The following is a 113,191-nucleotide window of genomic DNA, read 5'->3' on the forward strand; positions in this document are numbered from 1 at the left end:
ACTGGCGCCCGGGATCCTGCACCGCTCCTCCATCTTCGTGGAGTATCCGCCCCAGACCCGGATCGAGGGCGAGATCCAGCAACTGCCCGAAGACCACCCGGTCACCGAACTCTGGCAGGTGATGACCGGCAAGGCGCAAGGGCGGCGCTCGGCCGACCAGATCACGCTGTTCGACAGCGTGGGCTTTGCCATCGAGGACTTCAGCGCCCTGCGCTACGTGCGCGACCGTCTTCCGGGGACGCCGTTCTACCACGACCTCGACCTGCTCGCCGACCCGGACGACCCGCGCGACCTCTTCGGGATGTTGCAACGCTCGGCGCACTAGCAGCGCAGGGCTTTCCAGTCCTCCAGCGCCGCGTTGCCTTCCGGCTCCAGCGCGGCGAGCGCCAACGTGGCATCGCGCCCGGCGCTCGCCGTTCCGGGTGTCGTCGCGCGCAACGCCCCGAGCCCGGCGATCGCCTCGGCCACCTGCGGCGCGCGGGAAACCGTCGCCGCGATCTCGCGCTGGAAGCTCTGCGCCTTCAGCTGGTGACGCGCCCCGAAGTAGAAGGACACTACCACCCCCAGCAGCCACCACAGCGGCTCGGGGACAAGCGCCAACCCCTGCATCCGCGCGGCGAACCACAGCGGATCGACCATCGCCGCAACGAACAGCGCGAGCGTGCCAAGCGCCAGCGCAGGCCGGGGAAGCCGGTTGACCGCATCCATGATCCGGTCGAACAGCCCGACCCGCGGCGCGGCGAACTCGGCGGCGAACTGGGTCATCGCGCCCAGCCTCAGGTCGGCAGCGCGCACGGCGCCCGCCTCGGCATTCTCGCGAAAGACCTCGGCCGTCTCGGCAAGGATGTTCCGGCGGCCCCCAAAGACCAGATCCAGCAGGTTCCCCATCAGGCCCATCGCGCTGTCCTTTCCCGAAACTCCGCGTCGCTCAGGTGATAGCGCGGCGACAGAAAGGCCTCCGCCCGGATGATCCACCCGCCCTTGCCCCCCGACCGGCTGCGCGCGTACTTGCGGCTGGCCGGGCGCGCATCGGCAAGGCGGAAGTAATAATTGCGCCGCGCCACGCCATAGGCATCGGCAAGCGCCAGCGGATCGGGGTCGGCCGCATTGCGCGCGGCAGCGGCGCTCTGTGGCCCGATCACCCCATCCACCGTCACCCGGAACCCCATCTCGCCCAGCAGGCGCTGCATGATCCGCACGGCATTGGCCCCGGCGTTCACGTACATGTCGAAGAGGCTCGGCTGCAGCGCCGCGGGTAACTCCGCGATGCGCGGGCGCTCGTAGTAGTCACGGATGAAGATGCCCACCGCCTGATCGCGGCGCAGCACGCGGACGTCGGCGGAGTCGACCACCCCATCACCGGTCAGGTCCAGCCCGAGGCGGCGCAGGGTGTGAATGGTAACACCGTGGTTGGTGGCGCCCCCGGGATCGTCCGGGTCGTTCACATAGCCGCCCTCGCGGGCGACGATCTCTTCGGCAATCTCTCTGACAGAGGGCATGGGCGGCCTCCAGGCTCGGGATGCCTGAATACCCCCGGTCCGGTTAACCGCGCGCAACCGGTGCGCGCGCCGCTCAGCTGCCTTTGCCCTTGGGGTCCTTGTAGACGCCCTGTTCCTTCAGCGCGTCGGCGACTTCCTTGGGCATGTAGGTCTCGTCGTGCTTGGCAAGGATCTCGGTCGCCTCGAAAACCCCGTTCACGTAGCGCCCGGTCCCGATCATGCCCTGGTTCTCGTCGAAGAGGTCCGGCAGAACCCCGTCAAAGACCACCGGCACCGAGGCGCCGCCGTCGGTGACGGAAAAGCGGATCTGCTGCCCCTGACCGCGCTGCAGGCTGCCCTCCTCGACCAGTCCGCCAAGGCGGAAGACCTCGGTGGGCGACGGCGGTTCCGCCATCACCTGGCTTGGCGCGCGAAAGTAATTGATGCCGCCCCGCATGGCATACCCGATGAGAGCGGTGCTGATCACCAGCGCCACCGCCGCGAGGGCGATGACCTGGATACGCCGCTGTTTCTTCAGGTTCCGCATGGGTGCCTCGGGCGATGAGCCTCAGGGAAAGAGCGGCGCCATCATCAGGCCCGCCGTTTCATCCTCACCTAACATCAGGTTGGCGTTTTGCAATGCCTGCCCGCTGCTACCTTTTGTCAGGTTATCGAGGGTGCAGATCACGATCGCACGCCCCTCGATCCGGTCGCCGGTCACCCCGATATGCACAAAGTTCGACCCGCGCACATCATGGCTGCTCGGGGCGGTGCCAAAGGGCAGCACCTCGACAAAGGGCTCGTCGGCATAGGCCTTGGACAGCGCCTCGTAGATCGCCTGTGCCTCGCCCTTGACGTATACGGTGGCAAGGATACCCCGGTTGGCGGGCATCAGGTGCGGCGTGAACTGCACCTTGACCGGCTTGCCCGCCAGCAGCGAGAACTCCTGGTCGAACTCGCCCAGGTGCCGGTGCGTGCCACCAATGGAATAGGCGTTGTAGCCCTCCGACAGCTCGGCGTGCAGCAGGTTTTCCTTGAGCGAGCGACCGGCGCCCGAAACGGCGCATTTCATGTCGAGGATGATGTCCTCGAGGTCGATCACCCCGGCAGTGATCAGCGGCCGCAGGGCAAACTGCCCCGTCGCCGCGTTACAACCGGTGCCGGCCACCAGCCGCGCGCCCTTGATCTCGTCCCGGTAGAACTCGGTCAGGCCGTAAACAGCCTCGTCCTGCTGCTCCAGCGCGGCGTGGTCGTTGCCGTACCACTTCTTGTAGGCCGCCGGATCGCGCAGCCGGAAGTCGGCCGACAGGTCGACGATCTTCAGCGTCTTCGGCAGCGCGCGGATGACCTCCTGGCTGGTCTTGTGCGGCAGTGCGCAAAAGCACAGATCGACGCCGGAAAAATCGATGTCCTCGATCTTGCACAGCGTGGGCAGGTCCATGTGGCGCAGGTGCGGGAACACTTCGGCCATGCTCATGCCGGCCTTGCGCTCGCCCGAGAGGGCCACGATGTCCATGTTCGGGTGGCCCGCGATCAGCCGGACCAGTTCGGCGCCGGTGTAACCGGAGGCGCCAAGAATTGCGATCTTGTGGGTCATGGTAAGACCTCTGCAGTAAGAATGGGATCAGGATAGACCGGCCCGTGGGCCGGGGAAAGGCGCGCTTACGCCGCGGCGAACTGGAGTCGTCGTCGGAGGAACTGGGTCGCGCGATCGGTCACCTTGGCCGGGTTGCCTGTCGTCAGGTAGCCCGCGGTCCCCTGCCCGTACATGTCGGGATGGCGCTTGAGGTAGTCGGCAAGGCTCTCGGCCACGAGGTTGGCCTGGCTGTAGACCTTCACATGCTCGCCGAGCGCGGCCTGAAAGACCTCCTGCAGCAGCGGGTAGTGGGTACAGCCGAGGATCGCGGCCTCGGGGTTCGGCATCTTGCGCTTCAGCGCGTCGACGTGGCTGCGCACCAGCGCCTCGGCCAGGATCATGTCGCCATCCTCGATGGCGTCGACCACGCCGCCACAGGCCTGCGCCTCGACGTCCACTCCGATGGCGCGGAACGCCAGTTCGCGCTGAAAGGCCCGGCTGGCGACGGTCGCGGGCGTCGCGAACAGCGCCACATGCTTGACCTCGACCTCGCGCGGGGGCGAGTTGTCGCCCCACTGCCGTTCGGTCAGGGCCTCGATCAGCGGAACGAAGACACCCAGCACGCGCTTGCCCTTGGGCAGACCGCCCTCCTGCATCCGCCGCAGCGCCGCCGCCGAAGCGGTATTGCACGCGAGGATCACAAGGTCACAGCCCGCATCCCACAGCTTTTCGACCGAGGCCACGGTCAGCTGGTAGATGTCATCGGCATTGCGCACCCCATAGGGCGCGTGCGCGCTGTCCGCGAAATACACGAACTCGAGATCGGGCAGACGCTTCTGCACCGCATCGAGGACGGTCAGACCGCCCAGTCCGGAATCGAAAATGCCAATGGCCATGTGTTACGCGCGGGCTTTGTACTTTTCTTCGAACTCAAAGCCGATCTCGTCGGATCTGAGCGGTGTCGGAGACAGCTCATACGTCGCTTTGCGCAGGAAATCCATCATCGCTTTGGTATCTTTTGCGAGAGGGTCCAGTTTGTCACGCCCGATGGGTGCGCCGATCACCACGTCGACGGGCGTATCGACGCGCTTGCGGAATTCCTTCAGCAAAAGCCCCATGCGCAGCGTCACGTGCAGATGGCTCGCGATCTGGAACAGGCGCGAGGTATGGCCGTCGAAAAACACCGGTACCACGGTGGCGTTCGACTTGGCGATCATCCGCGCAGTAAATCCCCTCCAGCCCGGGTCCATCGGTTTCGAGAAAATCTTGGCCCCGGTCGACACCGTACCGCCCGGAAAGATGCCGATGGCGCCACCCTGCCCCAGATAATCCAGCGCGTCCTTGCGGGTCTGGATGTTCTGCGAGACCGATTCCCGTGTCTCGTCAAAGGAGATCGGCAGGATCACGCGGTTCAGGTCCTCGGCCTTGCGAAACACCTGATGCGCAAGGATCCGGAAATCGCCCCGCACGTGCTGCAGGATATGCCCCATCATCAGCCCGTCGAGGATGCCGTAAGGGTGGTTGGCGATCAGCACCAGCGGCCCTTCGCGCGGGATGTTCTCCAGCGATCCGCCCGTCACGTTCAACGTCAGGCCGTAGCGCTCGACCATGACCGACCAGAAGTCCCGGCCATTGGCGATCTCGGTCTCGTAGCCGTCGGCCCGCTTGATCAGGCGAATCCGTCCCGTCGTATTCTCCATGAGCCGGATCATGGCGCGACCGCTCTTGGTCTCGGCGGAGTGGGAATAGCTGATATCGCGGGCGATATGCCGACGTGAGGGCATTTGCAGGGTGCTCCGAAGGACTGCCCCTATATGGGGCAGCCCGAAGATTCTGCATAGAGATGGTGACAGTTTGGTGAAGGTTTTATTCCGCCGCCTTCGCCATCCCCGCGCCGCCCTGCCGGATCGCCGCCAGCAGCTCCTCGCGCCGCTTGGCCGCCTTGGCCTCGTTGGCCTGCTTGACCGGCCCGAACCCCCGGATCTCCAACGGCAGCGCCGCCAGCGCGACAACCGCGTCGCGGGTCTCGGGCTTAAGCGCGGGCAGAACCTGCTTCATGTCCGCCTCGTACTGCCGGATCAGCGCGCGCTCCATCTTGCGCTCGCCGCTGTAGCCGAAGGGATCAAACGGCGTCCCGCGCAGGAAGCTGAAATGCGACAGCAACTTGAGCGGCCCCAGCATCCACGCGCCAAAGGTGCGCTTCTTGGGCCGGCCGGTGGAATCCGTCCCGCCCAGCACCGGCGGCGCCAAGTGGAACGTCATCTTGAAATCGCCGTCGAACTCGGCCCGGGCCTTGGCCTCGGTGTCGCGCAGCAGACGAGCGACCTCGTATTCGTCCTTGTAGGTCAAGAGTTTGTGATAGCCCTTGGCCACCGCTTCCCGAACCTTGGGGTCCGCGACCTCGGACACCAGCTTGCTGTAACGCTTGGCGAGCCGTTTGCCCTGGTAGGCGGTCAGGTGATCCACCCGGAAGGCGATCTTTTCATCCAGCGAACGCGGCTTCTCCACCACGTTCGGCGTGATGTGCCGCGCGGCCTCTTCCGGGAACAGCGTCGCCCAGCGTCCGATCTCGAAGGCACGCAGGTTGCGTTCCACCGCAGCGCCGTTCAGCTCGATGGCCTGAACCATCGCCTCGTGGGTGATCGGCAGCAGGCCCTGCTGCCACGCGGCACCAAAGATCATCATGTTCGAGAAGATCGAGTCGCCCAGCGTCACCCGCGCCAGTTCGGAGGCATCGAACAGCGTCAGCCGCTCCTTGATCCGTGCCTGCAGCGCCAGCGAGAGCCGGTCGGAGGGCAGAGCGAACTCGGTGTTCCGGGTGAAGTCGCCGGTGATGATCTCGTGGCTGTTCACCACCGCCCCGGTCTGGCCGGTCTTGGTCAGGCCAAGCGTCTTGGCCCCGGCGCTGACCACGAGGTCACCGCCGATCAGCGCATGCGCCTCGCCGGTAGCCACGCGGATGGCGCTGATGTCCTCGGGCTTCTCGGCCAGGCGGACGTGGATATGCACCGCGCCGCCCTTCTGGGCGAGGCCCGCCATCTCCATCATGCCCGCACCCTTGCCGTCGATCTGCGCCGCCTGCGCCAGCACCGCGCCAATGGTCACGACACCGGTCCCGCCGACACCGGTGATCACCACGTTATGGGTCCCGTCGATGCGCGGCAGCAGCGGCTGCGGCAGGTCGGGCAGCGTCAGTTCAAGGGTCGCTTCCTTCTTCACCTTGGCGCCTTCCAGCGTCACGAAGGACGGGCAGAAACCCTTGAGGCAGGAGAAATCCTTGTTGCACGAGGACTGATCGATGGCGCGCTTGCGCCCCAGCTCGGTTTCCTTGGGCACGATCGAGACGCAGTTCGACTGCACCCCGCAGTCGCCGCAGCCTTCGCAGACGTCCGAGTTGATGAACACCCGCTTGTCGGGATCCGGGAACTGCCCCCGCTTGCGCCGACGGCGCTTCTCGGCGGCGCAGGTCTGGATGTAGATGATCGCGGAAACCCCCGGAATTTCACGGAATTTCCGCTGAACCGCATCCAGCTCAGCGCGTTCGTGCCACTCCAGGTCCTTCGGGAAGGGATCGCGCTCAGGCTCTTCCTTCTCGTCATAAACAATCGCAACACGTTTGACGCCCATCGCTTTGATTTCTCTCGCGATTCTCGGCGCGTCCAGATCACCCTCGTTGTGCTGCCCGCCGGTCATGGCAACCGCGTCATTGTAGAGGATCTTGTAGGTGATGTTCGTCCCCGCCGCGAGCGCGGCACGGATCGCCTGCACCCCGGAGTGGTTGTAGGTGCCGTCGCCCAAGTTCTGGAAGATATGGCCGGTCTTCGAGAACGGCGCCTCGCCGATCCAGTTGGCCCCTTCGCCGCCCATATGGGTAAAGCCCAGCGTATCGCGGTCCATCCACTGCGCCATGTAGTGACAGCCGATCCCCGCGTAGGCACGGCTCCCCTCCGGCACCTTGGTCGAGGTGTTGTGCGGGCAGCCAGAACAGAAGTACGGCAGGCGCGCGGCAATATCCTCGGCGTTGTCGTTCCGGCGCGCATCCGACAGCGCTTCCATCCCGGCCCGGATACCGTCCGTATCGCGCCCCTCCTCGATCAGGATGCCGCCCAGCTTCTCGGCGATCATGATCGGGTCCAGCGCACCGCGCGTCGGGAACAGCTCGTCGCGGTGCATCCCGCCCGCACCGCCCTTGTACCAACCATAGACACGGCGGCCCTGGCGGTCGTCAAAGATCGCTTCCTTGATCTGGATCTCGATCAGCTTGCGCTTTTCCTCAACCACCACGATCAGGTCCAGCCCCTCGGCCCAGTCATGGAACGAGGTCATGTCCAGCGGGAAGGTCTGGCCGATCTTGTAGGTCGTGATCCCCAGCCGCTCGGCCTCGGCCTCGTCGATGTTCAGCAGCGACATCGCGTGCATCAGGTCCAGCCAGTTCTTGCCGGCGGCGACGAAGCCGATCTTGGCCCCCTGCTTGCCCCACATGCGCCGGTCGATCCGGTTGGCCCGGCTGAATGCCTCGGCGGCAAAGCGCTTGTAGTCGATCACCCGCGCCTCCTGCAGGTGCGGCGTGTCGACCAACCGGATGTTCAGCCCGCCCTCGGGCATGGCGAAATCAGGGGTGACAAGCTGCATCCGCTGCGGATCGCCATCGACGACCGAGGTCGCCTCGACCGTGTCCTTCATGGTCTTGAGCCCGACCCAGAGCCCGCAGAACCGCGACAGTGCGAACCCGTAAATGCCGTAGTCGAGGATCTCCTGCACGCCCGCCGGAGAGACGATGGGCATATAGGCATCCATCAGCGCCCATTCGGACTGGTGCAGAACGGTCGAGGATTCACCGGTATGGTCGTCCCCCATCGCCATCAGCACGCCACCAAGCGCGCTGGTCCCCGCCATGTTGGCATGGCGCACCACGTCGCCGGAGCGGTCCACGCCCGGACCCTTGCCGTACCAGAGCCCGAAAACCCCGTCGAACTTGCCCTCTCCGCGCAGTTCCGCCTGCTGGGCACCCCAGATCGCGGTCGCCGCGAGGTCTTCGTTCAGACCGAACTGGAAGGTGATGTCGTTCTGCGCAAGCGGCTTGGCCGCCCGCGTCATCTGCATGTCCACCGCCCCGAGCGGCGACCCGCGATACCCGGTCACCAGCCCGGCGGTGTTGAACCCGGCGGCACGATCCCGCTCCTTCTGCATCAACATCAGTCGGACCAGCGCCTGCGTGCCGTTCAGCAGCACGGGGGACTTGGTCAGGTCGAAACGGTCATTCAGCGAGATCTTCTGTGTGCTCATGGGGCGCCTCCCAACGCGGATCAAGTGCACATGTATCAGGCAACAATAGGTCATACATTTTGACCTGTATAGTGAGATTCTGCCCTTTCACTTGCATAACAAGATCACGTGCATCTTCTGCTCACCTTACGTATATAGGCCAGAAACCGAAGCAGAACACTCCTCCAAGCAGGATTGGGTAGAATAACGATGGATTGGGACAAGCTCAGAATTTTTCATGCGGTGGCCGATGCCGGCAGCCTTACCCACGCCGGGGACAGGCTGAACCTGTCGCAATCCGCCGTCAGCCGACAGATTCGGGCGCTTGAGGAATCCCTCAACACCACCCTCTTCCACCGCCATGCGCGCGGGCTGATCCTGACCGAACAGGGCGAGCTTCTGTTCGACGCGACACGCTCAATGTCCAAGCGGCTCGACGCCGCCGCCGCCCGCATCCGCGACAGCGAGGACGAGGCCTTTGGCGAGTTGAAGGTGACCACCACCTTCGGCTTCGGCACCCTCTGGCTGGTGCCGCGCCTGACCAAGCTCTACGAGCGCTACCCGGGCCTCAAGATCGACCTGATGCTCGAAGAACGCGTGCTCGACCTGCCCATGCGCGAGGCCGACGTCGCCATCCGCATGAAAGAGCCGAGCCAGGCCGACCTGATCCGCAAGCGCCTGATGAGCGTCCGGATGCAGCTTTACGCATCGCGCCCCTACGTCGATCAGCACGGCATGCCGGAGTCGGTCGAGGACATGTCCGCGCATCGCCTGATCTGCCAGCACCACAACTCCGCACAGGTCGCTGCGGGCGCCCAGCTGGTCCAGCACCTGCTGGCCTACAACCCGGGCTCCCTGCTGACCGTGAACAACTACTTCGGCGTCCTTCAGGGCGTGCTGAACAACCTCGGGATCGGTGTCCTGCCGGACTACCTGACCGAGGATTTCCCCGACCTCGTGCGCATCCTGCCAAGCATAGAGTCGGCGGATGTGCCTGTTTTCCTTGCCTACCCCGAAGAACTGCGCCAGTCGCAGCGGATCTCGGTGTTCCGCGATTTCGTGCAGGAAGAGATTATTGCACATCGCAAGCAGTTGAAGCGCATGGGGAAAATATAGGCATGCAAGCTGCGCATAGCAGCAATACTGCAACCGCGGCATTTTGCGGCTTGATCAGACAAACTGTGATGCCTAAATGCACACATGAAAGCGGCGGCGCCTAGTTGCGCGGCACTTTCATACCTCCCTGTTGGACTTCGGCCGAGCTTAGTGCTCGGCCTTTTTTTTGGCGAAACGGCAATTGCGGTCCGTTTCCGTTCCTCAGGTCGAGATAACCTCGACATCCCAGGTCGAGACCAGAGCGGCACTCAACCGACCGGTGGCATAGGCGCCGGTATCAATCCCGATCCGGCCATCGCGATGCGCAATCCGCTCGACCACCGTGTGCCCGTGGATCACCCACAACCCGTCCTGCCGCGCGGTCCGCGAGAACTCCGGATGCCCCCACAACAGGCTCCGCCGGCTCTGATCCGAAAGCCGCACCGCCGGGTCCGCCCCCGCGTGGACCACGGCAATGTTTCCGCTGCGCCAGAACAGCGGTAACCGCCGCAGCCAGGCTTCCAGATCCTCTCCCATCGCCAGCCGCAGCGCATTTCGATGCGCCCGCCAAGCCTCCTCCGGCGCCGTCTCCGCGATCGGGCCCAGCCCGAAACTCGCCAACGTCTGCAAACCGCCGTAGCGCAGCCACCGGGGCCCCGCCCGTTCGGGCCGGTCGAGGAAGTCGATCAGCATGTCCTCGTGATTGCCAAGAAGACAGGTCACCCCGGCCTCATGCGTCAGCCGGTGCAGCCGCCGCAGCACCGCCGCACTCTCATCCCCCCGGTCGATATAATCTCCGACACAGACCACATGCTGTGGCGGCAATTCGAGCCGTTCCAGCCGCGAGATCAATTCGGAAAGCAGCCGGTCACAGCCATGAATATCACCGATCACGGCAAAGGGTATTTCCGGGGCAAGAGGCGCCCGAAAAGCAGGCCGACCAAATACAGGGAGATGCCTAAATAATCTCATTTTGCACAAATATTCGCTACTTGTCGGATGGGAATACGAAGAATTTGGCGTTTCTGTCGCAACAAAGCCGCACCTCACCGGGAGTCGTTGCTTTTGGTATTATGAAGTCGTGCAATTGAAACAATTGTCTGGGACCAAATACACAAAGAAAGTTCGAAAAACGACGAAATAATGAGCAGATTTTCGGGGGCAGTGATTACGGAATGCATGTCATCCCGGCCGGTTCGGCTGGTGTGCTGCATCGCGATCACCGGATTGATTGGCAGCGGGGGCGCAGCCCAGGATCAGCAGCAGGCGCGGTTCACCATTCTGGATCGCCCGACGCTGACGTTCATGGGCGATGTCGGCCTCATCGACATGCCAAGCGCGGATTCGATGGCCGATGCGGATGTCACCGCAACCGCCATGTACGCAAACAATATCCTGCGCACCGTGATCCAGTTTCAGGTGACCCCGCGCATCTCGGGGATCTTTCGCTATGCGGTGCTGAACGATTTCCTGCCTGGCAGCGGAACTCTTTACGACCGCAGTTTCGACATTCGCTATCGCTTTCTGGACGAGACACGCCATCGCCCGGCCTTTGCCATCGGCCTGCGCGACTTCGGCGGCACCGGCGTCTACGGCAGCGAATACATCGTTGCGACCAAGGGCGTCGGCGACCGCCTGCGCGTATCCGCCGGTATCGGCTGGGGCCGCCTTGGCAGCTATGGCGGCTTCAGCAACCCGCTCGGAATACTGGCCGACGGGTTCAAGACCCGTGCCACCAGCGGCAACAATGCGGGCGAGCTCGATTTCGGGGAATGGTTCCGGGGCGACGCGGCCTTCTTCGGGGGCGTCGAATGGCGCGCGACCGACCGCTTCACGTTCAAGTTCGAATACTCGTCGGATGCCTACGATCGCGAAGCCGACCCGATGGGCTTCACCCACAAGTCCCCATTCAACGCCGCCGTCAGCTATCGCTTCGACAACGGCATCGACCTCAGCGCGGCCTATCTCTACGGGTCCGAGATCGGGGTGATGCTGAACTACACGTTCAACCCCAAGACCCCGAGAATTCCCGACGGCATCGACGACGGCGGGCCGAGCGTGGTGCCGCGCGACGTGGCCGCCGCCCGCTCCTGGGGGCTCGATCTCTCGGACGACGGCGCCAGCCCGGCATCGCGCGCCTCGATGCAGGCGCGGCTGGCCCAGCAGCTGGAAGCGGAGGGCGTCATCCTCAAGTCCTTCCGCATCGAGGGCAGCCGGGTGATCGTGCATATTCGGAACGACCGCTACGACGCCCCAACACAGGCCATCGGGCGCACCGCGCGGGCCCTGACCTCGGTCCTGCCGCCACAGGTCGAGACTTTCGTGATCGTTCCGATCGTCGCCAGCATGCCCGTCTCGGCCATCACCATCCAGCGCAGCGACCTCGAGGAACTGGCGTTGGACCTCGACGGCTCGTGGAAATCCTACGCCCGCGCCGACATCGCCGAGGGCAGCCCCTACCGCCTGCGCCGCGAAGACTACGTGCCGGGTGCCTACCCCGATATGCGCGCAAGGTTCGGCGGTTACCTCGTGCCCTCGTTCTTCGACCCCGACAGCCCGATCCGGATCGAGGTGGGCGCCGAACTGGCCGCCGCCTATACCCCGCGCCCCGGCATCGTCTTCTCCGGCGCCATGCGCCAGCCCATCGCCGGCAACCTCGACGATGCAACACGCACGTCGAACTCGGTGCTGCCGCACGTGCGCACCGATATCGTCGAGTACGAGAAGGAATCCGAACTCGAGGTCAGCTACCTGACAGGCGAGTACTTCTTCCGCCCGGGCGACAATCTATATGGCCGCGTCTCTGTCGGGATGCTCGAGCGCATGTACGGCGGCATTTCGGCCGAGGTGCTGTGGAAGCCCGTCGAGGGGCCATTGGCGCTGGGGGGCGAGTTCAACTACGTCCGCCAGCGGGACTACGACGTGTTGTTCGACTTCCGGGACTATGAGGTCGCCACCGGGCACCTCTCGGCCTACTACGATTTCAGCAATGGCTTCCTCGGCCAGGTCGACGCCGGGCGTTACCTCGCAGGCGACTGGGGCGCGACCTTCTCGCTCGACCGGGAGTTCGCCAACGGCGTCAAGATCGGCGGCTTCTTCACCCTGACCGATGTTTCCTTCGACGATTTCGGCGAAGGCTCCTTCGACAAGGGCTTCCGCTTCATCGTCCCGCTCTCCTGGCTCACCGGCGAGCCGTCGCAGCGCGGTTTCGGCCAGACCATCCGGCCCGTCCTGCGGGACGGCGGCGCGCGGCTGAGCGTGCGCAACCGCCTCTACGAGATCACCCGCCGGCTCCACGACCCCGAGCTCAAGGAACGCTGGGGGAGGTTCTGGCGATGAGCCGCCGTCGCATCTCTCCGGGGCTCGCCGTCCTCGCGACGCTCGCCCTCGCGGGCTGTGCCCCGGCCCCCGGCAAGGGGCTGTTCAAACGCCAGCCCGACCCCACCGCCGGTATCCCCGAGCCGACCTCCGGGCGCTACCTCGCGCTGCAACAGGTACAGGCGCCCGCGCTGCAGGTGGTGGTCGAGGACCGCAGTCAACGGGACCTCATGCTGTTCAGCCACCGGCTGGACGGCGTCGAACTCTGGTACGGGCGCGACGGCGTGCAGGTCGGCCTGCGCGACGGCATGCTGGCCTACACACGGGGCATCGGGGGCGACCTGATGGCCGCCGACACACGACAGAGCCACGCCCTTCTGGCCTCAGGCCAGAGCGGCACGGCCAAGCGCTTTCATTCCTACCTGAACGGAAACGACCAGATCGAGACCGACAGCTACATCTGCGATATCCGCCGCGTTCAGGACTTCACCCTTGCCATCGGCGAGGCCCGCGTCCCGACCTGGTACATGGTCGAGACCTGCCACGGGCCAGACCTGATCTTCGAAAACTACTACTGGGTCGACCGCCGTTCCGGTGTGATCCAGCAATCGCGACAGCTTGCCAACCCGTTCAGCGGACGGGTGGCGTTCCAGCGGGTGCTCTCATGAGCGGGGCCGCGCGGAACGCCGGAGCGGCAGGCTATTCCATCAGAGGTAACGGGGGTTTCCCATGCGTTTCATGACCGTATTGTTGATGTCCACGGCACTCTCCGCCGGGTTGCCCGGGTGTGGCGCCATCTATCACAGTCCGAGCGTGGAAACCGTCGCCAGTGACGGGTCCAAGGTGCGCATCCTGCCGGTCACCGCCGAGAACGTGATGCTCGCCAACCGTTCGGCATATCACCCCAAAACCCTACCCGCGATCTTCTCGCAGGGCGCCGGTGCGGGCTCTGGCCTGCGCGGCACCGGCCCCACGCCCGACCCAGCGCTGACGGCGCGGGTCCGCCCCTCCGAGCTGGAGGTCCGCATCCCCCCCGCAGCCAACCCCGGGCCCTACCGGATCGGCGTGGGCGACGTGGTGCTGCTGGCGACCCCCCGCGCGGGCTCGACGGTGGAGGAGCTCTCGGGCCTCCTTGCCGCCCAGAACAGCCGCCAGGGCTATACCGTGCAGGACGACGGCAAGATCGCCATCCCCGACGTGGGCCGCGTGCAGATTGCCGGGATGACGCTGGAGGAGGCCGAGGACGAGCTCTTTCAGCAACTCGTCGCGGCCCAGATCGAGCCGACCTTCAGCCTCGAAATCGCCGAGTTCAACTCCCGCCGCGTGTCGGTCGGCGGAGCCGTGGCCTCGCCCACGGTCGAACCCATCACCCTGACGCCGCTCTACCTCGACGAAGCGCTGACCGCCGCTGGCGGCGTCACCGTGGCAGACCAGGATTACACCTCGGTGCGGCTCTACCGCGACGGGACGATCTACCAGATCCCGCTGACCCAGATCTACGCCCGCAACGGTTTGCGCCGGATCCAGCTTGTCGACGGCGACAGCGTCTTTGTCGATACCGAGTACGAGCTGACCCTCGCGCAGGCCTATTTCGCCGAGCAGATCCAGCTTGCCCAGCTCAACCAGTCCGCGCGCTCCGCCGCGCTGAGCGAGCTCAGCACCGAGGTCACGCTGCGCCGTGACGCGCTGGACGAGGCGCGCGACAACTACCTCGCCAAGGTCGACCTCGACGCCGTCGAGCGCGACTACGTCTACCTCGCCGGCGAAGTCGGCAAGCAGAGCCGCTTCACCCTGCCCTATGGCCGGACCGCCACGCTGGCCGATGCGCTCTACAGCAGCGCCAACGGCGTGCCCACCGCAACTGCGGACGTCCGCGAGATCTACGTCCTGCGCGGGTCTTCCGATCCGCGCGAGTTTGCCGCCGTCACGGCCTGGCACCTTGATGCGAGAAATGCCGCCAACCTTATGCTGGCAACCCGCTTCGAACTGCGTCCCGATGATGTGATCTTTATCGCCGAGCAGCCGGTGACCCGCTGGAACCGAGTGATTCAGCAGATCACCCCGTCGCTGATTACTTCGGTAACGGCCGCCGCCTACTGATCCGGTCCCGGGATCGGTCCTGAACCGCTCCCGGGCCAAACCTCAGTTGGTGTAATACTTGCGCCCGTAGGCCGAATAGGCGCCGTACTTGCCGCCGTAACCATAGCGCTTCATCCCCCGCTCGCTGATCTGGTTCAGCACCAGCCCGCCAACGCGCTGGTTGACACTCGCGAAGAGGTGCAGCGCCTCCTCGACCTGCGGCTTCGACGTGCTGTCCCAGCGGACCACGAAGAGCAGCGTATCCGCCTCCTGCGCGATGATGCGGGCATCGGGCACCACCAGCACCGGCGGCGTGTCGATGATGACGATGTCATAGGTCTTCTTGGCTTCGTCCAACAGCCGGTGAAAGCTCTCGGACGAGAAGATGTCGGCAGCGTTCACCGCGCTCTTCTCGCCAATCAGGATATCCGCGCCCACCTGCTCGTCGTGAACCACCAGTTCCTCCAGCGTATGGGTGCCCGAGAGAACCGAGAGCAGACCCTCGGGCCGCTTGCTGTTGAGGTACTGCGAGATCACCCTGCGCCGGATGTCGCCCTCGATCAGCAGCACTTTCTTGCCCATGGTCGCAAAGTTCTGGGTCAGCGCCAGCGACATCACCGTCTTGCCTTCGCCGGGAATGGCCGAGGTCGTGACGATCACGCGCGGGGGGCGGTCGATGTTCGACAGCAGCACCGAGGTTCTGAGGTTCCGGATCGCCTCGGCGGCCGCAGAAGTCGGCTTGCTGACCAGATAGGCAATCGCGTCGCGCCGCTTGCGGGCGGGCAGCATCGGCACCTGTCCCATCACGGTGCACCCGGTCGACTGTTCAAGGTCGCGCGCCGTGCGGAAGGTGTTGTTCCGGGCCTCGCGCAGCAGGACAAGGCCAACCCCGACCATCAGGCCCAGCATTCCGGACATCGCCAGGATCAGGGACTTGCGGGGCTCCGACGGCAGCGACGGTATGACCGCCTGCGACAGCACCCGGCTGTCGGCCTGTTGGATACCCTCCTGCGCCGCCGTTTCCTTGAGCCGCGACAGGAAGTGTTCATAAAGCAACCGGCTCGCTTCGGCCTCGCGGGTGAGCTGCTGAAGCCGGATCAGATCCTGCCCCTGCCGCTCGATCTGGCTGTCGAGTTCGACCTGCGACTTGCTCAGCGCAACGATCTGGCTCCGCGCCCGGCTGGCTTCCATCTCCGCCCGCTCGACGATCTGCTGATAGCGCAGGTCAAACGCCGGCATCCGGACTGGGTTCTCGGTGCCTTCCTGCAGCCGTCGCAGCAACAGCGGATCGTTCCCCGCAGCCGCCAGCTTGTCCTCCGGGCGCTGCGCCGCCTGCAGTGCCGCCAGGCGCTGCTCCGAGGCCGCTGCGGTGAGGGTGATCGACTGAATGCGGTCCCGGATATCCTTGAGCTGCCGCTCCAGCCCGGTCAGGCTCTCGGGGCTCACAAGGTCGGTGTTGGCGGTAAAGTCCTTCACCCGCGCCTCTGCCTCCTCCAGTTCGACCTGCAGCTGTGTCACCCGCTCGGACAGCCAGCCCGTCGCCTGCTCGGTGGCGTCGAACTTCACCTCGATCTGGTTCAGCACGTAGAGTTCGGCGATGGTATCGGCGATCAGAGCCGACTTCTCGGGATGCTGCGTGTTGACGGTGATCTGAAAGACAAGGCTCTGGGGCACGTTCCGCACAGCAACAGTGCCAAGCAGTGAACTGACAACGCTTTCAAGTTCCCGGTCGGCGTTCGGTGTCTCCATCGCCGGGGGCGCCGCGAACATCGGGAAGACCTTCTCGTTCACAAAACTCCGGACACGCGACTTCACGACGGCGGTCCACTCCGGCTCCCTGAGCTTGCCGTTGAACTCCGGATCGCTCTCGAGATCGAGCTTATGCACCACCTTCTTCATCAGGCTGCGGCTGCGCAGAACCTCCGCCTCGGAGTTGATCGTGGAGGAGTCTCCCGAAAGACCGCCGATCACGCTCTCAAGATCCGTCACCCGCTCTTCGCGGGTGTTCAGCATCACAACAGCCGTGGCGCTGTAGTACCGCGTCGCGGCGACATAGGCGTAATAGCCTCCACACAAGACCGCGATTGCCGTCAGCGCGGCAATGAGCCACTTGCCCCTCCAGATGACCGAGAGCAGCGCGCCAAGGTCAATGGTGTCATCCATTTCGGGCGCATGGCCCATCGCGACCTGCTGCTGCGCCGTCAGCTTGGGAAATGATTGTGTCATCCGAGACCTGGCTCCCTGATACGGAAAGGCATGGCGTTGGCTCTGCCTCCGGGTGCTATCGTGAACATTGCAACATGCTCATTCGTCCGGCCGCTCAGCGGCACGAACGATGCGGTAGGCCGTGGAGCGACCGATGCCCAGACGCGTCGCCGCCTGTGTCGGGGAGAGCCCCCCGCGCACCAGTCCAAGCAGCGCCTCGGCGGTTTCGTCCGGGACCGGCGGCCGCCCGGGCCGGGCCGCGCGATCATGTCCCGCCCCGTTGCCATGCGGCGCCCCGGCAAGGCGCTGCGCCTCGAACTCCGATATCCGGGCGAACAGGTCGAAGACCACGTTGCCCCCTTCCACCGAGGTATCGATGCGTTCCTCGAGACAGACCAGGTGCATCCCGCGCCGCTTCAGCTCGGCCACGATGGCCAGCAGGTCGGAGATCGAGCGGGCAAGCCGGTTCAGACGTGTCACGCAAAGCCGGTCGCCGGGACGGGCATAATCGAACAGCGCCGCCAGTCCGGGCCGGTCCCCCCGCCCGCCAGCCGGATCGTCGAATATCCTTCCGGCACCGCCGTCCTTGAGCCTTTCGTATTGCTCCGCCCTGTCGGCCTGTCCCGGAACCAGTTGGGCATAGCCGAGCACCTGCGCGATGCTCTTGTCTATTCCCCTGAATTCCGAATCCTCGCTGACATCGTAGTTCCCCGATATCCCGCCAGACGCGAATTGGCGCCGGTAGTCGGCAAAATCGTTCCCAGGACTATTAGCCGTCGTCCCTTTATTCATGCGAAAATATTGCGACCCGCTTATTGCAGGTTCTGCCCCCTGAAATTGTCCCTATATATGTCCCGCATTAGCCTCCGAGACATTTTCTTGATTTTCCGAATACAGCATGGTCCCGCCGGATCGCCGAGCAAGATCTTTCTCAGACACAATCTCCCGATCAAGAAACGCGAGAAGATGCCGAATAATTGTGCATCGCCTTCCGGAAGTGGCCAGTTTGACACAACAGCGTTATGAATCCGGGAGATTTAACTGGCAATTCCGCACTGCCGCCCTGTCGGCATTAGCCGGGATGTGCTAGGAGAGATGCAGTTAAATGTGTCCTTATACAGGAACCCATCAAATGACATATCGCAGCTTGTTTTCCAGCGCGCTGACGGCCGGATTGATCGGCATTGCCGCTGCAGCCAGTGCGCAGCAGACGATCGTTGACACGAATGCATCGGCAGAGTCCGGCGACAGCCTCTTCGGCGTCACCGCCAGCGGCGATTTCGGCCTGAGCGGCTCCTCGCTGGTCAGCGGCGGATCCGGCGTGATGACGGCCATGTCGAGCGATGCCGCAACCAGCACCACCGGGACCACCGGAACCACGAGCACCACCAACAACTGAAACAGCCTGCCCGCTGCGGGTCAGCAGCGGGCTATGCCCATGTCGATCAGGTCGGCACCGCTCAGCGTCTCGTAGCCCGTCAGCCGATAGCGCGCGGTCGACATGAACCAGTCGCGCAGCGGTTCGGGGTAATACCCCGCCATAAGATGCGACCAGCGCTCGAAATCCCTTGTTTTCAAAGGACGTCCATAAAGCGATGGGCCGTGAAACCCGAACTTGGTCTGCGGGCTGACACAGGCGCCCGGCAGGCCGAGGTAGAGGGTACAGGCTGACAAGCAGAACCGCCCTCTCAGCTCGACGGTCTGTCCCTGGCTGCGCAGGCTGGCGATCTTTGCGACCCGCGCCTGCACCACGCCGCCGGCATCGTCCCGCACGACAAGAGCACGTCCGGACGTGGCGGCGCGCTGCGCGGCCTCCACCGGCGCGCCCAGCCCAAGACCCAGAACCAGCAGGGCAAGACCGATGGCCTGCCGCCCGGCGCGGGATCGCGATAAGGTTCCTGCCATGTGCCCGGTATCCTGCCTGTTGACCGTCCAGCGCGCCACACGGGCGCGTCCGATCAAGGGCTAGGGGCGAAATGCGGCGGGAATGCAGGAGAGACTTGGGCGTTTCTGCGACAATGAATTCAAACAGATTCGCAAACGTCATTAACGGGATTTAAAGCGTTACATAATGGGAATTAGAGATTACCACACCTCAATCAATCGACCACTCCCAATCAATTCCCCGCCCATTTTTTATTCTCATTCCGTCGGAGGCTACATTTTCTAGGCAGATCGCCACGACGCGCCCTCCCCGATCCGCTGCCGCCTCTCCAGACAGGGCGACGATCCTCTAGGCTGGCCCGGTGCGGCTGCTGTGCGCCCGGCCTCTCTCCGGTCAGGCCCGCAGCACCCGGCACACCATTGTTTTGTTAAGGCTTTACGGGGGTTGGGCCATGCGAAACCAGTCTGGCCAGGTCGCCCCACGGGTGGCCCGATGGCGGAACCGGAGCGCAGAAACCGGGCCCGGCCATCGAGGGAAGGCAATCGTTGCATGACTGAACTGATCCACCCGCTGCTGCTGTGTGGCGGGTCCGGCACGCGGCTCTGGCCGCTTTCGCGCAAGAGCTATCCCAAGCAGTTCACCAAGCTGACCGGAGAGGAGAGCCTGTTTCAGGCCTCCGCCCGGCGCTTGTCCGGTCCGGGATTTGCCGCGCCGCTCATCATCACCGGCGCCGATTTCCGTTTCGTCGTGACCGAACAACTCGCCGCCGTCGAAACCCTTGCGCAGGCCACCTTGATCGAGCCAGAGGGTCGCAACACCGCCCCCGCCATCCTCGCCGGGGCCCTAGTCCTCGCCGCCCGCTCACCCGACGCCCTGATGCTGGTAGCCCCGTCCGATCACGTGATCCCCGATGCCTCCCGCTTTCGCGAGGCCGTGCTGGCCGCCGCCCCGGCGGCGCGCGCGGGCCAGCTTGTCACCTTCGGCATCCGCCCCGACCGCGCCGAAACCGGCTATGGCTGGCTGGCCCTGTCCGAACAGCCCTGCGACGCCTTCGCCCCGGTGCCCCAGCCCCTGATGGGGTTTGTCGAGAAACCCGACGAGGCGATGGCGGCCGCCCTGCTGGCCAGCGGCACCCACCTGTGGAACGCAGGGATCTTCCTGTTTTCCACCACGGCCCTGATCGCGGCCTTCGAAGCCTTGCAGCCCGCGATGCTCGCGGCCGTCCGCGCGGCGGTGGACGCCGCCGAGGACGATCTGACCTTCACCCGGCTCGCCCCGGCCCCCTGGTCCACGCTTGAGGATATCTCCATCGACTACGCGGTGATGGAAAAGGCCCCAAACCTCTCGGTGGTGCCCTATGGCGGCACCTGGTCGGATCTGGGCGGCTGGGACGCGGTCTGGCGCGAGAGCGGCCCGGATGCGCTTGGCGTCGTCGCCAGTGGCCCCTCCACGGCGCTCGACTGTTCAAACACCCTGCTGCGTGCCGAGAACCCCCAGCAACCGCTCGTCGGGATCGGCCTGACCGACGTGATCGCCGTCGCGATGCCCGACGCCGTGCTGGTGGCGCACAAGGACCGGGCGCAGGACGTCAAGCTGGCGGTCGCCGCGCTCAAATCCAAGGGCATCCCGCAGGCCGAGACCCTGCCCCGCGATTTCCGGCCCTGGGGCTGGTACGAGAGCCTCGTGGTCGGCGGCCGGTTTCAGGTCAAACGCATCCACGTGCATCCCGGCGCCGCCCTGTCGCTCCAGTCCCACCACCACCGCTCGGAACACTGGATCGTCGTCGAGGGCACCGCGAAGGTCACCGTCGATGACGAGGTGAAACTGGTGACCGAGAACCAGTCCGTCTACATTCCCCTCGGGGCCGTCCACCGGATGGAGAACCCCGGCAAGGTGCCGATGGTGCTGATCGAGGTCCAGACCGGTGCCTATCTCGGCGAAGACGACATCATCCGCTACGAGGACATCTACTCCCGTGGCCAGGGCGCCAGGGGATAAGAAAGGAACCGACGATGAGCTATGATCTGACCGGCAAACGCATCTGGGTCGCGGGGCATCGCGGCATGGTGGGCAGCGCCGTGGTCCGCCGCCTCGCCGAGGAACCCTGCGAGGTCCTGACTGCCGGGCGCGATACCTTGGACCTGACCGATCAGGCGGCGGTGCGGGACTGGATGCAGAAGATCCGGCCCGACGCCATCGTGATGGCCGCGGCCCGCGTGGGCGGGATCAAGGCCAACAACGATTTCCCGGTCGACTTCCTCCTCCAGAACCTCCTGATCGAGACCAACATCGCCCAGGCCGCGCACGAGGCGGACGTGAACCGCTTCCTGTTCCTCGGCTCGTCCTGCATCTACCCCAAGATGGCGCCCCAGCCGATCCCGGAATCCAGCCTGCTGACCGGCCCGCTGGAGCCGACGAACGAATGGTACGCCATCGCCAAGATCGCGGGCATCAAGCTGTGTCAGGCCTATCGCAAGCAATACGGGCGCGACTGGATCTCGGCGATGCCGACCAACCTCTATGGCCCCGGCGACAACTACGACCTCGAATCCAGCCACGTGCTGCCCGCCCTTCTGCGCAAGGTCCACGAGGCCAAGGTCGCAGGCGCCCCCAGTGTGGAACTTTGGGGAACAGGCACCCCGCTGCGCGAATTCCTGCATTGCGACGACCTCGCAGACGCGCTGGTCTTCCTGCTCAAGGAATACTCCGGCTACGATCACGTGAATGTCGGCTCAGGCTCCGAGGTGACGATCCGAGAACTGGCCGAGGTCATCGCGCGCGTGGTCGGCTACGACGCGTCCCTGACGTTCGACACCACCAAGCCGGACGGCACCCCGCGCAAGCTGATGGACAGCAGCCGCCTCCACGCCCTCGGCTGGAACCGGGCCCGCCCGCTCGTGGACGGCATCGCCCACGCCTATGCGCACTGGCTGGAACACGGCGGTCGCGAGACCGGACCGATGCGGGCAGCACGCTGAGGCACCCGTCGCAGAGCGGCGGATGGGCGACATGGATTGGCTCCGAAGCAATCCCCCGGGTCATCGTCGGACGGAACCGCCTGCGCGCAGGATCACAGTATCAGGGACGTCCCATATTACCCAAACCGTCCCCAATTAATGAATTACACAATTGGACCTCGGCAATTTGAATTAATCCCCACGAATCAATTAATGCGAGACATAATTAAACCAACTCTCCCTTAGGTAGACCGCAGATTCTCCACACGGAGCACCAATTACTCCCCCTCTCATCATCCAAACTTCCTTCTGAATAGTCTGGTCCCCGGCCATTATGCCTCACAGGCTATCGGAACAGACCCTACTCAAACCCTCACACCTTGCCCCGCCCTCACTGATCGACAGCCAAGACGCGCCGCTCTGTGCCAATCAAAACGACCGCCGGTTGCCACTGCGACCTCTCCAGTCCTGCAAAAGGCTCAAGGCCGCAGCGCGGTACATGTTCCCGCCGGATAGCCAAGTTTCCCCCGTGCAGTCGCGACATATCCCCTCCCTAACACCACCTCTCCGAACGTCGTCCTGACGATGTTGCCCGAGCACATGCCACCCGCCTATCGCACTGAACAGAATAATCCTTTCCCAGAACCATCAGCCGAAACCGAATTCAATCCAAACCGACCCAAACCCCCTCCGCGCCACCTACCCAGACTGACCGACGAGCTTAGACCGTCCCGTCACACCCGACCGCATCCATCGACTCCCGAACCCCTCCCACCCGAAGCGCAACCCCCCAATCTCGCGAGGGATGGAGCCATCCGACCACTCTCGCCCGACCAACCGAGCTCAATTGATTCGGACTTCGGACCAGCATTCCGAGCATCTCCGCAATTAAAGAAAATGGGATTTCCATAAAGAGACTTAGGGACATCACAGGTCAATCTTTCACTCACAATATTTCAACTTCCAACCCGAAATTTCGCATTAAATTTAATCACGGAAATAATACTCACCCCGAAATCGGCAATTGCAATGGGTGAGACCGCTCCTTTCCAGCAGTATCAATCAAGATTTAACGAGGGCGTCCCGCACAGCTGCTTCTACGGGTCCGCCCCATTTTTTAGAGTACCAGTCCCGCAGGGTAAGCGGATTGTTTCATTGTAGGCTTTTCGGGGGTTGAGCCATGAAATATTCCGGCGAGTCGACGCTTGTCGACAACGCGCTGTCACGGAACTTTGTAACACCGTCCGGCTCGACGCATTCCGATCGGTTCTATGCCCAGTTTCTCAAGCGTCCCGTCGATCTTGTCGTCGCGGTCCTGGCGCTGCCCATCGTGGCACCGGTCATCCTCGTGCTCTGGCTGCTGGCCCGGCGCGATGGCGGGCCCGGCTTCTTTCGGCAGGAGCGCGTGGGCCGCAACGGCCGCACCTTTGCCTGCTGGAAGATGCGCACGATGGTCGTGGATGCCGAGCGTGTGCTCAAGGAGCTCTGCGAGCGCGACCCGGCCTGCGCCGAGGAATGGAACCGCAACCAGAAGCTCGGACGCGACCCGCGCATCACCCGTATCGGCGCACTCATGCGGGCGACCAGCCTCGATGAACTGCCCCAGATCTGGAACGTGCTGCGCGGCGACATGAGCCTCGTCGGGCCCCGGCCCTTCATGGTGTCCCAGGACGCGCTCTACCGCGCGGGCGGCGGCGACGCCTACTACCGGATGCGGCCGGGCATTACCGGCCCCTGGCAGATTTCAGGACGCGGCGGCACGACCTTCGTCGAGCGCGTCCAATTCGACAGTGACTATTGGAAGAGCATGTCGCTTGGCGGCGACCTGGCCCTGATGTTTCGCACCGTAACAGTCGTATTTCGCGGCACCGGAACGTGAGGGAACCGACGTGAAACTACTCGTACTCGGAATCAACTATGCACCAGAGATGATCGGCACCGCCGTCTACACGACCGGCATGGCCGAGGCGATGGCCGAGCAAGGCCACGACGTCTCCGTCGTCACCGCGGTCCCCTCCTATCCCGGCTGGAAGATTTTTGACGGCTGGCCCCGGTTCGGCTATCGGTCGGTCCGGACCGATGGCGGCCCCCGCGTTATCTATTGCCCCCTGTACGTTCCCGCGCGCCCGACCGGGGTCAAGCGCATCCTCCATTACATCAGCTTCGCCGCAACCGCCGCGCCCTGCATGCTGTGGTACGGCATCCGCTACAGCCCCGACACCGTCTTCGTCGCCGCCCCCTCGATGCTCTCGGCCCCGATCGGCTGGCTCGTGGCGCGACTGACCGGGGCCAAGTGCTGGCTCCACATTCAGGATTTCGAGGTCGAGGCCGCTTTCGCCACCGGTCTCCTGAAGAAGAAGAGCCTGATCGGCCGCGCCGCCGAGAAGTTCGAGCGCTGGATCCTGCGCCGCTTCGACCGGGTCAGCGCGATCTCGGCCCCCATGCTGCGCAAGCTGCGAGAAAAGGGCGTGCCCGAGGACCGGGCCTACGAACTGCGCAACTGGGCCGATCTGAACCGCATCACCCCCATGCCCAAAGACTCCGGCATGCGCGAGGAACTGGGGATCACGACGCCGCTCATGGCGCTCTATTCCGGCAACCTCGCGCACAAGCAGGGCCTCGAGATCCTGCCCAAAGTCGCCCGCAATCTCGCCCACCGGCCAGACCTCACCATCGCCATCTGCGGCGACGGCCCCCTCGCCCAGCCGCTCCGCGAAATGTCGGCGGACCTGCCGAACATCCGCTTCTTCCCGCTGCAACCGGTCGAAAAACTCTCGGCCCTGCTCGGGGCCGCCGACGTACACCTCCTGCCCCAGATCGCCGGGGCCGCCGATCTCGTGCTGCCCTCCAAGCTGACCAACATGCTGGCCTCGGGCCGCCCGGTGATCGCCACTGCCGAAAGCGGCACCGCCCTCGCCGACGAGGTCAGGGGCTGCGGCCGGGTGGTTGCGCCCGGCGACACCAAGGCGCTGGCCACGGCTATCGAAGCTCTGGTCGATGATCCGGACCTGCGCACGGACCTTGGCCGCGAGGCGCGCGTGCGCGCCTTCGAACGCTGGGACGGAGACCGCATTCTCAGCCGCTTCGCCTCGGAAATGAACCGGATGACGGGCGACGCCGTGCTGCCGGCCTGGCGCATGGGAACCATGAACAAGGAAGTGAGTGAGTAGGATGAAAAAGGCACTGATCACCGGTATCACCGGACAGGACGGCTCCTACCTGGCGGAATTCCTGCTGGAGAAGGGCTACGAGGTTCACGGCATCAAGCGGCGCGCCTCCTCCTTCAACACCCAGCGGATCGATCACATCTACGAGGATCCGCATTCCAACCATGCCCAGCTCAAGCTGCACTACGGCGACCTGTCGGACAGTTCGAACCTGACCCGCATCATTCAGGAAGTGCAGCCCGACGAGATCTACAACCTCGGCGCCCAGTCCCACGTGGCGGTCTCCTTCGAGGCGCCGGAGTACACGGCGGACGTCGACGCGATGGGCGCGCTGCGCCTGCTCGAAGCGGTCCGCTTCCTCGGCATGGAGAAGAAGACCCGCTTCTACCAGGCCTCGACCTCGGAACTCTACGGCCTCGTGCAGGAAACCCCGCAGACCGAGACGACCCCGTTCCACCCGCGCTCGCCCTATGCCGTGGCCAAGATGTACGCCTACTGGATCACGGTAAACTACCGCGAGGCCTACGGCATGTACGCCTGCAACGGCATCCTCTTCAACCACGAGAGCCCGCGCCGGGGCGAAACCTTCGTGACCCGCAAGATCACCCGGGGCCTCGCCAACATCGCCCAGGGGCTCGAACCCTGCCTCTTCATGGGCAACATCGACTCCCTGCGCGACTGGGGCCACGCCAAGGACTATGTCCGCATGCAGTGGATGATGCTCCAGCAGGACCATGCCGAGGATTTCGTCATCGCCACTGGCGTCCAGTACTCCGTGCGCGAGTTCATCACCTGGACCGCCAAGGAACTGGGGATCGCCATCGAGTTCTCCGGCGAAGGCATCGACGAGATCGCGACCGTCGCGTCGGTCTGGGGCGACAAGGCCCCGGAGCTCAAGCGCGGCGATGTCATCATGCGCATCGACCCCCGCTACTTCCGCCCCGCCGAGGTCGAAACGCTGCTGGGCAACCCGGCCAAGGCCAAGGCACGGCTCGGATGGACCCCGGAAATCACCGCTCAGGAGATGTGCGCCGAAATGGTCGCCGAAGACCTCCGGGTGGCAAAGCGATACGCCCTGCTCAAGGAACACGGGCTGGATCTGCCCGTCGCGCTCGAAGGGTAGAGACGCAAAGACGAGAGCGCGCGCCCCTCGCGCGGTCTCCGTCGCCAAGACACGACAAGGCCACCACTCATGGCGTCCCCAAGGGCTTGCGCGACCCGGAACAACGGGCCGCGCAACGCCCCTTCGGCTGGCCGGACACACGCGCCGCCCGGCGGGACCGCCACGGGCGTTCAACCGCCCCTCCCCCTTGACTTCCCCTGCCCTTGCCCTTCCGATCGCCCCGGCGAGACTCGGGGGCCACTGCACCGTCCCGGTCCGTGTGGCCGAATGGGCCAGGGAGGAGACCTACGGTGACCAGCACGACAGACAGCACCCCGGCCAACACGCCGACCCTGCGCGCGGCGCTCTGGATGATCGGGGCGGTCGTGTCCTTCTCCTCCATGGCCGTTGCGGGGCGCGAGGCCGCAGGCACGCTCGACACCTTCGAGATCATGACCTACCGCAGCCTGATCGGCTGCGTCATCGTCTGCGCGGTCCTGACCGCGACCCGCAAGTGGAGCGTGGTGCGGCTGACCCACCTGCGCACCCATATCTTCCGCAACGCCGCGCATTTCGCCGGTCAGAACCTCTGGCTCTACGCCGTGGCGGTGGCGCCGCTGGCTCAGGTCTTTGCGCTCGAATTCACCTCGCCCCTCTGGGTGCTGGTGCTCTCGCCCCTGATCCTCGGCGAGCGGCTGACCCGGGTGCGGGGCCTCTGCGCCCTCCTCGGCTTCATCGGCATCCTCATCGTGGCACGGCCCAGCCCCGACACCATCGGCCCGGGCGTGATCACCGCCGCGACCGCCGCGATCTGCTTTGCCTTCACCATGATGCTGACCAAGAAGCTCACCCGCACCGAGACCATCGGCGGCATCATGTTCTGGCTGACGCTGCTGCAACTGATCATGGGCGCGGTCATCGCGGGTTATGACGGCGATTTCGCCCTGCCCGGCCCGATGCTGCCCCATGTCATCGTCATCGCCATCGGCGGCCTGCTGGCGCACTTCTGCATCACCAATGCGCTCTCCCTCGCTCCGGCCTCGGTCGTCATGCCCTTCGACTTTGCGCGCCTGCCCACCATCGCCATAGTCGGGATGCTGCTCTACTCCGAGCCGCTCGACATCTGGGTCCTTGTCGGCGCGGCGATCATCTTTGGCGCCAACTACGCCAACATCCTGAACGAAACCCGCAGGAACCGGGTCGCCTGACGGGGCGGCCGGCGGCTAGGGAAAAGCATGAGCACCCAAAAATCCCTCTCCCGCCGCGCCTGGGCCGAACTGATGCTACTGGCCGGCATCTGGGGCGGTTCCTTCCTCAGCACCAAACTGGCCCTCGTCGAGGTCCCAGTCGTCACCGTGGTTCTGCACCGCTGCGGCTGGGCCGCGCTGGTCCTCTGGGCGGTGGTCCTGCTGCGCCGCCTGCCGCTGCCGCGCGACCCGGGGACATGGGCCGCCTTCCTTGTCATGGGGGTGCTGAACAACGTCGCGCCCTTCTTCCTGCTCACATGGGGCCAGCTGCACATCGAATCCGGCCTCGCCTCGATCCTCAATGCTACGACGGCGGTCTTCGGGGTCATCGTCGCCTCGATGGTCTTCGCCGACGAGCGCCTGACCGCACGCAAGCTCACCGGGGTCGCCATTGGGTTCCTCGGGGTCACCGTCGCGCTGGGGCTCGACGCCTTCCGCCAGTTCGATCCCCGCTCCACCGGACAGCTCGCCGTGCTCGGTGCCACGCTCTGCTATGCCCTCGCCGGAAGCTGGGCCCGCGCCCGCCTGAGCCACCTCCGCCCCGAGGTCGCGGCGGCCGGCATGCTCGGCGCGGCCACGCTGGTCCTGATCCCGCTGACCCTTGGCCTCGACGGCGTGCCGAGCCTCGATCTGAGCCCGACCACATGGGCCGCCATCGCCTACTACTCGGTCTTCGGCACGGCCGCCGCCTTCCTGCTCTACTACCGGGTCCTCTCGATGGCGGGCAGCGGCAACCTGATGCTGGTGACCCTGCTCGTGCCGCCCGTCGCCATCGTGCTCGGCGCCGTGGTTCTGGGCGAGGCCCTGCCGCTGCGCGCCTTTGCCGGATTTGCCCTGCTGGCAGTCGGCCTGCTGATCCTGAACGGAACCCTGCGCCTGCCGCGCAAGCGCGTGATTGACCCCGCCTCCGCCGCCGATTAGCAAGGCGCCAAACAGACAGGGCGGACTATGCTGTACTCATCGGCCGAAGACTGGCGCGCGGCGCCTCGCAAACGGGTTTTGTTCTTTGGCATGTCGGGCCTGGGCAAGACCTACGTGTCGAACATGCTCCGCGAGGAAGGCAGCTGGTTCCACTACTCGATCGACTACCGCATCGGCACCCGCTACATGGGCGAATACATCGCCGACAACGCCAAGGCCGAGGCGATGAAGGTGCCCTTCCTGCGTGACCTGCTGCTGACGGATTCGATCTACATCGGCTCCAACCTCACCTTCGAGAACCTGACCCCCGTCTCCGCCTACCTCGGCAAGCCCGGCGACCCGGCCAAGGGCGGCCTCGCGATGCACGAATACCGCCGCCGGCAGGACCAGTTCCGGCAGGCCGAGATCTACGCCCTGCTCGACACCCACTACTTCATCGACCGGGCCGAGCGGCTCTATGGCTATCCGCACTTCATCTGCGACACCGGCGGCTCGATCTGCGAATGGGTCGACCCCGAGGATCCCAAGGACCCGGTGATGAGCGAGTTGGACAAGCACACGCTGATGGTCTGGATCAAGGGCGACGACGCCCATACCCAGGAACTGATCCGCCGCTTCGACAAGGCGCCCAAGCCGATGGCCTACCAGCCCGAGTTCCTGACCTGGGCCTGGGAGGCCTACCTCGCCGAGACCGGCAAGACCGAGACCCAGGTGGATCCCGATACCTTCATTCGCTGGACCTATGCCAAGGCGCTGGCCCACCGCCAGCCCCGCTACGAGGCGATGGCGAACTGGGGCATCACGGTCACCGCCGACGCGGTCGCCGCCGTCCGCGACGAGGCCGGGTTCATCGACCTGATTGCGGACGCCATCGAGGCGCACCGGGCCTGAGGCTCAGAAACAGGCGTAGACGGTATTGGTGATGGCCCCGTACGCGCCCGACAGGGGCAGTTGCATCAGCAGCGCGCGGTCCGGCCCGAGGATCGTCAGCACCCGCCCCTGCATCAGCGTATCGAGGAACGGCGCGCGCGGCGGGATCTGCAGCGTCAGCTCGCCCCGGCTGCGGTCGAACCCCAGCTGGTACTCCAGCCCATCCACCTGAAAGGCATAGCCGCCCGCCGCCGTCCCGGTGCCGAAGATGGCAAGATAGCTCTGCCCCTGCGGCGTGCACATGTAGTAGAAACCCCGCCCGCTCCCGTCCGCCGCCTGCAGCCCCGCGTAGCGGCTGAAGCCATCGGTCGCGATCCCGGCACCCCACTGGCCCGGCGGCGCCGGCTGCTGCTGCGACTGCTGTCCGGTGGTCTCCTCGATCCCCGAGCACCACTGCTCGACACACTGGTGATAGCGCGGATCGCTGGCCCCGGAGGAATCCGCGAGGCAGCGCCAGATACAGCGCTGCATGGCCATCGGGTCGTCGTCCTGCGCCAGCGCAGGTGTGGCGATCAGCAGGAACAGAAGGGTCAGGAAAGGTTTCATGATGCTTTGGTCATTCGGAAAATTCGACAAAGTATCAGGTGGCCCGTCCCGAAATGCCAGCGCTTTCGGCTGGCGCAAGCCGGCATTGTCTTGGCATTGTGACCCGGCGGGTCTATCTACCGCACTCACCGAATTGGAATGCGACCATGCCCATCAAGATCCCTGCCGACCTTCCCGCCTACGACGTACTGACCCGCGAGGGCGTCATGGTGATGTCGGACGACATGGCCGCACGTCAGGACATCCGCCCGCTGAGGATCGGATTGCTCAACCTGATGCCCAAGAAGATCCAGACCGAGAACCAGTTCGCCCGGCTGATCGGCGCCACGCCGCTGCAGATCGAGCTGAGCCTCATCCGGATGAGCGAGCATCAGACCAAGAACACCGCCGCCGAGCACATGGAGGCCTTCTATCGCCCCTTCAGCGAGGTCGATGCCACGGGCGAGAAGTTCGACGGCCTGATCATCACCGGCGCCCCCATCGAGCACCTCGCGTTCGAGGACGTGACCTATTGGGAAGAGCTCTGCCGCGTCATGGACTGGACCCAGACCAACGTGCACTCCACCTTCGGCGTCTGCTGGGGCGGCATGGCGATGGCCTGGTATCTGAACGGCGTGCCCAAGCACATGCTGGACGAAAAGGCCTTCGGCTGCTTCCGCCAGAGAAACCTTGCGCCCGCCTCGCCCTACCTGCGCGGGTTCTCCGACGACCCGATGATGCCGGTCAGCCGCTGGACCGAGCTGCGCCAGGACGACATCGAGAAAGCCGGGCTGCAAACCCTGCTGATCTCGGATGAGACCGGGCCCTGCCTGATCGACGATCCGGCGCACCGCGCGCTCTACATCGTCAACCACCTCGAATACGACTCCACCACGCTCAAGGAGGAGTATGACCGCGATGTGGCCAACGGTGCCCCCATCGAGGTTCCGGCGAACTACTACCCCGAGAACGATCCCAAGCGGCAGCCGCTGAACCGGTGGCGCAGCCATGCCCACCTGCTCTATGGCAACTGGATCAACCAGATCTACCAGACCACGCCCTTTGACATGGACGCGATCGGGCGCTGAAACAGGGTGCGCGGCAGGCGGAATTATCCCCCTGCCGCACGCGCCGCGTTTGCGTTAAGCCTGTTAACATCCCATATTGTCCGGCACGACACAGATGAGGGACTCGGCCATGGACCTGCCTTTCGACGGTGCGATCACGCGGTTCTTTGAAAAGGAAGCGCCCGACGAGATCCGTCGCGCGATCCAGCGGGCGGACAAGGATGACATCCTCAGTCCTTCCTATCCCCATTCCGAGGAAATGAAGACCAAGTCCTACGACAAGGACCTGAATTCACTCCAGATCGAACTGGCCAAGATGCAGAACGCCATCGGCGAGACCGGCGAGCGCATCCTGATCATCTTCGAGGGCCGCGACGCCGCCGGCAAAGGCGGCACCATCAAGCGCTTCCGCGAGAACCTGAACCCTCGCGGCGCGCGGGTCGTTGCCCTGTCCAAGCCTTCGGACGCCGAGCAGACGCAGTGGTACTTCCAGCGCTACATCGCACACCTGCCCTCCGCCGGTCACATCGTCTTCTTCGATCGCAGCTGGTACAACCGCGGCGTGGTCGAAAAGGTCTTCGGCTTCTGCACCGACGAAGAGCGCGAGCGCTTCTTCCGGCAGGTCCTGCCGCTCGAACGGGCGCTGGTCGATGACGGGATCAAGCTGTTCAAGTTCTGGCTGAACGTGGGCCGCGCCGAACAGCTCCGCCGGTTCATGGACCGCGAGAAGGATCCGCTGAAACAGTGGAAGCTCAGCCAGATCGACATCGACGGGCTCAAGCGGTGGGACGACTACAGCGAGACCATCCAGGAGACGCTCTCCCGGACCCACAGCGATGTCTCGCCCTGGACCATCCTCAAATCGGACGACAAGAAGCGCGCGCGCCTGAACGCCATCCGCACCGTGCTCCACGGCATCGACTACAAGGGCAAGGACAAGCGCGCGATCGGCAAGATCGACGAGGAGATCTGCGGCGGCCCCGATCTCTGGGACGCCTGACCGACGTATGGGCAAACGCGGATATCATCACGGCAACCTGCGCCAGGCGCTGGTCGACGCTGCCCTCGAACTGATCGAGGACAAGGGCCCTACCGGCTTTACGCTGTCCGAGGCGGCCAAGCTGGCGGGCGTGACCCCCGCAGCCGTCTACCGCCATTTCGAGGGCCGCGAGGACCTGATCGCCGAAGCCGCGCGGCAAGGCTACGAGATCTTCGCCGACCTGATGCAATACGCCTATGACAAGGAACAGCCCTCGGCGCTGGCGGCTTTCGAGGCCACCGGCCGCGCCTATCTCGCCTTTGCCCGCAAGTACCCCGGCCACTACATCGCCATGTTCGAGAGCGGCATCTCGGTCAACCACAGCCCCGAACTCGCGGCTGTACGCCAGCGGGCGTGGAACGCGCTGGAGCGCGCCGCAAGTGATCTCGGCAAGCACATCCCGCCCGAGAAACGGCCGCCCGCGTCGATGTTCACCGCCCACGTCTGGGCCATGAGCCACGGGGTCGTCGAGCTGTTCCTGCGCAATTCTCCAGGCACACAAAGCCCGTTCCCGGCCGACGAACTGCTCGAGAGCGGGATCGGCGTCTACCTTCGCGGGCTGGGCCTCATCGCGCCAGACAAATAGGCTCCGCGCTCATCTTTCAGATGAAGTTCGCAATCTAAACTGCCGATCCAACGCAGATTTCCAGATAAATCAAAACCGGGAAGGCCGCGGCACACCCGCGCCCGCAGGTGTCAGCTTCGACCCGACATTGATCAGGTTCATCTGCCCGAGGCCCTTGATGTCATGCGGCCCGAGATCGGCGATCTGGAACTCGTCGATCAGGTCGAACTTCATCTCCTCCGGCGCCACGATCTTCATCGGGTTCGCAAACACCTGCAGCCGCGAGGCCATGTTCACCGCCGGGCCGAAGACATCGTAGACATACTTCTGGATCCCCACGACCGACCCCACCGCCGCCCCCGTCCCCAGACCGATCCGCGCCTGCCACTTGTGCTGGTGGCTCTGGTTGCGGCGCTCGAGGTAGCGCAGGAAGCGGATGGCGCAATGGGCCACCGCCGTCGCATGATCCGGCGCCGGTTCGGGCATACCGCAGACCGCGAGGTAGGCGTCACCGATGGTCTTGATGCGCTCGCAGCCATATTGCTCGGTGATCCGGTCAAAGGCGGTAAAGATGTCGTTCAGCTCGCCGAGCGTCACGGTCGGGTCGGTGCGTGTCGCGAAACTGGTGAAGTCCACGAAATCCAGCATCAGGACCGAGACACTTGGGTACAGCTGCGGCGTCACCACGCCAAAGGTCTTGAACTCCTCGTAGACCGAGCGCGGCATGAGGTTCAGAAGCAGCCGTTCGACCCGCTCCTTCTCGCGCTCCAGCTCCCGCGTATTGCGCTCCACCATCGAGGAATAGCTGTCGATCATCCCCTCCAGCTCGCGGATGCGGGTGATGTTCTGGCACTCGACGACCAGCAGATCCTCGCTCCCGCCGCTCGCCACCGACAGCGTGACCGCGATGACCAGCGTCCGGCGCTTGGGCTTGACCTTCACCTCGCGGTGGCAACGTCCGCCCTGCACAGCCTCGGCAATGTCCTCGGCGCTCAGGTCCGGGATCAGGTCCGTCAGCCTCGCCTCCGGCCCCGGCTCGGCGAACCACTCCGCAAAGGCCGGGTTGCGATAGGAAACCGTCAGGTCCGAAACCCGCGCAAGCGCCACACCCACCCCGATGGAGCGGAGCAGCTGCTCGTTTATGGCGGCGATGCTCATGCGGCCCTGCGCGCGACGATTAGGCTGCGCTTGGTCTCGATGACCGCGCCGATCACCCTGATATCCTCGGCGCTGACGCCGTGTTCCTCCAGCGCCTCAGCCAACAGCGCCTCGACCTCGTCGAAATCTCCGTCGTCGATTCCGAGGTGGCGGTGCACCTGCTCCAGCCGTTCATCGCTGAACGAGGCCGGGCCGCCCATGAGCGACGCGATGAACTTGGTCTGATGGTCGATCAGCCGCGCCATGTCGACATTTTCGAAATGATCGCCGATGCGCTCGGAGTCGAGCACCATCTCGTAGAAAGTCAGAACAATGCGACTGATGGACTTGAAGCCACCGTACTTCTCGAACAGCGTCCTACTCACGGCCCCCTCCAATCTGACCCCGGGGTCCTCCCGCCTTTACGCTACGATACCTTTGCTCACGAAATCAACGCATTCCGTGCCGGGCCCCGCTTCAAGGGGCGCCACGCCTTGCCCCTGCAAAAACAGCGGGCTAACGTCTAAGGTGAACAAGATCAAAAGACTTCTCGGTTAAAGGGCAGGACGTCAGATGGACAGGCACTTGCTGATCGCCGGACAGGGGCGCTCGGGCAGCACGCTGTTTTACAACATGCTGCGCCACACCCTGATGGATTTCCAGCTCTTCGATCTCGAGGTTCCGGCCGCAAAAGTCATCCACCTTGACGGCAACACCTGCACCAAGCGGCCCTACGACATCTTCAATGTTCCCGCGATCCTGAAGGCCGCGCAGGGCCGCAAGACCGTCGACCTGATCGTGACCCTGCGCGATCCCCGCGACATCCTGACCAGCCGTCACCGCCGCGTTCCCGACGACTACTTCTATGCCGCCGATCACGCCTATTTCCTGCCCACCAACGGCGCCCCGACCTTTACCGCGCCGGGATTCCTGCAGGTCCAGAAGGCGATCATGGAGATCGCGCGCTCCGGGCTGTTCCCGCAGGGCGTTTTCTATCTCAAGTACGAAGACCTCGTGCAGGACCCTGCCGGGGTTCAGGCGATGCTGGGCAAGCAGCTCGGCCTGACCTACGCGGGCCGCTTCGAGGATTTCCACCAGCAGGACATTTCGGCCTCCTTCGCCCACGCCCTGAACGGGGTGCGGACACTGGACAAGGGCCGTCAGCGCAAGTGGGCCGACCCCGAGCATCGCGCCCGGATCATCGACCAGTTCACCCGCTTTCCGGTGCTGCACGATATCGTCCAGGGCCTGGGGTATGAACCTGACCGCACCTGGTACGACGCGCTGACCGCCGAAACCGCCAGCTAGGGGCGCTTACTCCGCCGCCGCCGCCATCACGCTCGGCGCCACCGGGAAAATCACCCAGAAGGTCGATCCGCGCTCAAGCTCGGACTCGAAACCGATCTCGCCGCCCATCTGTTCCGTCAGCTGCTTGCTGATCGCCAGCCCCAGTCCGGTGCCGCCCGCCCGCCGCGTCGCCGAGGAATCGACCTGCGTAAAGCGTTGAAAGATGCGGTCGTGGTGCTCGCGCGCGATCCCGATGCCCCGGTCGGCCACGCTGATGCGGATCCGGCCTTCGAAACACTCGGCGCCCACCCAAACCTCCGAACCGGCCTCCGAGAACTTCAGCGCGTTGGAGAGCAGGTTGCCGATCACCTGCAACAGCCGCGCGCGGTCCACGCGAATGCAGTCGTAGACCGTTTCCTGCAGCACCGACAGGATCACGCCACGCCCCTCTGCCTCGGTCGCGTTGTCCTGCACCGCGCGCGAGACCAGCTCATGCACTTCGTAGGACTGCAGATCGAACTGGGCCTTTCCGGATGACGTCTGCTCGAAATCCAGCAGGTCGTTGATCAGCACCGTCAGGCGGTTGCAGTTGCGCATGGCGATCTCGGCAGACTTCTGCGCCACCGGGCTCAGCGGCCCCAGCTTGCCGCTCTGGATCAGGGCCAGAGGCCCCGCGATCGAGGTCAGCGGCGTGCGCAGCTCGTGATTCACGGCGGCAATGAACTCGGACTTCAGCCGCTCGACCCGCTTGCGCTCGGTGATGTCGCGCACCACGCCCACAAAGATCTTGCGGCCCTGATAGCTCGCCTCGGTCAGCCCGACCTCGATCGGAAAGATCTCGCCCGACTTGCGCTTGCCCTCCACCTCGGGTCGCGTCCCGATCAGCTTGGCCTTGCCGCTGCTGGCATAGTTGGCGAGATAGCTGTCATGGTGCCGCGCGTGCGACATCGGCATCAGCATGTTGATCTTCTGCCCCACCACCTCGTCGGCGTCATAGCCAAAGATTGCCTCGGCAGCCTTGTTGAAGGTGGTAATGACCCCCGTGGCATCAATGCAGACGATGCCGTCCGCAACGGTGTCCAGGATCGCGCTCTGGTACCCCAGAATTTCTTCGACGGATTCGCTGTTACTCGACATGGTCTTTGATACGGTCCCGTGTCGTCACGGTGCCTTATTCGGCAGTCGTGAGGGGGCCCCAATCCGGGGAACCCGCTCCTGCGGGGCGCAGGGCGCGCGAGGGACATTGCCTTTCTTCTGCTCTCCCACCGTTGTCCGGTGGGGTATCGTTGCCTCAAGTAAACCGGTCGACGTTGGCCGCGATCCGGGTGCCACCCAGCCGAAATAGGTCAGCATGAATGACACGTTGATTAACCATGAGTTGACAAATCAAGTAAATAATCCGCGCCGTACAGCAATGACCTTACGTCACATTCGGATTGCGCCCCATCTTGCGCCCTTCTGGCAACAAGGCATTGACCCAAAACAAAAAAACAGCCCCGGCGGCACCGGGGCTGTTTCTGTCCACAACGGGGCCAGGGGCCACCGTCGGAAGGCGATTAACGCTTGGAGAACTGGAAGCTCTTACGCGCTTTGGCCTTGCCGTACTTCTTACGCTCGACGACGCGGCTGTCGCGGGTCAGGAAGCCGGCAGCTTTCAGGGCCGACCGCAGCGACGGATCGTACAGCTGCAGCGCCTTGGAGATGCCGTGCTTGACCGCACCGGCCTGGCCGGAGAGACCGCCGCCCTTGACGGTGGCGTTCACGTCGAACTGATCTTCGACGCCGGCAACCGTGAACGGCTGGCGCAGGATCATCTGCAGCACCGGACGGGCAAAGTACTCGTTGATCGGCTTGCCGTTGACGACAACCTTGCCCGAGCCCGGCTTGATCCAGACGCGGGCAACCGCGTCCTTCCGCTTGCCGGTGGCATAGGAACGGCCGAGGTCGTCACGAACGGGTTCGCGCGGGCCGAGGTCGATCTCGGTTGCGGAGCCGCTGTCTGCAACGACGTCCTTGAGATCTTCGAGGGAATTGATCTGGTCAGCCATTCATTCAGCTCCGGGTGTTTTTCTTGTTCATGGACTTCACGTCCAGAACTTCGGGGCTCTGGGCCTCGTGGGGGTGCTCCGCACCTGCGTAGATGCGCAGGTTGGTCATCTGCTGGCGCGACAGGCGGTTGCCGGGCAGCATGCGCTTGACGGCCTGCATCACGACGCGCTCGGGGTGTGCACCCTCGAGGATCTGCTGCTTGGTGCGCGACTTGATCCCGCCCGGGTGGCCGGTGTGCCAGTAGAAGTGCTCTTCGCGCTTCTTGCCGGTCATCTGCACCTTGTCGGCGTTGATGACGATGACATTGTCACCCATGTCCATGTGCGGGGTGAAGGTTGCCTTGTGCTTGCCACGCAGGCGCATGGCGATGATCGAGGCGAGACGGCCCAGAACGACGCCCTCGGCGTCGATCAGGATCCATTTCTTGTCGATCTCTGCAGGAGTTGCAGAAAAGGTTTTCATGACGGATCTTCCCGTTTGACGTGAATGGCGCGCAACGGATCACGCGCCGAAATTCGATGGACGGTGTCTAAACGCGGTCGCAGGACGCGTCAAGCGGGACATATCCTAATAAATCACGCAAAAACAATGCTTTGCAAAATAGGTATTATTTTACCCCACACTCAGACGCTGATCTGCTCGGGCGGATTGTTCAGCAGGGCCTGCAACCGCAACATGGCGCTCTCGAAAGAGGCCTTGGACACCTGGCAGTTGACCGCGATGCGCACCGCATGGGGCGCGCGGCCGTCCCGCAGGGCGAATTCGTCGGCCGAGCGGATCTGGACCCCCTGCCGTTCCGCCGTGCGGCAGAAGGCGGCGGCACGCCAGCCCGCGGGCAAGCGCAGCCACAGGAACGGAACCTCCGGGTCCCACGACAGGTCGAACATTCCCAGCGCATTGACCGCAAGGCGCACATAGTCGCCCGTCACCTCGCGCACGCGGTCACACAGAACGCGGGTCGAGGGATCGGACAGCAGGATCCGCGTCACCTCGGCAATCGGCTGCGACAGGCCGAAGAACCCGTATTCCGCCGATCGCCGCAGGTCGGCACTCCGCTCGCGCGGGGCAAGCACGAAGCCGACGCGCAGCGCCGGGGTCAGCACCTTGGACAGGGTCGAAACGTGCCAGCCGCGTTCGGGGGCAAGCGCGCGATAGCTCGGGGCACGGTTGGTCCCGACCCGGTAGCAGTCGTCCTCGAGGATCTGCATGTCGTGCCGCCGCGCCACCTCGATCAGTTCGCGCCGCCGCTCCAGCGGGGTGAACCCTCCCGTGGGGTTCTGGACCTCGGGCGTGGTGCAGAACACCTGCGCCCCGGTCCGCCGCGCCGCCTCGTCCAGCGCCTCGGGCAGCACCCCGTGCTCGTCCATCGCCACCCCGACAGCTTCGGCCCGCAGCAGGTCACAGGCGCGGCGAAACCCGGCATAGGACAGGTCCTCGACCAGAACCACCGGCTTGGGCCCCCGCAGGATGGTTTCCATCGCCGTGCAGATGCCGTTCTGCCCGCCGTTGGTCAGCACCACCTCGTCCTCGTCGATCTGCCCCAGCGGAATGTCCTTGAGCCAGTTCACCACCGCCTCGCGCACCGGGCGATAGCTGTCGCGGGTCGGGTAGTTCAGCAACATGAAAGGATCGCTCTCGGCCACCCGCTGCAACGCAGCCCGGATCGCGGCCACCTGCCCCACGTCCGGTGTCCGCGGACTGAACAGGTTCACGCCGTCCGCATCCTGCGGCTCGATCGAGCGCGACCAGACGTCATCGCCCAGCACCGTCTTTGACTCGGAAGGCAGGCGGACAGGCGCGACGAATGTACCACGCCCGACCTCGCCCCTCAGTACACCATCGTCGGTCAGGATGGTGTAGGCCCGCGCCACGGTGCCCGGAGTAATCGAGAGTTGATAGGCAAGATCCCGTACAGGCGGCAGTTTTTCCCCTGTCTTCAGCTTGCCATCGCCAATGGCGGCACGGATTGCATCGGCGAGCGCCCGGTATTTGGGGCCCTGCTGCGGCAGCGACTCCGGCCAAATTGTACTCAACACAATTCTCCCTTGGACTTTACGTCACTTTTAATTGTACCGATCAACTACCAGAACATTTCCAAATGTGTCAATACAATGTGAAAGGATCCCAACATGACACGTTCCCTGACCACGCAGAGCCTGTTGATGATGAGCGCAAGCCCCCGCCTGCCGCTGCTCGCCGCAGTAGCCGTGCGCGTGGCCGGGAAGCTGACCGAATGGGATCAACGCAGCCGAACCCGACGCCAGCTGAAAGACCTTGACCCATACCTGCTCAAGGACATCGGCCTGACGCACGCGGAGGCGCGCAAAGAGGTTAAGAAGTACTTCTTCCAAGGGTAGTTATCCCTGTCTGGCAACAGACGACCTGGCCGGGGCATCGCTCCGGCCCTTTTTTGTCGTGTGCCCTAGGGGGCGAGCCGCCACTGCTGGCCGCCATCCAGCCCGCCAAATGCAGAACGGGGCAAGGTTTCCCCTGCCCCGTTCCGAATGCTCTGGTTCCAGCCCTTACGCCGGCATCAGGATCTCGCCGAACTCCTCGCGCAGCTTGCGCTTCAGCACCTTGCCGGTCGCGTTCAGCGGCAGCGCCTCGACAAAGACCACCTTGTCCGGAACCTGCCACTTGGCGATCTTGCCGTCGAAGAAGGCCAGCAGCTCCTCCTCGCTCGGCTCCGCACCCTCGGCCTTGACGGCCACCAGCAGCGGGCGTTCGTCCCACTTGGGGTGCGCCACGCCGATCACCGCCGCGTTGGCGAGTTTCGGGTGGGCCACGGCGATGTTCTCCAGTTCCACCGAGGAAATCCACTCGCCGCCAGACTTGATGATGTCCTTGGAGCGGTCCTTGATGGTCAGGTAGCCATTCGGATCCAGCGTGCCGACGTCGCCGGTATCGAACCAGCCGTCGTGCAGCACGCCCTCGTCTTCCATGCGGAAGTAGCTGTCGAGCACCCAGTGCCCCTGCACCAGCAGGTCGCCCTGCGCGGTGCCGTCCATCGGCAGCTCGTTGCCCTCGTCATCTACGATCTTGAGGTCCACACCGAACGGCGGACGGCCCTGGTTCTCGCGCAGCTTGTGCTGCTGCTCGACCGGCAGGGACCCATGCTTGGCCAGCGGACGGTTGGACGAGCCGAGCGGGCTCATCTCGGTCATGCCCCATGCGTGGATGGTCTCGACCCCGAACTCCTCGCGGAAGGTGTCGATCATCGAGGGCGGACAGGCCGCGCCACCAATCACGGTCCGGTTCAGCGAGGCGAGCTTGGAGCCCGACTTCTTGGCATAGCCCAGCAGGCCCAGCCAGATGGTCGGCACGCCCATCGCCAGCGTCACGCCGCACTTGTCGATCAGCTTCACCAGGCTCTCGCCGTCCAGCCCCGGCCCGGGCAGCGCAAGGCGCGCACCGGACATGGCGCAGCCATAGGGCGAGCCCCAGGCGTTGACGTGGAACATCGGCACCACCGGCATCACCACGTCCGCGGCGGCATAGCCCACGCAGTCGAGCGTGTTGGAGGCAAAGGCGTGCAGCACGGTCGAGCGGTGGGAATAAAGCACGCCCTTCGGGTGCCCCGTGGTGCCCGAGGTATAGCAGAGGCTCGAGGCCGAATTCTCGTCAAAGGTCGGCCATTCGTAATCGGCATCGCCGGTCTCGATGAACTCGTCGTAGAACAGAACGCCCGGCAGCTGCGCGGCAACGTCCTCGTCACGCGGCCCCATGTAGATCAGGTGCTGCATCCCTTCGGCCTGCGCCATCACCAGCTTGGCCAGCGGCACAAAGGTCTTGTCGAAGAACAGGACGCGGTCCTCGGCGTGGTTGGCGATATAGACCAGCTGTTCCGGGAACAGGCGCGGGTTAATGGTGTGGCAGACGAACCCGGCGCCCGAGACGCCGTAATAGATCTCGAGGTGACGGCGGTTGTTCCACGCCAGCGTGCCGCAGCGGGCAAAGTTGCCGAGACCCAGCTTGCTCAGCGCCGAGGCGAGCTTGCGCGAATTCACGGCCACCTGGCCCCAATTGGTTTCTTCCAGCCCTCCGGTGGTCTCCACCGAGTAGATCGTCGTATCTCCGTGATAGCGTTCCGCGTGGTCGATCAGCGAAGAGATCAACAAAGGCTTGTGCATCATCTGCCCCAGCATGGCAGGCTCCTTGTAGAGTTCGGGCGGGAGTGTCCCGCCGTCAGAGTATGAATCGCTGAAACTGGTGGCCTCCCGTCCTTTCCGGACACCGAGGCCCCGGCTCCTTCCCGCCTCTGAATCTGCATGTCGGAACGGTGTTTTGCAAGAATGCCGTTGCGGCGTTTTCCCGCCTAAACTAGCAATCTGGCATGGAAATCCGATATCACACCCCGCTGACGCCCGAAGAGCAGATCGCCCACGGCCTGTCGGACCCGCAGCCGCTCGCCCTTGCCGACAAGGTGCGCTTCGCCGAACTCGACCTGCAGAACCACGTCAACAACAAGGCTTACATGACATGGTTCGAGTCCGCGCGTGTCGGCTACTCCGACCGGTTCATGCTGCCGACCCTCGGCCAGCGCCCGCGCTTCATGGTGCACAGCCTCTCGCTGCGCTTCATCCGAGAGATGCTGATGGGCGAGGATTACATCGTCACCTGCCGCGTCTCGGCCTTCCGCAACAGCTCCTATACCCTCGACCAGCAGCTCTGGTCCGGCGACATGCGCGCGCGGATGAGCGTGGTGATGGTCATGGCAACGCGGGACGGCAGCGCGCGGATGGAAATCCCCGACGAGCTGCGCAAGGTTTTCGTGGAACGCGATGGCGCGGTCGACGAACGCTAGGCCTCAGCCCAGCGTCGCCAGCGCGGGGAAGTGTTCGAGCAGCCAGTAGGAGAAGCTGGAGAAGCCACCGGTCAGCATCAGCAGGCCGATGGTCCAGAGCAGCAGGCCCATGACCCGCTCGATCTGCTCCATGTGCCGCTTCATCCACGTCATCAACCCGCCAAGCTTGGGCAGAAAGGCCGCGACCAGCAGGAACGGTATGCCAAGCCCGGCGGCATAGACCGCCAGCAGCCACGTCCCCCGCGCCACCGAGGCCTCGGAGGCGGCCAGCGACAGGATCGCGCCCAGCTGCGGGCCGATGCAGGGCGTCCAGCCAAAGGCAAACGCCAGCCCGAGCACATAGGCCCCAAAGGCCGAGCCGCCCCGGTCGCCCGCATCGAGCCGCGCCTCGCGGTCAAGAAACCCGATCCGGTAGACCCCGACGAAATGGGCTCCGAAGATCATCACCACGATCCCGGCAATGGTGTTGAACCAGTCCTGGTACTGAAGAAAGGCCGCCCCGATGGCCGAGGCCGCGAAGCCCATCAGCAGAAAGACGGTCGACAGCCCCATGACGAAGAACAGCGCGGGCACGACGGCGCGCATGGCCGACTGACGCCCGGTGCCAAGGTCCTGAACCGAAACGCCGCTCATGTAGGCAAGATACGGCGGCACGATGGGCAGCACACAGGGCGACAGGAAACTGATGACCCCGGCCGCCAGCGCCACGATCATCCCGGGCAGCAGCCCCGCGTCGATAAGATCAATCCCGAACATGTTACGCTCTTAGGCGATCGCGCGGGGCCCGTCACCTCCACGCGCGACGACGAATGGTCACATCCGCGTGGACGGTTTGAAACAAGCCGATGTGGTCAAAGGGTTTCTCGGGCCTAGGGCGCTTCAGGGCGCGGTGGCCTCGAACAGGTTGATCCGGGCCGGTATCCGCAGCTCGCCGTCCACCTCAAAGGCCTTCAGCCGTTTCCCGAGCGAGGCAAAGATCGCCTCCCGGTCCTCCTCGGTGCCGCCCCGCGCCTTCAGCAGACGCGCCACCGGGCCCACATGACGGGCCAGCGCCGCCCCGGCCTCCGCACCGCCGGGCATCGGCAGCTCGATATCGGTCGCACGGGACGCAATGCGCCGGAACCCGGCGTTTTCGAGGATATCCTCGACCCGCCCCCGGTCGCGGAAGGCCAGCGGCCCGGGCGCGTTCGGATCCACCGGCGGCGCAGGCCCAAGGCGCGCCACGGCAGCCTCCATCGGCAGGCGGAACCACGGGTTGTGCTCCAGCCCCGCCCAGCTGACGAAGGACAGGCGCCCGCCGGGCCGCAGCAGGTTCCGGATGCTGGTAAAGGCGCGGACGGGATCGTCAAAGAACATCACCCCAAAGCGCGAAATGGCGATGTCGAACCGCAGGTGGTCAGGCACCGTCAGCCCCTGCACATCGGCCAGTTCCACGATCATGTTGTCAAGCTCGGCCTCTGCCGCCCGCTGCCGGGCCCGCTTCACCAACGGCTCGGAGATGTCGTAGCCGTAGGCCACCCCGCCCGGTATGACGGCAGTGGCCGCGGCAAGGGTGGTCGCCCCGCCACCGCAGCCGATGTCCACGACCCGCTGCCCCGGCAGAAGACCTGCCGAGCTGAACAGCACCCGGGCCGCAGGCATGTTCATGCTGTCGAGCAAGACCTCCTGCTCGACCCAGCTGCGTCCGGCCGATGAATTCCAGAAGTCGCGCCCGATCGCGTTCGTCTCGGTCATAGACTCCCCCCCAATGAAACGAAATTGTGACGCGATCGGCGGATTTTCGCAAGCACGGACAGTGACCAGCCGGAAACGGAAAAGGCCGGCCCCTCTCGGGACCGGCCTTGTTCAATCTGATGCGTCGGATGGTATCCGGGTTCAGGACCCGAGCGACCACCAGCCGCGCCGCTTGGGCTTGGACGGCTCATCCGCCGGTTCGGACGCCCCGTTGGCCGGCTCCATTTCCGGCTCGGGGGTCGCCACGGCAACCGGGGTTTCCTCGGTCTCGGCAGCCGGTTCCTCGGCCACAACCTCTTCGGCTGCGGCTTCGGCCACGGGCTCTTCCACCACGGCAACCTCTTCGGTCACGGTCTCCTCGACGACTGCCGCTTCCGGGGCCGGAGCCTCCTCTGCGACCGGCGCCTCGGCGACGGCTTCCACTGCCTCGGGCTGGGCCTCGACCGCGTCTGCCGGTGCCTCCTCGGCGGCGGCGGCCTTCTTCCGGCTACGCGACGCGCGGCTGCGCACGCTCTTCGGCTTCTCGGCGACCTCTTCCTTGGGCGCGTCTACCGCCTCGGCCGGAGCCGCATCTTCGGCAACCGCGTCGTCAGCAGCCTCTTCGGCAGGGGCTCCCTCGGCCGCATCGGACTTCTTCGAACGCGAACGGCTGCGCGAGCGACCGGACTTCGACCGGCTCTTGGTAGGCTTCTCTTCCGCCGCGGCCTCTTCCGAAGCTGCGTCGGCTTCCGCCACAGGCGCCTCTTCGGCGACCTCTGCCGCTGCCTCTGCGTCCTCGCCGTCTACGTCGTCACCGGCATCCTCGGCCGAGACCGCATCGGCCTCGTTGCCATTCCCGGCCTCACCGCCCTCGGCGGACGACCGCGAGGACCGGCGCCGACGCCGACGGCGCTTGCGCTTGGGCTTGGAGTCGCCGTCGTTGCTGGCCGCGACCTCCTCGCTGGTGCCCTCGTCCTCGTCGGCCTCGATCTCCAGATCGGCTTCCTCGACCTCGTCCATCAGGGTCGTGTCGACAGACACCACCGGCGCGGCCACGGCCACGATCGACCGGGTCGCGGTCTTGAACTTCTCGAGGCTGAAATCCGGGCTCACCAGGTGCGGGTCGCCTTCGATCCGGACCGACAGGCCATAGCGGCCTTCGATCTGGGCGATGTGCTCGCGCTTCTGGTTCATCAGGAAGTTGGCGATCCCGACGGGGCACTTCACCAGCACCTCGCGCGACCGGCGGCGCACGCCTTCCTCTTCGATCTGGCGCAGGATGGTCAGCGCCATGTTGTCGTCCGAACGGATCAGGCCGGTGCCGTGGCAGGCCTGGCACGGCTGCGTCGTGGCCTCGATCATGCCGGGGCGCAGGCGCTGGCGCGACATCTCCAGCAGGCCGAAGCCCGAGATGCGGCCAACCTGGATGCGCGCGCGGTCGGTCTTCAGCTTGTCCTTCAGCTTCTTCTCGACGGCGGCGTTGTTCTTGCGCTCGTCCATGTCGATGAAGTCGATGACGATCAGACCGGCAAGGTCGCGCAGACGCAGCTGGCGGGCGACCTCCTCGGCCGCCTCCAGGTTGGTCTTGAGCGCGGTTTCCTCGATCGAGCCTTCCTTGGTGGCCCGGCCCGAGTTCACGTCGATGGCGACCAGCGCCTCGGTGACGCCGATCACGATGTAACCACCGGATTTCAGCTGCACGGTCGGGTTGAACATGCCGCCGAGATAGCTTTCGACCTGGTAGCGCGCGAACAGCGGCATCGGCTCGTTGTAGAGCTTCACGTTCTTCGCGTGGGACGGCATGATCATCTTCATGAAGTCCTTGGCGATGCGGTAGCCGCGCTCGCCCTCAACAAAGACCTCGTCGATGTCCCGGTTGTAGAGGTCACGGATCGACCGCTTGATCAGGTCGCCTTCCTCGTAGATCTTGGCCGGCGCGATCGACTTCAGCGTCAGCTCGCGGATCTGCTCCCACAGGCGTTGCAGGTATTCGTAGTCGCGCTTGATCTCGGCCTTGGTCCGCTTGGCACCGGCGGTGCGCACGATCAGGCCCGCGCCGTTCGGCACGTCGATCTCGGAGGCGATTTCCTTCAGCTTCTTGCGGTCGGTCGCGTTGGTGATCTTGCGCGAGATGCCACCGCCACGGGCAGTGTTCGGCATCAGCACGCAGTAGCGGCCGGCCAGCGACAGGTAGGTGGTCAGCGCCGCGCCCTTGTTGCCGCGCTCTTCCTTGACAACCTGCACCAGCAGGACCTGACGGACTTTGATGACTTCCTGGATCTTGTAGCGACGGGGGCGCGGTTTGCGCGGCGGACGGATGTCCTCGTGGTCGTCCTCTTCGGCGACCGACTCGATGCTGTCGTCCTTGTCGCTGGCGTCGGCGCCAGTGTCCTCGTCGTCATGATCGTGATCGTGGTGGTGATCGTGATCATGATCGTGGTCATGATCCTCTTCGCCGGGCTCTTCGACCGGGGTCTCGGCCACGGTTTCCATCGGCGAGGTGCCCTCGGGCACATCCAGGTCGCCGTTGTCGTCCTCGTTGAAATCGATGGTCTCCATCCCGCCGATCTCGTCCGAGACCTCGCGGGTTTCGACCGGGTCATCGCTCTTGGCAGCGGCGCTGCGCGACTTGCGCGACCGGCGCGATTTCGAGCCTTCGTCTTCTTCCTTCGCGCGCATCGCCTCGGCATAGGCGCGCTCTTCCTCCATCAGGGCCTGACGGTCGGCGATCGGAATCTGGTAGTAATCGGGGTGGATTTCCGAGAATGCCAGAAATCCGTGACGGTTTCCGCCGTAGTCGACAAAGGCCGCCTGAAGCGACGGTTCGACCCGTGTTACCTTGGCAAGGTAGATGTTGCCGGCAAGCTGCCGTTTGTTTTCGGACTCAAAATCGAATTCCTCGACCTTGTTTCCGTCCACCACCACGACGCGGGTCTCTTCCGCGTGGGTGGCATCGATAAGCATTTTCTTGGCCATGTGTCCTTGATGCACACGCGCTGCCTCGCCGGCCCTGGCGGGCCCGCACGAACAGTGATGTGTCTGATGAGGGCGATATCCAACGCGGCGCGGCAGGGTGTGCCCCTCGGGGCCCCTGCCTGGCTGTTCAGCGCTCGCGCACGCGTCATCGCGGTTCTTCTCCGACAGCGCCGGAAACCCGGCCTGCCCATTCTTTCCTCTGCCCGCAAGAGCGAGAGAGGTACTCCACTGACCCCTCTGGAGGTCAAATCATCCTGCCCGGAGAGTGCCGGTTGGTCCTACACCTTGTCCGGAGCAGCGAAACTCATGCGGCCGGTGCGGTTGCCGCACACGAGGCCGTCTCACTACATAAGGCCATGCCTGCTCCAAATACAATGGGCAAGTTTATAGGAGGTTTCCATTTCAGGAAAATTGTCCACACAACCCTAAGATGAAGGGCCCGCCCCGATTGGCAGGCCCCGAACCCGGATCCGCGGATTTCCAGCGCTTTCCGTCGCTTTTCAAAGCCCGTAGATGGCCCCGAACTTGGCGTCGAGATAGTCCAGCAGCGGTGCCTCGGAAACAGGCGCTCCGCAGGCGCGCTCGATCACCTCGCGCGGCAGGTAAAGCCCGCCGTGGCGCTGCAGATTCTCGCGCAGCCAGCCGGTCGCCCCAAGCGTGTCGCCCGCGGCCAGCTGGTCGTCGAGCCCCGGCACCGCCTTGCGCAGCGCCTTGTTCAGGCACCCGGCATAGACGTTGCCAAGGCTGTAGGTCGGGAAGTAGCCGAACAGCCCGACCGACCAGTGCACGTCCTGAAGGCACCCGTGCGACGGCTTGTCGACCGCATAGCCGAAGTCCGCCTTGAACCGGTCGTTCCACGCCGCTTCCAGCTCGGACACCTGCAGATCGCCCGACATCAGCGCGCGCTCCAGATCGAACCGCAGCATGATGTGCAGGTTGTACTGCACCTCGTCCGCCTCGGTGCGGATATAGCCGTTGTGAACGCGGTTCACCGCCGCGTAGAAGGCATCCGCCGTCTCGATGCCAAAGCTGCCAAAGACCTCGGTCATCTCGCCGAACAGCCAGCCGGTAAAGGCGCGCGAGCGGCCCAGCTGGTTCTCGTAGATCCGGCTCTGGCTCTCGTGCACGCCCATCGAAACGCCCTGCCCCAGCGGCGTCATGGCATAGACCGGGTCGATGCCCTGCTCATAGCAGGCATGGCCGGTCTCGTGGATGGTCGAGTAGATGCAGTTGAAGGGATCGGTCGGATTGGTCCGCGTGGTGATCCGCACGTCCGAGCCCGAGCCCGAGCTGAACGGGTGCACCGCCTTGTCGACGCGACCCCGGTTCATGTCATAGCCAAAGGTCCGCGCCAGCTTGCGGGTCAGGCGCATCTGAACCTTCTCGTCAAAGCTCCCGACCACCCCGGTCGGCGCGGGCTTGGCCAGCACGGCGGCACGCAGGTCCACCAGCCGCGGACGCATCGCGTCGAACAGCGCGGCGATCTCGGCGCCGGTCATACCGGGCTCGTAGTCATCCAGCATCGCGTCATAGAGCGTGCCGCCATTGGCCAGCGCCGCGCCCTCCTCGCGCTTGAGCGCGACGACCTCTTCCAGCACCGGCAGGAACGCGGCCACGTCCTCGTCGGCCCGGGCCGCAGCCCACTTGCCCTGCGCCTCGGAAGTCACCTGTGCGATCTTCTTGGCCAGGGCCGCCGGCACCTTGTTGGCACGGTCATAGGCCCGACGGATCTCGCGCAGCTGCGCCGCGCCCGCCGCATCCGGCGCCTCGGCCTGCTCCAGCCATTCGCCGATCCGCGCCGACGACCGGCGCTCGTGCAGAACCGACTCGATGGCCGCCATCTCGGCCCCGCGCTGCGCGGCAGCCCCGCGCGGCATCACCGTCTCCTGGTCCCAGCCCAGCCGCCCCGCGATCTGGCCCAGGGCAGTGGTTTCGCCGACATAGGCCATCAGGTCTTCAAAGGCGCTCATTTACTTGGTTCCTCGAATGGTTGCGACCACCGGATAGGCAGAGAGATAGCGGGCACGCAGGATCAGGGTAAACACCGCGACGGCCACCAGCTGGTGCACGATGGCGATATGCAGCGGCGCCGCGTAGATCACGGTCATGATGCCCAGCACCACCTGCAGGCAGAGCGCGGCAAAGGCCATGTTGAAGGCGAACCGCGTCGCCGGATGAGCGCTCTGACGGCCCCGCAGCCAGACCACGACCCCGAAGATCAGGACAAGGTAGCCAAAGCAGCGGTGCACGAACTGCACCAGCGCCGGGTTCTCGAAAAAGTTGCGCCACGCGGGCTCGACCATCCACGGGTTGGGCGGCAGCCACTGCCCGCCCATCAGCGGCCAGTCGGTATAGCTGCGCCCCGCGTCGATCCCGGCAACCAGCGCACCGATCAGGATCTGCAGGAACACCATGTGCAACAGCCCGGTCGACAGGCCGTATTGCCTGGCCTCCTTTGACCGGCGCGCCTGCATCAGGTCACGCTCGGTCCGCCCCAGCAGAAAGACATACCACGCGATGAAGCCAAGGATCAGGAAGGCCAGCCCGAGGTGGGTGGCAAGGCGATAGCTGGCGACCGAGGTCATCCCCTCACCCTCGGTCACGCCCGAGGCGACCATCCACCAGCCGATCGCGCCCTGCAGGCCACCCAGCGCCCCGATCAACAGCAGCCGGCCGGTCCACCCCGTCGGCACCTTGCGTGCCACCAGAAAGCCGAGGAACCCGACCGCCCAGACCAGCCCGATCAGCCGCCCGATCTGGCGATGGGACCATTCCCACCAGTAGATCTGCTTGAAGTCCTCAAGGTCCATCCACTTGTTCAGCAACTGGAACTGGTCGATCTGCTGGTACTTGGCAAACTCGGACTGCCACTCCGCCTCGCTCATCGGCGGCAGCGCCCCGGTGACGGGCCGCCACTCGGTGATCGAGAGCCCGCTGTCGGTCAGCCGCGTCAGCCCGCCCACGGCGATCATCGCCACCACCATCAGAAACAGGATGGAGAGCCAGATGCGGATGCCCCGCCGGGCGCCGCCCCGTCCCTTGTCGATCATGCCGGTCTGGGCCGCTGGCCGGGTCTTGCCCGCCTCGCCCACCTCCTCAAAGATGCTGCGCTTGCCGCTCATGCGATCCTCACGTTGCCTTTGGCCCGGACCCTAGGCGCGACGCGCCCGGGCGTCCAGCCGCCTTACTCGCCGCGTTCCTTCCAGCGGACCATCTGCCGCATGATCCCGTGCAGCATCCGCACATCCACCTGTGTCAGCGGCATCCGCGACCACAGATTGCGCAGGTTCATCTTCATCGACTCGGCCTTGTGCTCGGGAAAGAAGAACCCGGCCTCCTCCAGCCGCTCCTCGAAGTGATCCCCCAGCGCGTCGATCTCAAGGCCCGTGGCCCAGTCCGTCTTGCCCAGCGGCGTGACGTCATGGGTGACCTCGCCCACCTGACGCATCCACTCGTAGGCCACCAGCAAAACGCACTGGCCAAGGTTCAGCGAGGCAAAGTCGGGGTTCACCGGCACCGAAATGATGGCATTGGCGCGGGCGATCTCGTCGTTTTCCAGACCGGCCCGCTCGGGCCCGAACAGCACGGCGACCTTCTCGCCCGCCGCGATCTTCTCGGCGGCGACCTGCATCGCCCGCTCCGGGCTCAGTACCGGCTTGGTCAGCCCGCGCGGCCGCGCCGTGGTCGCCAGAACATAGGTGCAGTCCTGCAGCGCCTCGGGCACCGTGCCGTAAATCTGCGCCTCGTCCAGCAGCCGCCCCGCGCCCGAGGCCATCACCACGGCCTTCTCGTTGGGCCAGCCATCGCGCGGCGCCACGATGCGCATCCGGTCGAGGGTGAAGTTCCACATCGCCCGCGCCGCCGCGCCGATGTTCTCGCCCATCTGCGGGCGCACCAGCACGAAGGCGGGTTGCGGTTGGTCTGTCGGCATCGGGGTCTCCGGGTCTGGGCGCCACTCCTCTAGAGCGCCCCGCCCCGGGGGGCAAGCATTGCAATCCGGTTTGCAAGCCACGCGGAATTCGCTAGATGGGGCGAAATCCGAGACCGAGGACCCGGCCATGACCACCCCCGAGCAGCCGCAGATCTACCTGATCACCCCGCCCGCCTTTCAACTCTACGACTATTCCGAAGCGCTGGCACGGGTGCTCGACGGCGCCGAGATCGCCTGCCTGCGCCTGGCGATGGCGACCCGCGACGAGGACGACATCTCGCGCGCGGCGGACACCCTGCGCGAAGTGGCCCACCAGCGCGACGTGGCCATCGTGATCTCCGACCACGTGATGATGGCGCAGCGCCTCGGGCTCGACGGCGTGCATCTGCGCGACGCCGCCCGCACGGTGCGCCATGCCCGCAAGGAGCTCGGCCCCGACGCCATCGTCGGCAGCTTCTGCGGCACCTCGCGCCACGACGGCATGTCCGCCGGCGAGGCAGGCGCGGATTACGTCAGCTTCGGCCCGATCGGCGCCAGCGGCCTCGGCGACGGCAGCCATGCCGACGACGACCTGTTCCAGTGGTGGTCCGAGATGATCGAGATCCCGGTGGTGGCCGAGGGCGGGCTGGATGTCGAGGGCATCCGCCGCCTCGCCCCCATGACCGACTTCTTCGGCATCGGCGACGAGATCTGGACGGCCGAGGACCCACTCGCCGCCCTCCAGACCCTCGTCGCGGCGATGACCCAGGGCTAAGCGCCCCCACCAACGACAAGGGGCGGCGACCACCGGCCACCGCCCCCCAACGGGCGGGCGAAACGCCCGCCGCCCTTGCCGTTGTTACCTCGGCTCTGCGCGCAGACCCTTCCAGATCGCCCAGCACATCAGCAGCAGCACCACTGTAAACGGCAGCCCGGTCGAGATCACCATCGACTGAAGCGACTGCAGCCCCCCGGCCGAGAGCAGCAGCACGATGGCCACCGCCCCCTCGAACACGCACCAGAACACCCGCTGCGGCACCGGCGCGTCGACCTTGCCGCCCGCCGTGATCGTGTCGATCACCAGCGACCCGGAATCCGACGAGGTGACGAAGAACACGATCACCAGAACGATCCCGATCACCGAGGTGATCCCGGCCAGCGGCAGCCCCTCCAGCATCGCAAAGAGCGACAGCGGCGGGTTGTAGCTGTCGATCACGTTGGCCTTCACCGCGCTGGTGGCCGGATCGCTCAGCACCTGATCGATGGCCACGCCGCCAAAGACGGCCATCCACAGCACGCAGACCAGCGACGGGATGATCAGCACGCAGATCACGAACTCGCGCACCGTGCGGCCCCGGCTCACGCGGGCGATGAACATGCCGACAAAGGGCGACCAGCTGATCCACCACGCCCAGTAGAACGAGGTCCAGCCCTGGACAAAGCCGGTATCCTCGCGTCCAACCGGGTTCGACAGCGGCACGATCTCCTTGAGGTAGGCCAGCAGCCCCTCGCCGAAATCGGTCAGGATCAGCATCGTCGGCCCGGCCAGCAGCACGAAGAACAGCAGCAGCGCCGCAATCGCCATGTTGATCTCCGAGAGCACCTTCACACCGCCGTCGAGGCCGCGCAGCACCGAGATCAGTGCAATCGCGGTGATTCCGGTGATCAGGATCACCTGCGTGCTCGGCCCGACCGGCACGCCAAAGACGTGGTTCAGACCCGCGTTCGCCTGCTGCGCGCCAAAGCCGAGCGAAGTCGCAAGGCCGAAGAGCGTGGCAAAGACGGCAAGGATGTCGATGATATGTCCCCACCAGCCCCAGACCCGGTCACCGAGGATCGGGTAAAAGGCCGAGCGGATCGTCAGCGGCAGCCCCTTGTTGAAGGAGAACAGCGCCAGCGCCAGCGCCACCACCGCGTAGATCGCCCAGGGGTGCAGCCCCCAGTGAAAGATCGTGGCGGCAAGACCCATGGTCTTGGCGGCCTCCACATTCTCGGGGATCAGGTTGCCATCGGCATCAAAGGGAGACGGCACGCCCAGCGGCTCGGACACCGCCATGTGATAGACCGGCTCGAGCACGCCGAAAAACATCAGCCCGATCCCCATGCCGGCGGCAAAGAGCATCGCGAACCAGCCCACGTAGCCGTAATCCGGCGTCGCCTCGGCCCCGCCGAGGCGCACCGAGCCGACCGGGGTCACGATCAGCAGAAGGCAGAAGATGACGAAGATGTTCGCCGAGCCGAGGAAGAACCAGTCGAACCCCTTGGTGACGGTCGAGAACAGCCAGGAAAACGCGGCGCCCGCCTGCTCCGGCAGCGCCAGCGTGTAAAAGACGAAGGCCACGATCGCGAGGCCCGAGACGAGGAAGACGGGGTTGTGGATGTCGAACCCGAAGGGTCCCACCTGCCCGTCTATGTTGTCCTGTCCTATGGTGTAATCCGTGTCGATCAGCTCCACAGCGCCCTCTGGCTGCGGAATGCCCTGATCGTTCGATACATCGGCCATTTTGGCTCCTTTTTCGTTTGCGTACCTACAAGATCTGTTCGTGGGCGAAGGACATAGGACGCACTCGGCAAAAGTCACCCGTCACGCCGGGAATTCACTCCCGCCGGGCACAAAAAACAGCTGATAAACGTCTTCTTCCTCCAAATCCACACCGGGTTCGGCGCCCTTTCCGGCCCATCCGGTGCGGCACGGAACAGACCCGTCCCGTTGCCGGGCGGAACGGCGTCGAAACCTGCCGCATCGCCCATGACCCAAGGTAACCCAAGCACCGATCAGGGGCGGAACAGGCGCGGCATATCGCATCGCGTTCGCGACACCTTGTCGCAAATCGATGCCGTATCAGATCAGAACGTCTCGGGCATCAGGAACAGGTCGCTGACCGGCGCCTCGGCCCCGGCGGCGGTCAGCATGGCGTGGATCTGCCCGCGGTGATGGGTCTGGTGATTGAAGAAATGGGTCACCACCACGCCCATCGGCTTGGTGACCTCGCGCCCGGCGGCCCCGGAGTACCACGTCAGTGTCCCCGCCAGTTCCACGTTGTGCACCTTCTCGGCCCAGAGCCGGATCCGGCCATCCAGCCGGAACCGCTCTGCGCTCCATGTCGCCAGCGTCGGAAACAGCTCGACCGATCCCTTGATGCCGCCCTCGGGTGCCGGGCCGCCATCGAAGCGGCCCATCCACATCTGGTCACCCCAGCAGAGGTGATTGATGGTCTTGAAGATCGAGCCGAAGAAGGCGCCGCGCTCCTTCATCAGCTCGTCCTTGTCCAGATTCTGAAGAACACGCTCCAACTGCATGTTTTGCCAGCGATTATACTTCGCCATCAGGATGCAGTAGTCGCGTGAGATCATGCCCCGGCGCCCTTCCAATCGATCGGGCAGACCTCGGCCGACTTGCCGCCGAAATCCCAGACGCGCCCATAGTCGCGCACCCTGGACTTCAGGCCCTTGGCCGCGATGATGTCCGGACCCATCCAGTACTTCGAATTCGAGATCATCACCGGATGATCCTTGTCGCGCCCCTCGATCATCTCGATCTCGCCCTGGATCTGGCGCCCGATGGTGATCCGCCGCTTGCGCCCGTCGCGTTCGATCATCACCGGCGCCTTCTCGGCCCCGATGATCTCGCTCACCAGCATGGTGAACAGCCCGGTGGTGCCGCCCGCCTGCCCGCTGAAGATCTGGAGAATGCCATGGTAGGCCTTGCCGCTGGCACGCTCGTCCACGTAGGCGGCGACCTTCCAGTTGCCCTCGCCCATGCGGCCCGGAATATCGACCAGCAGGCCGATGTTCAGCCCCGACAGGTCCTCACCCTCGTAGTGCCCCTCGTCGATGATGATCGCCATCCACGCGTGGCAGTGCCCCTCGGTCGGCGGATGCGCCCCGAGCGAGACCACGCAGGGACAGAAGACCTCGCAGGAGCAGTTCAGGAACAGCTCGCCCTTGATCGCCCAGTTCGTCGGGCTTGCCACCCGCCGCTTGGGGTTCGGCATCCGGCTGTCGATCCTTTGCGACACCGGCAACCGGTCCGCGTCCGCCCTTCTGTTCAATGCCATCCGCTCTATCCTCCCGTGACGACAGGCACCGCGACCACGGCCACTCCGGCCAGTATCAGCGCGAAACCCATTGGTTTTACGACATGATGTCCGATCTGGGGCAGCTTTTCCAGCACCATGAACAGCGTGGCGAGCCCCATCCACAACAGGCTCATCACCCCGCCGACGAACCCCAGCGCCATGAATCCCCAGCAACACCCGACGCAATAGGCCCCAAGCCCAAGGCCCATGCGCAGCCCGCCGGCAAAACCCGTCCGCCAGTGCCCGAGGAAATAGCCCACGGGGCTGTGGCAGACACCGTGGCACACCGCCTTGGCCCGGGTGAACTGAAACACCCCCACGACCACCAGCAGCCCCGCCGACAGCCAGCGCGAGGTGGCGATGCCCAGCATGTCCACGATCCCGCCGAACAGCAGGGCCAGCTGCACCCCGGCGATCACCGCCGCGAAAGCCACCCAGACCAGCCCGTAGCCGCCCAGCACGCCAAGCCACCCGGCGCGGCTGCCATTGGCCGAGGTCATCAGGTCCTCGTAGGCCGAGAGCGTCGGGACCATCGTCGGCAGCATCATCGCGGCCATCATGACCGCCCACATGGCGAACAGCGGCCAGAACCGCGCCATCGGCATGTCCATGTCCATGCGCGGATCCATCCACCGCATCGCCTCGGCCATCCCGCCCGGGCGCCCGATCAGGTCCAGCCCCATGCCCGCGCTCATGTCGTAGAGCCACCACCACGCCACGAGGATTGCGGCGAAAAACCCCAGCCACAGCACGTTTCGCATCAAGGCCCCGCGCGGCATGTCCCCTCCCCGGTCGCTCTCCCTAAGACAATGAATGTCAGAGACAAATCGCGATGAAAAGCAGCTTTCCCGCCCGCGCCCCCACTTTGGCCTCTTGCCGGTTTGCGCGGGCAAGGTATCTTCGTCGCATGATCGAGACCTTCAATGTCATCGCCGCCGTGCTGACCATCGGAATCGGCCTCTTCGGGCTGATCTCGCCCAATTACATCGCGTCGGTCCTCGATCTCGCGCCCACCTCCAGCACCATGGGCTATTCCGAGCTGCGCGCCTCCACCGGCGGGCTCTACGTGCTGACCGGCGCCGCCGCGCTCTGGTACGAGGAGCCTCTGGCCTTTGCCATGCTCGGCTTCGTCTATGCCGGGGCCGCGATGGGGCGCTTCATCTCCCTCGCCTTCGACAATCCGCCGCTCAGAAAGGTCCTCGCCTTCGGCGGCATCGAGACCGTCCTCGCGCTCTGGTTCCTCTGTGCGAACCTGCCCTACATCTGAGTGTTTTCGCTGCCCTGCGGCGCGGGTCACGGATTGCAAACCCGCCGTCCCCGCCCTATATCACTCCTGTCCTTCGGGACTATGGACATAAACGCGCTCGTAATAAGCGGATCGGACCCGGGGGCGGTACCCGGCGGCTCCACCAAACATCCTTCATTTGGGGATCATGGGGCCGAAACAGGATCGACGAACGTCTAAAGGGGTTTGCTTTGTCTCGGCGGTCTGCCACCGTTACCGGCGAAAACAGTACAATTGCAAATGACAATCGTGCTCCGGTTGCCGTTGCTGCGTAAGCAGTAACAAGACCGAAACTTAAGCCCTTGCGATTAGCGTCGTAAGGCGGGGTTCGCAGGCACCTGGCAACAGAAGCCTGCACTTCCCTCCCATGCTCCGAACCAACCTGCGCTGCCTCAAAAAGGCCGCTTTGCGCTTTGCAAGCTCCGCTGTAGCGTCAGCGCATTCACGTTCACCCCGCGTCTCGCGGGCAATTCATTTACGGAGGACCAGATGGCCGAGGACATCAAGAAAATTGCAAAATCCGTTTCCGACATGGAAAAGCGGCTCAAGTTCGTCGAGGACCGCGGCAAGATCCTGGCGGACAGCATCACCAGTTCCAAGGACATCGAGAAGCTGCTGGACCTCCAGTACAAGAAGATGTCCAACGACCCGGAATTCAGCAACAAGGCCGTCCAGCGAGAACTGGAGCTCAAGGACAAGCTCCAGGATGCCCAGTTCAAGGAGCAGGACAAGGAGGCCCAGAAGATCCAGAAGCAGGTCGAGAAGATGAACAAGGACCTCGTCTCGGAGGCCAAGTTCCAGATGCTCGAAGCCCGGGTCAAGGTGCTGGAGGCCCTCGTCGCCTCGATCCCGCGGCGCTGATCCCCCTCACACGGGCAGCCGATCCGGCGCCCTGCGCCATGCCTACCGGCTCATCGGCCGACACTGCCGCGCGCCCTAGGGTCAGGGCCACAAGCGTCCTGATCCCCTTCGGCGCCGATGCCCGCACCTGACAACCCTGCCCACATAGAGGTCGCCGCGGCGTCACTCGCCGCATGGGCGAATTTCTGCGCCGGGCGGTCTTTCGTTTCTCTCCGAATCCCTTATGCTGACATCACTTTGTTCGGGGACACGACATGTCGCGCGACATCGACTATGGAAATCTGATGCACACGGCAATGCGCGGTCTGATCAAGACCGTGTTGCAGGGCGTGGCCGATACCGGCCTGCCGGGCCGCCATCATTTTTTCATCACCTTCGACACCTCGCACCCCGATGCCGAGCTCGCCGATTGGCTGGCAGACCGCTACCCGGGCGAGATGACCGTGGTGCTGCAGCACTGGTTCGACAACCTCGACGTGACCGACGAGGGCTTTGCGGTAACGCTGAATTTCGGCGACCAGCCCGAGCCGCTCTACATCCCCTACGACGCGATCAAGACCTTCGTCGATCCCTCGGTGGAGTTCGGTCTGCGCTTCGAGACCCCGGATGACGAGGACGACGATCTGCCGCCCGAGCCCAACGATCGTGGCGAGCAGGACGACGACTCCGATGCGCCCCACGACGCCGAAGTCGTATCGCTGGACAGCTTCCGCAAGTAACCCGCAGCCCGGGCCTTACGTCTTCTGTGGGCCTTCACTTCTTCTGCAGGAACGTATCCACGCCTTTCAGCGGCACCCCGTCGCGCAGGCGGCTGAAGGTCAGCGACAGCCCGTCATCCGCAAGCGTCCGGTCGAACTGCTGGATCTCGTAGCCGCCGTCATCGTCGATGAAGAGCGAGAACACCGTCAGCGTATCGCCCGCGATGCGCGCCCAGACAAAGGGCTCGCCCGCCATCGGGTTAAGCTGGACCGCATGGCCGAAGACGTTGCGCGTCATCGCCGCCGAGAACACGCCCTCGCGCTCGGTCGGGACAAAGCCGATCTCGTAGCTCTTGGTCTTGCCCTTGCCGTCCCGGTAGGTGGTCGAGGTCCAGGCCACCGCGAACTTGCCGCCCTTGTCCGCCTTGATCGACACGCTCATGTCACGCGGATGGATCTGCCCGTCATAGGTTTCGACGTCGGCACTCCCGGAGTACTCCCCCACGAAACGATCTATCAGCCCCTCGGCCAGTGCCATCTGGCCCCAGAGGCAGAGAAGTGCAACGGCGGCAGCAACGGTACGAAGCGGGTGCACAGGGCCAATCCTTTCCTGAATCGTGTCGGAGGTCATCTCAACCATAATCCGACTTTGCTGCGCGACAATGCGCAATAATCCAATCGCTTCTGCGGCAATGTCTGCAACCGCGTCACCTGCGGCCCCCGGTACAGTCTTGCCGCGCCCCCGCAAACTGGCCAATTGCACGCCGCGCCCCATGGGGGTATTCGGCTTGCAGCCTTTGACAAGACGGAGACAGAGATGTCCGACACCCGCACCGAGACCGACAGCTTCGGCCCGCTGGAAGTTCCCGCCGACAAGTACTGGGGCGCGCAGACGCAGCGCTCGATCATGAACTTCCCCATCGGCTGGGAGAAGCAGCCGGTTCCGATCATCCGTGCGCTCGGCACCATCAAGAAGGCCGCGGCGATCGTGAACGCCGCGCAGGGTGATCTTGACGCCGAGCTTTCCAAGGCCATCCAGGCCGCCGCGCAGGAAGTCATCGACGGCAAGTTCGACGACAACTTCCCGCTGGTCGTCTGGCAGACTGGCTCGGGCACCCAGTCGAACATGAACGCCAACGAGGTGATCTCGAACCGCGCCATCGAGATGCTGGGCGGCGAACTGGCCTCCAAGAAGCCGGTGCACCCGAACGACCACGTGAACATGGGCCAGTCGTCCAACGACACCTTCCCGACCGCGATGCACGTCGCTATCGGCACCCACACCCGCGACGTGCTGCTGCCGGGCCTCGAAAAGCTGTCCAAGGCGCTCTGGGACAAGGTCGAAGAGTTCAAGGACATCATCAAGATCGGCCGGACCCACACCCAGGACGCCACCCCGCTGACGCTGGGCCAGGAATTCTCGGGCTACGCCACCCAGGTCGACCGCGGCATCGAGCGCGTCAAGCTGGCGCTGCCCCACATCTACGAACTGGCACAGGGCGGCACCGCCGTCGGCACCGGCCTGAACACCCGCAAGGGCTATGACGCCGCCGTCGCCGCCGAGATCGCCAAGATCACCGGCCTGCCCTTCGTCACCGCCCCGAACAAGTTCGAAGCCCTGGCCGCCCACGACGCCATGGTATTCTTCTCGGGCGCCCTCAAGACCGTCGCCGGCTCGCTCTTCAAGATCGCCAACGACATGCGCCTGCTGGGCTCCGGCCCGCGCTCGGGCCTGGGCGAACTGATCCTGCCGGAAAACGAACCCGGCTCCTCGATCATGCCGGGTAAGGTGAATCCGACGCAGGCCGAAGCGCTGACCATGGTCTGCGCCCACGTCATGGGCAACGACGCCGCCATCGGCTTTGCCGGGTCGCAGGGCCACTTCGAGCTCAACGTCTACAACCCGATGATGTCCTACAACGTGCTGCAGTCGATCCAGCTGCTGGGCGACTCCGCCTCTGCCTTCACCGACAACATGGTCGTCGGCACCAAGGCCAACGTGGCGCGCATCGACAAGCTGATGAAGGAATCGCTGATGCTGGTCACCGCGCTGGCACCGACCATCGGCTACGACAACGCCACCAAGGTCGCCAAGACCGCGCACAAGAACGGCACCACGCTGAAGGAAGAAGCCATCGCCCTCGGGCTGGTGGACGCCGAAACCTTCGACCGCGTCGTGCGCCCGGAGGACATGATCGGCCCCAAGGACTGATCCTTCCGAGATCGTATGAGAGGCCCCCGGAGCGATCCGGGGGCCTTTTTCGTTTGCCTGCTCCGTCACCCGCAGAAACGTGATGGCCCCGGCATTGCCGCAGCAGGGCCCGCGCCCCATCATCGCCCCATGCTTCACCGCCGCACTCTTCTCGTCACCTCCCTCGCCCTGCCCTTCATCCGCCCGGCCGCCGCCGCAGCCGCGCGGGAGTTCGAGGGGCTTGGTGACCGCTACGACCAGTTGCACAGCCTGCAGGTTCTCAAGGGCGGGGACCTCGTAGTCGCCGAGGTCTACCGCGGCCCCGGGCTGGACCGTCCCGCCAACATCAAGTCCTGCTCCAAGAGCATCGTCGCCCTCTTGCTCGGCATCGCCATCGAACGCGGCGAGGTTCCCGGCCTCGATGCCACGCTGGGCGAGGTCGCCCCCGCGCTGATCCCGGATGCGGCGGACCCGGCGGTTCAGGACATCACGCTCGGCGATCTAGCCAGCCTGCGCGCCGGGCTCGAACGGACCTCCGGCCCGAATTACGGCGCCTGGGTCAGTTCCTCCAACTGGGTCCGCGATGCGCTCTCCCGCCCGATGGTCGCCCGCCCCGGCGGCCAGATGCTCTACTCCACCGGTTCGACCCACGTTCTCGGCGCCGCCCTCACCGTCGCCACCGGCCAGAGCCTGCTGTCGCAGGCCCGCGCGCGCATCGGCCAGCCCCTCGGGATCGAGATCCCCGCCTGGACCCGCGATCCGCAAGGCTACTATATGGGCGGCAACGAGATGGCGCTGACCCCGCGCGCCATGCTGCGCCTTGGCCAGGTGCTGCGCGACGGCGGTCGCCTCGATGGGGCGCAGGTCATTCCCGCCGGTTGGCTCCGGACCTCCACCCGCCCGCTGACCCGCTCGCCCTACTCCGGCCTCTCCTATGGCTACGGCTGGTTCCTCAGCCGCAGCGGCTACGCCCTTGCACGCGGCTACGGCGGACAGGTCATCGCCTTTCACCCCGAGCGCGACCTCGCGGTCGCCATTACCTCCGACCCAAACCGCCCGGCCCGCTCGGAGGGCTACTTCGGCGCGCTGATGGACCTCCTCGACGGGCCGGTTCTCTCGCTCTGATCCTTGCCCGCATCCCCGCCGGATGGCAGGATGGCGCCAGAGCCGAGGGAACCTCCCATGTCCAATGTCACCAACCTGAACCAGTTCCGAAAGCAGAAGGCCCGCGACGCAAAGCGCAGCCAGGCCGAGGCCAACACCGCCAAGTTCGGCCGCACCAAGGCCGAAAAGACCCGGGACAAGGCAGAGGCGGACAAGGCCGAGCGCGATCTCGACGGCCACAAGCGCGACGAATGAGCCGCCCGGTCAAACGCTCGCTCACCCTGCGCGGCCATCGCACCAGCGTCTCGCTGGAAGACCCGTTCTGGGCCGCCTTCCGCGAAATCGCCGAGATCGAGAACAAGGCGATCAACGCCCTCGCCGCCGAAATCGACGAAAGCCGCGATGTCGATACCGGCCTCGCCTCCGCGATCCGGCTCTACGTGCTGAAGCACTATCGCGGTTAGGGCGGTGTTAACCCTGGGCTGGTACGCGCGTTACCATGTCCATGCCGACCCAACTCAGCCCCGAAGCCTGGATGCGCCACCTGTTCAGCTCGCAGGCCGCCCGTGACGGTGCCGTCATTCGCAGAAAGGTGCGGGATATCGAGCGCTATGTCGGTCGCTCCGCCTTTGAAGCGGAGCTGCGGCGCCGGGGCTATCATGCGGTGGAAAACTCCGGCCAGTTGATCATCTTCTGCAATCAGGACCCGATCCGCGTAATCCTGTAAACCATGACCGCATAACCGCGTTTTCTTTAAAGAAAACGTCCGCGGAATTTACGAAAATTCCGCCTCTCTCACCCCCGCCGCGTCACCTCCAGCCAGATCCCCTCGCGCGAGCGCACCGTCAGATGCGCCACCGGCACCGGCTCCCGCCCCTCGACGGCTGCAAAGCAGAACGCGCGCACCAGCATCGACAGGATCAGCGGCCCCTCGACCATGGCAAACCCCGCCCCGGGGCAGACGCGCGCGCCAGCGGAAAACGGCAGAAAGGCCTCGCGCTGGCAGGTCCTGCCGTTCTCCGTCCCCCACCGCGCGGGGTCGAATCCGTCCGGGTCCTCCCAGAGACGGGCATGGCGGTGCAGATGCCAGGGGCTCAGCACCAGTTGCGCCCCCGTCGGCACATCCCGGTCGCGGAAGCGTTCGGGGCAAGAGGCCGTGCGCACCATCATCGGCACCGGCGGGTAGAGCCGCAACGCCTCGCGGAACACATCGCGGCTGATCCTGAGGCGCGAGATGGCCGAGAACTCGGGCGCCATCTCCGCCGCCTCGCCCGCCACGCGGTCCTGCCACTCGGGATGCGTTGCCAGCAGGTACATCGCCCAGCCAAGCGCCGAGGCACTGGTCTCGTGCCCGGCGAGAAAGAAGATCGCCACCTGATCGACCATCTCCGCGCCGGAGAAACATTCGCCCGTGACCGGGTCCCGCGTCGTCATGATCTTGGTCGCAAGGTCATCGGGCGCGGTGCCCGCCGCAATCTCGGCCTGTCGCTGCTCCACCAGCCTGCCGATCAGCGCCCGGATGTCCCGCGCCGCATCGCGGGTCGCGCGCCGGTGAAACCGCGGCATCCAGCGCGGCAGCGGAATGAAGGCTGCGAGGTTCAGGATCGGCTGGCTGCGCTGGTAGTCGCGAAACCGGGTAAAGACCTGCGCCGCGATCTCGTGGTCGATGGGGATCGAGAACAGGGTGCGAAAGATCACGTCGGCCGCCACATGGCTGGTCAGCGCCTCGATCTCGACCTTACCCTCCTGCAGCCGCGCCACCGCCGCCTCGGCCGCCGCCCACATGGCGGGAAAGGTATCGCGCAGCCGCCCGCCCTCGAAGGCCGGGTCGATGATCCGGCGCTGCCGCTTCCACGTCTCGCCATTGGTCAGGAAGACCGAGTTGCCCAGCAGCGGCCGCAGCCCCTCGCCGATCCGGTCGGACTTGGGGAAATCATCGGGCCGCACCTTCAGGATCTCGGCCACGAGGTCCGGCTGGTTCACCAGGAACGACCGGAAGAACGGCGTTCGGAACTCCGCCATCCAGGCCCGGTACAACCGTTCGGGCTGGGCCGAGAGGATATCCCTGCGAAACAGCCGCGCATAGGTCCAGAGCGAGACCTTGTCGGGCCGGGAGGCAGGTTTCGGCGGCGTCATGCGACGGTGACCGAGGTGTATTTCGACGCCCGAACGTCGATGCGTGACTTCGACGGCAGGCGTCCCTCGAACCGCGCGGCCAGCGTCTGCGGGCCTGCCGTGATCCGGAAGTAGTCGTAATCGCCCGGTTGGTCGAAGGCGCAGAGATACTGGAAATGCAGCCGGAAGAAGCGCCAGCGCAGGGTCTGCCAGCGCGCCGGGCTCAGGGTCTGGGTAAAGGCGGCGGAAATCACCAGCGGCCAGCGCTTGCCCTCCGGGGCCACGCCACTCACCGCCACGGGGTCGCAGAGCGCAAAGGAACAGCCATCGCCCGGCGCGGTGACATCGACCCATGTCAGCTCCGTCCGGGCGGCGAGGTATTGCAGATCCCCCCGCAACCGACGCGCCTCGGGCAGGAAGGAAACCATGGGCACCACCTGCCCCAGAGAAAGGAACCCTAGAGCGGGACCATCCTTCGGCAAACGACCGGCCCGCAGCAGGTCGGCCAGCACCGAAACCGCCAGATGCGCGCCCGAGGAATGTCCGACGACCAGCACCTCGTCGACGGGCTCGTGCAGGGCCGTCGCGATCAACTCGGCAAACACCGCCATGCGCTGCTCCAGCTCGGGCGGGATGGCCCCCTTGGACTGCGCCGAATAGGCGTAGTCATGCATCAGGTAATAGGCAAAGAACCGGCCGTCCTTCGACTTGAACCAGCGCAGCACCGCGACCGCCACCGCCGCCCAGACACCCCAGAAGACCAGCCAGCCCAGCACCGCGCCACCGGCCTCCCACAGGAACGACAGCAGCCAGTCCGCCAGCCGTCCCAGCCATGTGCCCGCCAGCGCCCCCAGCCCGAGGGCCAGCAGGGCCTGAACGATCAGCATCCCCACCGGGTAGAGCGCGGCGATCACCGGCCCCTTGCGCAGCATCATCAGCCGCCGCAGGGTCCCGGTCGAAATATAGGTCCACGCGGTCCGCAGCAGTTGCAGGTAGGTCGCCGGGATCGTTCCCGACATGCTGTCGCGCACGATGTCCGACCAGACCAGCACCTCGACATCGGTCTCGACCTCGCTGTCCTCGATCCGCGCCGCAACATGCCAGCCGTAGGGCCCCTTCGAGGTCTTGGCGGTCAGCCCGATCTCGTAACCCGAGACCTCCGCCTGCGCGGCGCTCTCGGTCCGGTAGAGTTCGCGGTATCGGCGGGGATGGATCGGATCGTAGCCGGGAATGTAGAACACCCGGCGGCGACGCACCTGCGCCGCCTGCCCGCCCGTTTGCTGCCCTGTCCCCTGCTGCCCGGTCATTCGACCCTCATCGTTTGGGTCGAAAGACTAGCGGGCTTTTCCGGCAAGAGTAAGACTTTGATGTGAAAGCGCGGAACGTCCTAGCCGCGGTTGGCGAGGATGAAGGCAACCAGCGCGGCGGTCGATCCGTCCTTGCCCTCGGCGCTCTCCACACCGTCGACGATGGGCCCGAGCGAGGTCGCCAGTTCCTTGCCCAGTTCCACCCCCCACTGGTCATAGGAATTGATGCCAAGGATCACGCCCTCGACAAAGACCCGGTGCTCGTAAAGCGCGATGATCTGGCCCAGCACAAAGGGCGTCAGCATCGGATAGGCCAGCGTCACCGAGGGGCGATTGCCCGGGAACACCCGGTGTCGCGCCTGCCGCTCCAGTTCCGCCCCCTCGAACTTGTCGGCAACCTTGGCCCGCGCCTCGTCCAGCGACCGCCCGCGCATCAGCGCCTCTGACTGGGCAAGGCAGTTCGCCACCAGCAGGCGGTGATGATGCGCCAGCTCCGGCTCGTGGCCTTCGGCGGCCACCATGAACTCGCAGGGAATGACCGAGGTGCCCTGATGGATCAGCTGGTAAAAGGCATGCTGACCGTTGGTGCCGGGCTCGCCCCAGACCACCGGGCCACTGGGATAGCCGAGCGAGGTGCCATCCATCGCCACCGACTTGCCGTTGCTCTCCATCTCGAGCTGCTGGAAATAGGCGGGCAGCCGCGACAGCCGCTGATCGTAGGGCAGCACGGCGCGGGTCGGGTAGCCGCAGACCTGGTTGTGCCAGATGCCGGTCAGGGCCAGCATCACCGGCATGTTCGCCTCCCAGGGCGCGGTGCGGAAATGCGTGTCCATCGCCTGACCGCCCGCCAGGAACTGGTCGAAATTCTCCGCCCCGACAGCGATCATCAGCGAGAGCCCGATGGGCCCCCACATGGAATAGCGCCCGCCGACCCAGTCCTCGAAGCCAAAGACGTGCTCGGGGTCGATCCCGAAGGCCGCGGTCTTGTCGCCCGCCGTCGAGAGCGCCGCGAACTGCAGCGCCGCATCGCCGCCGCCGCTCACCAGCCAGTCCTTGGCGGTCTCGGCGTTCGTCATGGTCTCGATGGTGGTAAAGGTCTTGGAGGCGACGATGATCAGCGTCGTGGTCGGGTCCAGCCCCGCCAGCGTGTCGGCGATATGCGCGCCGTCGACGTTCGAGACGAAATGGCAGCGCGGGCCGTCATGGTACGGCGCCAGTGCCAGCACGCCCATCGCGGGCCCCAGATCCGAGCCGCCGATGCCGATGTTCACGACATCGGTAAAGACACCGCCCGCCCCGCGCTTGCCGCCGCCTCGCACCAGTTCGGCAAAGGTGCGCATCCGCGCCAGCGTCGCCAGAACGCCGGGCATCACGTCCTCGCCGTCCACCATGACCGCGCCGCCGTGCAGGTTGCGCAGCGCGGTGTGCAGCACCGCCCGCCCCTCGGTCTCGTTGATCTTCGCGCCAGCGAACATCGCGTCGCGTTTCGCCGCCACCCCGGCCCCGTCGCACAGCGCCGTGAGCGCCGGTCGGATATCGCCATCGATCTGGGTCTTGGAATAGTCCAGCCGCATCCCGTCCGTCTCGACGCAGAAGCTCGCGGCGCGGCTGGCATCGGCGGCAAAGAGATCCATCAGGTGCCGATCAGAAATGGCGGCGCGCAGCGCGTTCAGCCGGCTGAAATCAGGCATCAACTTTCCTTCCCAAATCACTGTAACGTCAGGTCTGGCATCACGAATGGCACGAAATTGCGAAACGCACAGCCACCATCGTTGCCGTGTCGCGTCATTCCGCCCAGTGCACCGTGATGTCGCCCAGAACCGCCTGCACCGGCGCCTCTTCGGGCGGCAGCCGCATCGCGCGTTCCAGCGCCTCGCGCTTGGCCGCCCCGGTGATTACCAGATGCTTAGACATCGCCCCCTCCAGCGCCCGCGCCGTCAGGCTGATCCGCGGCTCCGGCTGGGTCTCGGGCCGCAGCACCGCCACCGCAGGTGCATCCCCCGCCAGCGCCTCCAGCAGCCCCGGCGCCCCCGGAAACAGCGAGGCGGTATGCATGTCGCCCCCCATGCCCAGCAGCAGCACCGAGATCGGCAACTCCGCCTCCAGCTCCTCGGCAATCACCAGCGCCGCCATCTCCGGCGTCACCCCCTCTCGGTAGAGCGAGATGAACCGCGCCCCTGCCGCCCGGTCCGTCAGCAGGCGCGAGCGGATCAGCCGCGCGTTGGACCGGTCGTGATCCTCGGGCACCCAGCGCTCGTCGGTGGGCAGCACATGGACCCGGCTCCAGTCGAGGTTGACGCCGCTCATGGCATCGAACACCGGCCCCGGCGTGGTGCCGCCCGGCACCGCGAAAGAGGCACGCTCGTTGTTGAACAGGGTGTTTTCCAGCTGACCAACCAGCACGTTGGCCAGCCCGATGGCCAGCATGTCCTCGTCGGAATACTCGATCAGGTTCATGGGGTGATCCCCCTCCAGCTCCGCTTATCCCGCTCGATCAGCAGGTCGGCGTCGCGCGGTCCCACGCTGCCGCTCTCATAGGGCTTGGGCACGTCGTTGCGCGCCTCCCAGCCCGCGATGATCGGATCGGTCCAGGCCCAGGCGGCCTCGACCTCGTCACCGCGCATGAACAGCGTCTGGTTGCCCCGGATCACGTCCATGATCAGTCGCTCGTAGGCATCCGGGAAATCGGCATCCTCCGGCCCCAGCGCCTCGGAAAAGGTCATGTCCAGCGGCACGTCGATCAGGCGCATCCCCCCCGGCCCCGGTTCCTTGATCGTCACCTGCAGGGTGATCCCCTCGTTCGGCTGCAGCCGGATCGACAGCACGTTGGCGTGCTGCCCCGCGTCCTCACCAAAGATCGAGTGCGGCGTGTTCTTGAACATCACGTTGATCACGCTCGACCGCGCCTTCAGCCGCTTGCCGGTGCGCAGGTAGAACGGGGTGCCCGCCCACCGCCAGTTGCTGATATGGGTCTTCAGCGCCACATAGCTCTCGGTGCGCGAACGCGGGTTGTCCACCGCCTCGCGATAGCTCGGATGCCCGTCATCGCCCGGCACCGCATCATACTGTCCCCGCACGATGTGATGGGGCTGGACCGCATCGAGCGCCCGGATCACCTTGAGCTTCTCGTCGCGCACCGCATCGGGCTCGAACTGCGCCGGCGGTTCCATCGCGATCAGGCAGAGCAGCTGCATCAGGTGGTTCTGCATCATGTCCCGCATGGCGCCGGACTTGTCGTAATACTCGCCCCGGCCACCGACCCCGACGGTCTCGGCCACGGTGATCTGGATGTGATCCACGTACTGGGCATTCCAAAGCGGCTCGAACAGCATGTTGCCAAAGCGGACCGCCATCAGGTTCTGCACCGTTTCCTTCCCGAGGTAATGGTCGATCCGGTAGACCTGACTTTCCGGGAAGTGCGCCGCCAGCGTGGCGTTCAGCGCCTGCGCCGTGGTCAGGTCATGCCCAAAGGGCTTCTCGACCACGATGCGCGTCTCCTTGCTCGCCATGCCATAGGCGTGGATGCGTTCGGCCAGTTCCCCGAACAGGCCCGGCCCCACCGAGAAGTAGAACGCCCGCACCCGCGCCTCGGTCAGCTTCCCGGCCAGTTCCTCCCAGCCGAGGTCGCCCATGGCGTCGATCGTGACGTAGTCGAGTCGCGACAGGAACTCGCTCAACGCATCGGCCGAATAGGTCCCGACCGCGAATTCCCGGATCGCATCCGAGGCAAAGGCCCGGTACTCCTCCGCATCGTGCTCCGAGCGCGCGGCCCCGATGATCCGCGCCTCGAAGGGCATCTGCCCCGCACAATAGCGCCGGAACAGCGCGGGGAGGATCTTGCGCCGGGCAAGATCCCCGGTGCCCCCGAAAATGATCAGGTCGAATGGATCTACCGGTATGACGCGCGATACCATCGGAGTGTCCCTGTGCTGTCCCGTCCGTTGCCGGCCTTCTAACCCATGTTAGCGCAAACAGTCCACGCCTCTCATGCGGTTTCACAACTCTGTAAGCGACGAACGGTCGTCTTTTACTTTTTCAAAGGCATAGGATACATCGTGGTTCGGCGCTACCGTCAGGACTGCGAAATGAAAGATCTCGGCGAGAATTCAGGCAATTCGGGCAAGTTCCAGGACCCGCTGGTGACCGCGGACGGGGCACCCCGTGCCTCCGTTGCCCTGTCGCACGCGGAAACCCTCTGGTTCAACACCGGCACGCTCTGCAACATCACCTGCGCCAACTGCTACATCGACAGCAGCCCGACCAATGACTCGCTGGTCTACCTCTCCGCCGACGAGGTCTCGGACTACCTCGACCAGATCGAGGCGCGCGACTGGCCGATCCGCGAGATCGGGTTCACCGGGGGCGAGCCCTTCATGAACCCTGCGATGATCGAGATGGCCCGCCGCAGCCTCAAGCGCGGCTACGAGGTGCTGATCCTGACCAACGCGATGCAGCCGATGATGCGCCCGCGCGTGCGCGCCGGGCTCGCCGACCTGCAGAAGGATTTCGGCAACCGCCTCACCCTGCGGGTTTCGCTCGACCACTTCGAACGCGCCCACCACGACGAGGAACGCGGCGCAGGAAGCTACGACAAGACGCTCGAGGGCATGATGTGGCTGCGCGATGCCGGCATCCGCATGGCAGTGGCCGGGCGCACGCTCTGGAGCGACGACGAGGCGCAGACCCGCCGCGGCTTTGCCGAGCTCTTTGTACGCCACAGCCTCGACATCGACCCCGAGAACCCGGCCGAGACGGTCCTGTTCCCCGAGATGGACGAGGCCGTGCCGGTCCCCGAGATCACCACCGCCTGCTGGGGCATCCTCAAGAAATCCCCCGACAGCGTGATGTGCGCCTCCTCCCGCATGGTGGTCAAGCGCCGGGGCGCCGCGCGGCCCGCCGTGCTGGCCTGCACCCTGCTGCCCTACGACGCGCAGTTCGAACTGGGCACGACCCTCGCCGAGGCCGAGCGCGACGTCTACCTGAACCACCCCCACTGCGCCAAGTTCTGCGTGCTCGGCGGAGCCAGCTGCTCGGGCTGAGCCCTGAGCGGTCAAGTCGGGGCAATGATCCCGGTCGCCTGCGAAACACCGCGCCAAACGAGAACGGCCCGCCCTTCAGGATAGGCGGGCCGCATGGTTCAGAGGGGCGTTCTGACGACGATCAGTAGTCCCAGAAGCCGGTCAGGAAGTTGTCCTCGGTCAGCGAAACCGATCCGCCAAAGCTCGCCATCACGTTGTCCCCGTAATAGAGCTCGCCCGCGTCGTTATCCATGAAGAGCACCTTCTCGCCCAGGTCGAGCGCGTCCTGCCAGACATCGACGTCGAAGGTCACGTCGGTCAGGCGCGGCAAGGTGGCGGTGTTCTCGGCCTTGTCGAAGACGATCACGTCGTCGGCCACCGAGAAGTCGAGGATTTCGGCCACCTTGGAGTAACCGTCGAGTTCGAGGAACACCCGGTCCGAGCCGCCGCCCGTCCGGATCACGTCCGCCGCGTTCTGGAAGCTGCCGGTCAGCACGTAGATGTCGTCATTCCCGCCGCCCGCAAAGACCTGCTCGGAATGCATCCCTTCCAGCACGATGGTGTCGTTGCCCTGCCCGGTCCGCACGATGGCGTCCAGCCCGTCGGGATAGGACACGGACGAGCCCTGGATGATCACCGTATCCTTGCCCTTGCCGCCGTCGATCTCGATCGAGACGGAGACGTCCCAGTCCGCCGCAAAGGTGAACTTGTCGTTGCCGCCGCCCAGCGAGATCGACACCTTGGGGGCGTCTTCCCTGGCAAAGAAGGAAACGATATCGCGCTGACCGCCGGTGCGGATATCGACGCTGTCGACCTCGCCCGCAGTCGACAGGTTGACCCGGTCCTTGCCCGCCCCGGTCAGGATCTCGACGCTGGCCAGATCGATCAGGGAATCGTAGTTGACCTTGTCGTTCCCGCCCTTGGTATCGACCAGCAGGTTCAGCGCACCGGTGCTCTCTTCGATGAGGCTGTCGTCGATGCGCAGCGTCTCGGCGGTGTCGCCGCCCTCGATGGTAAAGTTCTTCAGCAGACGGTTCAGGTTGAGATAGACGTCATAATCCCAGTGCTCGATCGAGATCGCGCTGGTCTTGATCTCCGTCAGGTCCAGCGTCTCTGCCGAGGTGTTCTCGAAGCCGATGGTGACGAGGATGACCGAGGAAATCGTATCGTAGCCATTACCGGCGTCGAAACTCAGCGCGGCATAGTCGGCCAGGTCCGTTTCATCCCCGGTGAACTCCATGTAGAGCGAGCCCAGCCAGTCGTCGCCGTTGCCGCCAAAGAAGCGGTCCGACAGGTCCGCCTTGGGGCCGTGGGTAAACAGATCCTCCTCCCCGACATGGTGGTAGAGGGTAAACTTGTCGTCCCCGCCTCTGCCGTAGAAGCTCTCGCGGACTTCGTCAGCGGCCTCGAAAATGTCGTCGGCCAGGGTTCCGTAATAGGTTGTGCGCATGCCTCACCTGCTCGAATAGAATGCAACATCCGGGCGCGTTGTCCGGGACTGCCTCCCGCACGCCATCTATTCGTCAAAGGCTAGGCTGCGTCGCGGCCCTCAGCAACCGCAAGCAGAGCGGGCGCGGTGCGTTCGCCGCGCGCTGTTGCCTTTCCGCCGGTCGCACGTCCTAGTGCAGCGTGAACTCTCCGACCACGTTCTGCCATTCGCCCGGGCCGATCAGCTTGCGGTGCGTGAAGCGCACCGAATGCAGCGGCCCGTCGATCTCGCGCTGCCAGAACTCGACGAAGCCGAACAGCTTTGGATGGTCCGGCGCGATGTCGTAGTCCTGCCAGACGAAGCTGTTCAGAACGCTCTGGTAGTCGGGCATCCGGTAGAAGAATTCCGCCGTTGTCAGCCCGTACCCGCGCAGCATCAACTCGGTTTCACTCATATCCATTTGTAACCCCTTCATTGTGCCTGTATGAAACCATTGTGAAATCGAATCCCCATAAATCAACAAAAACAGTGTGTTAGCACTTAACCTCGGTGGCTGCCAAAGTGTTGGCCCGGCAGGCATTGCACCTCATATGCGGTGTCTGCTAAAGTCCCCCCACAATATGTAGCTACGCACAAAGAACGGGCAGCCGACGTGAGCGACACGCCAGAACCCCCTGAAAACGATGATGAAATCCCGGTGACACGTTCGACCTACGATGGGCCGACGGTGTCCATCGAGTCCGAGATGCGCACGTCCTACCTGGACTACGCCATGTCGGTCATCGTCAGCCGAGCGATTCCGGATCTTCGGGACGGCCTGAAACCTGTGCACCGGCGCATCCTCTACGCGATGCACGAGACCGGAAACACGCACGACAAGCCCTACCGCAAGTCCGCGCGCCCGGTCGGCGACGTCATGGGGAAATACCACCCGCACGGCGATTCGGCGATTTACGACGCCCTCGTGCGGATGGCGCAGGACTTTTCCATGTCCCTGCCCCTGCTCGACGGTCAGGGCAACTTCGGCTCGATGGACGGCGACAGCGCCGCGGCCATGCGATACACCGAGGTCCGCATGGACAAGCCGGCGGCCTACATGCTCGCCGACATTGACAAGGAAACGGTCGATTTCCAGGACAACTACGACGGCAAGGACCGGGAACCCACCGTTCTTCCGGCGCGCTTCCCCAACATGCTGGTCAACGGCGCGGGCGGCATCGCCGTCGGCATGGCCACCAACATCCCGCCCCATAACCTGGGCGAAGTGGTGGATGCCTGCCTCGCGCTGATCGAAGACCCGGACCTCACCTCCGAGCAGCTGATCGAATACGTGCCCGGCCCGGACTTTCCGACCGGCGGCATCATGCTGGGCCGCTCCGGCGCCCGCAAAGCCTACCTCGAAGGCCGCGGCAGCGTGATCATCCGCTCCAAGACCCGCACCGAGGAACTGCGCAAGGACCGCTGGGCCATCGTCGTGGACGAGATCCCCTATCAGGTGAACAAGGCCTCGATGATCGAGAAGATCGCCGAGGCCGTGCGCGAGAAGCGGATCGAGGGCGTCGCCCACGTGCAGGACGAATCCGACCGCAACGGCGTGCGCGTGGTGGTCGAGCTCAAGCGTGACGCCACCGCCGAGGTGGTGCTGAACCAGCTGTTCCGCTTCACCCCGATGCAGACCTCCTTCGGCTGCAACATGCTGGCGCTGAACGGCGGCCGTCCCGAGACGCTGACGCTGCGCCGCTTCCTGACCTGCTTCATCGACTTCCGCGAGGAAGTGGTGGCACGCCGCACCGCCTACCTGCTGCGCAAGGCGCGTGAACGGGCGCATATCCTCTGCGGCCTCGCCGTCGCGGTCTCGAACGTGGACGAGGTGGTCGCCACCATCCGTGCCTCCGCCGACGCCGCCGAAGCGCGTGAAAAGCTGATGGAACGCCGCTGGCCCGCCTCGGACATCGCGCCCTACATCCAGCTGATCGACGATCCGACCCACACCATGAACGACGACGGCACCTACAACCTCTCCGAGGTGCAGGTGCGCGCGATCCTCGAACTCCGCCTCCAGCGCCTGACCCAGCTCGGCGTCAAGGAAGTGACGGACGAGCTCGAGGAACTGGCCGGCAAGATCAAGGAATACCTCGAGATCCTCGGCTCGCGCGAACGCATCATGGGCATCATCGCCGACGAGCTGCGCGAAGTGCGCGAGCTCTTCGCCGTGCCGCGCCGGACCGAGATCGTCGACTGGGCCGGCGACATGGACGACGAGGACCTGATCGAGCGCGAGGACATGGTGGTGACTGTCACCCAATCCGGCTGGATCAAGCGGACCCCGCTGGCCGACTTCCGCGCCCAGAAGCGCGGCGGCAAGGGTCTCTCGGGGATGCAGACCAAGGACGACGACGTGGTCACCACGCTCTTCGTCGCCAATACCCATACCCAACTGCTGTTCTTCACCACCGACGGCATGGTCTACAAGCTCAAGACCTGGCGCCTGCCGCAGGGTGGCCGGACCGCCAAGGGCAAGGCCGTGATCAACATCCTGCCGATCCCCTCGGGTGTCTCGATCGCCGCCATCATGCCGGTGGACCGCGACGAGGAACACTGGGACGACCTGCAGATCTTCTTCGCCACCTCCGGCGGCGACGTCCGCCGCAACGCGCTCTCCGACTTCACCAACGTCAAGCGCAACGGCAAGATCGCGATGAAGCTGCCCGAGGGCGTGGAACTGGTCAACGCGCGCATCTGCTCCGAAGAGGACGACGTGATGCTGATCACCGACTCCGGCCGGGCGATCCGCTTCCCGACCACCGAGGTCCGCGTGTTCAAGGGCCGCGACTCGACCGGTGTGCGCGGTATCCGCCTGAGCAACGGCGACAAGGTCGTATCGATGTCGGTGATCCGCCACTTCGACGCCACCTCGGACGAGCGCGCCAGCTACCTCAAGATGCGCCGCCTGATGGCCGGCGTCACCGAGGAAGGCGAAACGGACGAGGAAGAAGGCAATGCCGACAGCCTGCTGCCCCCCGAGCGCTATGCCGAGATGTCGGCGGCAGAGAACCTGATCCTGACCATCACGGCCAACGGATCGGGCAAGCTCAGCTCCAGCCACGACTACCCGGTACGCGGGCGCGGTGGCATGGGCGTGGCCGCGATGGACAAGGCGATGCGCGGCGGCGCTCTGGTGGCCTCCTTCCCGGTCGAGATGGACGACCAGATCATGCTGGCCACCTCCAACGGCCAGTCGATCCGGGTCCCGGTCGATGGCATCTCCTTCCGCTCGCGCAGCGCGGGCGGGGTCCGGGTGTTCAACACCGCCAAGGGCGAGGAAGTCGTCTCGGTGGCCTGGATCGCCGAGAACGACGAGGACGAGGCGGCAGAGGAGTAATCCTCCCCTCCGACATCAAGTTCAAAGGCCCCGGGAAGAACCCCCGGGGCCTTTCTCGTTAACCAGAAGGTAATGTCCCTGCCCCATGCTCCCGCCTACCGAGGAGGAGCGCGGGACATGAACCTCTACTGTTGCCAGATCACCCTGCGCGACGACGCCAAGGCGCTGGCCTTTGCCAAGGCCGTCGACGACTGGATGGGTTTTCTCAAGGCACGCGGCGTGATCGCGTCATGGCGCCTGCTCCGGCGCAAGCTCAACCTCGCCTCGGACAGTTTTCGCGACTTCCTGCTCGAGATCGAGGTGGAGGACCTCGCACAGCTCGACCGCGCCTTCCGGCTGGCCGGCACCCATGATGAAGAGGTAGAGACCCTGCACAACGCGGTGCACGGCCTCGTGGCCGAGGCCGCCTTCGCCCTCTACCGCCCCTTCCCCGACCCAGAGCGCGCCGAACGCATGGCGCTGGTGTGAGGGTGCTGCCGCCTTGTCAGCGGGTCACGTCGTGGCCGTAGATCCAGTCGAAATCCGGCGCGAACCGTCCGCCCAACCGCAGTGCAATCTGCGCCACCTCCCGGATCGGCGACCGCAGGTGAAACTTCCAAGCGTTCCCCGCCGCCGCCGCAACCACCCGTTCGGCACGCGGGCGGCGCAGGGCCTCGTAGCGCGCGAAATCCCCAGTCTGCTCCAGGCTCTCGGCCAGAACCCATGCGTCCTCGATGGCCAGGCACGCGCCCTGCGCCATGAAGGGCAGCGTCGGGTGCGCCGCATCCCCCAGCAGGGCAACCGGCCCCCGGTGCCAGCGCGGTGCCACCGGGTGCAGGTGCAGCGCCCAGAGATGCGCCTCGCGCACCTCCGACAGCACCCGCCCGGTCGCACCACCGAAGCCGCCAAACCGCCGCCGCAGCTCGGCGGGGTCGCCCGACTGGCGCCAGCTCTCCCCGGTCCAGTCGCGCCGCTCCTCGACCGCGACGAGGTTGGTCACCGTTCCGCCGCGCAGCGGGTAGGTCACCACATGCCGCCCCGGTCCCATGCTCACCACCGCCGGCCCGCCCTCCGGCGCCGCGACCGGCACCACCGCCCGCCAGGCGACCTGCCCGGTAAACCGCGCCGGGCCGGGGTCGGCCACCACCGCCCGCGCCACGCCACGCACCCCGTCCGCCGCGATCAGGCAACCGGTCTCGACACGGCTGCCATCGGCCAGGCGCAGCCGCGCTACGTCGCCCGTAATCTCCAGCCCCTCGGCCCGTTGTCCCAGCGACAGCACCACCCCGGCGTCCCGCGCCGCGCGCTCCAGCGCCGCCAGCAGGTCGGCCCGATGAAAGAACCACGTCGGCCCGGCGCGCGGCGGCGCGATGCGCAGAACCGGCCGGTCGCTGCGCCAGTCGCGCAGTTCCACCCCGCCCGAGCGCACCGCGGGCACCTCCGAACCGAAGACCTCCAGCGCGCGCAGCACCGTCATGCCGTTCTGGCTGATCTGAATGCCCGCACCGACCTCGGTCAGCGCCGGGGCCTGCTCCAGTACCTGCACGCGCGCGCCGCGCCGCACCAGCGCCAGCGCCGCACACAGCCCGCCGATCCCCGCCCCGAGAACCGCGATCTCGCGCCCGTTCAAAGCCATTGCCCCTCCGCGAAAAACAAAACGCCGGAGCGGCCGGCCCCGGCGTTACAAAGTCCTGAACCGACTGTTCCGGTCGGCGGTCGCGATCACTCGTCGCGATGAACCTTTTCGCGGCGCTCGTGGCGCTCCTGCGCTTCCAGGCTCATGGTCGCGATCGGGCGGGCATCGAGGCGCTTGAGCGAGATGGGCTCGCCGGTGACCTGGCAGTAGCCGTATTCGCCCTCTTCGATGCGGCGCAGCGCGGCGTCGATCTTGGAGACCAGCTTGCGCTGGCGATCGCGGGTCCGCAGCTCCAGCGCGCGGTCGGTCTCTTCAGAGGCGCGGTCGGCAACGTCGGGGATGTTTCGGGTTCCGTCCTGCAGGCCTTCGATGGTATCGCGGCTTCCCGCGAGCAGTTCCTGCTTCCAGTTCAGCAATTTGCGGCGGAAGTATTCCACCTGCTTGTCATTCATAAAGGGTTCATCTTCGGCCGGCCGATAATCTTCCGGCAAGAAAACGTCCTGCTTCATTGTCGCTCCCTCAGACTCGCCAAGAAGGTCGCTCATTAAACTACTCTGGACTTCTGGCACACCATGCCGCAGCGTTTAGCCGAGCGGCCCGGGATTGTCACTACACAATCACGATGCGTCCGGGTTAAAAGGCCCGGGCAACAAAGGTTAACAGCGTCGCAGGCGACAAAGGACAGAATTCGCATGAGATTTCAGGGCACCGAAGAATACGTAGCCACCGAGGACCTGACGGTCGCCGTGAACGCCGCCGTGACGCTGCAGCGACCGCTGCTGGTCAAGGGCGAGCCGGGCACCGGCAAGACCGAGCTGGCGCGCCAGGTGGCAACGGCCCTCGGCCTGCGGATGATCGAGTGGAACATCAAGTCCACGACCCGTGCCCAGCAGGGTCTCTACGAATACGATGCCGTCAGCCGCCTGCGCGACAGCCAGCTTGGCGACGACCGGGTGCACGACGTCGCCAACTACATCAAGAAGGGCAAGCTCTGGCAGGCCTTCGAGGCCGACGAGCGCGTGGTGCTGCTGATCGACGAGATCGACAAGGCCGATATCGAGTTCCCGAACGACCTGCTCCAAGAACTTGATAAGATGGAGTTTTACGTCTACGAGACCGGCGAGACGATCAAGGCTAAACAGCGCCCCATCGTCATCATCACCTCCAACAACGAGAAAGAACTGCCCGACGCCTTCCTGCGCCGCTGCTTCTTCCACTACATCCGTTTCCCCGACGAAAAGACCATGCGCAAGATCGTCGAAGTGCACCATCCCGGCATCAAGGAGGCTCTTCTCACCACCGCGCTGACCCAGTTCTACGAACTGCGCGAGACCTCGGGACTGAAGAAGAAACCCTCCACCTCCGAGGTGCTCGACTGGCTGAAACTGCTGCTGGCTGAGGACCTGACCGCCGAGGATCTCAAGCGTGACGGCGCCAACGCGCTGCCCAAGCTGCATGGCGCGCTGCTGAAGAATGAACAGGACGTTCACCTCTTCGAGCGCCTGGCCTTCATGGCCCGCGGTCAAAATCGTTAATCTGAAATAGACGATATAGATTAAATTCTAAGCAGCAGGGCATTGCGTTTCCGATCCGTCGCCAGTTTTGCCCTGCTTCTCCATTTGTTGATCTCGGCTTTTGCCGCGCATCACCCCGTTCCTGTGCCTCGCGGAATACGACAAATCGCTTGAGCCGATCCCCCGGCTCTGCCAATTTCCGCGCATGACCCAGACTGCGCCCCTCACGCTCCGCCCCCTTCGCGCCGAAGATCGCCCGCAATGGGCCGAGCTCTGGACCGGCTATCTGACCTTCTACGAGTCGAGCGTCGCCCCCGAGGTCTACGACAGCACCTTCGCGCGCCTTCTCGGCGACGACCCGCGCGACTTCAACTGCATCGTGGCCGAGCAGGACGGCAAGCTGCTCGGCATCGTCCACTACCTGTTCCACCGCCACGCCTGGAAGATCGAGGACGTCTGCTACCTGCAGGACCTCTTCGCCGTGCCCGAGGCGCGCGGCACCGGTGTCGGGCGCAAGCTGATCGAGGCGGTCTACGCCGCCGCCGACGCAAAGGGCGCCCCCGACGTCTACTGGATGACGCAGGAGTTCAACGCGACCGCCCGCCAGCTCTACGACCGGATCGGGGTCCTGACCCCCTTCATCGAGTACAACCGTTCATGATCGCGCGCGCGGCCCTCCTCGCGCTCCTGCTGCTCGGGGCCTGCACGACGGACTACGAAGAAGACGTGCCGACACGGGCGCGGATCGCCGACAGCACCCTGCCCCCGATGAAGAGCTTCGGCGCCACCGTGGGGCGCGCCCCGGTGGCCTCGAACGCCAACATCGCCGCCGACTTCATCTCGCTGCATTTCGAACTGGAGAGCGGGCGCGCCCTGCCCGTCCTCACCCGCTTCGAAGGCCCCATCACGCTCCGGATCGAGGGCGCCGCCCCACCGAGCCTGCGCCCCGACCTCGCCGCGCTGCTCGAACGCATCCGGCGCGAGGCCGGTATCCCGATCACCCAGGTCTCCCAGGGCGAGGCCAGCATCACGATCCAGGCCGTCAGCCGCGAGGAGATCCGCTCCGCCCTGCCCGACGCGGCCTGCTTCGTCGTCCCGAATGTCTCCAGCCTCGACGAATTCAAGCGCAACAAGCGCCGCGCGCTGACCAACTGGTCGCTCCTGCGCGAAAGGCACCGGCTGGGCATCTTCCTGCCCTACGACGCCCCGCCGCAGGAGATCCGCGACTGCCTGCACGAGGAACTGGCACAGGCGCTCGGGCCGCTGAACGACCTCTACCGCCTGCAGGACTCGGTGTTCAACGACGACAACATGCACACGGTGCTCACCGGCTTCGACATGCTGATCCTCAAGGCGACCTACCAGCCCGAGCTTTACAGCGGGATGAGCAAGGACGAGGTCGCCGCCCGCCTGCCCGCCATCCTCAGCCGCCTGAACCCGCGCGGCGACAGCGAGCCCTCGCATGCCATTTCGCCCACGCCGCGCAAGTGGATCGAGGACATCCAGACCGCCCTCGGCCCCGGCGCCAAGCCGGCCGCGCGGCGCATCGCCGCTGCCGACGCCGCCCGCATCGCCCAGAACCTCGGCTGGCAGGACCACCGGCGCGCCTTTACCCATTACATCCTTGGACGGATGATCCAGGAAGAAGACCCGCTGCTGGCGCAGCAACACTTCAACAGCGCGCTCTACTACCTCCAGAACGAGCCCGGCACCGACCTGCATCGCGCCTTCATCGCCACCCAGACCGCCGCCTTTTCGCTCTCGCGCGGCAACGGGGAAGAGGCGCTGGCGCGGATCGAACCCCACCTTCGCGTGGCCTCCGACGCGCAGAACGCGGCGCTGCTGTCCACGCTGATGATGCTCAAGGCCGAGGCGCTCGACCTCGAAGGACGCCACGGCGAGGCCGAGGCCGTCAGGCTGGACAGTCTGGGCTGGGCAAGATACGGCTTCGGCTCGGATTACGCGGTCCGCGCCCGGATGCGCGACATCGCGGCACTGTCGCCGCGCGCCCGGAACGGATAGGTCCCATCGGGACCCGGACCGCACGAGGAGGAACCATGCTGGTAATCGGAGGCGCCCTGATCGGCGCCATGCTCGGCGCCCTCTCCGCACGGCGGCAGGGCGGCAAGGCGGCGGACATCGCCCAATACGCGGCGGGCTACGCCATTGCCTTGGCGCTGCTGGGGATGATAGCTACCATCGTGATAGAACGCTCGCTGATCTGAGGTCCCATGTTCCTGCCCTTCTTCGAAAACCTCAGAAAATCCGGCGTGCCGGTCTCGCTGCGCGAGTTCCTGAGCTTCCTCGAAGGCATGAAGGCGGGGATCGCGATCTACGACGTCGAGGCCTTCTACTACCTCGCCCGCACCGCGATGGTGAAGGACGAGCGCAACATCGACAAGTTCGACCGCGCCTTCGCCGCCTCCTTCAAGGGGCTTGAGGAGATCGGCTTCGAGCAGGTGCTCGAAGCGGTGGACATCCCCGCCGACTGGCTGGCCAAGATGGCCGAAAAGCACCTGACCCCCGAGGAAAAGGCCGAGATCGAGGCGCTCGGCGGCTTCGAGAAGCTGATGGAGACGCTGCGCGAGCGGCTGAAGGAACAGGAAGGCCGCCACCAGGGCGGCAACAAGTGGATCGGCACCGCCGGCACCTCGCCCTTCGGCGCCTATGGCTACAATCCCGAGGGCGTGCGTATCGGCCAGAAGGAAAGCCGCCACCAGCGCGCCGTGAAGGTCTGGGACAAGCGCGAGTTCAAGAACCTTGACGACACCGTCGAACTCGGCACCCGCAACATCAAGGTGGCGCTCAAGCGCCTGCGCCGCTGGGCCCGCGAGGGCGCGGCGGAGGAGCTGGATCTCGACAACACGATCCGCTCGACCGCCGAACACGGCTACCTCGACGTCAAGACCCGCCCCGAGCGGCGCAATGCCGTGAAGGTGCTGCTGTTCCTCGACGTCGGCGGCTCGATGGACCCGCACATCAAGGTGGTGGAAGAGCTGTTCTCGGCCGCGCGGGCCGAGTTCAAGCATCTCGAGTACTTCTACTTCCACAACTGCCTCTACGAGGGCGTCTGGCGCGACAACCGCCGCCGCTGGGACCAGCAGACCCCGACCCACGAGGTGCTGCGCACCTACGGGCCCGACTACAAGTGCATCTTCGTCGGCGATGCCTCGATGAGCCCCTACGAGATCGCCTACCCGGGCGGCGCCAACGAGCACTGGAACCCCGAAGCGGGCCAGGTCTGGCTGCAGCGCACGCGGGAGCAGTGGAAGTCGAACCTCTGGATCAACCCGGTGCCCGAGAAGTACTGGAGCTACACCCACTCGATCCAGATGATCCAGGAGATCTTCGGGGGCAACATGGTGCCCATGACCCTCTCGGGGCTCGAGAAGGGCATGAAAGACCTTACCCGCTAGTCTTGCGCGGTCGGAAAGCGCCGGGGCGCTGCCCCGGACCCCGGGATATTTAGCAACCCAAAGAAGCCCTGCGCGGTCAGTCGTCGAGGGTTTCGAGATTGGTCAGGAAGAGCGAGAGCGCCTTGGTGAAGGTCGCGACCTCCCCGGCCGAGAGCCCCGCAAGCAGCCGCTTCTGACGATCGAGCGCCAGCGCGAGGATCTCGGCATGCAGGCGGCGCCCCGGATCGGTCAGCGACCACTCGGTGGGCCGGTCGGGCGCGGGGGCGGCCAGCCCCTTCTCTTCCAGCCGGCGCAGGCTGCGGCTCACTGCGGCCTTGTCGATGCCGATGGTACGGGCCGAGTGGCTGACCGTGCTGCCGGGCTCTCGCGTCAGCATCACCAGCATGCGCCAGTCCATCGCGCCGATGCCGAAGCGGTCCTGGAACAGGCGCGCGGATTGCCGGGTGAAACGGTTGGCGGCAAAGGTCAGCAGCACCGTGGGTGCCCGGCGGAAGCTGAGTGTGCGCGCCTCGGACTGGGGCACGTCGACGAGGAACAGCTCGTCGGGAAGGTCGTCGTCGGTCATCTGTCGGGGTCTGCCTCTGCCGTGGTTCAGGCACTACATCAGAAATGCGTTGACATGACAACGATTGAGGCGTTGACATGACAACGGTCAAGCCTGGGAGGAGCTGAACCGCCATGTCCGATGCACCGGAATTCCACATCGATCTCGCCGCCTTCGCCGCCGATCCCTACCCGGCGCTGGCCCGGATGCGGGCGGAGGCGCCCATCGCCTACGTGCCGGAACTGGGTGCCACGCTGATCACCCGGCGCGACGACGTCCATGCCCAGGAAAAACGCATCGCGACCTTCTCCTCGCTCCAGCCCGAGGGGCTGATGACGCGGCTGATGGGCGAGAACATGATGCGAAAGGACGGCGCCCCGCACATGGAGGAACGCCGCATCCTGTTTCCGGCGCTGAGCCCGCGCACGGTCCAGTCGCACTGGAAGGCGATTTTTGCCGCCCGCGCCGAGGCCATCCTTGCCGAGCTGAAACCGCGCGGAGCCTGCGACCTCGTCACCGATTTCGCCATGCCGGTCTCGGCCGAGGCGCTGAAGGCCATCACCGGGCTGACCGGCATGGCGGCGGCCCACATGGACCACGTCAGCCAGGCGATGATCGACGGCTGTGCCAACTATGCGGGCGACGCGCAGATCGAGGCGCGCTGCGACGCCGCCACGGCCTCGATCGACGCCCATATTACCGAGATGTGGGAGCAGCCGCCGGAGCGCTCGGCCCTTGCGGTGATGATCGCGGGCGGGATGAGCGCCTACAGCACCCGCGCCAATATCAAGCTGATCATCTCGGGCGGCCAGAACGAGCCGCGCGACGCCATCGCCGGCACCGCCTGGGCCCTGCTCACCCATCCGGAGCAGCATGCGCTGATCCGCGAGGGGCGTCACAGCTACCAGGAGGCCTTTGCCGAATACGCCCGCTGGATCTCGCCCATCGGCATGTCGCCGCGCCGCGTGGCACAGACCGACCGCGTGCGGGAGGTCACCTTCGACCCCGAGGACCGAGTGTTCCTGATGTTCTCCTCGGCCTGCCGGGACGAGGCGCATTTCGATGCCCCCGAGCGGTTCGACCTGACCCGCGACACCCAGGCCGCGATCAGTTTCGGCGCCGGGCCGCATTTCTGCGCCGGTGCCGCCGCCTCGCGCTGCCTGATCGCCGAGGTCGCCCTGCCGCTGCTGTTCAGCCACCTGCCGAACCTGCGCCTGACAGGCGAGGTGCCCTTCCGCGGCTGGGCCTTCCGCGGGCCCGTTCACATGCCCGTCGCCTGGGATATCTGAGCTTGCCCGCCCGCGCGCATCACCCCATATCTGGGTCATGTTGCGTCTGACCCCGATCCTGCTTGCCATCGCCTATGCGATCATCGCCTACCGCTTCTCGGCCTGGCGGACCCACCGCGAACTCGACGCCCGCTCGACCGAGCTGGCGGACCCCGAGCTGAAGCGGCTGACCGACCGCCTTGCCGCCAGCCTCGAAGTGGCGCGCGTGCCGGTCTTTGTCTACGAGATCGACCCGGTGAACGGGCTCGCCGCGCCCGACGGGCGAATCTTCATCACCCGCGGCTTCTATCGCAAGTACCGCAGCGGCGAGGTCAGCGGCGAGGAGCTGGCCTCGGTCATCGCCCATGAGCTTGGCCACGTGGCCCTTGGCCACTCGCGCCGCCGGATGATCGACTTTTCCGGCCAGAACGCCATCCGCACCGTGCTGATGATGGTGCTGGGCCGCTTTGTCCCGGTGATCGGCCCCTGGCTCGCCGGGATGGTGACCTCGCTGCTGGCGGCGCGCCTGTCGCGTCAGGACGAGTACGAGGCCGACGCCTATGCCGCCGCGCTGCTCTGCAAGGCGGGGATCGGCATCGGGCCGCAGAAGTCCCTGTTCCGCAAGCTCGACGCGCTGACACAAAAGCGGGCGGGCGCGATTCCGGCCTGGCTGGTCAGCCACCCGAAGACCGAGGAACGCATCGCCGCGCTGGAACGGCTCGAGGCGCGCTGGGAGGCCTGAGCCCGCCCCGGGGCTTGCATGTGGCCCGGTTTCGGCATTCTCTGCGGGCAGTTGGCAAGACCCGCGCAGAAAGGACCGTTCCATGACCCTGCCCCCGGATGACTTCAACCCGCACGTCGGCAAGGCCATCGACCTCTCTCCCGGCGTCCGCCGCATCGTCGCGCCCAATCCCTCGCCGATGACCTATCGGGGCACCAACACCTACCTCGTGGGCACCGGCGACATCGCGGTGATCGACCCGGGCCCGGAGAGCGAGGCCCACCTCGAGGCGATCCTCGCCGCGCTGGCGCCGGGGCAGCGCATCAGCCACATCGTGGTGACCCACAGCCACCTCGACCATTCGCCGCTGGCCGCGCCGCTCAAGGCGCGCACCGGCGCGCCCGTGCTGGCCTTTGGCGGGCCCGAGGCCGGCCGGAGCCCGGTGATGCAGGATCTGGCCGCCGCGGGCCTTGCCGGCGGCGGAGAGGGCATCGACCATGCCTTTGCGCCCGACCGGACGCTCTCCGATGGCGAGACGATCGAGGGCGACGGCTGGGCGCTGGAGGTCATCCACACGCCCGGGCACCTTGGCAACCACATCGCGCTGGGGATGGGCGACGCCTGCTTCACCGCCGATCACGTGATGGGCTGGGCGACCTCGCTGGTGTCTCCCCCCGATGGCGACCTCACCGACTTCATGGCCTCCTGCCGCCGCCTGCGCGCGCGCGACTGGTCGGTCTTCCACCCCGGCCACGGCGCGCCGGTCGACACCCCCGCCGCGCGGCTCGACTGGCTGATCGCACACCGCCTCTCGCGCGAGGACTCGATTCTGGCCACCCTGGCCGACGGCCCGGCCACCGCACGCACCCTGGCCGAGCGGATCTACACCGAAACACCCCCTGCCCTGATCCCTGCCGCCGAGCGGAATGTCTTTGCTCATCTCGTTGATCTTATGGGAAAATCACTGGTTTCCCCGCAAGACAGACTGGCCGCCACGGCGGTTTTCGAGCGGATCGCGTAAGAAGATCGGAAAAAATTCGGAAACCGGGCAAAACGTGCTTGCCCCCCCAAAACACCGTTGCTATATCGCCCGCACCGTTCCGGCGTAGCTCAGCGGTAGAGCAGTTGACTGTTAATCAATTGGTCGTAGGTTCGATCCCTACCGCCGGAGCCATAAAAAGCCCTTAAGTCTTAATGACTTGAGGGTTTTTTTGTAGATTAGACACCCCAATAGATTCCTACCTTGTCACCGGATTTGTAATCATATCTTCTACCCAAGATGTGCCGACGAAACGTTTGTGTGGTCATACCCCTCAACCGAGCAAGCAGTAGATCGCCAAGAACGTGCTTCTAGGGCGATGAAGAATTTTTATGGCAATGAAATTAGAGCCCGCCAGACGTAAAGTTCTCCAAGTTTGTTACGTCTCATGGCCAGACACTGCCGCTCTATGGGAATGCGAACTCAGGCCTCCCAGCAGGTAGGGGTATGTCTTGTGCCCCTTCGCGCGCTTGCTCGTGTTCAACTTCTGATAGATCGGCATCAAGCGCATGAGCCGCATCAGCGTCCGGATGCGTTTCTGGTTCACGGAATGCCCCTCGATCTGCAGGTGCCAGATCCTCTGCCGTCTCACTTGGAGGGCCAGGGCTTGAGCTTTCGCGAAAAAACGTTGGCGACGGCTAGTTCTCCGATCTTGGCGTGCAGCGACCGCACCGTCTCCTCATCGATCTCGGCCTTCTTCTTCCCGCCGCGTTCGAAGATGTCCGGCGCGCCCTCCAGCAACGCCTTCTTCCAGTGATGGATCATCGTCGGATGCACACCGTATTCCGCGGCCAGCTCCGACACGGCGCGCTTGCCCTTCAAGGCTTCCAGCACCACGCGAGCCTTGAAGCCCGCTTCGTGGTTTCAGCGTTTCAACATGTTCTGATCTCCTCGTTTCTGGAGACCAGCAGACGTCAGATCATAGCTTCCGTCACTGTCCAGTTTTCGGTGAGGGGCTCAGACATCCATGCCCGGGAGCAAAGCGCCCTGAACTCCCTCGATGAAATCCGGGGAAACCGGTAGCAAGTGTCAGAATCGGAACACTAGGGTTCGGGGCAAGCGCAGCGCGTCGCCAAAGTCCACATCCTCGCGATACAATCCTCGGCACTTGATTTGGCGAAGGCACCACTTTAGCTTATGCGTATTCTCTTTGTACACTGCAATCGGATACCGCCCTCCCAATGAATCTTAAAAAGTTACCAGTAGCGCATTAATCAATGACGAAAAATTCTCATACAGCGTCCGATGCGAAGGGAACTAGAATCCTTGTTGTCATCGGACCACTCAGCGGTCGGGGTGGAATTGAAACTTGTCTGCGTAGCATCGCGGATGAGGCCGAGCGGTTCGGCGATAGTGTTCATATCCTCGCACTCTCGCCAAGCTGGGTAGATGGGAGCTGGCACCGGGAGCTGAGTTATCGCGAGGTGACGAATGGCAGCAATAGCCTCAAAATCCAAGTTTTTAGTGGAATTCTCCCCATCCTACGTGAGATTCGCAGGGTCGAGCCGGATGTTATCGTCACAATTTATAGTTCTTTGATACCTACTAGTCGCTTGGCTAGTGCATTGTCTGGCCGGCACCTGCCGATCGTGAGCTGGCTGCATTTCTCTATGGCAATTTCTCAGAGAACAAGCCTTCTGCGCTATGCTCAAGGTCACATCTGCATTAGCTCAGAAATCACAGAAAGTGTTCGAGGGTTGTCAGGGATTGACAACGATAAGGTGTTTCAAGTGTTCAACGGCGTTGACGTTTCGTCCGCTGAAGTGGTCCCTCGAAGCGAGGAAGGTCCACTTCGTCTGGTCTACGTTGGTCGCCTCATGATTGGTAAACAAAAGCGGACAGATCTTCTTCTGAAGTTGCTCTCACAGGTGAATGGGAGTTGGCACCTTGACGTAATTGGGAGTGGTGATGATGAACCACTTCTAAAATCTCTGGCCATAGAGTTGGGAATACTAGAAAGGATCACTTGGCACGGATGGCAGGCTGATCCTTGGTCTGCATTGCATTCCGCAGATGTCCTGCTCTTGACCTCGGCGTTCGAAGGTTTCCCTATGGTTTTGTTGGAGGCTACTGCCAGAGGCATTCCTTGCATTAGCGTCGACTGCCGCTCCGGTCCTTCCGACATTATTGATGAAGGAAAGAACGGCTGGCTCGTGCCAATGAATGCTGAAGAAATATTTACCTCAAGGGTGCAGGAGATTGTCAACGAAAGAGAGCGCCTTCCGTCGATTGAAATGGTTTGCAGCACCGCTGAACGTTTCTCAATCACTGAATCATATAAGGGCTTCAAGCGGGCGGTTTCGCAGACAATTTTTGGTTTGCCACGTGCCTAGTGTTCCCCGCCTGACTTAGTATTCCCATTCTGGATCCGGCGTGCCACTTTCGGTACATGAGACGCGATGACATTTGCCTGTATCTGAACCCAGACGACCGTACCGAATTCCTGGCTCTGTCCGGTGACCGCAACCTGAAACTCTGAGTGTTAGGGCTTTTATGATTGTATCGCGCGCACTCGGCTTTGTCTTAACGCACAATCCCAAGGTGGCAGGAACATCTGTTCGAGATTCTCTTGAACCCCTACACGATACGCCTTTCGACTTTTCCAACAGTTACCCCGATCCGCTGACCGGAGAGCGCACCATTGATTGCAGCCATGTCGGCACTCATGAATTCCCACATTTTTACCCAGACATCTTGCAGACGACCCTTCCGATGCCATTTTTTGCTCTGTACGGCGATACCAAGAGCCGTTTTCTGGCGGCGGTCAATCAATACTCCAAAATGTACAGCGAGGTGGACATACGCTTCGCGGACACCACGCGCGAAAATCTGCAACCTGAGGTACGTCATAGCCTCAACGACCCCGACCTTGAGCCGTTTGACAGTTTTATTGCACGGCTTAATGCGAAAAACTTCAATCACTTCCGCGCCCTCGGGACACTTTTCGACCGTGTTCATGAAACTATTACGGCCTGACAGAATGACTAATGACCAAGGGGTAACCCTTCCTGCCGATCGAGCTTATTTTTCCTTCAAACACAAATTTCTTCGTGCGATTTGGTCCATGACCTGGCTGATTTTTGCAAGTTGGACCCCTAAGAAGTTAGCTCCATGGAGGTGCTTTCTGTTGCGTTTGTTTGGTGCAACAATTGAAAGGAATTCGGATGTCCGAGGCTCGGCGCGCGTTTGGTACCCTCCGAACCTACATATGGCCTCTCACTGCATCCTCGCTGACGGGGTGCAATGCTACAACATGGCTCCTATCCGGCTCCATCTGAGCACGATCGTTTCGCAACGCGCGTTCCTCTGCGGCGGCACGCATGATTACACGAAAGGGGATCATCCCTTGGTCACAGGCGCGATTGAAATCGGTCCTCATGCCTGGATCGCGGCTGAAGCCTTTGTCGGGCCGGGAACCATCGTCTCCGAGGGCTGTGTCATTGGCGCGCGTGCGGTCGTGAACGGGCGTCTTGAGCCTTGGAGTGTGTATGCAGGCAATCCGGCCAAGCGGATCAAGGAGCGCTTGATCGAATGGAAAGAGCCTTCTTGATGAGAATACTTCATGTAACACCAACATATTACCCGAATGTTGGAGGGATCGAATCGGTCATCCGCAACATGTGCCGCGAATTGAAGGAACGCGGACACGACGTCGCCGTCGCGCATCTTGAAACCGGCCTGACGCAAGGCCAGGACCACGATGAAGAATGTGACATCCCTATCTACCAGATACCGCTCCTTGGGCACCGTCTGCTCGGATTGGCGCCAGGTCTTCGCAAGATTGCAAAGAATTATGAGATTTTACATGTTCACGATCCGCAACTCATGGCGATTACGGGTTCAGTCCTAATCTATGCTCTCAACTTGCCCCGCGTCTTAAGCTCCCACGGCTTTTTCGGGCATACGAAAAGTCTTGCGCAGTTCAAGGCGGTGCACCAGAAACTGGCGTTCCCGCGTCTTTTAGAGTCTTACCATTCGGTGCTTGCGTCCAGTAAAAGCGATTTTGCTCACGCATCCGCCTACGCAGATAACATTGAACTGTTCGAGAATGGCATCAATGTCGCAGCCTTTGCGCCTCAAGAGCCGCTGACTTGCAAGGACATGCATCGTTGGATTTATTGGGGCCGCATTTCCCGGAACAAACGTCCCGACTTGCTTGTGGATTTAGTCAAGGCCTGTGCGGATCGGGGCCACAACATCCATCTGACGATTACTGGCCGTCCGTTCGACGACATGCAAAGCGTCTTGGAGACACGTCTGGCAGACCTCGACATGCCAGATCACTTCGACCTGCGTCCCCCCATGGATGATGCCGCGCTCAAAGCCGCCATGGCGCCGGCGGGCCTCTTCGCTTCCGCCTCAGAATATGAAGGCTTCGGCCTCACGTTTGTCGAGGCAATGGCCGCAGGTCTCGGCATCATTTGCCGAGATGTTGAGCCCATGTCGGAATTCGCCAACAGCTCTGGCGCCGGGATCGCCGTTGATTTCAAGAATATGGGTCAGGCCGCGGCACAGATCTGCGACTTCCTAGATCAAAACGCCAACACCATAAGCGCGTCAGCGCACTCATTCGCGGCCAAATACAATTGGTCCGACAAAATGCGCGATTTGGAACGCTTCTACGAGAACGCGATTTCGGCTCACAACACGCCCTCTTCCGCCAAAAGAGCATAGGGCGTTATCCCCCGATCTGCGGCGCGTTTTTCCAATTCGAACAGCTTCGCTTCGACGAGGGTCCGATACCAGTAGGCCTGAAGGAAATGAAAGAAAAACCCCTCTTTCCCGTCCAGGAAACCGCGCCCGAAAATATAGCGATAGACAAAGTACAGACTCGCCCGAAGCGTTGAGGGAATGCGGGTGTAAACCTTTTCCTTGAGCCAGCGTTTGCGCGCGGCCTGACCGGAGAGTTTTGCCTCCGATTTCCGCTTGCCCTCCTCGGCTTCGATCCGAGATATCGCCTCAAGCGCGGCATATCCGTTATGTTTCTCCACCCACCAACTCAAAGAGTTGAGGTTTTCATCGACAAGATCGCCACCTTCAAGCACCTCGGTATGCGGGTCCTTGAGGACAACATGCTCATCCATGCGCCTCTGCTCCATGCGCGCCTGACCGGTCCGCCACAGGCGCAGGATTTTCAGAGGGTAGAAAAAACCATGCGTAATCGGCCGCCCCAGAAAGACAATCTTGCGACGCAGGTAATAGCCGTTGAAGGCTTCATCCGCCCAATCACCTAGCAGACGCGCCCGCAATCCCTGATCCAAATACTCGTCCGCGTCAATCCTCAGCGTCCAGTCTGACGTGACACCGATCGTGTCGAGCCCCCACTGGAACTGTGCGGCATGACCGGGCCAAGAGTTCTGAAACACCTCGGCCCCAAGGCTTTCGGCAACCTCCACGGTACGATCCGTCGAGAAGCTGTCGATCACACAAATGCGCTCCACAACACCGTCCAGAGACCGGATACAGCGTTCTACATGTTGCTCTTCGTTGTAAGTGAGGATGATGGCGGTGATGGTATGTGTCATTCAAACACACAGCCAGAAGGAAGCTTTGCCGGTTGCCCTGGAGGATCGGATCGAAACTTTTTTGCCATCGCAAAGCCCATGAGAAGCCCGGACCAGCCGCCCAGGAGCATTCCAGGAAGCACTGTTGGACGTTTGGCCAGACTATGTGCTATGAAATAGAGCCCTGGACAATAGCGTTTCCCAACAACGATCATGAAAATGATATAACGCAGCTTTAGTCTCCACGAAGAGTGAGCCATGAGAAGTGCCGTATTGTTGAATGCATCTTGCTGACAGCGGCGTCTACTCCAAATGTTTCGATCGATATCAGAGCGCGATGCTGGGAAGTGATCAATGATCGCGTTAGGGTCTAAGATGAGTTTCCACCCCGCATTGCGCAGCATCAAACAAAACCAAGCTTCATTGCCAACCTGTGCACCCACCCCCTTCAATCTTGGATCGAGGCGCAAAGAATGAATTGCAACCCTGCGCAATGACCAATCACAACCCTTAAGAACATCAACCGCACGCGCCTCACCTTCGACGAGATGATGGTTACCAATAATATTTCCCCAGTAGTCGCGAACACCGGCAATTGTAACATCGGATGCTTGCATGATCCCCTGGTCGCCATGCACAACATCGCGACCACCAACACCCGCTACACAGGGGTCTTCGTAATGGCTAAGGACACGTTCTAGCCAATCCGTCCTTGGGAGCGCATCGTCGTCGAAAATCGCAATAATATCTCCTTTAGCGATCTCGATAGCTGTATTCAACGCTTCTATGACACCAGGTTTTTCAAGCGACGTAAGGATCCATTTAGGGTGCGCATCTACTGCATCATTCAACCAAGCAGCCGTTTCAGGATCAGGTTCCGGACGAAATGTTATGATGATCTCCAGAACTGGGGAGGACATATCCTCAACAGCTTCTAAACATTTCTTCAAGATATCAAGTCGCTTATAGGTGGGGATAACCACTGAAACAGACAGAGCAGATGGCTCAAAAACATCATCCATTTGGCATTCATCTCAATCTTGCATGGGAAAAATCGACCAAGGCAGCAACTGACAGAGCCAGAGGAAAACCTGCTTGAAGCAACATTGCGCCGCTCAATTGTGACAAATCGATCCAAAATGGAGCGACGGCGCACCAAATGAGACCCAATGGTATTTGTAACCAGCTAAACCGAACCCAGCCTTTATTCGCGACCAGGCTCCAGAGCGTACTCGATGCTCTGGTGAAAGTGACCAGCAAAGCCATCATCGCGATTTCTTTCGTCAGATGAGCGTAATTGTCACCCACCAGCCATAACAAGGCTTCTGGAAGCACGAGCGACATAACGAAAAGGCCCAAGCCGGGGAGGCTGATCAAAGCCACCATAAGCAGCAAAATACGGCCAAGCCGCTCATTTGCGCGTGCAAAGACAGGCACAAAAAAAGCAAAGGTAAAGGATTCGAGCGGCGACAAAAACTGTGCGATCCGGCTGAGCGCCCCATAGCTTGCGACTTCATTCACCGATGCAAATGTCGAAATCACGAAAAGGACGATCTGCGCCTGAAATACGTAATATATTTCAACTGGAAACTGGCGGTAGACTGAGGTGCGTATCTCCAAGGCGTCAACGTCTTTTATGGTTGCGCTGCGATAACTTACGAGTTTTCGAACCCAGTTCAGTATCGGCCTGATACGAAGGAAAGATACGAGTACCGCGATGGCAATCGCTGCTTCAACGGACAAAATGTCCCCCAAGTACAGCAAGACAATGACCCCCAGTCTGAATGCAGATAAGGCCGTATCAAGAAGTTGAACACGCGATGTCTGATGCGCGAAAAAAAGGATCTGATCGACGAGGCGCGTCTGCATTTCTGCCCACCAGAGCAAGACCAAAAGCGCACATAATACGATGATAGTACTCCCGCCCGCCCCGTTTTCGCGCAGCAACCATGCTGTGCCAAGGACGATCGGGGGTAAGACCAAGGCTGATATGATCAAACGCGCGCGCAAAACCGCTTTGATCGCCTCGGCCGCTCGGATTTTATCCGGCCACACACGACCCAGGATGGCTGTATAGCCCAGATGCGCGCCCCCTTTCGTGAGCACGTTCATCGCCCCGATCAAGGTCAGCATGACAGTGTAGAGGGCATAGTCCGGTACGGAAAGCCAACGCGCCAGCAGCAATCCTGAGATTGCCGCGACCAGATTCGACAAAGTGCTGCCTGTCAGAAAGACAAATGCCCGAGAACCATGCCTGCGAAATGCTGTCGAAATCGATGTCACGAGAGCCTCTGGGCAAGGGTGGTTTTATAGACATTAAACATTTTATTGCCGTAATCTTCCCAGCCCCCAAGCGTCTGGACGGTGTTTAAAGCTTCTTGAGACATTGTTTCCCGCAAAGCAGGGTCCTGCGCTAGAAGCTGTAGTTTTTCAGAAATCAAATCGGGACGACGGATTGGGACAACATATCCATTTTGCCCATCGCAAATTATGTCGGCTGCTCCGGCATTCTCAGACACGATGGCAGGGCATCCACAAGCCATCGCTTCGGGCACAACCATGCCAAACCCATCTTCGATGCTTGGCAAGACAAGGACGTGGCTTTCGCTCATGACCCTCTTAAGCTTCCAGTGGTCCACATGTCCGACCAACTCAATATCGGGCTGGTTTAGCTTCTCGCCCAGAAGGAGTTTGGCCTCCTCCGTCACACTCCCCACAATCCGAAGCCGTTTTCCTGCGACAGGCATGGCACGAAAGCCGTCGAGCAAATCCTGGGCACCTTTACGTATGGACAATCCTCCAACAAACAACACATCAAAACCCGACGCATCGGGTTGGCCTTCCGGACGGAACTTGTCCAAATTCACGCCGTAAGGCACGACGACAAGCTTTTGCTCCTCGACCCCCTCCTCCAGAAAAGATCTTTTGGCAATCTGAGAGGGCAAGACGATAAAATCGGCTTCGGCATATTCTGCAATCTCTCTCTCATATGTCTTCGGGCGTTTTTGCGCAGGAAGACCAAATCGTGCGCGCTCCTCGTTGATTGTCCGTTCTCGCCATGCCATATGAGTACATCCCCGGTCACAGATATAGACCATGCCTCGATTCTGCGCGGCAGCACCGGATATGAGACCAACCGCTTCGTGTCCAACATAGATGTCAGCTTCAGGTAATGTTAACGCAACATAGCGATCTAATGTCAGGACCGAGACTAAATGAAGCCAGTCCACAACTGATGACGGCAACGGAAACGGCAAGTGGCGCGCGCCCATTAAGAGAGGGCGCACCCAGGGAAATGTTCGCACCTTTTCACGCGAAACACCCTCTCGGGAAAGATGACGCCAGGGAAAACCGCTGTAGACGCGCTCCAGAACACCTTGTTTCTCCAGCTCGCTAGCAAGCGGAAAGATGTGAAATCGCCCGACCGTTGACAGGATGACTTTCATGCGCACTAACTCTCATTAATCTCGAGACGAGCGTCCGGTTTCGTCATCGCCAACAACAATCCCACAGCTAACCAACACAGTCCAAGCATGGAATTTTGCATCGTGATCTGTGCAGTTGCCAGCATGGGGCCGACGCACCCCCATAAGATTACAGCAGATCCATCTCCATATCGCTTGTTAAAATTGATAGCACGGTACAACAACCAAAGGACTAGCCAACTACGCAGCGCCAAAAGGGGGAATCCAAAAATCGGCCCAAATTCATTAATAATTCGCTCCCACTCATACTCGCCCATTGCAAAACTTTCATTCGATCCTGTTAGACCACGTGTGGCATTTATGCCCGCACCTACACCATATCCGAAAAGTGGCGCTGTTTCAGCGGCTTCAAAACCCGCAGTTAACATTCTGAATGCGCGCCTTGCTGTTGAGCCTTCAATCTGTGTAGCCGTTTCTTGCCTGTAGCTCATGCTTTCATAGGCCTTCGGGAAAATAACAACAAAAGTCACGAGAAAACACACAGTGAAAATCACAACACGCATTAAACGTTTTGCGCCCAAATCAAGGCGACCGGAGGTGAAACCTGCAAGAATGTAAGCACAGAGCGCGAGAAACAAATAGGCAAAAAAGGTTCGCCCACCACTGAGAGCACCCATGGTCAGTACAGAAATGCCGCTTATTACCATCGTGATCGCCCCGAATTTGAAACGATTACGTTGATCGAACGCGATTAGCCAAATTGCGATCATCATTCCAGCAAAAGCATTCTGCCCAAGAACAAAAGTGAAAGGACCATAAGGGCGAATAACATCTTTCGCCACCGTAAAACGTCCCACAACGTCATCTGAAATACCCTTGTTGATGGGGCTAGCAACAGGCGAAGAGAACTGAAAGAATACAAGAATCGCGACGGGCGCCGAAATCCAAAGTAAAAATACAACAACGCGGCGCAATTGATCTCTATTCAACACATCCCACATGATGAATGCCAGCGGGACATACAGGCAAAAAAATCGAAATCCCATTAAAGGAACCAGGACTGGATATTGCAGGAAGATATTCTGAGCAAAAGATAAAACCGCGACAGCATAACAGTACAGTAAATATGTGTCAAACCAAAGACGGTTAACCCGAAAGTACCTCAAGTAGCACCAATAGATTAAAAACAAAAAAGGCTCACGGATGAAGAACAATGGCTTCTGAATTGGCGTTAAAATCCATTTCCGAAGAACCCCCTCCATCAGAAGTGAAGCGACAAACAAAATAACGAGAGTTCCGATCGTTCGATATCGCCTCGGGGATCTCTTACCAGAATTACGAATTACGCTACCAGAAGCAATCACAGTATTCATTTTAAAGTTTTCACTTCTGATGTCGCGACAGCTTCACGCAGTATATCTGTCAAATCTTGTGACGCTGCAGAAATTGTAAAATGACGATCATAACACGGACGTGCTTCCTGTCGCATTTGGTCTTGTTCTTCTTTTCCCAGCGCCTTCCAGCGAACCAAAAGCCGAGTAATACCTTCTAGAGTATCTGGTTCTGCCAGACCGGCTCCTGCATTTACAATTTCACGCCAAATATTCACTTTATCTGTTGTTAACACAGGTACATTACAAGCAAGCGCCTCCGCCACGACCTGTCCAAAGTTTTCTTGATGCGAAGGCAAAATAAATACCTCAGAGGCTCGAAAGGCCCCAAATTTAGCTTTTCCGCTTATCATTCCCGGCCAATGGATGCGATCAGCGACACCTAAACTTTCGGCCTTCTTAGATAACTTGGGCTTCATATCCAAAGCGTCCGGTCCGGCAATTACCAAATCAGGAAAATCGCTCGGCGTTTCCATGCCTTTGATAATTGACCCGTATGCCTCGATCAACAAATCGACGCCCTTCTTGGGATGTATCCTACTCAGGAATAGTATGTATGATCTATCCCCAATACCGGGGTAGACATCCTGAAACGCGGCACGATTAGCCTCCTTCACGGAAGGCGGGTTGCTGACACCATAGGCAACAACACGGCTGTCATATTTAAATCCCCAGAACACACGTCGTGAGAGCTTTTCTTCTTCAGCGCTCGTAAAAAGTACTGAATGGGCGTCACGTAGAGCACGCCCCTGAACAGCCCACGCCATCTGTTTTAGGATATGCTTAACCGGATACTTCTTACGAAACCAAGGATCAAGCATACCATGAGTATAAACAACATAGGGAAGTTTCGCTTCGCGCAAACCCTGCCATCCTCTAATGGAAGCATGATTCCAGAGGCCGTGAAGCACAGCCGCATCGTAAAACTTACCGTTTTCTGCAATCCATGATGAAAGCTTCGTATGTCGACCATATTTCTTATGAATTGGCCCTAGAGCATGGACCTTGAAAGGAAAATCACTTAACCACGGCGAATCTGGGAGGTCGTGACACACGATTTCTGTCGTGTGGCCTCCGACCTCCTTCATTTCATGTGCTGTGTTTAGGATACCAGCGATGGGCCCACCGTCTTGAGGGTTTACAGAGGGAATAATTCGCAGAATTTTCATTCTCTTACTCCCTTCAAAAGTAAGGCAACGTTTTGGTTTAACACGTCAGTTGAAAATCGTTCGAGGATTTTTTGCCCTCCAGCTTTGGCAAACTTCGCTGCAAGCTCTGGCTCTTGCAGTAAAAGAACAATTTTGCTGGCCAATTGTTCGGTTTCAGATGGATCAACCGCGAACCCATCGATGCCGTCGCTAACAACCTCGGAGGAAGCTCCATGAATCGAGCAAATAACAGGAAGACGGTGACTCCAAGCCTCCAAATATACAATCCCGAAACCCTCTTTAGATGAAGGAAGCGCGAATAAAGTAGCCGTCTCATAAAGTTCAATTAACCTTTCTTGGTCCACGCTGCCAGTAAACTCCACACGATCAGAAAGCCCTACCTCTCTAACCAGTTCTTCCAATTCAGAACGTAGAATGCCATCTCCGACAATAACCAGTCGCGCAGATGAAGATGATGAAGGTAGCTTTGCCATTGCGCGTATTAGTTGATCGATATGTTTAGCTCTGTCATGAACGTCCATACGGCTCACGGCGAGAACAAAGGGCGGGTCAGCCGGATAATGATCAGCATCAATTCTTGGGTCGACCGTATTTGGAAAAATCATAAAAATGTTTTCCGGTAAACCATACTCACGCTGCATTATATTTGCCGTATAGGAACTAACCGCTGCGATACAATCTAACTTCTTCATAAAGTATGGCTCGTAGAAACGTGCTTTACGGAAACCGGGGTCGTTCCAAACTTCAACCCCATGAGCCATCATAATGACCCGGAGTTTTGGGTGAAAAACCTTGGCGATCATCCCAAGCCACAACAGGTTTACATGCCCAATAATCAATATGTTAGACGAAAATGCCTTTCTAAGCGACTTATAAATGTAAGCCGCCTTTCTCTGCTCGAAAACCGACACCACTCCAGACAAATCAGACGGAATATCCTTAGGTTCGTCCTGAGTGAAATGTGCGACCAAATTGTCCGATCCAACAATTTTAAAAAGAGCCCGCACTAAACGCTGGTTAAAACGTTGTATCCCTCCAATACGTCCATAGGTTTGAAGTCCGAGAAAAACGATTCTCGTATTCACGCGTGAGTTCGTCATGTTCTTTCCTTCGGCAGCCTCACTCCCGTCCCACTGAAATATCTTGCCGCAAAGGTGCATATTGAAAAGACATTGAACGAAGTACTCCAGAAGATTTTTCGAGCTGCGGCAAGAAAGGGAGTCCCTATAAATCCCAAATGCTTTTTGAACAGTACACGGGCAATCAAGTCATTTTAATGAGGCTCGGGCGTAGTGTTCACGCGGCTGTTGTCAGTTTGATCGCAGGTGTTATCCTGCCGATAGACATGTTGGGCCGGTCGTTGTTGTAAGTCCAGAGCCATTTCGTGGCACAATGCTGCGCGACGGATAGATGAAGCCCACATAGAGCAGAATGGCTAATATTTAGCCCACTAGTACATCTACGTGAGCTTTAGGGATGCCACTGTCAAAACGGAGCTCGTGAAGACTGTGCTGATCGCACGGTATGTTCTGGCCTCGCCCCACTGAAGTGTTCCCCCCTTTGTGGTAGTTTATCCCGTATCACGGAGGCCTACGCCGATGGCAGGTAAACGAGAGAAGCCCGAAGACATCATAACGAAGCTGCGGCAGGTCGAAGCGCTGCAGAGCCAAGGTGCGAACATCGCGGACGCAGTTCAGCAGATCGGGGTTACGCAGCAGACCTAATACCGCTGGCAGCGTGAATATGGCGGGACAAGCCGCGATCAACTGAAGCGGTTTAAGGAGCTTGAGCAGGAGAATGCCTGGCTCCGGCGTGCCGTCTCGGTTCTGATACTGGACAAGTTCTTCCTCTCCGAGGAAGCACGGGGATACTACTGAGCCCGTCGCGTCACCGCGACTGTATCGACCACGTCCGCCAGGAACTCGGCGTTTGCGAGCGCCGAGCCTGCCGGGCGCTAGGTCAGTATCGATCTACGCAGCGCAAGGTTCCTGCGAACGGTCACGATGAAGAGCGCCTGACGGCGGATATCATCGAACTGGCATGTCTCTACGGCTACCGGCAGGTCACCGCCAGCATCTCGTCGAGCATGTCTTTCTAGAACCCGATCTTCGGCAACGGCTGAATGGTTCGCTCATAGGTGAGCTCCGTCGCACCGGACCGGATCACCTTGCGCACCGTGTTCCGCCATATCCGCAGCTCCCGGCAGATCTGCTTGATCGACTTCCTGTCCTGAAAATGCCCCCGCCGGATCTTCGCTATCGTCTCCACGACTAACATCCCACACTGTGCTCCCCGATGACCTCGGGAGCATAATGACCATCAGTGTAAGGGGGTCATTTTTGGGTGCCGATTACACCGCTACGGGGTCAATTTTGCATGCCGTTTCACAGCCTCCCCCCCGAGTGCCCTGCGAACAACAACTCCAATTCCATCCTCAACGGGCTGGGCTTACCATACAAGAGGCTACCACGCGGTGCGAATTACCCCCATGCGTTGCTCCTTCAGGAAGGACCCTGGCGGCAGTGAGTGGTCGCGAAAGTATCGGCCCTAGCTAAAGCTGGTCTCGAAACCTGGCTCTCGGCTGGCGGTCTAGCTGGCGAGGTTGGCCCCACTAGCCTCGCCCAAAAAAGAAGAGCCAGGCGCTAGCCTGGCTCTTGCAGCAATCAGTGAGGGGCTGCGTTTGAGTTCTCATGCGGCTTGTTAAAGTCGCTCAAGCTGGGTCAGTACAGCCGTACGATGCCGCTCGGCGTGGTGCAGAGCGGTTGGCGCAGGATGCCGCAATGGCAAGGTAGACAACGCACCCGAGAGATAAGCCAAGATCTCGCCTGCCTCCAGAAGACAGCGGCGCACTCCCTCAACCTCTTGAGGTGACCATTTCCGTTTTTTCCCGGCCGGTCGATGTCGCGGATGAACAGTCGGGACATCGATATCAAGGCCCTCTAAGAGCGCGGCCGGTCCTGGATAGTACAGGTCCTCTCCGGGTCCGAATTCGCACCGCTCCGCCTGATACAGGTTGTCGATCTCGCTTTGCACATGCATTAGCGCGTCCGAGTATGCGCACATCCTTTTTGTGATCGCAGATTTTATTGGGTACGCAGCATTTGTGGCGACCACCAATTTCACGCTCTTGCGCCGGGTACGTACAATTCGCGGTGCCAGTGCCGCGTGTTTGAGATTCAGCATTTATAGTCTCCAAAACAATGCCCGCCGGTGTCCCGCATTTTGGTAAACAACCGGGCAAGGCGGTTACAGTTTTCAGTTGAGAAATGGCCAAGCACTCATTGCTCAGGCCATCGATTTGGTTTGCGGGGCTGTATCCAGCTCCCACTAGACTTGGCCTACCGGCATTTCGAGGAGCAGCTTTACCATCGGGTGTTCAGTGAGAGGTCCATCACCCCTGACTGTCCCGACCATGCGTCAACTTCACGCCAGTTCCGCCAATGATGTTTTTCAGGGGTTTGAATGTCCTCACATGTTCGTTTCGATGAGACCTTTGTCCCCCAACGACGCAGGATCACTCTATCCTTGTGATCCAAATATCGGCGTCGAACGTCGGCCCATCGGGCTAAACAATCACTCGTTGTCGCTGAAGCCCTAAACCCGGCCTATGCCCTTTTTAGACGCGTCACATCTTGGAGAGTTTGAGAGGGGTGAAAATATCTGTGAGCGCGCTCCAGTAGCGCGCTCACACCAGCGCTTTCAGCTAAAACAAGCGCGATACGCCAGGAACTCGGCATACGATCGCGACAAGCCACCATCAAACTCCATGATCGCAGCTCGCTCTTCAAAACTGTCGTCTCGGAAAGAAGGTCGCCTTTTGGTACACCTTCCTACTTGCGACATCTGCGACTTTTGCGACAAGGCCGAGCGAACAGCACTCTTTGGAGGCGACTCTTGTGATCTTGGATCATCCGCCGCAAAAATCTCAATCGCATTGTCGAAGCAGGCGCGAACGGGATCGAAAGATCGTTCCATCAGCGGCCACTGCCTTCTCGTTCAATGCGCCAGAACGTCTTACTATTGGCGCCATCGATACGTGCCTGCCCAACTCCACGGATCAACCACCCGTGGGCTTCGAGCACCTGAATGCAGCGCGTAAGAGTGTTGCCATCACGTAGGTGCCCGGGCCCTTTGCGCATCATTGCACGCTTATCAATATGATCCTCGGCCCACGTGTCCCGAAGCCAAATGCGGATAGCTTCAGCATCACAAAGGCTCTGATCCGGACGGCCGGTCTCACTGATCCGCACCATCTCACGAAGGTACCACTCCATGATAGCGATCCCATTCGCCATTACTGGACCTGTAACTTCCGGAGCATTCGTGTCGGAAAAAAGTGATAGGATGCCAGCGAGCCTCGCGGCCATCTCCGGTGCTTTTGCGGCAAAGCCAGTGACATACTCAAACGCACCGCTCTTTCCAGACGCCAGCTCAACCCGATTGTAAAAGGCCTCGAGCTTTGCACGCGCATCTTCAGCCAGCGGCAAAACTCGCGGTGCAAGTTCAGCTCGGGTGCCATCAAAGAGTGGGAGCTCCACTCGCAACAGCTCAGCAACGCGATCATGGAACTTCTGAAGGCAGACTTGGGCAAGCTCCTTCATGGCCAGATATGCGGGGTCCTTCTTGATGACCCTAGTTCCAATCTTGCTGCTGGGCCACGCCACCAAGACCCGCGAGAGCAAGCCTTGGTCCTTCAATGTAGGATCGCCGATAACTTGCTGAGCAACGCCCGGTTGGATCATCAAGTGCAATGAAACGCGCTTTCCGCTTAGCCAGACCGGCTCTGCGGATGCCCGAGTCCGGCTCAAAGGAGCGCCATCCCAGAGCTTAGAGAAGCCGGCCGCTGTCTTGAGCGCATTTTCCCGCTTCATGCTGTGGCCACCGAAAAATTGCCCCCCTTCATCTGTCATAACAGCGACTGAAGGTCGTCCACTTTCGAGCTGACGAAACAAGCCTTCCAGAGTTGGATCGCTGATACGGATCGCAGGAAACAGGGGGGCTTCAGGCGGTTGATCCCCAAACTCGTCCCCAAAATCATCATCGATGACTTCAAAGTCGCCTGAACTCGCCCGACGGCGCCTTTTCTGGTGGTCGAGCCTGGCAACCTCGTACTCGCGCTTTTGACGAAGATAGTGGCGGACCTTCTCCTGATCATACTTGTCGATCATGGCCGTGGCGAGTGAATCGCATGCCGACTTTCTCTCACCGGACTGTGCGACAGTCAGGAAAAAGCCGCTCAATGGTACATAGCCTTGTAGCGTCTCGACATTGGCGTGGGCTTGAGTTGCAACGCTCGCGACTGTCAGCGCGCTTTGCATGGCGATCTCAGAGGGAGCCCCTGTCAGGATTGCGATCCCTTGGACACCATTTGCCAATGGCCCAAGCGCATCAAGCGGGATCGGTTCTGGGTCTTTCAACGCCCCAAATAGCGGTGTCGGTTCTGGAGGAGATGCATGGGCATGCCCCTCCCATTTGCTAGACTTAGAAGTCAGCATTACTTTACTCCAAATTTTGTTATTTCGAGCCTCAGTTGGCTCCAGAGATGAGCGGCGTCACCAAGCCTCGAGCACTCGTCCCGGCCAGCGCTATCGCGCCGTTGATGTCATGCTGAACCGGAAACGGGGCCAATCCGGCGACTTGCCCAACCGCTAGCTACCTATGTGCGCGTGGTTGGATTTGCTCTTGGGCCAACAGCCAGGCTTCAATCGCAGCTGGCCGGTAATAAACCTTGCGCCCCACCTTGATGAATGGCGGGCCTGCCCTCACTGCCCGTTCACGTTGAACGGACCTGAGAGATAGCCCGCGCTGCTCCGCATAGTCTGCTTCAGTGATAAGATCTTGAAAGGTCATAAGTGTCCTCATCTGACGGTTTCGATGAGAGCTTTGTCCTCTATGACCTTTGGATCACTCTATGCCGATGATCCAACTTTCGTCTTCGGGTTTTCTAAATTTCGCTTCACCGTTATCGGCTTTACACCAAACTCATCAGCAATTTTACTCACAATATAGGTCCACGTACGTGTCGGCCGTTCGGCATGTAGTTGATTAGCTTTCAACTGAGCAGCCTCGCCATGCTTAACAGCAAAACTCTTTTTGGTATTCATCTTGCGGCCCTCTGCACCCTGAAAAGACCGTTGTTGTCCAGACAGCGCGAGCTTTTCCCAACGTTTGCCAGTCTTTGGGTCTCGCCGATTCAGTGCTTCGAAACGCCCTTCAAGTCGTCCAAGTGAAACCGCGCAAACCGCGAATTCCTGCATCGAAAGCCGAGCGCCACTTTCTTTCACTTGCTCTCCAAAAATCTTAACTCGGCGAAATTCGAACAACCAACTTGCCAAGAAGAAGGCAAGCGAATCCTCCCCATCAGCCGCATAGAGATCAAGGCGGAGGTAGTGATCCGCGGGGTCTGGAAAACCCTGGGCCAAGAGCCACTCGCGCGCATCTCGGGCGAACTTCTCCCAAACCTCGATTTGCGGTTTGAACTGCATGAAAGCGTCCTGGGACAGACCGATGTCTTCTTCAGGTCCCGTGTCAGTCAGATCGAAAACCTTTCTCAATCGAGCAGATGTCCCCTGCCCGATCTCGATTGTCTTAGGCATGCTGATTGCCCTCCCTCAGTTGAATAATGTTGTTGTCGCGTTGCGCCGGCGGACGATCCCAAACCGTATCGAGCAGCCGTGCTTCCCAGCGTGTCAGCGCCTCTGCACATTCCTCCTCGAAGGCATATTGGTCGTAGACGGCCACGATACCCGTCTTCACATGACCGATGGCCAGTTCTGCGATATCGGGCCGAACCTTGCAGGCTGACAACCCTGTCCGCATCGTGCGGCGCAGATCGTGTGGCGTCCAACGCCCCCACGGCGCGACATGTTTCGTGGCAAAATCTGTGTGGTGCCGCGAGACCGCACGACAGAGTCCTGCGGTGGTGACCGGCGCCCCTGGACTTGCTTCAAAATAGTATCCGTCCCAGGAGCGCTTACGACGCTTCTGAAGACGCGACAGCTCCTCTTTCGCCGCATCGAGAATTTCGCACGCGGTGTCCGTCAAATAAACTCTATGGTCTGACTGGGTCTTTCCTCGCCGCACTTGAGGAATGGTCCAGGTCCGCCCTGAAATCTCCTCGCTCGCAAGGCCCGCCACCTCTCCCGGCCTCTGCCCTGTTACGAGGACGAACTTCAACGCCAGGGCCGTCAACCGGTGCAGACCGCAGGACTCCGCATTGAGCCAGAACCCGCGGATTTCATCCCCATCCAGAATACGTGCCCGCGCCACGGATTTCAGTGGATCACGCTTCCCCCTCACCTTGATAGACGAAGGCTTCAAGCCCGCGAGAGGATTGGCCGGAATGTAGTCGCGGTCCGTGGCATAGTCGAACAACCGGCGCGCATAGATGAGAATCTGGGCGGCCGAGCGTGGCGCCGTCACCGCTTTACGCTCGACCAGCTCAATCACGTCCCGCCGTCGCACGTCACTGACTTTCAGGCGGCCGATCGCCGGTATGATGTCATTATGAACAAAGCCGCGGATCGCCTTCTCACTTTTGAGACCAGAGGCGTGCATTTCGAGCCAGTCTTTCGCGATCCCCTCGACCAATGGCTCCTCCCGGCGTTTGCGGTCCGCCTCGAGAGGATCATCTCCAGCTACGATCTTGAGCATCAGCTCTCGCGCCTCCTGGCGCGCGGCCTCCAAGGTCCAGGTAGGCCAATCGCCAATCGTCTTGCGACGGCGGCGTCCATTCATGCTGTAAGTCAACACGAAAGCCTTGCCACCTGCCGCGGTCAACCGCAGGCCGAACCCACGCGGTGCATCGCGATGCTCATCGAAGACAAACCGCTGTCCTGACGCAGGCGGTTGAGCCTTCGCAATTGTTCCGCTGCGCCCATCTGTGAGCGTTGCCATCCGTGCAATCCTCCTCGTCTCCCGTAGGGCATAGCCTCTCCATTGGCTGATGCTTGAAGCATCACACCTACCGAGGAATCCTCGTCGAGATTGGTTATGTTGCGAATGGCCCGAGCGCCGGATTTGTCACCGGATTTGTCACCACTTGTAACAGACGCTCGTGACGGCCAATGTCCATGAATGACTTTATAATCGCACCACATGTCACTGTAAACACTTTATTTTTTTCACATTTTAATGTGACGATTAATATGATCAAACACTTACAAAATGGCCAATTTTGAGCCTGTTAATCAATTGGTCGTAGGTTCGATCCCTACCGCCGGAGCCAAATCCTCCCAGAGAGCACTTGGCACACCCGTTCCACCCGCGATGACGCGGGGGGGGCCGTGGGGCGGGTTGGTGCCATAATTCCCCGGCTCGGGCCAGTATTCTCCCTTTCACCCCGCACGCGCTTGGCCTACAAGCGGCGCGACATGTTTACCCGGGGAAATAGACGCAGATGCAGGACCCAGCCATCACGCCCGATCTGATCGCCGCGCATGGGCTCAAGCCGGACGAGTATGACCGTATCCTTGAGATCATCGGCCGCGAGCCGACCTTTACCGAACTGGGCATCTTCTCGGCCATGTGGAACGAGCACTGTTCCTACAAGTCGTCGAAGAAGTGGCTGCGTACGCTGCCGACCGAGGGGCCGCAGGTGATCTGCGGGCCGGGCGAGAACGCGGGCGTGGTGGACATCGGCGACGGCCAGGCCGTGGTCTTCAAGATGGAGAGCCACAACCACCCCTCCTACATCGAGCCCTACCAGGGGGCGGCGACCGGCGTGGGCGGCATCCTGCGCGATGTCTTCACCATGGGCGCGCGGCCCATCGCCTCGATGAACTCGCTGTCCTTCGGCGAGCCCTCGCACCCCAAGACCCGCCAGCTGGTCAGCGGCGTGGTCGCCGGTGTCGGCGGCTACGGCAACTGCTTCGGCGTGCCGTGTGCAGGCGGCGAGGTGCGGTTCCACCGCGCCTACAACGGCAACTGCCTGGTCAACGCCTTTGCCGCCGGCCTCGCCGATGCGGACAAGATCTTCTACTCCGCCGCCTCGGGCGTCGGCATGCCGGTGGTCTACCTCGGCGCCAAGACGGGCCGTGACGGCGTCGGCGGCGCGACCATGGCCTCGGCCGAATTCGACGACACCATCGAAGAGAAGCGCCCCACCGTACAGGTTGGCGACCCCTTCACCGAGAAGCGCCTGATGGAGGCCTGCCTCGAGCTGATGAAGACCGGCGCGGTGATCTCGATCCAGGACATGGGTGCGGCGGGGCTGACCTGCTCGGCCGTGGAGATGGGCGACAAGGGTGGCCTTGGCGTACGGCTGGACCTCGAGAAGGTGCCGGTGCGCGAAGAAAACATGACCGCCTACGAGATGATGCTGTCGGAGAGCCAGGAGCGGATGCTCATGGTGCTGTTCCCCGAGAAGGAAGCCGAGGCCAAGGCGGTCTTCGACAAGTGGGACCTCGACTTTGCCATCGTCGGCGAGACCATCGCCGAGGACCGGTTCCTGATCATGCTGGATGGCGAGGTCAAGGCCGACCTGCCGCTGTCCAAGCTGTCCTCCGAAGCGCCCGAGTACGACCGGCCGTGGGTTCCGACCCCGGAGGCCGCGCCGCTGGGCGACGTGCCGCAGGTCGATCCCATCGACGCACTGAAGATGCTGCTGGGGTCGCCGAACTACGCGGCCAAGCAGTGGGTCTATGAACAGTACGACACGATGGTGATGGGTGACAGCGCCCGCACCCCGGGTCTGGGTGCCGGGATCATCCGCGTGCACGGCACCGGCAAGGCGCTGGCCTTCACCTCGGACGTGACCCCGCGCTACGTCAAGGCGAACCCGGAAGTGGGCGGCAAGCAGGCGGTGGCCGAAGCCTACCGCAACCTGACCGCCGTGGGGGCCAAGCCGCTGGCGACGACCGACAACATGAACTTCGGCAACCCGGAAAAACCCGAGATCATGGGCCAGTTCGTGGGCGCGATCAAAGGGATCGGCGCGGCCTGTCTGGCGCTCGACATGCCGATCGTCTCGGGCAACGTCTCGCTCTACAACGAGACCGACGGCGCGGCGATCCTGCCGACCCCGACCATCGGTGCCGTCGGGCTGATTGCCTCGCCCGACGAGATCATCGGCTGCGACGTGCGCGAAGGCCATCAGCTGCTGCTGGTGGGTGACACCCGGGGTCACCTGGGCCAGTCCGCCCTGCTGGCCGAGGTTTTCGGCCGCGAGGAAGGCGACGCGCCCGAGGTCGACCTCGATGCCGAGAAGCGCAACGGCGAGTTCATCCGCGCCAATCGCGAGCTGATCACCGCCTGTACCGATGTCGCGGATGGGGGCATTGCCCTTGCCGCCTTTGAACTGGCGGAGAAGACCGGCGTGGGTGTCCACCTCGACAGCGACGCGACCCCGCTGCTCTTCGGCGAGGACCAGGCGCGCTATCTCGTCGCCTGCAACTTCGACAAGGCAGAGGCGCTGATGACCGCCGCGGCACAGGCCGGCGTGACGCTGACCTCGCTGGGCAAGTTCACCGGCGACAGCGTGAAGTTCGGCGGCAGCGAGGCCGCGCTGGGGGATCTCGCCGAGATCTACCGCGGTGGCTTTGCGGCTGCGGTCGCCTAAGACAACGGTGGGACGGGTCCGCCCGTCCCCCAGCATTTCCGCCGGATCGGCCCAACCTGCCAACGCGGGATCAAGGGGTTAGCGGGAATTTGTTTCGCGCGCGAAACATTCCATTTTTCCGACGTTTTACAGATGGTTAGCAGGGCGTTCTCACCCTGCCCCAGAGTTAACGCAAAGCAAAAGCGCCGCCCGGTGGGGCGGCGCTCTTCGTTTCAGGACAGGCGGGTTCAGAGGTAATCGGCCCGCTGCAGACCGTACTTGGCCATCTTCTCGTTCAGGGTCCGGCGCGGCAGGCACAACTCGTCCATGACGGAGGCGATGGAGCCCTTGTGACGGCGCATGGTGTTGTCGATCAGCATCCGCTCGAACGCCTCGACGTACTCCTTGAGCGGCTTGCCCTCGGTCGTCATCACCGGCTGCATCTCTTCGTGGTCGCTCATCAGCAGCGAGGCGATGGTGCCGGAGCCGCGACGCGACTGGAGCACCGCGCGCTCGGCGATGTTGATCAGCTGGCGCACGTTGCCCGGCCAAGGCGCCTGCAGCAGCTGTGCGGCCTCCTGCGCCGACACCTTGGGGGCCTCGCAGCCGTATTCCTCGGCGAACTGCTCGGACAGGCGGGTGAAGAGCGTCAGGATATCCTCGCCGCGCATCCGCAGCGGCGGCACGGTGATGCGCAGGGCGGCAAGGCGATAGAACAGGTCGGGGCGCAGTACGTCCTCGCTGGTCCGGCCCGCTTCCTGCAGGTTCGAGATCGCGACGATGCGCGTCTCGGCCGGGGTGCCCTGCTCGTTGATCACGCTCAGCAGTCGCGCCTGCATGGTGTCAGACAGCGCCTCGATGTCCTCCAGCACGAGGGTGCCGCCACGGGCCTCCTCGACCGCGGGCAACTGGGCGTCTTCGGGCAGCATGGGGCCGAAGAGCCGCTTGGAGAGTGCATCCTCTTCCAGAGCGGCACAGCTGACGAGGACAAAGCGCTTGCCCGCGCGGCTGCCAACGGCGTGCAGCGCGTGGGCCACAAGGGTCTTGCCGGTGCCGGTCTCGCCGTCGATCAGGACGTGGCCGTCGGCCTGGCCCAGGTCGAGAATGTCTTCCTTGAGACGTTCCATCACCGGGCTGGCGCCGATCAGCTTCTTCATGATCTGGGTGCCGTCCGACAGCTCGCGGCGCAGGGCGCGGTTGTCCATCGTCAGGCGGCGAGCGCCGGTGGCGCGCTTGGCCAGTTCGCTCATGCGGTCGGGGTTGAAGGGCTTTTCGAGGAAGTCGAAGGCACCGACGCGCATCGCCTCTACCGCCATCGGCACATCGCCGTGGCCGGTGATCATGATCACGGGCAGCGCGCTGTCATTGCCCATCAGCTTTTTCAGGAACTGCATCCCGTCCATGCCCGGCATCTTGATGTCGGAAATGACGATGCCCGGATAGTCGGCGCCCAGCACCTTGAGCGCGTCTTCGGCGCTGGCAAAGGTCTCGGTGTCATATCCGGACAGCGCCAGCCACTGGCTGATCGACTGACGCATGTCCTGCTCATCATCCACAATCGCAATTTTCATGGCCTGGGCCATTCGCGTTACCTCTCATTCGGCGGCTTCTACGCCGTCTCCGTCATTCTTATCATCTTCCAGGATCGGAAGCTGCATTTCGAAAACTGCGCCACCCTTCCTTCCGTTCCGTGCCGTCAGACGACCGCCGAGGTCGTTTACGATACCCGACGAAATGGCAAGGCCCAAGCCGACGCCGTCTCCGGGCTGCTTGGTGGTGTAGAAAGGCTCGAACAGAGAGTCCAAATCCTCGATCCCTTCGCCATTGTCGCGCACGGTCAGCGTGGCGGTTTCGCCGGCGGCAAGGATCACCTCGACCTCCGGGTTGTTCACCGATTTGGTGGCGTCGAGGGCGTTACGCAAGAGGTTGATCATCACCTGTTCGATGCGCACCCGGTCGCCCATGACCCGGACCGGGCGATCGGGCAGGATGCGGGTGATCTGGACCTGCCGGTGGCGCAGCTGCGGTTCCATCATCGACAGGGCCGAAGCCAGCGCATCGCCCATGTTTACTTCGGAAAACTGCTCTCCGCCCTTGCGTGCATAGGACTTGAGCTGGCGCGTGATCGCGCCCATGCGTTCGATCAGGTCGTCGATGCGTCCGAAGGACGAAAGCGCCTCTTCGGGGCGGTTCCGGCCCAGCAGAAGGCGTGCCCCGGCAAGGTAGGTCTTCATGGCGGCGAGGGGCTGGTTCAGCTCGTGGCTGACGGCTGCCGACATCTCGCCGAGCGCGGCCAGCTTGGAGCTTTGCGCAAGGGTCTGTTCGGCCACGGCAAGGTTTTCCTGCACCCTTTCGCGTTCGGCGATTTCCCGCTGCAATCTGGCGTTCAGTGCGCGAAGCTCCGCCGACTCGCGCTGGAACAATGCCATGCGCAGCGCCGTCTTCCGGCTGAGCGCATAGAAGGCCAGCGCCAGAAGGATGGCGAATCCCATGATTTCGAGCGCCAGCACGCCGTTCACCCGCTCCCGGATCGAGGCGTAGGTGGTGAAGGAGGTCATGCGCCATCCCCGGAAGGGAATGCGCGCCTCGGTGCGCATCACGGCTTCGCCCTGGATGTAGGCGTCGGGCGGCAGCGCGCTCCAGTCGGCGGTGGCGCGAATGGCGCGTTCGATGGCGTTCTGCGGGGTCTGACGCTGCAGCGCCTCGGCTTCGGTCAGGCCACGCCAGCGCGACTCCGTGGCCAGCACGATGCGCCCGGTGCTGTCGACCACGAGGACGGCATCGGAGATGCCCGCCCAGGCGCGTTCGAACTTTTGCAGGTCAACCTCGACCACGATGACGCCGAGCACCTTCTGCCCGGACTCGACGCGGCGCGAGTAGGTGAAGCGGTAGCCGCCGACCTCGCGCGGGATCACCGAGAAGACGGTCGCGTTGGAGCGCACCGCATCGACGAAGTAGGGCTCGCCCCGGTGGCCGGAGCCGAGGCGGTTGCGGTCTGTCGCGGCCACGGTCCGCCCGTCGCTGTCGAGCAGCATCAGGGAGGCCGCGCCGATCTCTTCCACGAAGGAGATCAGCCGCTGGGTGGACTGGCTGAAGTCGTTGGAGTTCAGCGCCCCGATCAGCGTCGGGTCACGCGCCAGCAGCTGCGGCACGATGGCGTTGCGGCGCAGTTCGGAGAGCAGGTTGCCGCTGTAGAGCGCGAGGCGCAGCTCGGCGCGGTTGCGGGTGCTCTGGGTAAAGCGGTCGGTCAGCAGGCCATTGGTGGTCCAGACCGTCGCGATGGCGACGACCAGCAGGACAAGGAGGGCCAGCCGGACACGCCAGCTGATCGTGTCCGTTCGCGGCCAGATCAGGTTGCCCGGCAGGCTGTTACGCGGTGTTGCCATTCCGCGAGATTACGTGCTCGTCGCGCGGCGCTCAAGTCACGCCGGAGTCAGCGCACCGGTCAATGCGCGGAACAGCGCCACCCCGTCGGTGCCACCGTGCCCCGCATCGGCGGCGCGTTCCGGGTGGGGCATCATGCCCAACACGCGGCGGTTCTCGGAGAGGATCCCGGCGATGTCGCCACGCGAGCCGTTCGGGTTGTCGGTGTAGGTGAAGGCCACCCGGTCTTCGCCCTGCAGGCGCGCGATGGTCTCGTCGTCGGCATAGTAGTTGCCGTCGTGGTGCGCGATCGGAATGCCGATGACGTCGCCCGCGTTGTAGCCCTCGGTGAAGGCGCTGTTCGAGGTCTGGACCTTTAGGCCGACCGTCTTGCAGATGTACTTGAGCCCCGCGTTGCGCAGGAGCGCGCCCGGCAGCAGGCCGGTCTCGGTCAGGACCTGGAAGCCGTTGCAGACACCCAGCACGTAGCCACCGCGCGATGCATGGGCGGCGACCGCCTGGCAGACCGGGGATTTCGCGGCAATGGCGCCGCAGCGCAGGTAATCGCCGTAGGAGAAGCCGCCCGGCACGCCGACGATGTCGACGCCCTCGGGCAGCGTGCTGTCCTTGTGCCAGACCATGGTGACGTCGGCGCCGGCCTGTTCGAAGGCGACCGCGAGGTCCCGGTCACAGTTGGACCCCGGAAATACGATGACTGCAGCTTTCATGCCTGTTCCTTCCGAATGATCAGGTGCCCGGATATCGGCGACGTGACGGCCCGGCGCCGCCGGATGACAGGAGCGCGGCCTGCCCCGCTCAAACCACAGCCCGCGTCACCTGTCCAGCTTGGGGTGCGCGGCCCGCGCCCTTGCGGCGCGGATGCTGTGCAACCGGGCAGGTCATGCCCGGTTTCAGGTCAGGCGATCTCGATCGCGTAGCTCTCGATGACGGTATTGGCGAGGAGCTTCTCGCACATGTCCTTGACCTCGGCCTCGGTGGCGCCGTCTGCGAGGTCCAGCTCGATGATCTTGCCCTGGCGCACACCGTTCACGCCGTCGAAGCCCATCGCGCCGAGTGCGTGGCGCACGGCCTCGCCCTGGGGGTCCAGAACCCCGTTCTTCAGCATCACCCTGACCGTCGCCTTCATGCCTTCGTCCCCTGGTCTTGTCCTGTGAAACCGATCCCGGTTTCTCTACTTTGCAAATACGCGAATCCGGTCACCGCAACGGGCGCCGGGCTCAGTTGATCAGTTTCGGCTTCACCATGTGCGAGGCGTTCTTGGGCATCACGCCCAGACGCCGCGCCACCTCGGAATAGGCATCCGTCAGGTGCCCCGGTCCGCCGTGGCTCTCGCGGTCCAGCTTGCGGCCGGTCTCGATGTCCCACAGCCGGCAGCTGTCAGGCGAGATCTCGTCCGCCACCACGAGGCGCTGGTAGTCGCCCTCGTAGATGCGGCCGACCTCGATCTTGAAGTCGACGAGGCGGATGCCGACGCCCAGCATCAGGCCGGACATGAAATCGTTGACCCGGAGCGCGAGGCTGAGGATGTCGTCCATGTCCTGCTGGCTGGCCCAGCCGAAGGCGGCGATATGCTCTTCGGTGACCATCGGGTTGTTCAGCCGTTCGTCCTTGAAGCAGTACTCGACGATCGGGCGCGGCAGCTGCGTGCCCTCCTCGATCCCCAGCCGCTCGGACATGGCGCCCGCGGCAAAGTTCCGGACGATCACTTCCAGCGGGATGATCTCACAGGTCCGCACCAGCTGCTCGCGCATGTTCAGGCGGCGGATGAAGTGGGTCGGCACGCCGATCTGGTTCAGTCCGGACATGAAGAATTCGGACAGGCGGTTATTCAGCACGCCCTTGCCCTCGACCACGTCCTGGCCCTGGCTGTGGAAGGGCGCGGCGTCGTCCTTGAAATACTGTACGATGGTACCGGGCTCGGGACCCTCGTAGAGGATCTTGCCCTTGCCTTCGTAGATTTTCTTCCGTCGCGCCATGCAGTCCCTTTCGGGGAAAGCCGGACGGGATCGACTCCCGTGCTTTCCTAGCGCCGCTATAGTGCAAGGCCCGCACTCTCGCAAGCAGGCTGCATCGCAGCGTCGCACCCGCGGGGGGCAGCGGGGTCTGCCTCTTGCACGCGCGCGCCTCACGCGGCATATCAAGGGTAACGCAGTTTCAGGCAAAAGGGCTGACCGCCATGACCACATTCGACGATCGCGAGAACGCATTCGAGAACAAGTTCGCCCATGACGAGGAAGTCCAGTTCAAGGCCGTTGCACGCCGCAACAAGCTGCTGGGTCTCTGGGCGGCAGAGCTGATGGGCAAATCGGGCGAGGAAGCCGCCGAATACGCCAAGTCCGTGGTTCTGGCCGACTTCGAGGAAGCCGGTCACGAGGACGTGGTGCGCAAGGTGGCGGCCGACCTCGATGGCAAGGCCGACGCCGACGTGATCCGCGTCAAGATGGACGAGCTGATGGTCACGGCCAAGGCCCAGATCATGACCGAGCTCGACTGATTTCGAGTTTATTGAGGGCTGCCGGGGCTTTCCCGGCAGCCCTCCCCCTCTCGATCCCCCTAAATTTGGCAGGTTAACCCCGGTGTAATCCCGCGTGGTGCAGGCTGTTTCGGCCACGCCCGAGGATTGCCATGCCAGCCCTTCCCCTCCGACGACAGACCTCTCGGCTGCTGGCCGCGCTCAGGCTGGTCCGCGCGCTCGTGCCGCTGGCCATTGCGGCGGCCTGCCTGTGGTTGCTGGCCGCGCGGATGGAGGAGCTGAGCCTTGCCACGCTCGCCGCCGATGCGGCGGACATTCCCTTGCTGCACTGGGTCGGTGCCGCGCTGGCGACGGGGGTCGGCCTCTGGGCCGTCGGGCGATACGACCTTGTCGCGCAACGCCACCTTGGCACCGGGGTCGCCCCGCGGCGGGCGCTGCGCGCGGGGGTGACGTCCATCGCGCTGGCCCAGTTCCTTGGCTTCGGTCTGCTGACGGGCGCCTTTGTGCGCTGGCGTCTGCTGGGCGAGATCCCGGCGCGGAGGGCGGCGCAACTGACCGGGTTTGTCGCCCTCAGCTTCATGATCGCGCTTGGCCTGCTCTTGGCGTTATGCGCTCTGCTGGCCCCGCCCGTTCCCGGGGCGCGTGCGCTTGCCGCGCTTGCGCTGGCGGGAACGCTGACGCTGGTGGCGCTGGCGTTCTGCCATCCCCGCTCCCTACCCGGGCGCCTGTTGCCCACCCTGCCGGCGATGGCGGCGATCCTGTTATGGACGCTGGTCGACGTGCTTGCCGCCGCGCTGGCGCTGTGGCTGCTGCTGCCGCCTGACACCGAGCTTTCCCTCTCCCTGTTCCTGCCCGCCTTCCTCGCCGCGCTGGCGCTGGGGCTGGCCACCGGGGCGCCCGGGGGTGTCGGGCTCTTCGAGCTTACGCTGCTGGCCCTGCTGCCCGAGACCCCGGCGGCGACGCTGGTGACGGGGATCATGGGCTATCGGCTGGTCTACTTCGCGCTGCCCGCCATGGCCGCCGTCGCGGTGCTGTTGATGGCGCCGCAGCGGCGCCATGCGCCCGCGCGCCGCACCGGGGGCCCGAGGGTGCGGCAGCGGCCCCTGCCCCGTGACCGCCCGCGCGCAGAGGCGGCGGTGATCGCGCAATCGGGCGGTGGCCTGCTGCGCGCGCGGCGGGAGGCGCTGGCGGTGCTGGACCTGCCCCAGGTCACTGTGGGGTTGTTCGATCCCCTCACCGGGAGCCCGGGCGCCGCGCTGACCCTGCTGAGGGCGCGGGCGGAGGCGGAGAACCGTATCGCCGCGCTCTACAAGTGTTCGGCGCGGAGTGCCGCCGCTGCGCGCCGAACCGGCTGGCGGCTGCGGCGTATCGCGGTGGAGGCGGTGATCGACACGCGAACGTTCGATATCTCGGGGCGCGAACACC

103 protein-coding genes, 1 tRNA gene, 1 other RNA gene and 3 pseudogenes (1 of these 108 cut by a window edge) are annotated in these 113,191 nt (G+C 63.2%); 50 read left to right on the plus strand and 58 right to left on the minus strand.

From position 1 onward, the window contains the following. Window positions 1–325: pseudogene (locus DDT93_RS05240) on the plus strand (ornithine cyclodeaminase); the annotation flags it as partial. On the opposite strand, the gene DDT93_RS05245 reads toward DDT93_RS05240, so the two are convergent. From DDT93_RS05245 to DDT93_RS05275, 7 genes are all read right to left on the minus strand, one after another. Next, window positions 322–897, minus strand: coding sequence for a holin family protein (locus DDT93_RS05245; RefSeq protein ID WP_109464769.1), 576 nt, complete (start codon window positions 895–897; stop codon window positions 322–324). The pseudogene DDT93_RS05240 and the gene DDT93_RS05245 sit on opposite strands and share 4 nt — an antisense overlap. After that, window positions 888–1,499 carry a holin-associated N-acetylmuramidase gene (locus DDT93_RS05250; RefSeq protein ID WP_109464770.1) on the minus strand — a complete coding sequence of 204 codons (612 nt, stop codon included), beginning with the start codon at window positions 1,497–1,499 and terminating at the stop codon, window positions 888–890. Before DDT93_RS05250 ends, DDT93_RS05245 begins: the two co-directional genes overlap by 10 nt. A gap of 73 nt (window positions 1,500–1,572) precedes the next feature. Then, a complete protein-coding gene (gene ccmE / locus DDT93_RS05255) occupies window positions 1,573–2,025 on the minus strand; it encodes a cytochrome c maturation protein CcmE (protein ID WP_109464771.1) in 453 nt (150 codons plus the stop codon). Window positions 2,026–2,046: 21 nt separating this feature from the next. Beyond that, window positions 2,047–3,075 carry an N-acetyl-gamma-glutamyl-phosphate reductase gene (gene argC / locus DDT93_RS05260; RefSeq protein WP_109464772.1) on the minus strand — a complete coding sequence of 343 codons (1,029 nt, stop codon included), beginning with the start codon at window positions 3,073–3,075 and terminating at the stop codon, window positions 2,047–2,049. Between the two features lie 65 nt (window positions 3,076–3,140). Further along, window positions 3,141–3,950 carry a glutamate racemase gene (murI, locus tag DDT93_RS05265; protein WP_109464773.1) on the minus strand — a complete coding sequence of 270 codons (810 nt, stop codon included), beginning with the start codon at window positions 3,948–3,950 and terminating at the stop codon, window positions 3,141–3,143. Between the two features lie 3 nt (window positions 3,951–3,953). After that, on the minus strand, window positions 3,954–4,838 hold the full coding sequence (locus DDT93_RS05270) for a lysophospholipid acyltransferase family protein (protein WP_109464774.1): 885 nt from the start codon (window positions 4,836–4,838) through the stop codon (window positions 3,954–3,956). Between the two features lie 82 nt (window positions 4,839–4,920). Further along, a complete protein-coding gene (locus tag DDT93_RS05275; RefSeq protein WP_109464775.1) occupies window positions 4,921–8,340 on the minus strand; it encodes an indolepyruvate ferredoxin oxidoreductase family protein in 3,420 nt (1,139 codons plus the stop codon). Between the two features lie 189 nt (window positions 8,341–8,529). Here DDT93_RS05275 and DDT93_RS05280 point away from each other — a divergent pair, with 189 nt between their 5' ends. Further along, on the plus strand, window positions 8,530–9,435 hold the full coding sequence (locus DDT93_RS05280; RefSeq protein ID WP_109464776.1) for a LysR family transcriptional regulator: 906 nt from the start codon (window positions 8,530–8,532) through the stop codon (window positions 9,433–9,435). 201 nt (window positions 9,436–9,636) lie between these two features. On the opposite strand, the gene DDT93_RS05285 is transcribed toward DDT93_RS05280, so the two are convergent. After that, entirely contained in the window at window positions 9,637–10,308 is a 672-nt protein-coding gene (locus DDT93_RS05285; protein ID WP_232825379.1) for a metallophosphoesterase, read from the minus strand. A gap of 249 nt (window positions 10,309–10,557) precedes the next feature. On the opposite strand from DDT93_RS05285, the gene DDT93_RS05290 reads away from it, so the two are divergent. The 3 genes from DDT93_RS05290 to DDT93_RS05300 all read left to right on the plus strand — a co-directional run bounded on the left by DDT93_RS05290 (window position 10,558) and on the right by DDT93_RS05300 (window position 14,832). Further along, complete coding sequence (locus tag DDT93_RS05290; RefSeq protein WP_232825380.1) at window positions 10,558–12,753, plus strand: YjbH domain-containing protein; 2,196 nt, start codon at window positions 10,558–10,560, stop codon at window positions 12,751–12,753. Continuing rightward, window positions 12,750–13,400: a YjbF family lipoprotein gene (locus DDT93_RS05295; protein ID WP_109464778.1), complete on the plus strand. Its 651-nt coding sequence runs from the start codon at window positions 12,750–12,752 to the stop codon at window positions 13,398–13,400. The genes DDT93_RS05290 and DDT93_RS05295 overlap by 4 nt, the downstream gene beginning before the upstream one ends. Before the next feature lie 61 nt (window positions 13,401–13,461). After that, a complete protein-coding gene (locus tag DDT93_RS05300; protein WP_198654789.1) occupies window positions 13,462–14,832 on the plus strand; it encodes a polysaccharide biosynthesis/export family protein in 1,371 nt (456 codons plus the stop codon). A 42-nt stretch (window positions 14,833–14,874) separates the two neighbouring features. Here DDT93_RS05300 and DDT93_RS05305 read toward each other — a convergent pair whose 3' ends face one another. Next, the gene (locus DDT93_RS05305; protein WP_109464779.1) at window positions 14,875–17,037 is read right to left on the minus strand and encodes a GumC family protein; all 2,163 of its coding nucleotides are present in this window, start codon (window positions 17,035–17,037) and stop codon (window positions 14,875–14,877) included. A 78-nt stretch (window positions 17,038–17,115) separates the two neighbouring features. Then, complete coding sequence (locus tag DDT93_RS05310) at window positions 17,116–17,808, minus strand: recombinase family protein (protein WP_109464780.1); 693 nt, start codon at window positions 17,806–17,808, stop codon at window positions 17,116–17,118. Window positions 17,809–18,148: 340 nt separating this feature from the next. On the opposite strand from DDT93_RS05310, the gene DDT93_RS05315 reads away from it, so the two are divergent. Then, on the plus strand, window positions 18,149–18,415 hold the full coding sequence (locus DDT93_RS05315; RefSeq protein WP_109464781.1) for a hypothetical protein: 267 nt from the start codon (window positions 18,149–18,151) through the stop codon (window positions 18,413–18,415). A gap of 20 nt (window positions 18,416–18,435) precedes the next feature. Here DDT93_RS05315 and DDT93_RS05320 read toward each other — a convergent pair whose 3' ends face one another. After that, complete coding sequence (locus DDT93_RS05320) at window positions 18,436–18,921, minus strand: hypothetical protein (RefSeq protein WP_109464782.1); 486 nt, start codon at window positions 18,919–18,921, stop codon at window positions 18,436–18,438. Between the two features lie 529 nt (window positions 18,922–19,450). Here DDT93_RS05320 and DDT93_RS05325 point away from each other — a divergent pair. The 8 genes from DDT93_RS05325 to DDT93_RS05360 all read left to right on the plus strand — a co-directional run bounded on the left by DDT93_RS05325 (window position 19,451) and on the right by DDT93_RS05360 (window position 29,186). Beyond that, window positions 19,451–20,899: a mannose-1-phosphate guanylyltransferase/mannose-6-phosphate isomerase gene (locus DDT93_RS05325; RefSeq protein ID WP_109464783.1), complete on the plus strand. Its 1,449-nt coding sequence runs from the start codon at window positions 19,451–19,453 to the stop codon at window positions 20,897–20,899. 14 nt (window positions 20,900–20,913) lie between these two features. After that, complete coding sequence (gene fcl / locus DDT93_RS05330; protein ID WP_109464784.1) at window positions 20,914–21,879, plus strand: GDP-L-fucose synthase; 966 nt, start codon at window positions 20,914–20,916, stop codon at window positions 21,877–21,879. A 1,159-nt stretch (window positions 21,880–23,038) separates the two neighbouring features. Then, window positions 23,039–23,737, plus strand: a complete 699-nt coding sequence (locus DDT93_RS05335) for a sugar transferase (protein ID WP_109464785.1) — start codon at window positions 23,039–23,041, stop codon at window positions 23,735–23,737. 10 nt (window positions 23,738–23,747) lie between these two features. Then, window positions 23,748–25,028, plus strand: a complete 1,281-nt coding sequence (locus tag DDT93_RS05340; protein ID WP_109464786.1) for a WcaI family glycosyltransferase — start codon at window positions 23,748–23,750, stop codon at window positions 25,026–25,028. A 1-nt stretch (window position 25,029) separates the two neighbouring features. Next, window positions 25,030–26,148, plus strand: a complete 1,119-nt coding sequence (gene gmd / locus DDT93_RS05345) for a GDP-mannose 4,6-dehydratase (protein WP_109464787.1) — start codon at window positions 25,030–25,032, stop codon at window positions 26,146–26,148. A gap of 290 nt (window positions 26,149–26,438) precedes the next feature. Beyond that, window positions 26,439–27,335, plus strand: a complete 897-nt coding sequence (locus tag DDT93_RS05350; RefSeq protein WP_269800943.1) for a DMT family transporter — start codon at window positions 26,439–26,441, stop codon at window positions 27,333–27,335. 27 nt (window positions 27,336–27,362) lie between these two features. After that, window positions 27,363–28,295 carry a DMT family transporter gene (locus tag DDT93_RS05355; protein ID WP_109464788.1) on the plus strand — a complete coding sequence of 311 codons (933 nt, stop codon included), beginning with the start codon at window positions 27,363–27,365 and terminating at the stop codon, window positions 28,293–28,295. 27 nt (window positions 28,296–28,322) lie between these two features. Further along, window positions 28,323–29,186, plus strand: coding sequence for an ATPase (locus tag DDT93_RS05360; protein WP_109464789.1), 864 nt, complete (start codon window positions 28,323–28,325; stop codon window positions 29,184–29,186). A gap of 3 nt (window positions 29,187–29,189) precedes the next feature. Here DDT93_RS05360 and DDT93_RS05365 read toward each other — a convergent pair whose 3' ends face one another. Continuing rightward, window positions 29,190–29,771 carry a hypothetical protein gene (locus tag DDT93_RS05365; RefSeq protein ID WP_109464790.1) on the minus strand — a complete coding sequence of 194 codons (582 nt, stop codon included), beginning with the start codon at window positions 29,769–29,771 and terminating at the stop codon, window positions 29,190–29,192. Window positions 29,772–29,917: 146 nt separating this feature from the next. On the opposite strand from DDT93_RS05365, the gene DDT93_RS05370 reads away from it, so the two are divergent. The 3 genes from DDT93_RS05370 to DDT93_RS05380 all read left to right on the plus strand — a co-directional run bounded on the left by DDT93_RS05370 (window position 29,918) and on the right by DDT93_RS05380 (window position 32,442). Beyond that, window positions 29,918–30,838, plus strand: coding sequence for a homoserine O-succinyltransferase (locus tag DDT93_RS05370; RefSeq protein ID WP_109464791.1), 921 nt, complete (start codon window positions 29,918–29,920; stop codon window positions 30,836–30,838). Between the two features lie 109 nt (window positions 30,839–30,947). Further along, window positions 30,948–31,817: a polyphosphate kinase 2 gene (gene ppk2 / locus DDT93_RS05375; protein WP_109464792.1), complete on the plus strand. Its 870-nt coding sequence runs from the start codon at window positions 30,948–30,950 to the stop codon at window positions 31,815–31,817. Between the two features lie 7 nt (window positions 31,818–31,824). Then, a complete protein-coding gene (locus DDT93_RS05380) occupies window positions 31,825–32,442 on the plus strand; it encodes a TetR/AcrR family transcriptional regulator (RefSeq protein WP_109464793.1) in 618 nt (205 codons plus the stop codon). A gap of 69 nt (window positions 32,443–32,511) precedes the next feature. On the opposite strand, the gene DDT93_RS05385 is transcribed toward DDT93_RS05380, so the two are convergent. Continuing rightward, on the minus strand, window positions 32,512–33,579 hold the full coding sequence (locus DDT93_RS05385) for an adenylate/guanylate cyclase domain-containing protein (RefSeq protein ID WP_109464794.1): 1,068 nt from the start codon (window positions 33,577–33,579) through the stop codon (window positions 32,512–32,514). Then, a complete protein-coding gene (locus DDT93_RS05390; protein WP_109464899.1) occupies window positions 33,576–33,944 on the minus strand; it encodes a group I truncated hemoglobin in 369 nt (122 codons plus the stop codon). The genes DDT93_RS05385 and DDT93_RS05390 overlap by 4 nt, the downstream gene beginning before the upstream one ends. Before the next feature lie 187 nt (window positions 33,945–34,131). On the opposite strand from DDT93_RS05390, the gene DDT93_RS05395 reads away from it, so the two are divergent. Further along, the gene (locus DDT93_RS05395; RefSeq protein WP_109464795.1) at window positions 34,132–34,866 is read left to right on the plus strand and encodes a sulfotransferase family protein; all 735 of its coding nucleotides are present in this window, start codon (window positions 34,132–34,134) and stop codon (window positions 34,864–34,866) included. 6 nt (window positions 34,867–34,872) lie between these two features. Here DDT93_RS05395 and DDT93_RS05400 read toward each other — a convergent pair whose 3' ends face one another. From DDT93_RS05400 to DDT93_RS05415, 4 genes are all read right to left on the minus strand, one after another. Next, window positions 34,873–35,982 carry an ATP-binding protein gene (locus DDT93_RS05400; RefSeq protein ID WP_109464796.1) on the minus strand — a complete coding sequence of 370 codons (1,110 nt, stop codon included), beginning with the start codon at window positions 35,980–35,982 and terminating at the stop codon, window positions 34,873–34,875. A gap of 419 nt (window positions 35,983–36,401) precedes the next feature. Then, on the minus strand, window positions 36,402–36,893 hold the full coding sequence (gene rpsI / locus DDT93_RS05405) for a 30S ribosomal protein S9 (RefSeq protein ID WP_109464797.1): 492 nt from the start codon (window positions 36,891–36,893) through the stop codon (window positions 36,402–36,404). Between the two features lie 4 nt (window positions 36,894–36,897). Beyond that, window positions 36,898–37,356 carry a 50S ribosomal protein L13 gene (rplM, locus tag DDT93_RS05410; RefSeq protein WP_109464798.1) on the minus strand — a complete coding sequence of 153 codons (459 nt, stop codon included), beginning with the start codon at window positions 37,354–37,356 and terminating at the stop codon, window positions 36,898–36,900. 161 nt (window positions 37,357–37,517) lie between these two features. Continuing rightward, the gene (locus DDT93_RS05415) at window positions 37,518–38,927 is read right to left on the minus strand and encodes an aminotransferase-like domain-containing protein (protein ID WP_109464799.1); all 1,410 of its coding nucleotides are present in this window, start codon (window positions 38,925–38,927) and stop codon (window positions 37,518–37,520) included. A 96-nt stretch (window positions 38,928–39,023) separates the two neighbouring features. On the opposite strand from DDT93_RS05415, the gene DDT93_RS05420 reads away from it, so the two are divergent. After that, window positions 39,024–39,251 carry a DUF1127 domain-containing protein gene (locus DDT93_RS05420; protein ID WP_109464800.1) on the plus strand — a complete coding sequence of 76 codons (228 nt, stop codon included), beginning with the start codon at window positions 39,024–39,026 and terminating at the stop codon, window positions 39,249–39,251. Window positions 39,252–39,416: 165 nt separating this feature from the next. On the opposite strand, the gene DDT93_RS05425 is transcribed toward DDT93_RS05420, so the two are convergent. Then, window positions 39,417–41,039 (minus strand): long-chain-fatty-acid--CoA ligase, encoded by a 1,623-nt coding sequence (locus DDT93_RS05425; protein WP_109464801.1) that lies wholly within the window; start codon window positions 41,037–41,039, stop codon window positions 39,417–39,419. A gap of 188 nt (window positions 41,040–41,227) precedes the next feature. Here DDT93_RS05425 and DDT93_RS05430 point away from each other — a divergent pair, with 188 nt between their 5' ends. Further along, on the plus strand, window positions 41,228–41,698 hold the full coding sequence (locus DDT93_RS05430; RefSeq protein ID WP_109464802.1) for an acyl-CoA thioesterase: 471 nt from the start codon (window positions 41,228–41,230) through the stop codon (window positions 41,696–41,698). Between the two features lie 3 nt (window positions 41,699–41,701). On the opposite strand, the gene DDT93_RS05435 is transcribed toward DDT93_RS05430, so the two are convergent. The 6 genes from DDT93_RS05435 to DDT93_RS05460 all read right to left on the minus strand — a co-directional run bounded on the left by DDT93_RS05435 (window position 41,702) and on the right by DDT93_RS05460 (window position 50,318). Further along, the gene (locus DDT93_RS05435; RefSeq protein ID WP_109464803.1) at window positions 41,702–42,454 is read right to left on the minus strand and encodes a cytochrome c biogenesis CcdA family protein; all 753 of its coding nucleotides are present in this window, start codon (window positions 42,452–42,454) and stop codon (window positions 41,702–41,704) included. Window positions 42,455–42,577: 123 nt separating this feature from the next. Further along, entirely contained in the window at window positions 42,578–43,432 is an 855-nt protein-coding gene (locus DDT93_RS05440; RefSeq protein ID WP_109464804.1) for a class I SAM-dependent methyltransferase, read from the minus strand. A gap of 141 nt (window positions 43,433–43,573) precedes the next feature. Next, window positions 43,574–46,387 (minus strand): Rne/Rng family ribonuclease, encoded by a 2,814-nt coding sequence (locus tag DDT93_RS05445; RefSeq protein ID WP_109464805.1) that lies wholly within the window; start codon window positions 46,385–46,387, stop codon window positions 43,574–43,576. A gap of 500 nt (window positions 46,388–46,887) precedes the next feature. Continuing rightward, window positions 46,888–48,357, minus strand: coding sequence for a carboxypeptidase M32 (locus tag DDT93_RS05450; protein WP_109464806.1), 1,470 nt, complete (start codon window positions 48,355–48,357; stop codon window positions 46,888–46,890). After that, window positions 48,358–49,509: a heme A synthase gene (gene ctaA, locus DDT93_RS05455; RefSeq protein WP_109464807.1), complete on the minus strand. Its 1,152-nt coding sequence runs from the start codon at window positions 49,507–49,509 to the stop codon at window positions 48,358–48,360. Window positions 49,510–49,571: 62 nt separating this feature from the next. Next, window positions 49,572–50,318: an RNA methyltransferase gene (locus tag DDT93_RS05460; RefSeq protein ID WP_109464808.1), complete on the minus strand. Its 747-nt coding sequence runs from the start codon at window positions 50,316–50,318 to the stop codon at window positions 49,572–49,574. 127 nt (window positions 50,319–50,445) lie between these two features. On the opposite strand from DDT93_RS05460, the gene DDT93_RS05465 reads away from it, so the two are divergent. After that, on the plus strand, window positions 50,446–51,072 hold the full coding sequence (locus tag DDT93_RS05465; protein WP_109464809.1) for a thiamine phosphate synthase: 627 nt from the start codon (window positions 50,446–50,448) through the stop codon (window positions 51,070–51,072). Window positions 51,073–51,156: 84 nt separating this feature from the next. On the opposite strand, the gene DDT93_RS05470 is transcribed toward DDT93_RS05465, so the two are convergent. The 4 genes from DDT93_RS05470 to DDT93_RS05485 form a co-directional block, all read right to left on the minus strand. Beyond that, window positions 51,157–52,800 carry a BCCT family transporter gene (locus tag DDT93_RS05470; RefSeq protein WP_109464810.1) on the minus strand — a complete coding sequence of 548 codons (1,644 nt, stop codon included), beginning with the start codon at window positions 52,798–52,800 and terminating at the stop codon, window positions 51,157–51,159. Between the two features lie 344 nt (window positions 52,801–53,144). Further along, entirely contained in the window at window positions 53,145–53,651 is a 507-nt protein-coding gene (locus tag DDT93_RS05475; RefSeq protein ID WP_109464811.1) for a DinB family protein, read from the minus strand. Continuing rightward, window positions 53,648–54,355, minus strand: a complete 708-nt coding sequence (locus tag DDT93_RS05480; RefSeq protein WP_109464812.1) for a DUF1326 domain-containing protein — start codon at window positions 54,353–54,355, stop codon at window positions 53,648–53,650. Before DDT93_RS05480 ends, DDT93_RS05475 begins: the two co-directional genes overlap by 4 nt. 5 nt (window positions 54,356–54,360) lie before the next feature. Further along, window positions 54,361–55,137 carry a DUF2182 domain-containing protein gene (locus tag DDT93_RS05485; protein ID WP_408607911.1) on the minus strand — a complete coding sequence of 259 codons (777 nt, stop codon included), beginning with the start codon at window positions 55,135–55,137 and terminating at the stop codon, window positions 54,361–54,363. A 146-nt stretch (window positions 55,138–55,283) separates the two neighbouring features. On the opposite strand from DDT93_RS05485, the gene DDT93_RS05490 reads away from it, so the two are divergent. From DDT93_RS05490 to DDT93_RS05505, 4 genes are all read left to right on the plus strand, one after another. Next, window positions 55,284–55,643: a DUF4345 family protein gene (locus DDT93_RS05490; RefSeq protein WP_109464814.1), complete on the plus strand. Its 360-nt coding sequence runs from the start codon at window positions 55,284–55,286 to the stop codon at window positions 55,641–55,643. A gap of 29 nt (window positions 55,644–55,672) precedes the next feature. After that, window positions 55,673–56,020: a transfer-messenger RNA gene (gene ssrA, locus DDT93_RS05495) on the plus strand. A gap of 130 nt (window positions 56,021–56,150) precedes the next feature. After that, the gene (locus tag DDT93_RS05500) at window positions 56,151–56,522 is read left to right on the plus strand and encodes a hypothetical protein (protein WP_109464815.1); all 372 of its coding nucleotides are present in this window, start codon (window positions 56,151–56,153) and stop codon (window positions 56,520–56,522) included. A gap of 254 nt (window positions 56,523–56,776) precedes the next feature. After that, window positions 56,777–57,241 (plus strand): SspB family protein, encoded by a 465-nt coding sequence (locus DDT93_RS05505; protein ID WP_109464816.1) that lies wholly within the window; start codon window positions 56,777–56,779, stop codon window positions 57,239–57,241. Between the two features lie 34 nt (window positions 57,242–57,275). On the opposite strand, the gene DDT93_RS05510 is transcribed toward DDT93_RS05505, so the two are convergent. Then, complete coding sequence (locus DDT93_RS05510) at window positions 57,276–57,815, minus strand: hypothetical protein (RefSeq protein WP_232825381.1); 540 nt, start codon at window positions 57,813–57,815, stop codon at window positions 57,276–57,278. Between the two features lie 222 nt (window positions 57,816–58,037). Between DDT93_RS05510 and fumC the strand changes: the two genes are divergently transcribed. The 5 genes from fumC to DDT93_RS05535 all read left to right on the plus strand — a co-directional run bounded on the left by fumC (window position 58,038) and on the right by DDT93_RS05535 (window position 61,242). Beyond that, window positions 58,038–59,432, plus strand: coding sequence for a class II fumarate hydratase (gene fumC / locus DDT93_RS05515; RefSeq protein ID WP_109464817.1), 1,395 nt, complete (start codon window positions 58,038–58,040; stop codon window positions 59,430–59,432). Between the two features lie 129 nt (window positions 59,433–59,561). Then, entirely contained in the window at window positions 59,562–60,536 is a 975-nt protein-coding gene (locus DDT93_RS05520) for a serine hydrolase domain-containing protein (RefSeq protein WP_109464818.1), read from the plus strand. Between the two features lie 57 nt (window positions 60,537–60,593). Further along, a complete protein-coding gene (locus tag DDT93_RS05525) occupies window positions 60,594–60,770 on the plus strand; it encodes a DUF4169 family protein (protein ID WP_109464819.1) in 177 nt (58 codons plus the stop codon). Next, entirely contained in the window at window positions 60,767–60,979 is a 213-nt protein-coding gene (locus DDT93_RS05530) for a ribbon-helix-helix domain-containing protein (protein WP_109464820.1), read from the plus strand. The genes DDT93_RS05525 and DDT93_RS05530 overlap by 4 nt, the downstream gene beginning before the upstream one ends. Window positions 60,980–61,014: 35 nt before the next feature. After that, window positions 61,015–61,242: an N-(5'-phosphoribosyl)anthranilate isomerase gene (locus tag DDT93_RS05535; RefSeq protein WP_109464821.1), complete on the plus strand. Its 228-nt coding sequence runs from the start codon at window positions 61,015–61,017 to the stop codon at window positions 61,240–61,242. A 68-nt stretch (window positions 61,243–61,310) separates the two neighbouring features. On the opposite strand, the gene DDT93_RS05540 is transcribed toward DDT93_RS05535, so the two are convergent. From DDT93_RS05540 to zwf, 5 genes are all read right to left on the minus strand, one after another. Next, window positions 61,311–62,651 carry a cytochrome P450 gene (locus DDT93_RS05540; RefSeq protein ID WP_109464822.1) on the minus strand — a complete coding sequence of 447 codons (1,341 nt, stop codon included), beginning with the start codon at window positions 62,649–62,651 and terminating at the stop codon, window positions 61,311–61,313. Continuing rightward, a complete protein-coding gene (locus tag DDT93_RS05545; protein ID WP_109464823.1) occupies window positions 62,648–63,937 on the minus strand; it encodes an alpha/beta hydrolase family protein in 1,290 nt (429 codons plus the stop codon). Before DDT93_RS05545 ends, DDT93_RS05540 begins: the two co-directional genes overlap by 4 nt. An 80-nt stretch (window positions 63,938–64,017) precedes the next feature. Beyond that, entirely contained in the window at window positions 64,018–65,628 is a 1,611-nt protein-coding gene (pgi, locus tag DDT93_RS05550; protein ID WP_109464824.1) for a glucose-6-phosphate isomerase, read from the minus strand. A gap of 94 nt (window positions 65,629–65,722) precedes the next feature. Beyond that, on the minus strand, window positions 65,723–66,394 hold the full coding sequence (pgl, locus tag DDT93_RS05555; protein WP_109464825.1) for a 6-phosphogluconolactonase: 672 nt from the start codon (window positions 66,392–66,394) through the stop codon (window positions 65,723–65,725). After that, complete coding sequence (gene zwf / locus DDT93_RS05560) at window positions 66,391–67,851, minus strand: glucose-6-phosphate dehydrogenase (protein ID WP_109464826.1); 1,461 nt, start codon at window positions 67,849–67,851, stop codon at window positions 66,391–66,393. Before zwf ends, pgl begins: the two co-directional genes overlap by 4 nt. A gap of 171 nt (window positions 67,852–68,022) precedes the next feature. On the opposite strand from zwf, the gene DDT93_RS05565 reads away from it, so the two are divergent. Beyond that, entirely contained in the window at window positions 68,023–68,976 is a 954-nt protein-coding gene (locus DDT93_RS05565; RefSeq protein ID WP_109464827.1) for a radical SAM protein, read from the plus strand. Window positions 68,977–69,097: 121 nt separating this feature from the next. On the opposite strand, the gene DDT93_RS05570 is transcribed toward DDT93_RS05565, so the two are convergent. Both DDT93_RS05570 and DDT93_RS05575 read right to left on the minus strand, forming a co-directional pair. After that, window positions 69,098–70,405, minus strand: a complete 1,308-nt coding sequence (locus DDT93_RS05570) for a hypothetical protein (RefSeq protein ID WP_109464828.1) — start codon at window positions 70,403–70,405, stop codon at window positions 69,098–69,100. A gap of 169 nt (window positions 70,406–70,574) precedes the next feature. Continuing rightward, a complete protein-coding gene (locus tag DDT93_RS05575; protein ID WP_109464829.1) occupies window positions 70,575–70,844 on the minus strand; it encodes an usg protein in 270 nt (89 codons plus the stop codon). Between the two features lie 192 nt (window positions 70,845–71,036). Between DDT93_RS05575 and gyrA the strand changes: the two genes are divergently transcribed. Then, window positions 71,037–73,766, plus strand: coding sequence for a DNA gyrase subunit A (gene gyrA / locus DDT93_RS05580; protein ID WP_109464830.1), 2,730 nt, complete (start codon window positions 71,037–71,039; stop codon window positions 73,764–73,766). 117 nt (window positions 73,767–73,883) lie between these two features. Beyond that, window positions 73,884–74,234, plus strand: coding sequence for a DUF6614 family protein (locus DDT93_RS05585; protein ID WP_109464831.1), 351 nt, complete (start codon window positions 73,884–73,886; stop codon window positions 74,232–74,234). Window positions 74,235–74,250: 16 nt separating this feature from the next. On the opposite strand, the gene DDT93_RS05590 is transcribed toward DDT93_RS05585, so the two are convergent. Next, a complete protein-coding gene (locus DDT93_RS05590) occupies window positions 74,251–75,381 on the minus strand; it encodes an FAD-dependent monooxygenase (RefSeq protein WP_109464832.1) in 1,131 nt (376 codons plus the stop codon). A gap of 86 nt (window positions 75,382–75,467) precedes the next feature. Further along, window positions 75,468–75,890 carry an RNA polymerase-binding protein DksA gene (gene dksA, locus DDT93_RS05595; protein WP_109464833.1) on the minus strand — a complete coding sequence of 141 codons (423 nt, stop codon included), beginning with the start codon at window positions 75,888–75,890 and terminating at the stop codon, window positions 75,468–75,470. 183 nt (window positions 75,891–76,073) lie between these two features. Between dksA and DDT93_RS05600 the strand changes: the two genes are divergently transcribed. From DDT93_RS05600 to DDT93_RS05620, 5 genes are all read left to right on the plus strand, one after another. Further along, complete coding sequence (locus tag DDT93_RS05600; RefSeq protein WP_109464834.1) at window positions 76,074–76,916, plus strand: AAA family ATPase; 843 nt, start codon at window positions 76,074–76,076, stop codon at window positions 76,914–76,916. Between the two features lie 184 nt (window positions 76,917–77,100). Next, window positions 77,101–77,556 (plus strand): GNAT family N-acetyltransferase, encoded by a 456-nt coding sequence (locus DDT93_RS05605; RefSeq protein ID WP_109464901.1) that lies wholly within the window; start codon window positions 77,101–77,103, stop codon window positions 77,554–77,556. Beyond that, window positions 77,553–78,917: a DUF2927 domain-containing protein gene (locus DDT93_RS05610; protein ID WP_109464835.1), complete on the plus strand. Its 1,365-nt coding sequence runs from the start codon at window positions 77,553–77,555 to the stop codon at window positions 78,915–78,917. Before DDT93_RS05605 ends, DDT93_RS05610 begins: the two co-directional genes overlap by 4 nt. 35 nt (window positions 78,918–78,952) lie before the next feature. Then, window positions 78,953–79,120, plus strand: coding sequence for an apolipoprotein acyltransferase (locus tag DDT93_RS05615; RefSeq protein ID WP_109464836.1), 168 nt, complete (start codon window positions 78,953–78,955; stop codon window positions 79,118–79,120). 6 nt (window positions 79,121–79,126) lie between these two features. Next, a complete protein-coding gene (locus DDT93_RS05620; protein ID WP_109464837.1) occupies window positions 79,127–80,311 on the plus strand; it encodes a vWA domain-containing protein in 1,185 nt (394 codons plus the stop codon). A gap of 76 nt (window positions 80,312–80,387) precedes the next feature. Here DDT93_RS05620 and DDT93_RS05625 read toward each other — a convergent pair whose 3' ends face one another. Then, window positions 80,388–80,876 carry a MarR family winged helix-turn-helix transcriptional regulator gene (locus tag DDT93_RS05625; RefSeq protein ID WP_109464838.1) on the minus strand — a complete coding sequence of 163 codons (489 nt, stop codon included), beginning with the start codon at window positions 80,874–80,876 and terminating at the stop codon, window positions 80,388–80,390. 113 nt (window positions 80,877–80,989) lie between these two features. On the opposite strand from DDT93_RS05625, the gene DDT93_RS05630 reads away from it, so the two are divergent. From DDT93_RS05630 to DDT93_RS05645, 4 genes are all read left to right on the plus strand, one after another. Then, window positions 80,990–82,144, plus strand: coding sequence for a cytochrome P450 (locus DDT93_RS05630; RefSeq protein WP_109464839.1), 1,155 nt, complete (start codon window positions 80,990–80,992; stop codon window positions 82,142–82,144). Window positions 82,145–82,181: 37 nt separating this feature from the next. Beyond that, the gene (locus DDT93_RS05635; protein ID WP_109464840.1) at window positions 82,182–82,865 is read left to right on the plus strand and encodes a M48 family metalloprotease; all 684 of its coding nucleotides are present in this window, start codon (window positions 82,182–82,184) and stop codon (window positions 82,863–82,865) included. Window positions 82,866–82,947: 82 nt separating this feature from the next. Then, window positions 82,948–83,865, plus strand: a complete 918-nt coding sequence (locus tag DDT93_RS05640; RefSeq protein ID WP_109464841.1) for an MBL fold metallo-hydrolase — start codon at window positions 82,948–82,950, stop codon at window positions 83,863–83,865. Between the two features lie 78 nt (window positions 83,866–83,943). Further along, window positions 83,944–84,018: transfer RNA gene (locus DDT93_RS05645), tRNA-Asn, on the plus strand. Window positions 84,019–84,471: 453 nt separating this feature from the next. On the opposite strand, the gene DDT93_RS05655 is transcribed toward DDT93_RS05645, so the two are convergent. Next, window positions 84,472–84,720, minus strand: coding sequence for a transposase (locus DDT93_RS05655; RefSeq protein WP_109464843.1), 249 nt, complete (start codon window positions 84,718–84,720; stop codon window positions 84,472–84,474). Between the two features lie 380 nt (window positions 84,721–85,100). Here DDT93_RS05655 and DDT93_RS05660 point away from each other — a divergent pair, with 380 nt between their 5' ends. The 4 genes from DDT93_RS05660 (at window position 85,101) to DDT93_RS05675 (ending at window position 88,557) form a co-directional block, all read left to right on the plus strand. Continuing rightward, the gene (locus tag DDT93_RS05660) at window positions 85,101–86,216 is read left to right on the plus strand and encodes a glycosyltransferase (RefSeq protein WP_109464844.1); all 1,116 of its coding nucleotides are present in this window, start codon (window positions 85,101–85,103) and stop codon (window positions 86,214–86,216) included. Between the two features lie 160 nt (window positions 86,217–86,376). Next, entirely contained in the window at window positions 86,377–86,859 is a 483-nt protein-coding gene (locus DDT93_RS26410; protein WP_157960106.1) for a hypothetical protein, read from the plus strand. 88 nt (window positions 86,860–86,947) lie between these two features. Next, on the plus strand, window positions 86,948–87,433 hold the full coding sequence (locus tag DDT93_RS05670; RefSeq protein ID WP_198654791.1) for an LbetaH domain-containing protein: 486 nt from the start codon (window positions 86,948–86,950) through the stop codon (window positions 87,431–87,433). Next, a complete protein-coding gene (locus DDT93_RS05675; protein WP_109464847.1) occupies window positions 87,415–88,557 on the plus strand; it encodes a glycosyltransferase family 4 protein in 1,143 nt (380 codons plus the stop codon). The genes DDT93_RS05670 and DDT93_RS05675 overlap by 19 nt, the downstream gene beginning before the upstream one ends. On the opposite strand, the gene DDT93_RS05680 is transcribed toward DDT93_RS05675, so the two are convergent. The 7 genes from DDT93_RS05680 to DDT93_RS05705 are packed head-to-tail and all read right to left on the minus strand — an operon-like array spanning window position 88,524 to window position 96,472. Beyond that, window positions 88,524–89,408, minus strand: coding sequence for a glycosyltransferase family 2 protein (locus DDT93_RS05680; protein WP_109464848.1), 885 nt, complete (start codon window positions 89,406–89,408; stop codon window positions 88,524–88,526). The genes DDT93_RS05675 and DDT93_RS05680 overlap by 34 nt on opposite strands. Continuing rightward, window positions 89,405–90,409: a glycosyltransferase family 2 protein gene (locus tag DDT93_RS05685; protein ID WP_109464849.1), complete on the minus strand. Its 1,005-nt coding sequence runs from the start codon at window positions 90,407–90,409 to the stop codon at window positions 89,405–89,407. Before DDT93_RS05685 ends, DDT93_RS05680 begins: the two co-directional genes overlap by 4 nt. Window positions 90,410–90,416: 7 nt before the next feature. Continuing rightward, the gene (locus DDT93_RS05690; RefSeq protein WP_157960107.1) at window positions 90,417–91,670 is read right to left on the minus strand and encodes a polysaccharide biosynthesis protein; all 1,254 of its coding nucleotides are present in this window, start codon (window positions 91,668–91,670) and stop codon (window positions 90,417–90,419) included. After that, window positions 91,667–92,833 carry a glycosyltransferase family 4 protein gene (locus DDT93_RS05695; RefSeq protein WP_109464851.1) on the minus strand — a complete coding sequence of 389 codons (1,167 nt, stop codon included), beginning with the start codon at window positions 92,831–92,833 and terminating at the stop codon, window positions 91,667–91,669. Before DDT93_RS05695 ends, DDT93_RS05690 begins: the two co-directional genes overlap by 4 nt. 5 nt (window positions 92,834–92,838) lie before the next feature. Continuing rightward, window positions 92,839–94,185, minus strand: coding sequence for a hypothetical protein (locus DDT93_RS26415; protein ID WP_157960108.1), 1,347 nt, complete (start codon window positions 94,183–94,185; stop codon window positions 92,839–92,841). Next, window positions 94,182–95,372: a glycosyltransferase gene (locus DDT93_RS05700; RefSeq protein ID WP_109464852.1), complete on the minus strand. Its 1,191-nt coding sequence runs from the start codon at window positions 95,370–95,372 to the stop codon at window positions 94,182–94,184. Before DDT93_RS05700 ends, DDT93_RS26415 begins: the two co-directional genes overlap by 4 nt. After that, complete coding sequence (locus DDT93_RS05705) at window positions 95,369–96,472, minus strand: glycosyltransferase family 4 protein (protein ID WP_198654792.1); 1,104 nt, start codon at window positions 96,470–96,472, stop codon at window positions 95,369–95,371. The genes DDT93_RS05700 and DDT93_RS05705 overlap by 4 nt, the downstream gene beginning before the upstream one ends. A gap of 498 nt (window positions 96,473–96,970) precedes the next feature. Here DDT93_RS05705 and DDT93_RS26885 point away from each other — a divergent pair. Next, window positions 96,971–97,443 (plus strand): annotated as a pseudogene (locus tag DDT93_RS26885) (transposase); the annotation flags it as partial. A 26-nt stretch (window positions 97,444–97,469) separates the two neighbouring features. On the opposite strand, the pseudogene DDT93_RS05710 reads toward DDT93_RS26885, so the two are convergent. The 5 genes and pseudogenes from DDT93_RS05710 to DDT93_RS05720 all read right to left on the minus strand — a co-directional run. Beyond that, window positions 97,470–97,649, minus strand: a pseudogene (locus DDT93_RS05710) (IS21 family transposase); the annotation flags it as partial. Window positions 97,650–98,072: 423 nt separating this feature from the next. After that, window positions 98,073–98,555 (minus strand): hypothetical protein, encoded by a 483-nt coding sequence (locus DDT93_RS26420; RefSeq protein WP_157960109.1) that lies wholly within the window; start codon window positions 98,553–98,555, stop codon window positions 98,073–98,075. Window positions 98,556–99,346: 791 nt separating this feature from the next. Continuing rightward, a complete protein-coding gene (locus DDT93_RS05715; protein ID WP_109464854.1) occupies window positions 99,347–100,867 on the minus strand; it encodes a YfjI family protein in 1,521 nt (506 codons plus the stop codon). A 414-nt stretch (window positions 100,868–101,281) separates the two neighbouring features. After that, the gene (locus tag DDT93_RS26425; protein WP_157960110.1) at window positions 101,282–101,968 is read right to left on the minus strand and encodes a hypothetical protein; all 687 of its coding nucleotides are present in this window, start codon (window positions 101,966–101,968) and stop codon (window positions 101,282–101,284) included. Beyond that, window positions 101,961–103,268, minus strand: coding sequence for a tyrosine-type recombinase/integrase (locus DDT93_RS05720; protein WP_109464855.1), 1,308 nt, complete (start codon window positions 103,266–103,268; stop codon window positions 101,961–101,963). Before DDT93_RS05720 ends, DDT93_RS26425 begins: the two co-directional genes overlap by 8 nt. Window positions 103,269–103,770: 502 nt before the next feature. On the opposite strand from DDT93_RS05720, the gene purL reads away from it, so the two are divergent. Continuing rightward, window positions 103,771–105,930, plus strand: coding sequence for a phosphoribosylformylglycinamidine synthase subunit PurL (gene purL / locus DDT93_RS05725; protein WP_109464856.1), 2,160 nt, complete (start codon window positions 103,771–103,773; stop codon window positions 105,928–105,930). Between the two features lie 227 nt (window positions 105,931–106,157). Here purL and DDT93_RS05730 read toward each other — a convergent pair whose 3' ends face one another. The 5 genes from DDT93_RS05730 to DDT93_RS05750 form a co-directional block, all read right to left on the minus strand. Next, on the minus strand, window positions 106,158–107,492 hold the full coding sequence (locus tag DDT93_RS05730; RefSeq protein ID WP_109464857.1) for a sigma-54-dependent transcriptional regulator: 1,335 nt from the start codon (window positions 107,490–107,492) through the stop codon (window positions 106,158–106,160). 12 nt (window positions 107,493–107,504) lie between these two features. Continuing rightward, on the minus strand, window positions 107,505–109,295 hold the full coding sequence (locus DDT93_RS05735; protein ID WP_109464858.1) for a sensor histidine kinase: 1,791 nt from the start codon (window positions 109,293–109,295) through the stop codon (window positions 107,505–107,507). Window positions 109,296–109,331: 36 nt separating this feature from the next. Next, a complete protein-coding gene (gene purQ, locus DDT93_RS05740; RefSeq protein WP_109464859.1) occupies window positions 109,332–110,000 on the minus strand; it encodes a phosphoribosylformylglycinamidine synthase subunit PurQ in 669 nt (222 codons plus the stop codon). 188 nt (window positions 110,001–110,188) lie between these two features. Further along, complete coding sequence (purS, locus tag DDT93_RS05745; RefSeq protein ID WP_109464860.1) at window positions 110,189–110,419, minus strand: phosphoribosylformylglycinamidine synthase subunit PurS; 231 nt, start codon at window positions 110,417–110,419, stop codon at window positions 110,189–110,191. Between the two features lie 91 nt (window positions 110,420–110,510). Continuing rightward, a complete protein-coding gene (locus tag DDT93_RS05750) occupies window positions 110,511–111,269 on the minus strand; it encodes a phosphoribosylaminoimidazolesuccinocarboxamide synthase (RefSeq protein ID WP_109464861.1) in 759 nt (252 codons plus the stop codon). A gap of 200 nt (window positions 111,270–111,469) precedes the next feature. On the opposite strand from DDT93_RS05750, the gene DDT93_RS05755 reads away from it, so the two are divergent. Both DDT93_RS05755 and DDT93_RS05760 read left to right on the plus strand, forming a co-directional pair. Next, the gene (locus DDT93_RS05755) at window positions 111,470–111,787 is read left to right on the plus strand and encodes a DUF1476 domain-containing protein (protein WP_109464862.1); all 318 of its coding nucleotides are present in this window, start codon (window positions 111,470–111,472) and stop codon (window positions 111,785–111,787) included. A 131-nt stretch (window positions 111,788–111,918) separates the two neighbouring features. Beyond that, a protein-coding gene (locus DDT93_RS05760) for a DUF2156 domain-containing protein (protein WP_109464863.1) crosses the window boundary here: on the plus strand, window positions 111,919–113,191 show its 5' portion. Its footprint extends 605 nt past the window's final position; the window shows 1,273 of its 1,878 coding nt (coding positions 1–1,273); its start codon is at window positions 111,919–111,921; its stop codon lies off the right edge, out of view.

Source organism: Albibacillus kandeliae (assembly GCF_003116585.1).
Classification (GTDB): Bacteria; Pseudomonadota; Alphaproteobacteria; order Rhodobacterales; family Rhodobacteraceae; genus Albibacillus; species Albibacillus kandeliae.

Coding starts and splice junctions, on each gene's coding strand:
- DDT93_RS05280 (WP_109464776.1), top strand. CDS start 8,530: ATGGATTGGGACAAGCTCAGAATTTTTCATGCGGTGGCCGATGCCGGC.
- DDT93_RS05425 (WP_109464801.1), bottom strand. CDS start 41,039: ATGCTGGGGCAGATGATGCACAAGCCTTTGTTGATCTCTTCGCTGATC.
- DDT93_RS05505 (WP_109464816.1), top strand. CDS start 56,777: ATGTCGCGCGACATCGACTATGGAAATCTGATGCACACGGCAATGCGC.
- DDT93_RS05310 (WP_109464780.1), bottom strand. CDS start 17,808: ATGAATAAAGGGACGACGGCTAATAGTCCTGGGAACGATTTTGCCGAC.
- DDT93_RS05500 (WP_109464815.1), top strand. CDS start 56,151: ATGGCCGAGGACATCAAGAAAATTGCAAAATCCGTTTCCGACATGGAA.
- DDT93_RS05755 (WP_109464862.1), top strand. CDS start 111,470: ATGACCACATTCGACGATCGCGAGAACGCATTCGAGAACAAGTTCGCC.
- DDT93_RS05570 (WP_109464828.1), bottom strand. CDS start 70,405: ATGCGCACAACCTATTACGGAACCCTGGCCGACGACATTTTCGAGGCC.
- DDT93_RS05440 (WP_109464804.1), bottom strand. CDS start 43,432: ATGACCGAGACGAACGCGATCGGGCGCGACTTCTGGAATTCATCGGCC.
- DDT93_RS05530 (WP_109464820.1), top strand. CDS start 60,767: ATGAGCCGCCCGGTCAAACGCTCGCTCACCCTGCGCGGCCATCGCACC.
- DDT93_RS05360 (WP_109464789.1), top strand. CDS start 28,323: ATGCTGTACTCATCGGCCGAAGACTGGCGCGCGGCGCCTCGCAAACGG.
- DDT93_RS05460 (WP_109464808.1), bottom strand. CDS start 50,318: ATGCCGACAGACCAACCGCAACCCGCCTTCGTGCTGGTGCGCCCGCAG.
- DDT93_RS05445 (WP_109464805.1), bottom strand. CDS start 46,387: ATGGCCAAGAAAATGCTTATCGATGCCACCCACGCGGAAGAGACCCGC.
- pgl (WP_109464825.1), bottom strand. CDS start 66,394: ATGAACCTGATCGAGTATTCCGACGAGGACATGCTGGCCATCGGGCTG.
- DDT93_RS05300 (WP_198654789.1), top strand. CDS start 13,462: ATGCGTTTCATGACCGTATTGTTGATGTCCACGGCACTCTCCGCCGGG.
- DDT93_RS05250 (WP_109464770.1), bottom strand. CDS start 1,499: ATGCCCTCTGTCAGAGAGATTGCCGAAGAGATCGTCGCCCGCGAGGGC.
- DDT93_RS26425 (WP_157960110.1), bottom strand. CDS start 101,968: ATGCCTAAGACAATCGAGATCGGGCAGGGGACATCTGCTCGATTGAGA.
- DDT93_RS05715 (WP_109464854.1), bottom strand. CDS start 100,867: ATGCTGACTTCTAAGTCTAGCAAATGGGAGGGGCATGCCCATGCATCT.
- DDT93_RS05735 (WP_109464858.1), bottom strand. CDS start 109,295: ATGGCAACACCGCGTAACAGCCTGCCGGGCAACCTGATCTGGCCGCGA.
- DDT93_RS05730 (WP_109464857.1), bottom strand. CDS start 107,492: ATGGCCCAGGCCATGAAAATTGCGATTGTGGATGATGAGCAGGACATG.
- murI (WP_109464773.1), bottom strand. CDS start 3,950: ATGGCCATTGGCATTTTCGATTCCGGACTGGGCGGTCTGACCGTCCTC.
- DDT93_RS05420 (WP_109464800.1), top strand. CDS start 39,024: ATGACACGTTCCCTGACCACGCAGAGCCTGTTGATGATGAGCGCAAGC.
- DDT93_RS05480 (WP_109464812.1), bottom strand. CDS start 54,355: ATGGCATTGAACAGAAGGGCGGACGCGGACCGGTTGCCGGTGTCGCAA.
- DDT93_RS05605 (WP_109464901.1), top strand. CDS start 77,101: ATGACCCAGACTGCGCCCCTCACGCTCCGCCCCCTTCGCGCCGAAGAT.
- DDT93_RS05365 (WP_109464790.1), bottom strand. CDS start 29,771: ATGAAACCTTTCCTGACCCTTCTGTTCCTGCTGATCGCCACACCTGCG.
- DDT93_RS05620 (WP_109464837.1), top strand. CDS start 79,127: ATGTTCCTGCCCTTCTTCGAAAACCTCAGAAAATCCGGCGTGCCGGTC.
- DDT93_RS05685 (WP_109464849.1), bottom strand. CDS start 90,409: ATGGATGATGTTTTTGAGCCATCTGCTCTGTCTGTTTCAGTGGTTATC.
- fcl (WP_109464784.1), top strand. CDS start 20,914: ATGAGCTATGATCTGACCGGCAAACGCATCTGGGTCGCGGGGCATCGC.
- DDT93_RS05705 (WP_198654792.1), bottom strand. CDS start 96,472: ATGACGAACTCACGCGTGAATACGAGAATCGTTTTTCTCGGACTTCAA.
- DDT93_RS05700 (WP_109464852.1), bottom strand. CDS start 95,372: ATGAAAATTCTGCGAATTATTCCCTCTGTAAACCCTCAAGACGGTGGG.
- DDT93_RS05635 (WP_109464840.1), top strand. CDS start 82,182: ATGTTGCGTCTGACCCCGATCCTGCTTGCCATCGCCTATGCGATCATC.
- DDT93_RS05625 (WP_109464838.1), bottom strand. CDS start 80,876: ATGACCGACGACGACCTTCCCGACGAGCTGTTCCTCGTCGACGTGCCC.
- DDT93_RS26410 (WP_157960106.1), top strand. CDS start 86,377: ATGATTGTATCGCGCGCACTCGGCTTTGTCTTAACGCACAATCCCAAG.
- DDT93_RS05525 (WP_109464819.1), top strand. CDS start 60,594: ATGTCCAATGTCACCAACCTGAACCAGTTCCGAAAGCAGAAGGCCCGC.
- DDT93_RS05600 (WP_109464834.1), top strand. CDS start 76,074: ATGAGATTTCAGGGCACCGAAGAATACGTAGCCACCGAGGACCTGACG.
- DDT93_RS05535 (WP_109464821.1), top strand. CDS start 61,015: ATGTCCATGCCGACCCAACTCAGCCCCGAAGCCTGGATGCGCCACCTG.
- rplM (WP_109464798.1), bottom strand. CDS start 37,356: ATGAAAACCTTTTCTGCAACTCCTGCAGAGATCGACAAGAAATGGATC.
- DDT93_RS05615 (WP_109464836.1), top strand. CDS start 78,953: ATGCTGGTAATCGGAGGCGCCCTGATCGGCGCCATGCTCGGCGCCCTC.
- DDT93_RS05325 (WP_109464783.1), top strand. CDS start 19,451: ATGACTGAACTGATCCACCCGCTGCTGCTGTGTGGCGGGTCCGGCACG.
- DDT93_RS05465 (WP_109464809.1), top strand. CDS start 50,446: ATGACCACCCCCGAGCAGCCGCAGATCTACCTGATCACCCCGCCCGCC.
- DDT93_RS05315 (WP_109464781.1), top strand. CDS start 18,149: ATGACATATCGCAGCTTGTTTTCCAGCGCGCTGACGGCCGGATTGATC.
- DDT93_RS05270 (WP_109464774.1), bottom strand. CDS start 4,838: ATGCCCTCACGTCGGCATATCGCCCGCGATATCAGCTATTCCCACTCC.
- zwf (WP_109464826.1), bottom strand. CDS start 67,851: ATGGTATCGCGCGTCATACCGGTAGATCCATTCGACCTGATCATTTTC.
- DDT93_RS05640 (WP_109464841.1), top strand. CDS start 82,948: ATGACCCTGCCCCCGGATGACTTCAACCCGCACGTCGGCAAGGCCATC.
- DDT93_RS05435 (WP_109464803.1), bottom strand. CDS start 42,454: ATGTTCGGGATTGATCTTATCGACGCGGGGCTGCTGCCCGGGATGATC.
- DDT93_RS05245 (WP_109464769.1), bottom strand. CDS start 897: ATGGGCCTGATGGGGAACCTGCTGGATCTGGTCTTTGGGGGCCGCCGG.
- DDT93_RS05320 (WP_109464782.1), bottom strand. CDS start 18,921: ATGGCAGGAACCTTATCGCGATCCCGCGCCGGGCGGCAGGCCATCGGT.
- DDT93_RS05400 (WP_109464796.1), bottom strand. CDS start 35,982: ATGTCGAGTAACAGCGAATCCGTCGAAGAAATTCTGGGGTACCAGAGC.
- DDT93_RS05545 (WP_109464823.1), bottom strand. CDS start 63,937: ATGACCGGGCAGCAGGGGACAGGGCAGCAAACGGGCGGGCAGGCGGCG.
- DDT93_RS05335 (WP_109464785.1), top strand. CDS start 23,039: ATGAAATATTCCGGCGAGTCGACGCTTGTCGACAACGCGCTGTCACGG.
- purS (WP_109464860.1), bottom strand. CDS start 110,419: ATGAAGGCGACGGTCAGGGTGATGCTGAAGAACGGGGTTCTGGACCCC.
- DDT93_RS05590 (WP_109464832.1), bottom strand. CDS start 75,381: ATGGCTTTGAACGGGCGCGAGATCGCGGTTCTCGGGGCGGGGATCGGC.
- DDT93_RS05630 (WP_109464839.1), top strand. CDS start 80,990: ATGTCCGATGCACCGGAATTCCACATCGATCTCGCCGCCTTCGCCGCC.
- DDT93_RS05305 (WP_109464779.1), bottom strand. CDS start 17,037: ATGACACAATCATTTCCCAAGCTGACGGCGCAGCAGCAGGTCGCGATG.
- purL (WP_109464856.1), top strand. CDS start 103,771: ATGCAGGACCCAGCCATCACGCCCGATCTGATCGCCGCGCATGGGCTC.
- DDT93_RS05485 (WP_408607911.1), bottom strand. CDS start 55,137: ATGCGAAACGTGCTGTGGCTGGGGTTTTTCGCCGCAATCCTCGTGGCG.
- rpsI (WP_109464797.1), bottom strand. CDS start 36,893: ATGGCTGACCAGATCAATTCCCTCGAAGATCTCAAGGACGTCGTTGCA.
- DDT93_RS05370 (WP_109464791.1), top strand. CDS start 29,918: ATGCCCATCAAGATCCCTGCCGACCTTCCCGCCTACGACGTACTGACC.
- DDT93_RS05470 (WP_109464810.1), bottom strand. CDS start 52,800: ATGGCCGATGTATCGAACGATCAGGGCATTCCGCAGCCAGAGGGCGCT.
- DDT93_RS05675 (WP_109464847.1), top strand. CDS start 87,415: ATGGAAAGAGCCTTCTTGATGAGAATACTTCATGTAACACCAACATAT.
- DDT93_RS05385 (WP_109464794.1), bottom strand. CDS start 33,579: ATGAGCATCGCCGCCATAAACGAGCAGCTGCTCCGCTCCATCGGGGTG.
- ccmE (WP_109464771.1), bottom strand. CDS start 2,025: ATGCGGAACCTGAAGAAACAGCGGCGTATCCAGGTCATCGCCCTCGCG.
- DDT93_RS05695 (WP_109464851.1), bottom strand. CDS start 92,833: ATGAAAGTCATCCTGTCAACGGTCGGGCGATTTCACATCTTTCCGCTT.
- DDT93_RS05565 (WP_109464827.1), top strand. CDS start 68,023: ATGAAAGATCTCGGCGAGAATTCAGGCAATTCGGGCAAGTTCCAGGAC.
- pgi (WP_109464824.1), bottom strand. CDS start 65,628: ATGCCTGATTTCAGCCGGCTGAACGCGCTGCGCGCCGCCATTTCTGAT.
- DDT93_RS05290 (WP_232825380.1), top strand. CDS start 10,558: ATGAGCAGATTTTCGGGGGCAGTGATTACGGAATGCATGTCATCCCGG.
- DDT93_RS05585 (WP_109464831.1), top strand. CDS start 73,884: ATGAACCTCTACTGTTGCCAGATCACCCTGCGCGACGACGCCAAGGCG.
- DDT93_RS05670 (WP_198654791.1), top strand. CDS start 86,948: ATGACCTGGCTGATTTTTGCAAGTTGGACCCCTAAGAAGTTAGCTCCA.
- gmd (WP_109464787.1), top strand. CDS start 25,030: ATGAAAAAGGCACTGATCACCGGTATCACCGGACAGGACGGCTCCTAC.
- DDT93_RS05610 (WP_109464835.1), top strand. CDS start 77,553: ATGATCGCGCGCGCGGCCCTCCTCGCGCTCCTGCTGCTCGGGGCCTGC.
- DDT93_RS05450 (WP_109464806.1), bottom strand. CDS start 48,357: ATGAGCGCCTTTGAAGACCTGATGGCCTATGTCGGCGAAACCACTGCC.
- argC (WP_109464772.1), bottom strand. CDS start 3,075: ATGACCCACAAGATCGCAATTCTTGGCGCCTCCGGTTACACCGGCGCC.
- DDT93_RS05750 (WP_109464861.1), bottom strand. CDS start 111,269: ATGGCGCGACGGAAGAAAATCTACGAAGGCAAGGGCAAGATCCTCTAC.
- DDT93_RS05475 (WP_109464811.1), bottom strand. CDS start 53,651: ATGATCTCACGCGACTACTGCATCCTGATGGCGAAGTATAATCGCTGG.
- DDT93_RS05395 (WP_109464795.1), top strand. CDS start 34,132: ATGGACAGGCACTTGCTGATCGCCGGACAGGGGCGCTCGGGCAGCACG.
- DDT93_RS26415 (WP_157960108.1), bottom strand. CDS start 94,185: ATGAATACTGTGATTGCTTCTGGTAGCGTAATTCGTAATTCTGGTAAG.
- DDT93_RS05490 (WP_109464814.1), top strand. CDS start 55,284: ATGATCGAGACCTTCAATGTCATCGCCGCCGTGCTGACCATCGGAATC.
- ctaA (WP_109464807.1), bottom strand. CDS start 49,509: ATGAGCGGCAAGCGCAGCATCTTTGAGGAGGTGGGCGAGGCGGGCAAG.
- DDT93_RS05720 (WP_109464855.1), bottom strand. CDS start 103,268: ATGGCAACGCTCACAGATGGGCGCAGCGGAACAATTGCGAAGGCTCAA.
- DDT93_RS05680 (WP_109464848.1), bottom strand. CDS start 89,408: ATGACACATACCATCACCGCCATCATCCTCACTTACAACGAAGAGCAA.
- DDT93_RS26420 (WP_157960109.1), bottom strand. CDS start 98,555: ATGCTGAATCTCAAACACGCGGCACTGGCACCGCGAATTGTACGTACC.
- DDT93_RS05540 (WP_109464822.1), bottom strand. CDS start 62,651: ATGACGCCGCCGAAACCTGCCTCCCGGCCCGACAAGGTCTCGCTCTGG.
- purQ (WP_109464859.1), bottom strand. CDS start 110,000: ATGAAAGCTGCAGTCATCGTATTTCCGGGGTCCAACTGTGACCGGGAC.
- fumC (WP_109464817.1), top strand. CDS start 58,038: ATGTCCGACACCCGCACCGAGACCGACAGCTTCGGCCCGCTGGAAGTT.
- DDT93_RS05575 (WP_109464829.1), bottom strand. CDS start 70,844: ATGGATATGAGTGAAACCGAGTTGATGCTGCGCGGGTACGGGCTGACA.
- DDT93_RS05660 (WP_109464844.1), top strand. CDS start 85,101: ATGACGAAAAATTCTCATACAGCGTCCGATGCGAAGGGAACTAGAATC.
- DDT93_RS05430 (WP_109464802.1), top strand. CDS start 41,228: ATGGAAATCCGATATCACACCCCGCTGACGCCCGAAGAGCAGATCGCC.
- DDT93_RS05295 (WP_109464778.1), top strand. CDS start 12,750: ATGAGCCGCCGTCGCATCTCTCCGGGGCTCGCCGTCCTCGCGACGCTC.
- DDT93_RS05520 (WP_109464818.1), top strand. CDS start 59,562: ATGCTTCACCGCCGCACTCTTCTCGTCACCTCCCTCGCCCTGCCCTTC.
- ppk2 (WP_109464792.1), top strand. CDS start 30,948: ATGGACCTGCCTTTCGACGGTGCGATCACGCGGTTCTTTGAAAAGGAA.
- DDT93_RS05275 (WP_109464775.1), bottom strand. CDS start 8,340: ATGAGCACACAGAAGATCTCGCTGAATGACCGTTTCGACCTGACCAAG.
- DDT93_RS05355 (WP_109464788.1), top strand. CDS start 27,363: ATGAGCACCCAAAAATCCCTCTCCCGCCGCGCCTGGGCCGAACTGATG.
- dksA (WP_109464833.1), bottom strand. CDS start 75,890: ATGAAGCAGGACGTTTTCTTGCCGGAAGATTATCGGCCGGCCGAAGAT.
- DDT93_RS05380 (WP_109464793.1), top strand. CDS start 31,825: ATGGGCAAACGCGGATATCATCACGGCAACCTGCGCCAGGCGCTGGTC.